This window comes from Bacillus cereus group sp. MYBK108-1 (assembly GCF_051917185.1).
In the GTDB taxonomy this organism is placed as follows: Bacteria; Bacillota; Bacilli; order Bacillales; family Bacillaceae_G; genus Bacillus_A; species Bacillus_A cereus.
In genome coordinates, this window is record NZ_JBQAHZ010000006.1 from 57,672 (window position 1) to 173,014 (window position 115,343).

Sequence of the window (115,343 nt, forward strand, 5' to 3'; positions counted from 1 at the left end):
TGACGTGCATCTTTTACAATACGAGGATCCGCAGTCATAACACCTTCTACATCAGTGAATATATCGATGTATTCAGCATGAAGTGCAACACCTAATGCTGAAGCTGAAGTATCACTACCTCCGCGTCCAAGTGTTGTCGTATCACCTTTTTTCGTTTGTCCTTGAAATCCTGTAACGACGATTACATCTACATTTTCTAACTCTTCATGTATACGATCGCAATTCATTTCAATAATCTTTGCATTCGTAAAGTCATCATTCGTTACAAAACCAGCTTGTGCACCATTTAATGCTGCTGCTTTTATACCGTTCTCATTCAACATATTAGAGAAAACAATTGCAGAGATTAACTCTCCACACGATAATAATAAATCTTGCTCACGCTTAGAAATAGTAGATTCCTCTTGATTTACAAGACTTAATAACGTATCCGTTGCATATGGTTCACCTTTACGGCCCATAGCAGATACGACAGTAACTACTTTATAACCAGCAGCTAATGATTTTTTTATATGATGAAGCGCATGCTTACGTCCATTGTCATCACGTACTGATGTGCCACCAAATTTTTGAACAATTATTTTCATATTTTGCACCTTCTCTTAGCCGTTTACACTAATTGTAATTTTACTAAGCGCTCTGCAATTTGAACAGAATTCCATGCAGCGCCTTTTAATAAGTTATCAGATACGACCCAAAGATGGAATCCTTTATCGTTATTTAAATCTTTACGGATTCTTCCAACGAATACTTCGTTTTTACCTACTGCAGTAGCTGGCATTGGATATAACTGCTCTTCTGGATTATCTTGTAGAACAATACCTTCCGCATTTGCAAGTAAGCTCTTTAATTCTGCTACTGTTACGCCTTCTTTTTCTACTTCGATGTAAACAGACTCAGAGTGTCCTGATACAACTGGTAAACGTACACATGTTGCCGCTACTTCTAATTCAGGCATATGCATAATTTTTTTCGTTTCGTTAATCATTTTCATTTCTTCAAACGTAAATCCATTATCTTGGAATTTATCAATCTGTGGAATCGCATTAAAAGCAATTGGGAAATGCTTCTTATCACCTGATACAGGAAGAACATTTGCCTTAACTTCTTCGCCATTTAAGATTGCTTGTGATTGTTCATGCAGTTCTTCAATAGCTGCCGCACCAGCACCTGATACAGCTTGATATGTGGAAACGATTACTCGTTTTAAACCATATTGCTGACGAACTGGCTCAAGAGCTACTACCATTTGAATTGTAGAACAGTTTGGATTTGCAATAATACCATTATGTTCTTTTAAGTCGTTTTCATTTACTTCAGGTACAACAAGTGGCACGTTTTCTGTCATACGGAATGCACTTGTATTATCAACAACAATCGCACCGCGTTTTGCTGCTTCTGGCGCTAATTGTTTCGATACAGATCCACCAGCACTAAATAGTGCAATATCTACTCCTTCAAAGCTTTCAGGAGTTGCCTCTTGAACTGTAAATTCTTCGCCTTTAAATACAAGTTTCTTACCTGCAGATCGTTTAGATGAAAGTAACGTTAATTTCCCGATTGGAAATTCTCGTTTCTCTAAAGTATTTAACATTTGTTCACCAACTGCGCCGGTTGCTCCAACTACAGCGACATGAAAAGTTTTTTGCTTTTCCATCACTATGCCCCTTTCTAGATACCAATCCTTCTATAACTTAGAATCAGAAGGAGTATACAATACCCCTTCTAATCTTAATAACGTTAATTTTATCATATTCTACAGTAAGAATGATGGTTTCATCAAAAATTGTCCGTTTTTTTTCGTTTTTTAATTCATATATCTGAATTTTTCTACGACAACCGGTTGCAATTGCTTCCCTTGCAGCGCTTCTAACACTGTATCTTCAAGCAACTCCATGCGAGCTACCATTGAGTTCGGTTTTTTCTCTGGTGCATCTTGCCCGAATGGGACGAAGTAGATGTTTTTTGTTGCCATTAGGCGCATGAGGTTGACGCCAACATGGTAGCGACAATATAAACATTTCTTTTTTCTTCTATTATATATTCATTTCAAATCCTGTAAATTTATTTTGTATACCATATTCTTCACAGGTACCCATAAACGAATTAGACGGTACTTTAGTAATTAAATGGAAAAGTTCTACTTTGATATTGAGTTTACTACAGCAGCATATTTACATATATATCCTTTAATTGGTATGATTTACTTGTTCGCATAAAAGGGGGGAGATTTTTGAGTTTAAATATGTATTTAGGGGAAGTACATGCCCAAACACAAAGTATGAATGCTGTATGTACGGCTACCATTCAAGGTATGGAACAAGCGATTCAGTCGATTGATGCTTTTGCAATTGATACTGTGTTACAAGGACAAACATATAGCAGTGCAAAATCATTTTTTGTACAAACCTTTCGCCCTTTAGCACAAGGAATCATTTATCTGTGTGAAGAGTTAATTCGTCAGAATGATGCTTTTCCAAGTCAATTCCAATCACAGGTTGCTTCCACGGATGTCGTTGAACAAGAGTTACTAGAACAAATTCGAGAAATTGACCGAATGAAAACAAGTATAGAAGCCATCAATCAAGCTATGCCACTCCCGGGTATGGACGCTATGGCGAATCTCTTTACTGTCATGAGGAAAAAACTGCAAGAAAAATTAGAACATCTATATGAATTTAATTATACTTCTAGTAATAATTATGATACTGCACTCCAACTAGCCGCTAGCATTGCGATGGGTTTGGCGGAAGTTCAAAGTGGAAAAGGCTTTAGTCCTGCAAGTGGTACATTTAGTACGCAAGGGTTGAATATGGAGTGGATAACTCCTATCCAAGCGATTACAGAAGAAAAAAAACGTCATTCTGAAGGAAGTAGTATTATAGAAGAATCGTTGTTCGATAAATTTAAAGATACTGTTGAAAATAACGTAGAAGCGATAGATCAGTTGTACGAAAAGTTTATTCGCCAGATAGAAAACACTCCCCTTATTGGGCAATATTACAACTACAAAAAAGGGCAAAATGAAGCGGTGTTAGATGAACTTAAAGGAATATTAAACACAATTTTACATCCAATAGATAGTGTTGAGGGTGCTGTGTATGCTCTTTCTCACATCGACGAAACATTTGCTGCTGTAGAACAAGCTATTTCTGATTCGTGGAATCAAGATGTTGTAAATGGAGATTGGAATAGCAGAGCTAAATGGTTTGGAAATGTAGAGATGCAAGTTAAATTAGCAATTGCTGAATTTTTTGTAGGAACAAAAGGTGTAGATAAAATTTCAAAATCAGGTAAAGTTTCAAAGTTAGACAAAACCTCAAAACTTAGTGAAAGTGTAAACTTTATACAAGGTACTAAAAACGTAATAACTTTAGATAAGTATAAGCAAAGCGTTGACATGTTGAATAATATTCTAATGCCAAAAAATCAATTTGCTTATGCAGGCAGAAATATTGTAGACTCTTTCTCAGATAGCAATGCTCTTAAACAAGCTAAAGAAAAACTATTTACTCATCAGTTTGCTGAAAGTACAGCTGAAGTTAATAAGGCAACAAGCGGAGCTGACTTGGATTTTAGAAAAGTAAATATTCAAACCAATGAAATTGGAGAAACTTTAGCTACTAGAAAGGAAATTCGAGCGTATAAAAAGGAATGGGGAGAATTAGGTATAAAAGTTAATATAGATAAAAAAGGAACAATTCTTCCAAACAATGTAGAAGCAGCGTTTGATTTTGTTAATGGGGATATATATTTAAAGAAAAAACCATCCGTCATAAATATGCATCATGAGGGTTTTCATGCAGAGCAGTGGTTAGATATAGGAAAAGAGCAATATATGAATCTTAGTAGGTTAGAAAGAGAAGAATATGTATTTGAACAAGTAATGAAAAATAAACATTTATTTGATAAAGCTTCTATTGACCATTCAATAGAATATATCGAAAGATTAAGATTGAAATATAAATAAAAGGAGAATTTTATATGTCTTTAGATAAGTATAAAAATATGTCTGATGAAGAGTTTAAACAATTGTCTACTGAAGAATTTCAAAATTATATAAGATTAAAACAAGAAGATTTTTCAAGACATTATAGGAAAATAAATGAAATTACTGTAGATGTGATGTTAAAGCCTCAGGAAGCAATAGAAATTGCTAAACATTATCATAAGAAAAATAAATTAGATGGGGTAGTTAATGAAGATATCAACCAGCTTTTCTTTGATGAGGCTTATACATTTAAAATTGAGAAAGAAAATAGAAACAACGATGATATAAGACCAGCTTGGAGAATATTAGTGGATTTACCAAAAAACCCTTTTCTTATGGAGGACTATACACTAATTGTGTCTGATAGGGATAAAAAAGTAATGGGTATGCTCGATCCAAATGGGCATCCAGTATTTAAAGGCAATGAATTTACAGATGAAGATATCAAATATATTATGAGTGATGAGGATTCTAAAGATTAATTAAGATAATAATTTAGTGGATAGTTTTATAAATAGAATAATTGTCTTTTTTAATTAGTTTTCATGCTATTTTTCTAGATTCTAAGGGCAGAGAAAGAAGAATTTAAAAGAACAAGATAAATGGAAGAAAAATTTTTATATCTCTATTTTTTATATAATAATACATTTATTAACATCAACTAGGAGGAACATTCCTTGAAAGTTGTACGCTCTATATTTAAAGGCTTTCGTTTAATAGGTTTAATTGTAAAGCCAGTACTTAAAGCATTATCTAAAAGTAAATTTTAAGTCTCATAAAAATTAAGATCCCCTTCTGCATATAGGTGCAAAAGAGGATCTTTTTCAAATTATTCTATTCGTTCTACAGACAGTACTCATAGATAAATAAGAAACGGTGTATATTTACCCTAACATTTATAAAGATGAAAATCAATATATAATTATCTACATATAGAACCAGATAATAATTTCTTCATAAAACTATTCTTTTGTTTTATTTTTTAATGTACTCGTACCACCAGTTTCTTTCATCCATCCAAGCTGTAATCTTATCAAGCTCACCATTAGGTAATACTTCAGTTTGTAAGTAAGCTAAACCAGTTAATGGATCAGAGACAACCTTCCCTTTTGTTCCGCGCTCATTCATAGCATTTACGACTTCCTGAACCAATGAAATACCAAAACCACCAGATTTAACATATTGATAGCCACCATTGGCAATAGCTTGTTCTGGTTGTTTTTCTCCTGTAAACCAAGATAATGATTTACTGCCAATCAATTGGTTCAAATCACACTTACCGATACCAGGTACATTACCTGTCTCTGTGTATTGCCAAATATCGCATGGATAAGCTGGCTTGTTACCGCCATAACGAGGAATCCAAACAAAGTCAGATTTTACATTTGCCATACCAAACGGAGCATACATATGATGACCAACGTATAAACCAACTTTCGGAGCACCTAATCGACGTAGTTCATCAATAAATGCTTGTGTGCCCGCTCTCATATCATTCATTGTTTTCACTTCAACATCTGCAACCCAAACTGTAGCGCTCTTGTCTCCACGGTTCCAGAAGTCACGAGCTTCTATTCTTGCATCATTTTCAGAAACGAAACGACAGAATGCATAGTTACCAAAAGGAATACCATGTCGCTTCATGGCTTGTACATATCCTTTATACAATGGATCTACATAATTTGAACCATCTTGTACACGAGCGATGATGAAATCAATGTATTGCTTTGCTATAGGCCAGTTAATGTCACCATTCCATTTTGAAATATCAATAATTTGTCCCATTACTTAACATCTCCTTTTCTATCTTCTTGTTTTTGTTTACCGCCTAAAATCTCAACTGCATTTGTTAAAGCTTGCGGAAGCGGAATACCCATTCGTCCGGCATTTTCTAAAAGTGAAAGTAATTCATTACCCATGAAGAAGAAAATTGTCGCTTCACGAATAGCACTATTACTTCCTAACGCTGCATCTAATTGAGCTGCCGCTCCGACCAAAAGAAAAAGCACCACCTTTTTGGCGATGCCTTTGAAACCAACTTTACTTTTTAATTCTCCGTTATATCCCGCTGCAATCATGCCAGTTAGATAATCAATAACTGCCATCGTTACTAAGATTTTCAATGTTGCATCCCATCCTCCCAAGAAATACCCACAAAAGCCACCAAATGTAGCAATAAATGTTTTCATTAATACATCAATACGATCCATCTTTCCATCTCCTTATTTATAATAAAAAAGAGAGACGATTGTCCCTCTTTTCTCAAAAACCATTCAATTGTATTACTCCAATTGTGTTTATTTATCTGTTTTATCAAGATCATCCGATAATTTCTTCAAAATATCACGGGCTTCTTTCTTCTCTTCATCTGTTAATTTAGCATTTTTACTCTTTGCTTCCAACGATTTAAGCACTTCCATGTATGTACTATCTTTAGTACATACATTATCTGTATAAGAGTCGCCAATTGCTATTAAAGAAGTATAATTTTCATTTCCATTTGATGAAAGATATTTTCCAAGAATATATAGGCTTCCATCTTGCCCCATTGTTATTGAATTAGTAGCCGTACCAGGAACAAACCATGTTTTTGATTGAGCCATTCTCCATTTAAGTGTTGCATCTGGTTTCAATACATACACCTCTTTAGTTGTTCTAAAATAAATTTCCCCATTTTTATCAATTAAAGGCGCTTCAAAAACATCCCCTTTAGTTTGATATTTCCACTTCAAGGAATAATCTGGATTATAGGCGTAAATATAACCTTTTCCACCCACATAAATCGTTCCATCTTTAGATGAAACTGTAGGCGCGGAGAGTAATGCTTCTCTTCCTTCTTCTTTCAATTGATGCACTATGTTTCCTGTTTTATCAAATACATATAAAATATCTTGTGTATTTACAAGTATTTCATTATGTATCCCTAAAGTAAATCCAGTGCCATTGTATTCCCCACGAACATATTTTTCCCATAATTGTCTTCCATTTTTATCATGGGCATAGATATATTTATTGCCAAGATCTGAAACTAAAGTGTAAATGATGCCATCTTTTGAAATAAGCATAGAATTAGTTTCCCCAGAACCCTCCTTTATTTCATTTGATGACCATTTAATTGAACCATCTGGATTATAGGCATATAATCGGTTACTACCTTTTAGATAAATTGTCCCATCATGATCCAAAACAGGAGTATCTATACTTGAAGCATTCACTTGCCATTTAATTGAACCATCCGGATTGAAAGCAATTAAATTCCCTGCAGCAACATAAATTGTTCCATCTTCAGCAATAACGGGCGTACTGGCTCCCCCTCCTATAATCTCCTTCTTCCACTTTAATGAACCATTTGGATTTAAAGCGTGTATCTTTTTATTTACGGTGTTATTTAATACAGTTTTGTTTGTTATATAGATTGTTCCATCACGTCCAATTGCAGGTTGTACTGTAAAACTTGGAGTATGAAGACTGGTAGGAATTTCTTTAATATCTTTCTCGTAAAGTTTATACTCCCATTTTATTTTATTAGTCTCTGTTCCCGCATAAGGAGAGTTCCTGTTCCAGTTCTGCCCAAATGGAAATCCAGCTTGTAAATCATACTTCCCTTGTTCGAATTGATCACCTTGTGTGTTAATGGTTTCTGCTTTTGTCATTGAGTTAGGATGTAATCCTATCATCAATGCAAACAGCAGCATCGTTAACATAAACTTTTTTTTCATAATATACCTCCTAAAATGAAACATTAAATTATAAGAAAACAAAATCATATTTATTATATATTATAATTAATAATTTAAATACTTAAAAACTAATATAAACAGAAATAAAAAAAGACCAGCTAATACTGCTCCTGCTCTGTTTGCGTATTATTTTCATTAGTTGGTTTTAGTGGTTCTTGTGATGGATAAGAACTGGTAAGCGATGTATAACACTCCATACAAATGTGCTTTTTCGCAAACCCCATATCCAGTGCGTACAGACGAGCTCCGCGTTTACAGATTTCGCATCTTGTTGCAATACGGAAATATATCGTTCCATCCGTTTCCCCCCACACCTCTACTTTATTAGCACCATATAAGCCGGCATTATTTAGCATATCAAAAGGAATTCGCACAAATACTCCGTTTTCGTTTCTTTCTGAATCTACTAACCTACCAGCAAACGGAGCACCTTGCCCCGCTTGTAAGGGATAACCTTGTAAATCCTTGTAATCATCCATATATTTTCCTCCTAAACGTTAGGTAGCTTGTACCATTGTCCTCCCATTCCCATAAAATAAAACCCATATCCTTGACCGCCATCAAAGAAACGAATGGACCCAGCTTGGCCCATTTTATTACGCCCTAAATTTATTCCCTGCGTTAGAATAGGTTGATTTATGAATACATCCCTTTCTGTACTTATATCAAAGGTCTGTCCATGAGCAGCTGGACCTATGTTGTTATTTACGCTGCCTATAGCAATTTTATTAAACGGTTGAAGACCATCGGCCCTTTCTGCTGCCGCACGATCCCAGTTATACATGCAAGCATAGTTACCACTAACCAATGTTATACCTGAAACACAAACAGCTCTACCCGCAGAAACTTGCGCATTTGCAGCTGTAACTTTAACTACAATCATATGTTCTTGTGGATTGTAATTGTTAGGAACGGTAAATGTGAAATTATACCTTCTAATTTCACCATAAAATGTAGATGGCTCTGGAAAATCTTTATATATTTCGTGCCAAATTTTATAACTCACTTCATCCAATGGCGTAACAAAACATACCTGCAAACGTGGTTTTGCAGTTGTACGCACACCGTTAATCTGTGCGGTTCGATAATGTGCTGACAATGTATAAAAGTTTCCTGGATGAATCCCGTTTTGAACCTTTGTTTCTGGATAATTATACGTGTCGACACGGACTGCATTTACCATTTGTTCATAGTTAAATATAAAAGTGTTATTTTCTATCACTACACCGTTTCCTTGTACTTTCCAAGGTAGACCATATCCAGCACCAAACCCCTGATAATTTGGGTTACCTATGTTCAATTTTGGAACACTAGAAAAATCATGATCGGCTATTAAATTTCGTTTTGGCATAACAGTTGTTTTCGTTCCCCATTCATCTTCAAAAAGGAAGTCTAACATTTTAATAGTAACGCCGTTTTTATCGATGGTAATCTTATCGCCATTAATTTTGATAAGATTCGTATCAATACCCTTTGCGGTTAACCATCGCACCATTGTATCGGCATTAATATCCAGTTTTGCAGCATTGATTGTAATTTTCCCAGGGGACATATTGATCGCAGTGACAATGCCGTCCTTTAAAATTTGCGCTAAAATCCCTTCATCTAACACTTCTAACTTAGATTCCGTTTTCTTTACATAGGCATTATAAGTCTCATTTATAAACGTTTCTTGTTTTCCAGAGATAATTGAAACGCCTTTTTCAGTAGCACTAATACTTCTTTCTAATTCAGTAACTTTCTGATTGTATTTTTCGGTAGCTACTTTATTAGCGATATCTTCCATCATTTTATCAACATCAGTTTGATCTTTCGGATGTAACCAAAATTCTGTAGCTATAATGCCACGTTGTAACATAGGTGCAGCACACCATAAACGCCCATTTCTCGTAACGTAATAACGCCATCTCACAAACGCTGCATTAGCTGGCGCTTTATCTGTACATACAGCACGAACCCATGTATGATTTACAACCTTGATATTAGTTCTAGCTGTTTTAACACGAGTTTTTTTGTCAGCCGTCCACCATTCAATTTCTATAAATGCACCGCCACTATCAATAAGTGTTTTCCCATCCGTATTGAAATAACCTGATGCAACAAAGTCCTCGTTAATCTGACACTCAATGAATTGACTTGTAAGTCCCCACCAACGATCTTGAGTCTGGCCAGTACCGGTAATTGCAAATGTATTCATACCTTTGTATTTTAAATTCGTATCAACAGATCCAGTTGCTCCATTACCACTATTCCAAAACCAATATTTCTGCCCTAATTTAAAATCCGCATCACGCAATTCGTTGACAGTACCTAAACCGCCTACATAATCCTCAACGTCTTTCTTTTTCATTGTTAATTTCAATGCTTCAGAATGTTGACCTATTGTTGTAGTAGCCTCACTAAGCGTTTTTCCTTGCTCAGTTTGTGTTTCCTGTAATCTCTTAACACTTGCAGTTGTTCCTTCTGCATTCTTTTCTACAGTGTTAACACGTTCATTAAAAGAGATTTGTGTTTTTTCTACAGTTTTAATACTTTCTTTGATTCTATTCACACTTTGCTCAATCTCAGTTGTTTTTTTCGTGAACGTTTCTTTAGAAGTAACTTCATCATTAGCAGGCTGCCATGTAGTTCTTATGTTCCCCTCTTCCAATTTCGCATGATGTGAGTTTAAATTACCATCAATATTGCGTCCAGAGTAATAAAACCTAATTTGAGTTACATCCTTATCTTTTGTTTTGAATGTAACAGTTAGAGGCTCGTCCTTATAAGCTACATTAATCTTTAATTGTGAGTCTGCACGTACAGATTTCCATTCTTGCTCTCCGTCTGTATAAGTTATTGCCGTTTCTACACCGAACCAAGGATTTGTATTAAGTTTAGTCATTTTCCCAGTGAATAAAAAAGAAATAGTAAACGTCTTATTTCTGTAATTAATCTTATTAGAAAGAGTCATTTGTTTACTGTCTGACCATGTTCCGGTCATATTCTGTTTGTTTAACCCTGTTTCCGAATCGCTTGCTAGATTAATTGAACCTACAGAAATGTTACTCATGTCGGTTTGTAATTGTTCAATGGTCTGCTTATTTGAAGTCGCCGTGTTCTTTATTTCATTTGTTGTTTTTGTTAAAACGTTTGTTGTTTGCTTCACATCGGCAATAGTATGTTTTGTACCTTCAACTGTATCTTCCACTGTATTTAATTTTTCAGTGATTTCACCATCTTTTTTTGTTAATGATTCAATAGATTTAGTAAAACCCTCGTTAGTTTGTTTCATTTCAGAAACAGCTTTATTAATTTCACCTTGAGAGTTTTGTACATTTTTAATCGTTTGCGAAACTTCTTGGAGACTATTTTTAACTTCCTTGAATTGTCCATTGGTTTCACTTTGCGCTTCTTCCACTTTTTTGTTTAATGCTTCTTTTGTGAGCTGAATATCTTTATTAACTTGTTTCAGTGTTTCTTCCTTTACTGACTCTACATCAGGAATAAGGAGTTCCCAACCTTTACCGTTCCACACTTTTAAAATACCCGTTTTACCGTTGGTAATATCTCGCCACACTGTTTTACCTACTATAAGATTATCGGACGGTGGATTTTTAGCTTCAATAATATTCACCGTATTATTTTTTAGATTTTCCTGGACCTTTTCAGCAAGTTTCTTGGCTGCTTGAGACTCTCTTTGAGCTTGTTCGGCTGTACCCTTCGCTTCTTCTGCTAACTTTTCTAGTTGTTCTAATAGTTCTTTATTAGCTTTATTACCTAAAGAAGCAAGTACTCTATTGTATAATTTTCGCATTTCTTCATTCGGATCGGTAATTTCACGATAATCACCAAATACATATTTATCTTGTGAAGGATCTATAAATGATTCGTCACCAGCGATTGCACGTGCTTCTAAATAAAGTTTCGGTGTAAATCCTGTATCTTTTATTCGGATTGTATCCCCCTCATTAATCAGCTCATGAGCTAGTCCAAATACACGGCCAATACTTTGTGCATTTACTTCATAAGAAACAGATGTATTAACGCGTTTCTTTATCTCTGTTTTCATAAGAGTCATTAAACGTTGTGGTGTTATATCTTGCTCTGTCTCCGGTGTATAGAATCCGAATTTATGTTGTCCTCGTTCATTCCATCGCTGGAATGCATCGTTGTCTACAAGATAAGGAATTCCATTATTAATACTAGAGATGGTTATAAAGTCTCCACCTTCTTTTTTTACGAATCCTAATAGGGCTGTACAGATGTTTTGGGAATTCTCAATTCGTTTGATACCCATCAAATCTTTACCCAGAGTTACTTCTTTGCCTGTATCACGCCCTCGTTTTTTCACCATATCTACATAACGACCAACAATTTGAGACCCTACAACTTCCGCGCGATATTGAATTTCTAAATCGAATAAGGAAGCAATGTCTTTTAAAAATTTCAGTGGATCTATAAATTCATCAATCGTCATAGTGTGGAAGCCAGCGTATTCTGTTTTTCCTCTTTTCCACTTCGTACCCACAAGAGCTATATCGATAAACTCATTGACCGTTTTACCTACAATCTTCTGTGGATTGATAATGCCAACTTTCGCGAGTTGAATCCATTCACCAGATGCATAAGCAATGACTGATCTATCATCTGAATCTTTTTCAGCTTCAGTAATTACATATGGAACAATGCGACCATCACGAACTTCTTTTAAAACTAAATTTTGCTGCATGAGTGTAACTGCATGATCTGTATTATCAAACACTTTAAACTCTAATGTATCAATGTTATTTTTTATTTCCCAATGTCGTTTATCGTCCCAATAATCTTTTGGGTGTATATTGGAAACAATTTGACTCGTTTTAAAATCAACAACATGTAAGATTCCACTTGGTGTCCTCATCTAAATCGCTCCCTATACGTTACTTTGGCTGTTCCGACAGTTGAAGGCATGATTTCTAGTTTATTCGAACCCTTATGAATAACAGGATAGTCACTAAATATATCTTTTAGATTAATAGCACTTTTACCATTTATCGTTACAAGACTTCGCTCAGTATCAATAACTACTTTGTCACCAACATCAAAGATATAAGGAGGATTATTTTGTGTATTCATGTTAACCTTCCAAATTTTCAAATCGTCAATAGACATTTGCGAACAAAACATGTTGTTAGAGAACTGAGAAATGCTAATTTGTACTTGAGTGACTTTATTCATATTCACGTTATTTTCATCAAACCAGACAACGAACCTTTCAGCATCGTCAATCTCCGTACCTAATATGAATTTAGAAATATACGCTTCCCATCTATTACCGGTCCTAGCGAGCCATAATCGCCCTCTAAAATTAGTCCAAGTATCTGGATGATCTCCATGTTCATTAATTAAAACTTGCCCACCTGGTTTCTTACTGTTCCCCACACTAGCAAATCCACTGTTTTGCTCGGCTTCCCATTGAACATCACTCATTGATATACGGGCTACATAATCGCTATTTTCATCAAGAAGACCGATTTCCACACGCCCCATTTGATCCCAATGATAACTATTAATGTGTACATAAGCTTGCATGATAAAATCCTGTAATGGTCCTTGTGGAATATTCTTTTTGGCTATGCAACCATGCCATCCTTTTACTGTAGGTTCACCTAGATACTCGGCCATAAAACGGTATCCATCTGATTTAAACTTTCCTCCACCAGTCATGTCCTCAGTTTTAGGTACATCCGTCCATCCTATGGTTGTTCCCATCTCGTCCCATAACACACGTTGATTTCTTTCAACTGGAACTTGGTCTGCTTTTAATGGATATCCAATGCGAAAATAATTCGTTCCATTCCATACATCAAGAAATGTAGAAGGCTTTGTCACTTCAACCTCTATAATTGGATTGGATTCTACACTTCCTTTGTTTTGAAAATTTGCTATTAATCCACGCCCATCCATTTCAAATTCTACTGTTTTAGTAGGTCCTAACTTATATGGCATCGGACAAACAAAATTCAAAGTACCTTTACCTAAAGCAACAAAATCCTCGGGATCAAAATTTTCATCAATAACCGCTAGGTATGTCCTATTAGGTGTTACATCAAAGACTAATTCAACAGGTTTTTCTGTAATTAACCACTCTGCTATTTCTTCTTTTAATGTTTCTAGGTCAGATCCATCAGGAACAATAATTCCGACCGGAACAGGTAACACTCGCATTTCAGTTTCTGTCGTTAATAATCTTGCACCTGGATAACCTGGAACACTTAGAAATTTCCGTTTTAATGGAGCCCACGCTGGTCTTTTCCATCCCTTTTCTATTTGAATGTACTCCTTTCGTTGGTTGTTAAAAGTAAAAGAACTCATGCTAACACCTCATTTCTTTATAAAATAAAAGAAACCCAAACCTAAAAGGCTGAGTTTCTTTTTGCTTCTCTTTCTTGATACTCGGTTGTATAGCGATACGTACCGCGTGCCACGTCTCTTCCTTCTAAATTAACAGGCACTTCAATAACTAAATCTCCACCAAGCATTGGAATAACTCCACCACTAGAAGACGAACCAGATCCGTAATTAATCACTTGATTTGATACGCTGCTTGCCATAGCTTGTCTACTATTTGACATGCTTCCATACACACCACTCATGACACTCTTTAATCCTGATAATTGACTCACAGAACTAGCCATCATACGGCTCATATCACCCATTAATTGATTTATTTCTCCCGGCATAACAAATTGTTGTCGTGGCATGGTTGCTACAATTCCTGCACCAATATCTCCAAGTGTCTTTTTATTCAGGGGAAGCACCGCTTCTCTTCCCGCTTCTCCTGCACCTTGCAAATTTCCACCATTCATTCCGAAGATAGTTGGTTTAGTGAAGATACCACCTTTTGCGCGCCAATCAATATTAATTCCTGACGGAAATGTAACATCTTTACCTAAAACATTTTTCGTGCTTGTTTGTAAGCTGAAGTGTGGAAGAGGTGGCATTTCTGGTTTTGGAATTTTTAACTTCAAGTCACTAAAGAATCCTTTAATCTTCCCAATGAATTTTTCTATACTGTCAACTGCATCTTTAATTGGATCTATAATAAAATGTTTTGCCGCTTCAAATTTTTCTTGAGCTGCATTCTTAACTGAATCAAATTTTTCCCGTGCTGTGTTGTACATATCATTGAATTTCTCTTTTGCAGAATTATAAGCTGAAATAACTGGTTCAACGATGTATGTGTAAACCATCTTCCAGGCTTCAAGTGTATACCCTTTTATTTTCGCCCAAATTCCTAACATCCAATTGGATAAATCACTAAACTTTTCTTTTACTAAATTCCAAGTATCTTGTACAGGTTTTATAATATATTGTTTAAATAAACCCCATGCTGCTGATGTATATGATTTAACTGTCTCCCATTGTGAATTTAGCCAAGAAACTAAATCACTGAACTTTTCTTTTACTAAGTTCCAAGTGTCTAGAACAGGTTGAATAATATATTGCTTAAATAGTCCCCAAGCAATTTGTGCCATAGCTTTTGCAATTTCCCATTGCGTACCAAGCCAAGTGACCATTTCACCGATTTGTGTACTTACCCAGTCGTAAGCTTCCTGAATTGGTTGAATAATATATTGACAGATTGCTGCCCATGCGATTTGTACACCTGCCTGTATTAACAACCAACCAGCTTCTAAAACGGTAGAAACTGCCGAAATAATTGGATCTAAAACAGTAAGAATTGTATCCCATGTTTCTTGCCATGCTTGCGTTAATGTTCCCCATAATTCAGACGCCGTTTCAACTAAAGAGGACCACCAAGAGGAAGCAGTTTCAACAATGCCAGACCATAAACTACTAAAGAATTCACCTATCGGATCAAAGAAACTATGCATCATTTCTATGAAAGAAGACCATGCTTCAGAAAAGAATTCAACAGTAGAATTCCATGCATCGCTACACGCCTGCTTTACACCCTCCCATAAATCATTAAAAAATTGACCTATCGGATCAAAAAATTCATGCATTGCTTCTAAAAATGAAGACCATGCTTCACTACAGGATTGGGATATCCCGTCCCAAAGCTCTACTAAGTACTCTTTAATAGAATCCCATGCTTCTATTGTCCAATTTTTAATATCATCCCAGTTCTTATAAATAGCCACTCCAAGAGCAACTATAGCGGCTATGATAATAGGAACAATAGCAACTATACCTAGTGCCGCGGCGGCCCCAATTTCAAATACCCCCATGACCGATAAAACAATTGGTGCAATAGCCATAAGTGCCCCTGAAATTACTCCAATAGCCGTTGCAACTGCCGCTAATGTCGCTGCTAATTCTGGATTATTAGAAATCCAATCAGCAATACTAGCAACAACATCAGCAATTACTCCTAGTATAGGTTCAAGAGCCATTTGTAAATCGCCCATCGCTTTTTGGAACTTTACAGCTGGATTTGCATCTAATTTTTTAACAGATTCATTTAAGTTGTCTTGGTTTTGTTGAAGATCTTTTGTTTTCTTAGAAGCTTCAATTAAAGTGTTTGTTAAATTTTGACCTTGATCTTCAAACATAGTGGCTAGAACTTTAACCCCAACCTGATTTTTCTTAACTGGGTCTTCTATTCCGTCAATAGCTTTAGCTACTTCTACCATCGCTGCTGCGCCATCTCTTCCGCCTTTAGCAACAGATGCTCCCCATTTTTCTATTTGTTCAGTTGCAATACCAGAACCGTCAAGCGCCTCTTTTAAGGCCTTATCAGCTCCTTGTGCGAATTCAGTTAATTGAATTCGTCCCTCTTTTAAACCCGATATGTTCAGTAAAGTTCGCAATACTTCACCCGTCCCCTAAGGACCGCTTACTGTCACCAGTAAGACCAGACTATATCATCATCTAAGCAAAGAGTAGTGCCTAGATGCTCCCCATTTCCACTATCATTCGCTTATAGTGTACGTCTTTCGACTAGTCGTTACACCTTCATCTAACAAATCAAATTTATATCCCTCTAAATGACGATATTTACTTTTTTGCCTATTAAAATCATCTTCTACAGAAATTTTCTTACCTAATAACTTAGTTAATAAATATAAACTTATTTTAAATTGTTTACTTGTTATTTCTTTCGTTTCATAGATTGTAACATTTCCCAGATTGTCAGTAACTTTAACTTTTACAGCAGCAGGATTTTTACCTCCTGCAATAGCTTGACCGTTTCCATAGTTCGGGTTATTACTTCCACTTATATCCATTTTCTCTCTAGCTATTTTTAAGTTTCGTTTATGTTCTTCTGATTTCTTTTTTCCTTTTAATGCCTGGCTTATATTTACACGCTCTTGTTCATTTCTCTTACGTCCGTATATAGGGCTTAAATCCCCACGTTTTCCGTACATCCCATTTCTTTTCCCCGAACGAGCTAGACTTTGTTTTCTGCGGGTTTCCTCTGACACAACCACGCCGTAATTCGGATGTAATGACCCTTTCCGACCATACATGTGGTTAAACTTTCCTTCTACTGCACCAAGTCCTCCATCATCTAAATTAACAAGTTTGTAGTTTAAAATATGCTTATATTCATAAATGAACCAAACTTCAGCATCATAAGCTTCTTTTTCGGTTAAATTATTAGATATGATAGCAACAGCTACCTCAGTTTTGTTTAAAATATTTTTAAAATACCTATTTCTACTTTTGTCAATTTGATATGCTCGATTACCACTACCCTTTCCTACATAAAAAGGTTCGTTAGTATCAAGTCTTATCCATTCATAAATGTAAAATCTTCTATCCATAACCTCACTCCTAATACAATATCTTACAGTAACAGAGAGGATTATTGAATAATTTTAAAATTATTAACAATAAAACGGCTTATCAATGGAAAAGTTAAATCATCCATAAGGAAAATACATCTGAATTTATAAAGTAAATAACATCTTTGATTTATTAAATGCTTGGCACGGTATTGTCTCTACAAAAGAGAGTTCCACCGTTTTAAAGGAGTTTTCTATGAATGTCACCATTCATAGGGACAATACTTTATCCAATAAATTATCGATATTCCAACTACCAGTTTCAACACCAGCTTCCATAATTGCTTGGACTTCCTCAGCTTTAAAGCCTGCACGGGTTAACTGACTACCATATTCAGCAATGATGTCTAACTGTTCTGGCGGAAATCCCATTTTTAACAAAGCATCAACCATACCAAGAGCACTATCTTGCGTTATTCCTAATTCACTTCCTATTTCATAGGTTTCTTGAATCAACTCTGTAAAATCTATACCGTCATAGGATTGCGCGATTGTTGCTGCACCTTTAACGATAGATGCATTCGCTTCATCACTAATATCTTTATTTAAAGCCCATTGCCTACGTACACCAGCAAGTGATTCTTCAGCATCCACTCCATAAGCTGTTACGCCTCTTATTGCTTCTTCTACTGATTTTTTCGAGGATTCAGGGACATCAAAAGATATATCAATTTTGGTTTTCAATTTTGACATATCAAGTGCTTTTTCAACAGCTGTTGCAATTCCACCACCAGCTGCTAATCCACCGATAACATTCTCTAATCCTACTTTTAGACCTTCAAACTTCTTCTCGGTTCTGCCAGCTTCTTGTTGTAAGTCTCTTAACTCATTTTGTACTTGTTGTATAGAGTTTCCGGCATCCACAGATCGGAGGGCACGTTGTAATTTTTCAATATCAGCTTCAGCCCCTAAAGCTTCACGACCAATAAGACCAATTGCTTGTTCTAACTGTCGACTTGTAGCCGATCCACTTTTAATTGCATTTACAAGACGATTACCTAATGCGCTCGCAAAATCATCAACACTTTTTCCTGTAGCACTAAATAAAGTTTCTAATTGTCGTGTTGAACTTGCTACATTTTCTTGTTCGGCTTTCATATTACCGAGCTTGTTTTTCAGACCATCAAGTGACCCTTGTGTAAATTCAATTTCACGCCTAAATGCGCGGTACTGCTCTTCTGAAATTTTCCCATTTTGAAATTGCTCTTGAACCTGTTGCTCCGCTTCTTTTAATTTATCGAGCTTTTGTGTAGTTTTTTCAATTTGTTGTGTAAGCAACTGTTGCTTTTGAGCAAGTGCTTCAACGTTACCGGGATTAAACTTTAATAAACGTTCAACATCTTTTAACTCTTTAGTCAAAGAATCACTTTGCTTATTCACGTCTTTTAAGGCATTTTGTAACGGCTGCGTATTTCCTCCAATTTCAATCGTAATTCCTTTAATTTTTCCTCCTGCCATTATCTCACCCCTTTTTTCTTAGAAAGCATTAAAGTCTTCTTGAGTTGCTTTTCGAACTTTTTCTTTTCCTGGATTTTTCATTTCAGCATACTCAGCGATATAATCAAAACAATCACCAATCGTCATTACTTCTAAGTCCCAATATGTGAGCTTTGCTTCATAACAAAGAGCAAGGAACAATTCAGTGCTTAATTCTTCATCACCGAAGGTCCCTTGCTCTCCATTAATTTTCTTTACTTTTTTTTTGCTCCCATTGTTTTTTGAACCATCTCATTAATTTCCGGCATTATATCGTAAATAGGAAACTCATCAAATCCTTCTAACCAAGTCATCGGGTCTGGAATTTCAGGATCAGCTGTTTTAGCGTATAACCAAACTAAATCGTAACAAACTTCAAAATCTACCTTGTCGAAATCTAAGTTAGAAAAATCAATAGTACCTTCTGTTGCATCTTGCGAAGCGAATGTACCTATAGCTCCTAATTTAAACATATCGGCAAATAAATCCCGTCTAAATTGCGCCTTATATCGCTTGGCTGATGCTGCGTTAGCTTTTAATTTGACCTGTTTTCCGTCTATTGTAATTGTCTTTTCCATCTACTTACGCTCCTTTTGGTAATGCAGGTACTTTTGTATACACTTTTTTGTACCAATTATTATAAATATCTGTTTTTGATTTAGTAGTAGTTTTCGTTTTAACCATACGTTTTCCATTAATATCAATAGGGCTGGATACAAATTTAAGTTCATTTGTATTTGGCTCCGCTGAATTTGTTTTCGTTTTAGATGCAAGTGTTGGACGACTTGCAGAACAGTTAAACATAACGTGGCGAGTTGCTCGTACATCGCCATCAAATTCAAATAATAATGCAAATGATTTTCCTTTCGCATCCGCTAACTCATTTAACACACCATCTTCTTCGTCTAATTCCTCTCCTAGTGCATCAATTGCAAATTGTTCCGGAATAGTCGCAATAGAAAGCGTTCCATCATATCCTTGGTTATTACTTGCAGCGTAATAAAGCATGTCATCAGCGTAGAATTCAATTAAATCCCCTCGTGGATCAAACGTTAATTCAACCGCACCAGGTAATGGAATTGGTGTATTAAATGTAACTACACCATCTTTAATATCGAAAAGCGCATAATGGACATTCTTTAAACCAAATGCTACTTTATTTTCATTCATTTATATCAACCTCGTTTCATAAAATTTTTGATACATATTTTCAGATTCAATAAAAGTCCCATACGAGTCATAAGGAATCTCGTGATCATCTAGTACTTGTTCTAACTTGGCTTCCGCAACTACATCTTTCTTAGTTGTATAAAGCTCTATATTTACATCATTTATCTTGTGATACACCTTGTTATCAGCCATTAAATTTGCTGACCCATCCACAAGAAAACAGATATACGGTGGCGCTGGAACTGGATTACCTGGTGTTGCTATGAAATGCGAATAAGCCACAGGATAGCCTGTAGCTTCAAGAATTTTTATAAATTCTCCTAATGTTAATGTCATGATTCAATTGCCCTTTCAATACATTTTGGCAATTCATCAATTACATACTCTTCAACGGGACGAATATGCACTTTCTCCGGTACTCGGCCACCACTAGCTTTCGCATGGCCATTTTCTAAAAGATGCGTTAATTGCCCTTTTGTATTATGGATAACAACGGCTTTACCCACTTTTTTCTTACGCCAACCTTTACGATAACCACCTGTTTTTTTAGGGCTATTTTGTCTTAACTTACTTACAGCAATATTAGCTACATCTTCTTGTGCATTTGTTAATTCTTCTTCCACAACATTTGCATATCTTTGCAATTCTCTAGCAAGATCACTCGCAAAATTACTCATATTAAACATGCTCCTTTGCGATAATAGTCAATGTTTGATACATTTCATCATCATTCATTGGCGGTTCGATAATGTCAAAGATACGATTCTTCATATTAATTCGCATTAATTCTGTAATACCTGTTGTATAAGGAATTACAAACCGATAAATTCGTGTAGACTGTGAAGCTGAAGCTTCAATATACTCAGACCCTTTCACCGTTTTTATCATTGCCCATGCACTTTTAACTTCTTCCCAATTACCTGTTTCAATTGCTTGATTCAATTCATCTTTTATTATTTCAGGTTGTTCAATGCTAATTCGATTTCTAAAGTCACCTGTATTCAGTGGTTTTTTATACTGAAAAGGACGCATATTACTCACCGTCCAATTTGATTTCTTCTAATGCTTTTGCAATACCAAAACTATTAATTTCGGTTAAAAAGTTTTTAGTAAAATACTCAAGTGCATCATTATAAGCATAACGAGAACGTTCAAAAACTAATTCTTTGAACGTCTCATCTTTGTTTATGTCATACAATCCACATACTTTTAATAAAGCTTCATTGGATGCAAAAAGGATGCGCTTTAGGTTATCGTCTTCATCATCACCCAAGTGCATCCTATCTTTGAACTGCTGTATTATTTCGTCTGAAATTACTGTTTCCATTTACATCACCCTTCAGTCGGTGGTGTTACTTCTTCAAGCTTTAATGTGTAAACTTGTGAAGTGTATTTATCCTTCGGTTTACCTGTAGCATATTGTTTAGCAATATAAACAGTTGCATCTTCTAAAGCTAATGTTTCTTCATACTTCTTGATTGGCTCTGTTCCACCCATTGCTGCAACATATTGACCTTTAACAAAGAATAATACTTTTCCTTGAGGTACAAACACTGACTCTGTAAGAATTGGATTAAATGGCAAACTAGTTACATATACTCCAGCCGCATTTTGAATTGTCGCGTTTGCTTGAATATCAAAAGTATCAAACGGATTAGTTACCATAACTACTTTACCAGCAATATTTTTTGGTCGATCTGCGTCTGAACCATCAGCATTTAATTTTTTAGCTAGTAGTTTAACAACACCTTTTAATTCATTGATTGTTTTGCGGCCTGGCTCGAACGTTAAAGTGCCTACTGGCTTTTTATCTGGATATACTCCATTCACAACACTTCCACTTGGATCTTTTAATAACCCAATAGGTTCATTTTTACCTGTACCAGCTACAAATCCACGTTCTAAACCTACTTTCATCGCTTCTGTAATCATTGTACGAACATAACGTTCTACCCATACAGGCCCAAGTTTCAACATGTCATTTGCTAATGGAATAAATGCCGTCAATTTAAGTTGGGAAATGCTATCTTTACGGAATGTAGCATTTAATTGACCTTTAATACCATCAAATAATGGTCCCCATACCGCTGCGCCTTCTGGATCTCCGTAAATAAATTCTGTTACTGCACCCAGATTTTCAAGACCGATATGTTGTAGGAAAGGATGATCTTCAACTAAATCATCAAAAATACGTTCTTGGGTTGTCTTAGGTAAATTTTCAGTAGACTTAAAGCCGCCTTCTTCCACAACTGCATTAAAGAACTTCATTTCCTCACTTGTTAATACATTAGCACCGCGAGATTGCATGATAGAACGATCTACCATTGATTCATTCACTTGATTTAAAATATCTGTTCTTACATCTGTAGCAAGTGCTTCAATCATGGAGTTCAATGCTACTGATTGCTCTTCTGCTGTACCTTCCTGTGTAGCTTTTGCAAATGCTAGTTTCTTTTCTTCAAAATTATTAAACTTGATAACCATATTTTATTTTCCTCCTAATGTTAAAAAGAGCGTACTCAAATTCTGTTTTGTATGAACAGGCTCTTGAATAAGCTCTTTTGGATTTTGATTATTTTGTTGTTTCGTATACTTAGCTACTAAACTTTCTTTTAAATTTTCTACAACTTCCTCCTCTTCATCCTCTTGCGTATCATCAATTTCAATTTCATCTGCAATTTCATCAGCTAAACCAAGAGCTACTGCTTCCTCTGCTGTTAGCCAAGTTTCATCTTTTAAAAGTTGTTTTAATTCTTCATCTGTTCCAACAAAACGTTTCTTATAAGATCCTGCTAAAGCTGAATCAATCTTTCGTAAATCTCTTGCTGTTTTTTCAAAAAGATCTGCGTTTCCATATTCAAAGGTACTTGCTTGGTGAATCATCATCATAGTATTACTAGGCATAATAATTCTGTCTCCTGCCATTGCAATTACAGATGCGGCACTAGCTGCCCAACCATCAATATGAACTATAATTTCTGCACTATGCTGCTTTAACTGATTACAAATTGCTACACCATCGAATGCGGAACCTCCACCCGAATTAATATGAACGTGAATTTTTTCTGCTTTAACATCTTGAATTTTTCTTCTTACTGCTTCAGCATTATTTTCACTAAACCATCCACCAATTGATCCATAAACAGTTAATTTGTATTCATTTTCACCTTTAGCTTCAAAACGAATGTCTCGTTTTAAATTCAAAAGCTTACTCATATTCACATGTTCCATCATTTCTCATCCCCTTCAGATTCATTTAATTTTGTATAGTTCTTCGTAATATGATGGACATTTAGGTTTGGATCATCTGACTCTTCATAATCTACTTCTGAACGAATTTCATTTCCTGTAAATGCACTTGAAGAAATGAGCTTATCAATACTTGTCGCAAGATCAAATATACTTTGATAGGAAACAGCTTTAACCTCAATTTTTTGTCCCAAAAGATATTCACTCATTTCAAAGAATTTAACGTTCGCTTCATCAGATAGTTTTTTTAATAATGGTCGTACTGTGAAAAGCATATAATTTTTCGTTTGCTTTTCTACATCAGCCATTTCTCCATATATCAAAGCTATAGGAATACCGATTGCCATAGCTACTTGATTTAAGAAACCATTTGTTACTTTATTGATTTCTTCCACACTTGGGCCATTTGCAACGCCATTGTATATCTCGTTATAATTAATACCTTTTTGCTGTGGAACAATAGCTATATCTTTTGAACCAATTGACTTATACATGTTGTCTATAAACTCTTGTAACTTTGCTATTTGTTCCTCAGTTTTAGCACCAATCATATCCATATCAACTGTTCCACGAACTTGATTTTTACGTTTTTGAGAGTTTAATATTCTGCCGAACAAATCCCCATAATCTGCAAATAATCCATCAATAAGTGGGGTTAATTTATCATTCCGATACTTCAAATGAATAACTTCGCTTTGTTTAAAACTTCTCTTAAACGTATAATCTTTTACCCTTACATCCGTAAAAGTATCTTCAAACACAGCGTACTCATTATGTTGAAATCCATCTGCAATAAGTAAATCACCATCATCTGCTTGTATAACTAAACACTCATTATCATAAATAAGTTTTCGAACAAACCGTTCCCAAAAGGTACTTGCGGTCATATTCTTGTTTGGTCTTACATTTAATCGATAATAAAGCTCATCCTTCTTAAATGCTTTACCATTTCTTATTCTAAATTCAGATTGACTAATCGTCCTTCCTAAAAATGAAACGCATGTATCAATTGCCAAGCGTTTCATATGAAGCCTGTTTGCTGTATCAGTTATTATGTCCAGATCCAACATGAATTCTAGTTCTTTATTTCTTTTAAATACTGAACCTAACCATCCAATGGTTATCACCCCCTTTATTAGAATTTAATATTGCCTATAACAAAATCAGTAGCTTCTTGTATCTCATCCGCCCGATAAAGAGCATGAACAAAACACTGAAACCCATCTGTTTTTCGACGAACGGGCTCTTTCTTTTCGTATATTTTATTTCCATCAGCTTTGATAACAACCAACACATTTTGTGTATACCAACGCATTAGTGGATTATCCTCAAAAACAATTTGTTTATTTGCAAACGCCATTTCGATACGTGGAGCTAACAAACTATGAATTGCTTTTGGGTTTCGGATAACTTCTATTTCAAATCCTTCTGCTACTAATAGTGGTCTTATTGCTTCCATACGGAAGTTATCAGCTATAATCTTTTTGATTCCATATTGCTCGCGCATTGCTACAAACCAATCAACAATATGTTGAGGATTAATAGTAGGCTCGTCCACAACTGTTAACAAACCTTGCTCTTCCCACTCTTTAATTGGAGCGAATTTTTGTTTCTTGAACTCGCCTGCTTTTTTAGAATATCCGTAATAGATATCAACAAATTCTTTTCGGACGAAGGAATGAGTTTTAAAGATATATTCACCATTTTGTCTAAATAAAAGACCACATGCTGCAAAGTCCCGAATACTCGCAAAGTCTAACGCTCCTATGCATTCTTGGGCATATAAATCAGGGAAAGGACGATTTGTAGCAAGGATTTCTGACCATTTCGCAACAGATCGTTCTAAATTTGTAACAGGTAAGTTCATTCGCTTTGTCATGAACTCTTCTCGATTACTAGGATCGTCCTCTAAATCCTCATACTCTTCTTTTATTGTTTCAAGTAAGCCTTCAGCATACTCACTTAACGGCTGAGATAACATTGGATTCGCCATTTCCCAATTATCGATTTCATCAACTTCTTTTTCATCATTTAATTTACAGATGAAAGGGAACAGCGCATTCGGACGGGCTTCACCCTTTAAAACTTTCATTGCCTTTTCTTTTAATTTATCTAAGAATCCATCTCTTACATATCCATCTGTACCAATGTAAAACTCACGCGGATTTTTCTTTTTTCCCAAACCACTGATGTGAACACGGACATCTTTATTGCTTTCATATTGATGGACTTCATCAAACATTACAGCGCCATCGCGAAGACCATCTTTTGTGTCTCCGTTTGATGTTCTAAACTTCACTACACTTCCAGTCGATTTCGAAATGGTTTGTGTTAATGTTGTTTTAAAAGCTCTTTGTAAAACTTCATTTCTTTTAATACATTTATGAATTTCATCTGGGCTTGTTTTTGCTTGCTCTTCACTGTTTGCAACAACGGAAATGTTATATTCAGGAATTCCATGTAATTCGCTTATTAAAAAGTGAAGAATAACTGTCATTAAACCATTTTTACCGCCGCCACGGCCAAGCATCCACAAGAATTTACGATAAAATACACGGCCATTTTTCTTATAAAATAAAAAGACGAATGCTATTAAGAATTTTTGAAATGATTGTAATGGAAAGTACCACTTTTCACCAAAGCGGATACACTTCTCGATCATTTCATCATCAAAATACAAGTCGTCTCTGTTTAAAACGTATTTTTCCAGGTATTCAATTAACAAATCTCTTTCATTATTGAACTTTACTTTACCACTTCTATAAAGTTCATTGTATTCATCTACATATTTTTGCCTAATCATACTAAATCACTTGGACTGTAACCCGAATTAGAAGCACCAACTTTAGGAGAAAGTTTTATATCTCTTCCCAAAGCAATTAATGAACTGTTAATTTTATTCCTCTCACTTATAAGAGGGTGGGCTTTAACAAAAACTTGAGAACCGTTTTTTATCGTTACAGACTCGCCTTCTTTATTAATAGTTTTATTTATTTTTCTAAATGCTTTTACAAGATCAATATATCTTTCTACCTTTTCAACTTCGACTAAATCTGTAATATCAATACTATTCATAAGCTGTTCTTTTAATCTCACAATACTAACAGCCATCTACCCACCCCCCTTACGTGCGTAAAATCGAAAAAAACCTGACAGTTAACCCCCTCCTCCGGTGCCCCTTAGAGCAATTTTTAATGAAATATTTTAAGGGGGGGTGTTATTATCGAATCATTTTTACCACTTTTCATCGTTTTCCCATTTGTTCGGTTTCTTTTTGAATGTTCTACCGTGTTCTTTATTATGGCAATCCACACAGACTGTTTCGAGATTATCTATTTCTAATGCAAGTTCTGGATGATGTTCTAGTTCTTTTATATGATGGACAACGAGCTGAATCTTCTTACGCTTTGCACTTTCACTATATTCATTGGTGTCCACACGAACACTACCATTACGTTTACATTCCTGGCACTCATAGTTGTCACGCTTCTTTACTTGCTCACGTATACTCTTCCACTCACTACTGTCATAGAACTTACGCTTCTGTTGTTTGGTTTTGTATTGCTTCATGATCCTCATCCTTATTTGCTTATTTATATTTGTAGGATTTCAATCTTTTTTGTCGAATATATTTATATCACAAGAAAGGAGGTGCTATAATTATGGATGCAATTGAAATCCCAAAACTATTAAAAAATGGTATTGACCTAAAGGCAACTACTATTACTAGTTTTGGCCATACAATAGATGCTATTAAATCTGGTGAAATAGAAGGTGTATCTATTCATCCAGATACTAAAATCACACTATTTACAGCTTTCGGAATGATAACAGGTAATTTGCTCAATTCCCATTTACCAAAAAGTGAAGAAGAAAAAATGATTGAGCGTTTTCATGAAGGTGCTTTTGATTTCCGTAATTTACAAATCAATAGGCTTTCTGATGAAGAAGACATCACGGAAATATTGAACAAAACTGGTAATATTGCATTAACTAACGTTGAAGTTTCTTACTATGCAAATCCATCTAATATCCAAAATTTTTCTTATTTACTTGTATTTGCCGATCAAGTTGTTGGGCTAACTTTTGGGAACAAAGCTTAATATCTATTTTAATCAAAATATTTTCTTTCTTTTCAGCCTCTGTTACCGCAGAGGCTTTAACCTTTTGCTCGTCCATCTTTTATCCTCCTCCAAAATAAAAGCACCCGAATGGATGCTTTGAAATTGGTTATTAATTTGTGCTTTAATTCCGGTACGTGAAGTTTCATCCTTATTCCAATCACCTAATAATGAACCGCTGATATGTATCAACAATATTAAGTAACTGGAAGAAGAGCAAAAGCTCTCCTTAATAACGGTATCATTCAACCATTACCATCTGCTGGTTTCGGATTTTATGTGCCGTCATTATGAAACCGTTTAGACAACATATAGTTTATAAAGGAATTTTTATGAGTTGTGTTTTCCGCCACTTCCCATAATACAAATATATCACGTTGATTCCAAAACAACCGACACATTTCCTGCCAAAAATCGGTCACGACTCTGCCACTATTTCTCATCAATTACCCCTAATAACTTTCTAAACTCATTTTCAAGATTTTTCTTCAACAACGGAATTTCTTTTTTTACACTATTTAAATTTTCTTGTATAAATAATTTCTTCGTTTCAGAATCAGGTTTCGCATGTCCATATACATCATAATTTGCTATGACCTCAACATACTTAATAATAATAGTATCAATCAATTCACACGTTGGTTCTGCAAAGTAAATTTTATTTTCCATATAATAACTTCTAAACTTGTGATATTTCTCACCCATTTCAGACGTGTTTGGGATTATATCAGTTCTTATTTTCAATTCGAATAACACTGTCAAACTCTCAACACTTTTCTCTAATTCAACTAACATAGCATACAACTCTTTTATAGTATCAGCTCTTCCTTCGTGTAATTTACTAAAAGTAATATGATACTTGTCGTTAATTTTCTTTAACTCCGACTTATGATCTTCTATTTGTCTATCAGTCAGCGCTTTAAATTCTGCTTCTAGCCTTTTAAGTTCTTTATTAAGTTCATTCTTGTGATTTTCCTCTAAATTCTTCATCTTATGTAGGAACACTTGCTTAGAAAGATATACAATGACTGTTGATATGCCGGCTGTTCCTAATCCATAAGCACCTAAAAACTCTAATACATCCATTAGCTACACTTCTCCTTTAAATTCTTTATTAACAATAATATAATATCCCAATTAATAATTACATATTGACTTACCCATATCTTATATTGTGTGTAACTAACCCCTTCGCTGAATCCCTTGGTATCATTGATTTCATTTAATTTTCTCTTTTGAGTTACACAGTACAAAAATTATGAGTAACTGTATAGGGATACCACCAGCATTTTGCAAAATAACCTACGCTATGCGGAAAAATAAAATAAGCTGCCCATATGGACAGCTTATTTACATAATTATCGTTACCAGAAGTAAAATTTGACTCGAAAATAGCTAATTTTATCAGTTGTGGAATGTCTGAAAAAAATCAAACCAATGATATTGTTGAGATTCTTTGGCAATTTCTTGCTGTGATGACTATCATAGTGACTTTTTCTCCAGCAACAACTATTAGTAGCTAATTACCATAAGGACTTATTTTTGAAATTTGCTATTTTTTAGAAAGTGTGTTAATTTAAGAAAGACCTATTTTTGTTTGGCTTGAGATTAAGAATAAATTTTGTTTTTCGTCTAAGGTATTTGAGCAAGGGTAGTAACATATGTGTGGGTATCCACACTAGGAGGCAACAATTATGGAACAAGGTAAAGTAAAATGGTTTAATGCAGAAAAAGGTTTTGGATTCATCGAGCGTGAAGGTGGAGAAGACGTATTCGTACATTTCTCAGCTATCCAAATCGACGGTTACAAATCTTTAGACGAAGGACAAAGTGTAACGTTTGAAGTAGAACAAGGACAACGTGGCCTACAAGCTACTAATGTTCAAAAAGCTTAATATTAGCTGATGAAAGACTCTCTTGTAGGGTCTTTTTTTATTTTGTTACAATATTCCGAATACAACTTTTTTAAGGGGATTTGGGGTGCTTAACTTTTAATGAAAAAGAAATAAGCAATAATTAGATTTTAAACCTAGTCATTGCTTTATCCATTGCATCTTGGTTAACACCTATATAACGTAACGTGACCTTCTCTGACGAGTGATTGAATATCTCCATGAGTAATGCTATGTTTTTTGTTTGCATGTACATATGGTACCCGTACGTCTTTCTTAGGGTATGCGTTCCGATTTCATCTAATCCAAACTCTGCCGCTGCTCCACTTAATATCTTATATGCCATGCTACGACCGATTGGACGATTTCTACCTTGTCTACTTTTCAATAGGTACTCATTATCTTCCCTTTCTTCGATAAACCATTTAAGCTCTCTTTTCAGTGCTGCAGTAATTTGTATTCGCTTCTGTTTCCCTGTTTTCTTTTCCCGCATAGATATATGACTACCTTTGACATCTCCTACTTTCAATTTCAAAATGTCCGAGATTCTCAATCCTGTATTAATACCCATAATGAAGAGAATGTAATTACGTAAGCTCTTTTCCTTAAAATACTCTTTTAACTGCTGTATTTGCTCTGGGTCACGTATTGGTTGAACAAAATTCATTATTCATTACCTCCACTTTCTTCTGCCTCATATACTTCTAATCTGAGAGCAAAAGCTAATTTATAAAAAGCATTAGATTTATTTCGTCTATACGTACGCTCACTCATACCAATTTCGTTATAAACCATATAATCAAAGACTTCTTCATCTTCTAAATATCTTTTTACAATAATATCCCTTTGATTTTTACTAAAACGACTTAACGCCTTATCAACTTGAAAAGACAAACGTTGTAATTTCACTTCTCTTTCACTCATAGCAACATTTGCTAAAGCAATATCTTCAGCTGGCTTCCCTACTATATTTGTTGGACCGTAATATCTTACCTCGCTAGATGCTGTAACCTTCATCTCATGTCTAATCATCCCAAATTGTCTATAAATACGAACATTTTCAAGAATCTCTTCTAAACGAGCCTGAGTTGCTTTGCGATCAATTTTAGGTAAGAAAGTTAATTGCTCCATATATAAAAACACCCCTTATATATTTTGTTAATTAAAACAAAAAAAGCGGACACCAAACTACAGAGCAATATCAATAATGCTCTCCATAGTTCAGTGTCCGCTGGTTATTCCAGTAGGACAAAATATGTAATTTGAATTATTATATCATTTTCTCATATTTTAGTAACCTTTTATTAGAAAAGGATTATTTTATTAAGTTTTGATTTTCGTAGATATTACCCATTACTTCACCAACACTTATATCAATCATTCTTAAATGATCATCTTCATGGTTATTTTTATCATGCATATAAAATCCCGTTTCTTCCTTGTCCCATTTAATGATGTAGAACCAACCGTCATACTCTACGATATCGCCTTCATAAATTTCTTTACCGTTTTTGTCTTTTAAACCTGTGTATTGCATCCATTCGTAATCAGTGTAGTAATTAATATCCGCAATTTTATAATTAAGTGCCATATCACTGAACAGTTTAAATTCTTTATCCCATGCACGAAACTTAATTTCTCTCATTTTTTCTTCCTCCCCTGAATAAAACTCAATATTCCGTCAATACTGTAGACAACCCATTAAGTTACTTTCTCCTTGTTCCCCCTTGGAGATGAGCAGTTAGCATTTGCTAGCTGCTCTTTGTTTTTCTTCCTGTCTCTTTAGGAAATTTTTCGCTTTCTTAATAGCCTCTGCTCTTGTTTGACCTTCAGCTATGCCTTTTAATCCAGCGTCATCCTTAATGCACAACATCTTCTTTTTGCCATTATCCATAACAACCTCAACATGCGAATAATAAGCACTGTGTAATGTATCGTCTTCAAGAAGAAAACTCATAAATTCCGCACCGACTTTTCCTGTAAACTCTTTAACCTTACGCATATCCATTCCCCTTTTCTACAAAATGAAATTTTTATACAAAAACACACCCAATTAAACAAACGTAACTTCATATGATATATCGCATCCTTTCTTTTTAGAGTGGATAGTCGTTACAGAAGGGCGCTTTCCAAAACGCTCTTTTTTAATATCCCCTGCACCAAATAATTGTTGAATCATATATTAATTTCGAGAACACTCACAAGTCATAGGTTTACAATAAGTCTTGGTCAGAAGAGCACTTATATATGGTGCTCTTTTTGATATGGAATGTGAAATAGAGGCTTGCTCTTAAAACCTTTCATGTGATTGTTATAGTTTTTTCCTTACACCCATATGTCTGCTTGCTCATAGGTTATTAAAGTATAAATATAAATTGGCTAGTTAGTTTATAATGGAGGTGTAAAAATGAGTAAATTTAAAAAGAAATGTCACATCCCATTTCCATGCGCCTTTCCGTTGCCTCAAATCGGGTCTACTGGATTAACCGGTGCTACTGGGCCTTCGGGACCTACTGGAGCTACCGGACCTTCAGGTGGACCTCCGGGACCTACCGGGCCTACCGGACCTACTGGAATTCAAGGTAACCTGGGACCTACTGGTCCTCAAGGTATTTCTGGACCTCAAGGAATTCCTGGGATTTCTGGATCTATTGGTCCAACTGGACCTACTGGAATTCAAGGTATCCAAGGCATCCAAGGCATTCCTGGCATTCAAGGTCCTATTGGACCGACTGGGATAACGGGGGTCACTGGAATTCAAGGGATTCAAGGCATTCAAGGCATTCAAGGGATTCAAGGCATTCCTGGCCCGACCGGACCTCAAGGAATTCCTGGCATTCCTGGTTCTGTAGGTCCAACTGGACCTTCTGGAGCTGTTGGACCGACCGGTCCTTCAGGTGGACCACCAGGACCAACGGGCCCGACTGGACCTTCCGGGGGACCACCAGGACCTATTGGACCTATCGGCCCGACTGGGCCAACTGGGTCACCAGGACCAACCGGACTTCAAGGTATCCAAGGTATCCAAGGGATTCCTGGCCCCACTGGACCTCAAGGAAGTCAAGGGATTCAGGGGATTCAAGGTAATCCGGGGCCTATTGGTCCTATTGGACCCACTGGAATAACTGGGGCGACTGGAATTCAGGGTATCCAAGGTATTCAAGGTAATCCAGGACCTATTGGACCTATCGGCCCGACTGGACCAACTGGGCTTCAAGGTATCCAAGGCATCCAAGGCATTCCTGGGCCTACTGGATTACCAGGAACCGCTGGAGCTACCGGAGCTACTGGGCCTACCGGCCTTACAGTATCTGGATTATCTCAATACGCTTATATTTTCAATACAGCAGCTCAAGTTGTTGCCTTAGAAGCACCTATTCTTTTTAATTCGAATGGTTTAATGACACCTGGTATTACTCATACTCCTGGAACTTCTCAGATTATGGTTATTAATGCAGGAGATTATAAGATTTCTTTTTCTGTATCAGGAGTTGAACCTAATCAATTTACGCTCTTTTTAAATGGTGCTCCAGTTACCAACGCAGTTTATGGATCAGGTGCAGGAACTCAGCAAAACAACGGGCAAACAATCCTCTCTTTAGCCGCAGGTGATGTTCTTACCCTCCACAATCATACTTCAGCCGCTGCGGTCACTTTACAAACTTTGGCAGGTGGAACACAAACAAATGTAAATGCTTCAATTGTAATTGAAAAGTTAGATTAATTTAATCATTTGTTTCTTGAAACTCTGGCAGTAAATAACCTGGTGTAGATTCCTTTTTTTTCAACAAGCAGTTAGCTTTTGCTAGCTGCTCTTATATTGAATAAATTTCTAAAACATGTTAACAATATAGGTACACCAAGGTTGAATACGAATGACCATTGGGTTCTTCTTATTCACAGGGCAGTTAGTTTTTGCTAGCTGCTCTTTATTTGTACAAGGTACTCAATTAGCTTGGCGCACATATACTATCCTGAGTTCCTTTCTTTATGGATTGAAATAGTCATTACAAAATGAATCTCGTCACGAGAGCACTTTACTAAGTGCTCTTTTTTTAGTTTCCTTTCATTTCCGAATAATATTTCCAACCCCGTTCATACTATTTTTGTAACTTAAAGTTACAAATTATTTCTGTAAGCGCAGCATTTCTTTTGTACAACGAGCAGTTAGTTTTATTAACTAGCTGCTTTGTTGTGCAAAATGAAGTTTTCATTTAGCTTTTTGCATAACATTTTTGCTTCTGCTCATACTATAGTTGTAACCATAAGTTACAAAGTATTGTGGGTATCGTCATTGTTGGACGACAAAGCAGTTAGTTCATTGAACTAGCTGCTTTGTCATTTATTAAGCACAAAATAGCGTTTTGGTTATAAACTCATCTTTTTAATTGCCTTACATTGAAACTCTTGTATATGGTAAAATATAGCAGATTCATATTTTAAGGAGGTTTTAATATGCCACACGAAGTTTGGCTGCCTATTCTCCTAGCAATATTCGTTGTATTTTTCCTTGATAAAGAGGAAAAACACAAACAATAACTTTATTTCTTTGTTCCAGCTTAAATATATGTACGCAGTATTTAAGCTGGTATTTTTTCAAATAACTATTTTGTTATAAAGCTGCTGACAATAATTCTTCCTTCAATTTCTCTTGTAATCTCACAAACGTTTCATTTGAAAATCGAACAGCTGCACTTGGATATTTGTATTGATAAAATCCATCGTCAAATTGTATATGCGTTTTGTCGTACCAATATTGAAACGCTACATCGTTTGGATACTCATCCAAATCTTCCTGTAGTTCTTCAATGAGTTTCCATTCTTTCCTCGCATCAGCTTCTGTAAAACGTCCTTCCCTACGATCGTAAAGTAAGTTCTCCTTGATATATTTAATCGTTCCTTCAATATCAACCACATCTTCATTTGCGATTTTACAAAGTATCTGGTCTGGTCTTCTGCTAAGTAAGAATTCTCCTATGCTTTCGTTTTCTCTTAATGAAAACCAATAAGCGAAATTACCGAAGTCTGTAACAGCTGTAAATATCCCGGATCGATCTAATAAAAATATCCCCCAACCTTCTCCATCTACTGACGGAACTGAGTAACGAAATGCTGAAGCTTTTGCCATTTTTATTTCCCCCTTTTGTATTCAAATAACGCTTTTGTTAAAAATCCCTTTTTTCTAATAATCCTCTTACAACAAGATACTCACGGAATAACTCTATGCACTCGTCTAGTTCATCTGCACCGTGATAGTCTTCATCGTTATTTTTAGTTGCTTCTTCTTTTTCTTTAAACCAACCCGCGAAATTCGTTTCAGCTTCCAATAATATTTCTCGTTCTTTTTTCTTTAAATACATACTCCCCACTCCTTTTCTTAACAAAATTCAAATTTGATTAAAGTAACTGTGTTTTTCGTTCTTCCATACGAATTACTTTTCCACTTTGATATACAAATGATTGTTCACCAAATCCACCTTGAGGTGGTTCTATTAGTTTGACTTGACCATTTTTAACAATATATATTCCGTTTATTTTCAAATCTATTTCAGCTGTCATTTCAACAAGATTTTCTTTTCTAATTCCCACCAAGATCACTCCCATATGTTATAATTACTTTAGCGAAGTAAGTTGAGAGTGATCTCAGCTTTTTTATTTATCTATAGATATTGCACAACAATTTCTGGAATAAATGCTTGTTCCAGAGATAAATGAAGCCGTATTGGAATCGGTTCTTTACTATCCCTTGCTCGCTTACATATCTCTTCAGCTTCTTCCCATACAAATTCTTTATCCTCCGATCGCTTATAACGCCAAATGCCAATCGCATACTCTTCAAACAACTCATAACGCTCATCAGACGCTGTGGTTGGTTTTAATTCATCAATCGCTTTGGCCTGACGTGGTATTTGTACAACCACATCTGCATATCTTAATTTTGAATTCAAACGGTGAATATGAGCTTTCTTAGGATCAAATGATACAACTGGTTCCACATCAAAAATTGTTAATTGCTTTGGCATTGCTTTTCCCCTCCAATACCTGCAAGCTTGCAACTAAGATTCCTTCAAGTTGCGTTAACGTTAGTTGATCTAATGTTTGTCCGTTAATTTCCGATAATCCCAGACCTAATAGTTTACGAATAATTACTAGTTTTCTACGTTCTACTTCCTGACGCAACAGCATTACTAAGCCCCCTGTTGGTTATCAAACTTTCGCTCTAATCCCACAAACTTACTAAATTCTTTAATGAATGCTAGTTCAACAACCCCCACTGGGCCATTCCTCTGTTTCGCTAAAATAATTTCCGTTATGTTTTTATTTTCTGTCTCGCGGTCATAATAATCTTCACGGTATAAGAATACTATTAAATCCGCATCTTGCTCAATTTGACCATTCTCACGTAAATCTGATAGCAATGGTCTCTTATCTTGCCTGCTTTCTACAGCACGACTTAACTGTGATAATGCAACTACACATACATTTAATTCTCTTGCCATCAGTTTTAACTTACGACTAATTTCACCGATTTCTTGCATGCGGTTTCCTCTATGTTTTGGATCCCCTACAATAAGCTGTAAATAATCAATTGCGATTAACACCTTTTTATCAGGGTACTTACGTTTTAGTTTTCTAGCCTTTGCATAAATCTCTTGCATTGTTACATTTGCTTTATCGTAAATTTCTAATGGCAAATCATTAATTAATCCCATCGCTTGGCTAATTTTTTCCCAATCCTTTAAATTACATAGCTTCTTAGGGTTCTTTAATTTCGTAGCGTCAATATTTCCAGTACTTGAAATCATCCTCTTAAGTAGCTGTTCCTCCCCCATCTCGAGCGAGAAGATTCCTGTTGCTGTATGAGCACTTGCTGCATGAAAAGCAACGTTTAATACAAATGCCGTTTTCCCCATTGAAGGTCGGGCTCCAACAATAATTAAATCACCTTCTTGTAACCCTGCTGTCATTCTATTCAAGTCGTCATAACCAGTTGGAATACCAGTTAAATCTCCTACATCAATTTGCATGTTCTTATACAAATCAACAAGCGTATCTTTCAAGTTAAATTCATCTGAGTAACCCGTTTCTTCAATGGCGCTTAATTCATCAATTGATGTACTAATAGCACTCATATCCCTATCTTGCTGAAGGCGGTTATATAAGTTACCAGCAACCTCTTGAGCATGTCGCATTTTCCAAGCTTCGATAACTAAGCCTTCGTGATACGAGAAATTTTTAGTAGTCGTAACAACTTCTGTTAAGTTTACAAAGAATTCGATTCCGCCAATTTGATGCATAAAACTTTCATCAAATTTTCCAATGAGAGCAACAAGATCTATCGGAACCTCAGCATCCTCTAATTCTCTCATTGCCTTGAAAATTACTTGGTGTGTTGGTAAAGAAAACTGTTTTACCTTTAGCTGACAATCTTTAATTAAATCGCCTTCTTGGATTATGCTACCTAAAACACTTTGTTCAGCTTCAACATTGCGAATCATATCGTTACTCATTTGGCCAACCACGCATTCTGTTGGTTAAGTACTGCAAGTTCTTCTTCTGTTGGAATGTTCTGCTCCCATGCTTGTTGCTGCTGTATTACGTTTTTAGTAGATTCCGATAATCCCTTTTGTTGATAAGGAGCTTGTGTCTGTTGTTGCGCTTTTGTTAATCGCTGAGCACGAAATGCTTTATCAGCTGTCTCAACATCAGTTACTGTTTTAAAGCCTTTAAGATGCCAATCTCTTAAAATCGTATTTACGTAAGACATGTTTCTCGTATTCTTCTCTAAAGCAATCTCCATAGCCTTAATAACTAGCTCTGCATTTAAATCATCTATCCAAGCATAAATACCATCTGCGATAAAAGGTGTAATGAATCCAAAGTTTTGCTCGTAAAAAGAAATTGGATTAATCTCAACAACTTCTTCCGCGCCTGCGCGTTCTTCTTGTTCTTGTTGTTGTTCTTTTTCTTCTTCTTTTTCTTTTTCTTCTTCCTTGCTAGGGTCTTGGAAGCCCCTTATAAGCCCCTCCAAACGGACTGATAAATACTCCTTAATACGAGGGATTTTAAAATCTTGTTCTCGTTCTAATTGCAAGCAAGTTTCATAGAAATCAACTAAAAAATCCTGGTCCTTTACAGATTGAATTTCTTTTAAAACACACTTTTCAATGTTTACATTTTTAATTGGATTGAATTTCAACCAGTTGATTAAGAACAATTCTTTTGTTTTTTGGTTGTAATTAATTTTTCCGTATTCAGCAAACCGTTCTAATAGCTTCATAACAGTTTCACGGTTATATCCTGTATCAGTTTCAATGATACGGAGTGGAAGCTCATAGATTCCTGATTGAGACGTCTTACTGTTTGTCATCAAATATAAGTAGAAATACTTCTCCTCCGGTGTAAGATCTAAAACAAATGAATCCTGCCAAAATGAAACATGTACTGGTCTATAAACTGCCATATTATTCATCCTCCCGTTTACATATCGCGAATCCGTCCTCTACACGTAATAAGCGATAATTCTTATATCCTATTTTGAGATATTGTTTTATTAAGTAAATTAGGTGTTGCTCTGATGTTGCTTCTTGAAACACTTTAGGGTTCAGCAACACTCTATATAATGATTTTTCTAAAAGCATGTAGCACACTCTGTTGTTATACGAATGCTAATTTGATATAATTAATCCTAAGATCTTTTGCAAGACCGTTTGTCTATCACTCTGCCAAGTGATAGATCTTTTTATTTTCTACGTGTTACCAACGAAGCGTTAACTCCTCTTGCTCTTAAATCTTTAATCACTACACGATAACTCATCGATGCCTCATGTTCCTCTTTTGTATCACGAAGCATTTTAAATTCCCTTATACATCGCTCCAGCTCTTCTTCCCAGTGATTTGATTCTTCAATTGATTCTGCATTAAACATGTTATGAATACATTCACTCATACAGTTACGAAGTTTATTCGCAAATGAAAAATCTCCAGGAAGAACTAGATCATGAAGACGATTGTTTTTATCGTTCATGAATTACCTCTCCTTTCTAATTTAGTCGATGCTGTTCTTATTGAGTTTCATAAAATATCCAAAAATCTATTATTTCGGTATAATCTTCCTTAAAAGGAGGTTTAACCTATGAAACTAAATCACGATTGTGTAAGAGATCTTCTTCTTGAATTAGAAGAACAACTTACTATCAATGAACATTTTCTATTACCACATTTCAATAATCTAAATACCGTTTCAAAACACGGATTTGATGACACCTACTATAGTTTTTTAAAATTGCTGGAAGCTAACTATTTAAACGGAAACTATAAGTATGCTAGTGATGAATTAATTCATTTATCAATTTCTTCTATATCTTGGGACGGTCATCAATTTTTAGATACTATTCGTGACAATGAAATATGGTCAAAAACGAAAAAAGCTGTAGGATCATTATCAAGCGCATCAATTTCCATAATGTCCTCATTAGCAACTAGTTATTTAAAACAGAAATTTGGATTAAAGTAACGAGGTAGTAATTAGTTTTTTGTATTAAATTCATCTATGAATTTATTAAATGCACTCAAAAACTGCGTGAATTTATCTGGAGAGTAGTCATTGCTTTCAAACACTAAGCCCAATGTTAAATGACTCTCTCCTTTTCCTTTTGAATTCCTAATATCAAAAGATGTTGGGTTTTTAATCTCATAATTTGCAATCGAGATATGTACAAATCTTTGTTTGCTTACTTCCGGAACATGATACTCCAATTAATTCACCCCTTTTCTTTTTTCATTGATGCTGTACGCATCGTTACAACCAGAAAGGAATATTGTAGAGGTATGGGAGGAACACTCCCTTTCTGGTCATAACGACAAGCACAGTGGCTTGTCCAAATGATTTATATAATGTTATAATTGCTTTACGATGTTTTTGAGAGCTACTGTTGTCTAGGCGGTAGCTTTTTTATTTGCCCATTTATGTTTCAAAATGAATGACGCTTCGATAATCTTGATTCGAATCCCCAACAATTTCTTCTCTTGCTTTAACTCAACTGTTTTTGAATCCTCATTAAGTAATTCTGCTATTTTAATTTCACCAGTTAGTTTTGCATCATAGCGAATTAATTCCTTATATTCTCTTAGACTCGGTTTCTTATAATCTACTGTCATTTCCCTTCCCCCTTTACAGCACCTTTGTTAAAGTCAGTAAGCTATCCACCGATTGAATAATAACGTTTTCCGCCATAGCCTTTTGCAACCAACTTCTTTGTATTTGTTCCATAATGCCAAAATGAACTTGCTCAAGAGCTTGTACTACACATTGAGTAGCTTGGATTGTATCGAAGATTTCTTTTGCATGAACTGCGTACTCATGTTTCTTCTTTTCATCATGCTTCCATGACCTTGTTGTAACTTGTAAGTTCATAATTTCTTTCGCTGCCGCAATTCCCTCTTCAGCTTGCTTAATGTAGTTCATCAATTGTAGATTTACATCTTGAGTTAAGCGTGGATCTGTAGGCGGTAACCCAACACCATAAATATGTTTAATCGCTTGTTGATTCAACTTTGCTCCTGTTGCATGGCACCAATCCATCGCAAGTTCAAATTCTGGTTTAGAAAGTCCAGATTCAATACGGGTTAATCGTTCATGTGTAATACCAAGGTACTTAGATAACCCTTTCTTTGTTTTCAGTTGAACATTGTCACAACATTCTCTGGCATTCTGTAATAATTCTCCTATTGCTGAATTGCAGTATATGCTTGTTCCCATATCTGTTCGCCTCCATATTTAGTTTTCAAATAGTTACAATGAACTTAGTACATATGTAACTTGTCTACTTTTCGTATAAAAAGAGAGGAACTATTCCTCAACGTTTTCTTTTACTTGTATTTCTTTGATGATGGCCCAACCAGCCTTGTAATATGCTTGACGGATTTTATCAATATCCTTTTGTGATTTTGGCTCAGGAGCCACAACATGGACTTTCGTTTTTCCAAATTCATAAGTCGCCGCATATTCTTCTTGTTGGCTCATGGTATCACCTCTTGAAGTACTTTTTATATGTTTATGCGACGGCTCTGTTGGTACTGCCATGTTAGTTGATGGCATTTTCTCACCTACTTTCAACAATACATAAACTCGTTCGTTTTTCGCACATTTTATTTAAAAATTTTTTCTACGGTACTCTCTAATATTTCTGCAATCCTTAAAGCTACTTCTAAAGATGGTTTATGCTTTCCATTCTCTAAATTTGATAAATACGCTCTAGTTATTCCAACCTCTAGCGATAATTTCTTTTGAGTTATCCCTTTTTCTTTTCTTAGCATTGTTATCTTATTCATTTTTCTCACCACTCAATGTTCGTTTTTCGCACCTCATAAACATATAATATGTCCAAAAAACACACTTGTCAATAATTATGTTCGTTTTTCGCACTGTTTTTTTTACGAACATAACATGATAAAATTTTATTTATAATTAAGGGGGGATAGACTTGTCATTTTCAACCAAATTAAAAGAGTTAAGAGAATCTAAAGGACTTTCACAGGAAGAATTAGCAGCCAAACTAAATATCCCTCGTTCTTCTATTACACATTATGAAAATAGCGATGACCGCTTACCAAGAAAATCACGTTTACTTGAAATCGCAAACTTTTTTGATGTTTCTATAGATTTCCTACTCAATGAAAAATCTGTATCAATAAAAAAAGAAGAAAAAGATATAGATATTGATTTAGAAAAAACACTCAATGATCCAGAACTCGGTCTTTGGTTCAAAGACATAAAAGATGCTTCTCCAGAAAAACAAGAGGAATTAAAACGATTTTGGGATTTTATTAAATCGAAAGAGAACAAACGAGAACCTGGAGATAAACAATATTAATTTTTGTATAAGTTAGAGTAATTACACGCTTTATTGCGTGTTTTTCTTTACAACACCATTGGTTAATTCTACCTTAGATTCATATATTTCGGCGAAATTTAAATAAACTCAGCATATATAAATGAGTATGTAAGGAAGGGAATCATCATGGGCAAATCTTATTTTATTTGCAAGGCAATTAAATTTTATACTGAAGAATTTAATACTGCTAATCAATTACAATTAGTAGAACCTGATGGAACATCTTTACTGGAAGGAGAACCACGGACACAGCTTACCCCCAACCCCAATGAATATTTACAAAATTTCCGTACATTTGACTGTTATCACGAAACAAAAGAAAAAGTTTTAGGTAGGGTTTTTGGACGAGAATTTGCTTATTATTTAAAGCCTCATAAATTCTATACATTCTGTAATTTAGAGCAGGAATTAGCACTTTTACGCCTTAACACCGATTCATCTGAAGAAGTCATGAAAACATTAAATGAACAAAAAATATATAAGTTATCTAAAATTGATGTAGACTTTTCTAAAATCATTACTAAAGTACCTGAAATATCTGGAATGTGGTTAAAAATACTTAATAGTTTAAATCTAGATTCCGCTGCATATTTCGGGAAAGATGTTGATAGAGACCCTAGGGTAAGAGAAATGATTGAAAAAGGAGAAGTCTCTTATGTACAAATGAAATATGTGAAAGACTTTCAAGAACATTCAATAGGAATCTCTAAAAGAGGGTCTATTACCCTACATAATTCCTACCAAGATATAGAAACAGAATTAGATATAGCTATAGACATATATAAAAAGCTACTTGCTTAACCACCTAATTAATTAGGCGATAAAGCTAAGTAGCTTTTCGCTGTACTTTTTAAGTTCTCATAATTCCCACTACTAATCTCAATTTGTTTTTTATATACATTAATTTGACTATCCTTCATATGAAAACTAACATTAAAACCATCAATATTTTTTGAATCTAATTTCTTTAAAAATAAACCAAAGTATGGGTTCAATTCTTTAAACTCAATACCGACATGATACCTTTCATTATATGGCTGAAATACTCTTCTTAAATCATTAATAAGGATGTCTAATTTATCATCAAAAATTCGCTTACTTCCACGATAACTTACTTCCATATCTTGAATATCAAAAATAAATTCTTTTTTATCTTCATTATAGTTTACTTCAAAACGAATCGCACCTAATTTATAATCCCTTCTGACCATACTGATTTGCCTAATTTTCAATTGATCTGCAGTATAAATCTGCGCTAATTTTAAATCTAATTCATCTAATAAATTTCCTGATGCATTCGTCATCATATACATTCTCATATTCCACACACAATCTGGATTCTGTATCTGAAACTTCATTCTTTTTACAAACATAAAAAATATATCTAAATTATTATAAGTAGTTTGAATGGCTAATAATATCCATCCTAATATTATAGTTCCATTTGTCCAAAAATTAACCCATGATTTTGAAGGTGGGGTTATAAAATTGAGGATAATTAATCCAATAGTCATTAACCAGACCGATATAATAATTATATACCTTTTCATAATACCTCCCCCTCTTTTTATAATTCTATTAGCTTAATTATATAACAGAACGTACGTTTTTTCATCCATGATTCATAATTTAGCTTTTACTTACTATAACTCAATTCTACAAAGAACTGTTCTAAATGGGTTTACGTAATTAACTATTTCGGTTTAAAATTAGAACAAATGTTCTAATTCGAGATGGAGTGAATAATATGCATAAAACACAGCCCTACTATACAACACAAACAGAAGACTATATAAAAAAATTGTACTATTCTCTATCTATCTTTATTCCTGAACAACTTGATATGATAACTATTTCTCAAAAACTGAATATCTGGTTACATTTTGCTCCGTTTGGTAGTCGCGCTATTTGCAGAAATAATTTGCCCAGTATCATTATTGACAATAGAATCGCTTCTTACCATCAATGGGAGGATTTCGGTCATGAACTTTGTCATGTGCTGTTTCATGCAGGAAATCAACTATGTATACCGAAACTATTTTTAGACTATCAAGAAAACAAGGCTAAGAATTTCATGCTACATTTTTGCATTCCCACTTTTATGTTAAGAAAACTAGACTTCCCTGAAACAAGAATGGAATCAATACATTTCATTGCACAAACTTTTAATGTTTCATTTCAGATTGCAAGACAACGTTTGTTACATTATGAGAGTCAGTTGTTAGCTAGTCACTTACAAACCGTTTTTTCACAAACATACCTAACTACATAAAAAAATTCTGGTACTCTTTAATACAAAATATCTTAACAACTATTTATAATTTATTCCACTTTCTATTCGTATAATAACTAATAACAAGGAGGTTCCTACTATGAAAACCGCAATCTACCTAAGAAAATCCCGTGCTGATCTCGAAGCCGAAGCACGCGGCGAAGGTGAAACGCTAGCAAAACACCGCTCTACCCTGCTGAAAATTGCCAAGGAAATGAACTTAAATGTTTTAGCTGTCCGTGAGGAAATCGTTTCTGGTGAGAGTTTAGTGAAACGACCTGAGATGTTAGCATTGCTTGAAGAAATTGAAGATAACAAATATGATGTTGTTCTTTGTATGGATATGGACCGTTTAGGTCGTGGTGGTATGAAAGAACAAGGAATCATTTTAGAGACGTTTAAACGCTCGAATACGAAGATTATGACACCTAGGAAGACTTATGACCTTAATGATGAGTGGGATGAAGAATACAGCGAATTTGAAGCGTTTATGGCTCGTAAGGAGTTAAAGATTATTACACGACGTATGCAACGAGGTCGTGTAGCCAGTGTAGAGGCTGGGAATTATCTTGGTACACATGCACCATTCGGATATGATATCCATCGCTTAAATAAGCGAGAACGTACTTTAACAATTAATCCAGAAGAAGCTTCAGTTGTAAGAATGATATTTGATTGGTATGCAAATGAGGATATGGGAGCAAATGCAATTAGGAGCAAGTTAAATGATCTTGGCTACAAAAGTAAGCTAGGTAATGAATGGAACCCCTACAGCATCTTAGATATATTAAAAAACAATGTGTACATCGGAAAGGTGACTTGGCAAAAGAGAAAAGAAGTAAAACATCCTGACGCTGTGAAACGTAGTTGTGCAAGACAAGAAAAATCAGATTGGATTATTGCTGATGGCAAACATGAGCCAATCATACCTGAAAGTTTATTTGAACAAGTACAAGAGAAATTAAACTCAAGATATCACGTTCCTTACAATACGAATGGAATTAAAAATCCTTTAGCTGGCATTATTAAATGTAGTAAATGTGGTTATAGCATGGTCCAACGTTATCCGAAGAACCGAAAAGAAACGATGGATTGTAAACACCGTGGCTGTGAAAACAAATCAAGTTATACTGAATTAATTGAGAAGCATTTACTCGAGGCATTAAAAGAATGGTACATCAATTATAAAGCTGATTTTGAAAAACATAAGCAAGATGACAAATTAAAAGAAACACAAGTCATTCAAATGAATGAAGCTGCATTACGCAAGCTTGAAAAAGAATTAATGGATGTCCAAAAACAAAAAAATAATTTACATGATTTATTAGAACGTGGCGTTTACACAGTCGATATGTTTTTAGAACGCTCGAATGTAGTTTCTGACCGTATAACTGAAATTACTTCCACTATGGAAAACTTAAAGAAAGAAATTAAAACCGAAATTAAGAAGGAAAAAGTCAAGAAAGATACAATACCTCAAGTGGAGCATGTTCTTGATCTGTACTTTAAAACAGATGATCCCAAAAAGAAAAACAGCCTCCTAAAGTCGGTTTTAGAAAAGGCTGTTTATAAAAAGGAAAAGTGGCAAAGGCTCGATGATTTCGAACTTGTGCTTTACCCTAAGCTCCCTCAAGATGGCGACATATAAGCGTTTATGCTTTGTCGTCACCTTGTTGGTGTAATTAGATTTACCCCATTTAACCCTAAAGCATCATTCGTCGAAACCGCCAATACGACAGGCTTGCCATTTCTTAGCGTCGCTTTTGCTGCCATTAGTACTGGAGAATCTGTCATTGCATTTGCAAATTTACTCATAGAATTTCCTGTTAAAGGAGCGATTACCATGCAGTCTAATGGAATTTTAGGTCCAAGTGGCTCTGCTCCAACAATTGAATTAATTGCTTTAAAACCTGTTATTTCTTCAATCTTCTTAATCCACTCTGCTCCTTCTCCAAATCTAGTATTTGTTGATTGAACAGTGTATGAAACAACAGGACGTACTTCTGCTCCTTCAGCAATTAATTTTTCTAAGTGCGGCATAACTTCCTCATACGTACAATGTGAACCTGTAAATCCGAAACCAATTCGTTTCCCCTTCAAACTCATTTCTTTTCCTCCTCCTTTGCGATTGCATCTGCTGCTAATAACTGAGAAAGAACATTTGCTAAGATTTGCCCAGCCGTTTTTGGGGCAACAATACCTGGTAATCCAGGTGCTAGCAATGCTTTGACTCCTCTTTTTTCTGCATATCTAAAGTCGGTACCGCCTGGTTTAGAAGCTAAATCAATCACTAACGTATGAGCTGGCATTTTTGCAATAACATTCGCTGTTACAACGAGGTGCGGAATCGTATTAATTACAATATCGATATTTCCTACTTCTTTCTCTATGTCTTGCATATGAAAAGGAGAAAACATCATTTCTGTAATACGTGCAATATGTTCAGATCGTCTTGCTCCAACTTTGACATGGGCTCCTAATGATTGAAATGCTCTCGCAACACTCATTCCTGTTCTACCAAATCCTAGAACCATTACATTGGACCCATGAATTGTATAGTCGGTATGTTGAATTACCATCATTAATGTACCTTCTACCGTTGGAATAGAATTGTATATTGCTACATCATCACGATCAAATAATTTAACAAGTTTTCGGTTCGTAGTAGATACGAGATTTTCCAAGTAAGGTGTACCAATACCTGAATATATAGTAAAGTGTTCTGGTGTATTTTCAATTTGTTCTTTCGTTATTGAAACTTTTTCATTTGAAAAAATAGTATCTACTTCTCCTTTGGCATTTGTACCGGCAACCGGCAAAATAATTGCGTCTACAGAAGTGAAATCTAAATTTTGTATACTTTCTTTTGCTGCCCCTGTGAAACCATGATCTAACTGATCAAAACCTATCAAAGAAAGTTTCGCATCCAATTCAACTAGCTTACGAATTACTTCTAGCTGCCTTGCATCTCCTCCTATGACAGCAATATGCATCTCAGTCAACATTCCCTAATTCACCTTCTTTTTCTGTCATTTATAAGAAAAGTGCCTACTTTTTCTTTTTCCTCCACATCATATGTAATGTACGAGTTTATGGTGATTGAAAATCCAAATGCACATATGATTTATCAGGTTTCTATGTAGATACAAAAAAAGATGACCAAAATGGCCATCCTTCACTCCGAATTTGAACGATCTATACTATCACAAAGAAGCATATCGTGTCCGACTTTCTTTATTTGACTCCATGCCACCCTTACTTCTTGTGGTTCCTTTTTAAAACCTCCCCACTTCCCTACAGGTATTATAAGTGTTTGTATTTGCCCGTCTTTCTCATTAATCTCTAAATCCATATAACCTAAGACTCCCATTTTTTCCGCTTTTTCTATATCTACAACCTCTTTACCACTTAATTCACTTAATCGCATACACACTCCACTCCCCTAATGAATTTTTCATTTGCATTGTCTATAATTAGTACCTATTCTATATGTATAAAAAAAATAACCTTCTCTCATTTAAAAAGAGAGAAGGTTATTTTTTATACATCGTAAAAATTGATTATAGTTTTATTCCTTTTGGAAGTTTTCCGTCTGGACTAATAAGTGCCGCAGAGAACTCGTCAGTAAACATATTGCGAATTAATCCGTCCACATTTTCTTTTGTTACAGTGTTTACACTTTCAATAATCTCATCAAGTGAACGATGTTTACGAAGAAGCAATTCATTTTTACCGTTACGGCTCATACGGCTATTTGTACTTTCTAAACTTAACATTAAGTTTCCTTTTAATTGCTCTTTACTATTCATAAGCTCTTTTTCTGTAATACCTGTATTTTTCAATGTCTCTAATGTTTCTTGCATTGTTTCATACAATGTATCTAATTGTTGGCTACCTGTTCCACCGTAAAGTGTTAACATGCCTGTATCTTCATAAGAAGAGTGGTAAGAAAATACTGAGTAAGCTAATCCACGTTGCTCACGTACTTCTTGGAATAAACGGCTACTCATGCTACCGCCTAAAACATTATTTAATACAATTAAGTTATAAATATCTTCGTGTCCCATTTGTAAGCCTTTATATCCTAGACATAAATGAGCTTGTTCCGTTTCTTTTTTACGGGCTACCTTATTGAAATGGAAAATTGGGCTATGTACTTGTTCACGGTTTGTTGTTCCTTCATAACTACCGAAATATTGCTCCACTGTTTGTAAAAATGCTTCATCAATATTTCCTGCGATTGATACAACTACATTTTCAGGTGTGTAATGATCTTTTATATATTGACGTAACGTATCACCTGTAAACGTATTAAGCGTTTCTTCTGTTCCTAAAATAGGATATCCAAGTGGATGCGTTTCATATGTTGCTTTCGTTAACATATCATGCACAATATCATCTGGAGCATCTTCGTACATTTTAATTTCTTCACATACGACATTCTTCTCTTTTTTCAGTTCTTCCTCATCAAATGTTGAATTAAAGAACATATCTGCTAAAACATCTAAAGCATATTTAGCATGCTCATCTAATACTTTTGCATAGTAACATGTATATTCTTTTGAAGTAAATGCATTCACTTGACCACCAATGCTATCAAATGATTCTGCAATCTCTCGTGCACTACGTGTTTCTGTCCCTTTAAAGAACATATGCTCTAAAAAGTGAGAAATCCCGTTATTTTTTTCATTTTCATTTCTTGATCCCGCATGGATCCAAATACCAATCGCAACCGATCTTACAGTTGGTATATTCTCCATAACTATTCTTACACCATTTTTACAAGTATATTTTTTAATCAAAAACTTTCCTCCTACTGCCAGTTTCTCTAAATAAGTGCTATTATTTAATGATAACAAGTTTAAGGATGAATGTCATGCAAATGTATTTAATCCACACGTTTTTCATCCAGTAATTCTGTTATATTCCCCACTTTATATCCTTGTTCCTTCAATTTTTTAATCATTGTATCTAATGCTTCTGCCGTTGACGAAGTAGGATGCATTAATACGATAGCACCTGGGTGTATTTTTCTCATTACTCTCTGCAATAGTACATCTGGCTCAGGTCGCTTCCAATCGATTGTATCGACAGTCCACATAATCGTTCCCATTTGGAAATCATCAGCGATTTTCACGACTTCATCCCGAAAACTTCCACTCGGCGGGGCAAACCATCTTACTTTTTGATTCGTTACTACTTCTATCATTCGATTTGTTTTTTGTAACTGCTCTCGTATTTCATCAGACGATAGCGTTTTCATATTAGGGTGCGTATAAGAATGATTTCCGACTTCTTGATTTGCATCGACAATCATTTTTGCAAATCGTAAATTTTCTTTCACCCAACGTCCTTCTAAAAAGAAAGTGGCCTTCACATCATGCTTTTTCAATATCTCTAATATGCGAGGCAAATACTCATTTCCCCATGCCACATTTATTGTTAATCCTACCATCTTTTTATTTGGATGCCCTCTATAAATTGGAGCGGGTGATAAATCTTCTAAATGAACACTCGGTGAGACTTCTTTGAATTCAAGATATTTTTGATCAAATTCCTTTAGCTTCTTCATATTATTATACGATGCTTCAATATCCACTTGTCTTCCATTATATCCAGGTGTTGCCTTCCATATTTTATCAATCATCGCATTTTGAGGTGCAATCTCATACTTTTTTGCATGCTTTTGAATTTCTTCATGCAAGTTATCTTGTGCAAAAACAGAATAAGAGCCTAAACTGACATATAAAGAAAATATACATATGTATGCCAATATACGAACTTTCATATAAACCCTCCCAAATTAACTATATAAAAACATTTTCTTCTTATCTTTGTTAATTTGAGCGTTATAATGAAAACTATACCTATGCTGACATAAAAATATATATAAATCATATTTTTACATAACAAAAAAAGCCAGTTAAACTGGCTTTTACTTATTGCTGCTCTTGTTTGTTTTCTTCTTTAGCAGCTTCTTTTTCTTGCTCTTCTTTTAGCAATACTTTTCTAGATAGATTTACGCGACCTTGCTTGTCAATCTCGATAACTTTAACTGTAATTACATCACCGATTTTTACAACGTCTTCTACTTTACCTACACGCTCAAGTGCAAGTTCAGAAATATGAACTAATCCATCTTTACCGCTGAATAATTCAACGAAAGCACCGAATTTCTCAACACGTTTCACTTTTCCTTCGTAGATTTCACCTACTTGTACTTCGCGAACGATATCTTCAATAATTTTCTTAGCTTTGTCGTTCATTTCTTGGTTTATTGAAGAAATGAATACTGTGCCATCTTGCTCGATGTCAATTTTAACGCCAGTTTCTTCAATAATTTTATTGATTTGTTTACCGCTCGGTCCGATAACGTCACGGATTTTATCTGGATTAATTGTCATTGTAATAATCTTTGGAGCGTACGCTGATAATTCAGTGCGTGGCTCTGGAATAACAGATAACATATGATTTAGAATGTGCACACGACCAACTTTCGCTTGTTGTAATGCCTCTTCTAAAATTTCACGAGATAGACCATCAATTTTAATGTCCATTTGTAGTGCAGTTACACCTTGTGCTGTACCTGCTACTTTAAAGTCCATATCACCTAAATGATCTTCCATACCTTGAATATCAGATAAAATTGTGTAATGCTCACCAGTTTTAACTAGACCCATTGCAATACCTGCAACTGGAGCTTTAAGTGGAACACCAGCATCCATCATTGCTAAAGTACTACCACAAATACTTGCTTGTGAAGTAGAACCATTTGATTCTAAAACTTCAGATACAAGACGTACTGTGTATGGGAAATCTTTTTCAGATGGAATTACAGGCTCAAGTGCGCGTTCTCCTAGTGCACCGTGACCGATTTCACGACGACCTGGTCCACGCATTGGTCTTGTTTCACCAACACTAAATGATGGGAAATTGTAATGGTGCATAAAGCGTTTTGATTCTTCTACACCAAGACCATCTAAAATTTGCACATCGCCTAATGCACCTAATGTACAAATACTTAATGCTTGTGTTTGTCCACGAGTGAACAAACCAGAACCGTGTGTACGAGATAAAATACCAACCTCTGATGCTAATGGACGGATTTCGTCACCTTTACGGCCATCTGGACGGATTTTTTCAACTGTAATAAGACGACGTACTTCTTCTTTTACAATTTTATATAAAATCTCATTTACTTGTCCTAATGTATCAGCGTCAGCTTCCTGCGCTTCGTAATGCTCAATAACACGCTTTTTCACTTCGTTAATTGCATCTTCACGTGCATGTTTCTCATGTACTTGAATTGCTGAATGCATATCTTCTTCAGCCATTTCACGTACAGCTTGGTTAAGATCAGCGTCAACTTCATAAAGTTTCACTTCTGATTTCTCTTTACCTACAGCTTGTACAATCTCTTCTTGGAATGCAATTAGACGTTTAATTTCGTCATGACCAAACATAATTGCTTCTAACATTGTTTCTTCAGGTACTTGATCTGCTCCTGCTTCAACCATGTTAATCGCATCTTTCGTACCAGCTACAACTAAGTGGATATCACTTTGTTCTTGCTGTTCTACTGTTGGGTTAATAACGAATTCGCCATTAATACGGCCAACTGTCGCACCAGCGATTGGACCTTCAAATGGAATATCTGAAATCGATAACGCTAATGAAGAACCAAGCATAGCTGCCATTTCAGAAGAACAATCTTGATCAACACTCATTACAATGCTGACAACTTGTACTTCGTTACGGAATCCATCTGCGAATAGCGGACGAATTGGACGGTCGATTAAACGACTTGCCAAAATTGCTTTTTCACTTGGACGACCTTCACGCTTAATAAAACCGCCAGGAATTTTTCCGACTGCATATAAACGCTCTTCATAGTTTACTGTAAGTGGGAAGAAATCTACATTTTTTGCTTCTTTTGATGCAGTTGCTGTAGATAGAACCGCTGTATCGCCATATCTTACTAATACTGCTCCGTTCGCTTGTTTTGCAAGCTGACCAGTTTCAACTGTTAGCTGGCGACCAGCTAAATCTATCGAGAAGACTTGCTTTTCTTGACTCATTTAAGTACCCCTCTCAATTTAAAGTATTCAATTCTTCTATGTAAATGGATAGTATATCACAATATTCTACCTCTAGTATTGCCTAAAATTAAGTAAGCTATAAAGCGTAGAAGATATATTTTTACCTAACAAAAAAGCGGGAATATTCCCGCTTCTTTGACTATCGACGTAAGCCAAGCTTTGTGATTAATTCACGGTAACGTGTGATATCGCTATTACGAAGGTAAGTTAGTAAGTTACGACGTTTACCAACCATCTTTAATAGACCACGACGTGAATGATGATCTTTCTTGTGAGTACGTAAGTGCTCGTTTAGAGTGTTAATTTGCTCCGTTAGGACAGCAATTTGAACCTCTGGAGAACCAGTATCAGTCTCATGAGTTCTAAATTGTGCAATGATTTCATTTTTACGTTCTTGTGTTAAAGCCATCCTATTTCACCTCCTATTAATTAAACCCCCAATTACCTAGCAAGCGTCGGTGAGTCGCAATGCCAAGCAATGGTTGTCATAAAGTACATAACATAGAATACTACTTTTCATTTGAAAAAGCAAGTATATTCTTTTCGCTCATAAAATATTCTTGTGCTGTTTTCTTATCTTTTGCGATTTGTTCAACTAACTCATCAATACCGTTGAATTTCTTTTCTGCTCTTATACGCATATGCCACTCTACTGTAACATTTTGATCGTATATATCTTTGTTAAATTCAAATAAGTGCACTTCAATTGATAATTGACGCTCATCTTCTTTAAAAGTCGGTTTATATCCAATATTACATACACCATCGTACCATTCATCGTGAACTTTTAATCTCACTGCATAAACACCTACAGGTGGCAATAAATACTCATCACTTAAACCTACATTAGCTGTCGGGAAACCAATTTGACGCCCACGTTTGTCGCCGTGTATAACTGTTCCCGCTACAGTATAGGCTCTACCTAAAATAGATGGAATTTGCTCCATTTCGCCATTTCGAATTAACTTTCGTAATGCTGTAGAACTTACTTTCTCTTCTTGAAATTCAACTTTTTCAATCACAGTCTGTGTAAACTCCCCTCTTGCATGAAATGGTAAAGTCTCCATCTTTCCTTTTCCTAAACGTCCATATGAATAATCAAACCCTGCTACTACATGCTTTACATTTAAACCAATAATATAATCATCTACAAATTGTTGCGGTAATAACCCTGCAAATGATTCATCAAATTTAATCACATATAATATATCGATTCCTAAGCTTTCGACTATTTTTTCTTTATCACGCATTGGTGTAATATACTCCACATGCGCATCCTTTTTCCCTAAAACAACAGATGGATGAGGATGAAATGTCATAACTGCACTTTTATATCCTCGTTCGTCCGCTATTTTTTTCGCAGTTCGAATTACACATTGATGTCCTAAATGAATGCCATCAAAAAATCCTAATGCCATTACAGTAGGTGGTAATTCTAATTTATTTTGTTCATGTGGATGAGTTAAATGAATAAGTTTCACGCTTGAATTCACCTTTTTCTGTAATAATCCTTCCAATAATTCATTATAGCTTTAGTTCTTGATTATTCACAAGTACTTTCATCGGCTTTAACATGCCAGGATGTTTCGGATGATGTTCATAAATTGCTAAGCAACGATCATTTTTATCAAACACTGTAATAAATGGTGCTGTTATTTCTAATTCATTCTTTAAGAACATACCATTCTTTATTTTCTCTGCTTGCTTTTCATCTACAACGATTTTTGAAAACTTACTTAATGCTTCATCAATTGAAATGAAGATAGACTCTACTGTTCCATTTTGCACGTTTTCTTCAATTTCTTCAAATGATATGCAATCTTCTAATAAAAATTCACCAGATGCCGTTCTTACAAGGTGAGACATATGTGATGGGAAACCAAGTTTCTCCCCGATCATTACAGCTAACGTTCTTACATATGTTCCTTTACTACACGTTACACGGAAACGGAATGAAATATTTTCTCCTTCAAAAACTTCACGATCATCAAGTAATACGAATTCATGAATTGTAATTGTACGAACTGGACGTTCCACCTCTTGTCCTGCTCTTGCATATTCATATAATTTTTTCCCGTTTACTTTTACAGCCGAGAACATTGGTGGCATTTGTTCAATCGTGCCTGTTAATTCCGCAAGGACTTTCTCTACTTCCATACGAGTAATAGTACGATCTACATTTTTCGTTTCAACAACCTCACCAGAAGCGTCTTCAGTTGTCGTTGAAAACCCTAATGTTACTTCACCTTCATATGTTTTCGTTTCACTTGTTAAAAATTGTGCAATTTTCGTTGCTCTTCCAACGCAAATTGGTAATACTCCTGTTACATCTGGATCTAATGTTCCCGTATGACCAATTCTCTTTTCTCGCAATATCTTTCTTAATTTAAATACACAATCATGTGATGTCATGCCTTTTGGCTTATGTAATAATACTACACCTTCCATATATGTTCACCTCATCATAATTCTTTCGTATTAAATATCCAAAACTTATTTTGCATTGAAAAAATGGATAGACAAATGTCTATCCATTATTCTTCACGTTTACCGTCTTTATTAATTTCATGTAAAAGTGTATCAATTCGATGACCATATCCGATAGACTCATCAAACTCAAAGGTAATTTCCGGTGTTTTACGAAGACGAATACGTTGGCCAATTTCTGAACGAATAAAGCCTTTTGCCTTCGCTAAACCTTTTAAAGTATTTTCTTTCTGTTCTTCGTCACCTAAAACAGAAATATATACTTTAGCAATTTGTAAATCACCACTCACTTGTACATCTGTTACTGTAACAAATCCAATACGTGGGTCTTTAATTTTACGACTGATAATATCGCCTAATTCTTTTTTCATTTGCTCGCCCACACGGTTCGCACGTAATTTCATAACTCTTCACCTCATTCAATACCATTCCAAATGTGTTATTGTACGTTCAATTTCAGGAAATGAATCGATGTACTCAAGTACACGATTCATTTCTTTTTCACAGATAACACGATTTGAGGATACGGAAACAATTGCAATTTCTGTACGTTGCCATACATCTTGGTGCCCAACTTCAGAAACAGCTACATTATAGCGCTGTTTCACACGAGTTAACACACGTTGTAAAATTGCACGTTTCTCTTTTAAAGAATGCACATCGTAAATCATACACTCGAATGAGAGTGAAGCGATAATCATCGCTTCACTTCTTCCATAATGTACGCTTCAATGATGTCCCCTTCTTTAAGATCATTATATCTCTCAATTGTAATACCACACTCATAGTTTTGTGCAACTTCTTTTACGTCGTCTTTGAAACGTTTTAACGTATCAAGTTGTCCTTCGAAAATTACTACGCCGTCACGGATAATACGTACGCCACTATCACGCGTAATTTTACCGTCTGTTACATAACAACCTGCGATTGTTCCAACTTTTGTTACTTTAAACGTTTGACGAACTTCTGCTTGACCGATTACTTTTTCTTCGAATTCTGGATCAAGCATACCTTGCATCGCTGCTTCAATCTCTTCGATTACTTTATAAATAATACGGTGTAAACGAATATCAACGTTCTCTAATTCAGCTGTACGCTTCGCGTTCACATCTGGACGTACGTTAAATCCAATTACAATTGCATTAGATGCAGAAGCTAAAATGATATCAGATTCTGTAATCGCACCTACACCAGTGTGAATGATTTTAACTTTTACGCCTTCAACATCAATTTTACGAAGTGATGCTGCCATCGCTTCAACAGAACCTTGTACGTCTGCTTTTACGATTAAGTTAATTTCTTTTACATCGCCCTCTTGGATTTGTTGGAATAAATCTTCAAGGCTTAATTTAGATTTCTCACCACGTTGTGCAACTAACGCTTCTTGTGCACGTGATTCACCAATTTGACGAGCTTTCTTCTCATCAGCGAATGCCATGAAACGATCTCCAGCCTGTGGTACTTCGTTTAAACCAGTAATTTCAACAGGAGTTGATGGACCAGCAACTTTTACACGACGACCAATATCACTTACCATTGCACGAACACGTCCGAATGAAGTTCCAACAACGATTGGATCTCCAACTCGAAGCGTACCGTTTTGAACAAGTAATGTCGCGATAGTTCCTTTACCTTTATCAAGCTGTGCTTCGATTACTGTACCAGTTGCATAGCGGTTTGGATTTGCTTTATATTCTTCTACTTCACTTACAAGAAGGATCATTTCTAGTAAGTTGTCAATGCCTTCGCCTTGAATTGCAGAAATTGGTACGAAAATAGTATCTCCGCCCCAAGCTTCTGGAACTAATTCATATTCTGTTAGTTCTTGCATTACGCGATCAGGGTTTGCAGCTGGTTTATCCATTTTATTCACAGCAACAATAATTGGTACTCCTGCTGCCTTCGCATGGTTAATTGCTTCAACCGTTTGTGGCATAACACCGTCATCCGCTGCAACAACAAGGATTGTAATATCCGTTACTTGTGCACCACGAGCACGCATCGTTGTAAATGCTGCGTGACCAGGTGTATCTAAGAATGTAATCTTCTTATCGTTTACTTCAACTTGATATGCACCGATATGCTGAGTAATTCCACCCGCTTCGCCTGCAGTTACTTTTGAGTTACGAATAGAATCCAGTAATGTTGTTTTACCGTGGTCAACGTGTCCCATGATTGTAACTACAGCTGGACGTTCTTTTAAGTTCTCTTCATCATCTTGCTCATCAATGAATGTTTCAAACTCAGTCTCGCTCACAATTACTTCTTCTTCTACTTCAATACCGTAGTCGTTAGCAATTAACTCAATTGTATCTTTATCCAAGTCTTGGTTAATTGTTGCCATAATTCCAAGCATGAAGAGCTTCTTAATAATTTCAGATGGCTCTTTGCTTAATTTTTTAGCAAGATCTCCTACTGTAAGGCTTCCAGAGAAAGTAATTTTATCTGGTGTTTCTACAATTTGAGTTTGTTGTCTACCAGCAAAGTTCTCTTGACGTTTGTCTTCGTTTCCTTTGCCTTTTTTCTTTTTCTTATTGCTGTTCTTTTTACTGCGAACAACTTTTTCTTCTACTTCAAACTCATCTGCAACAGAAGGTTTTTCAGTTTGATATTCATTATCTAATTTATTTACTACTTCATCGTCTAACATTGTCATATGATTCGAAACCTCGATATTCATTTCTTTTAGTTTTGTCATAAGATCTTTACTTGAGATATTATGTTTTTTTGCATATTCATGCACTCGAATTTTACTCATACCTTCACCCCCGGTAATTTGTATCGAGCATGCTACGCAGCTTTTTCGCAAAGCCTTCATCTAACACAGCTACAACGACTCGCTCATCTCTCCCAATCGCATGCCCTAATTGTTGTCGATTTTCGACCTTTCTCATTGGTACGTTGTAGTACGTAGTTTTATCTGTGATGCGTTTTGTAGTATTTACTGACGCATCTTCAGATAGCAATACAAGTTTTGCTTTGCCACTTCGTACTTCTTTTAAAACGAGTTCTTCACCCGAAATAATTTTCCGAGCCCGGTTTGCTAGTCCTAAAAACGATTTCCAATCGGACACTTATTTCGACTCCTTCTCAACAAGCTCAAGAAGCTCTTCATATAAAGAACCGTCGATTTTCGCTTTTAGATGATGTTCCAAAACATTTTTCTTTTGAGCTTGAAGAATGCTCTCCTTGTCCTTCGACAAGTAAGCACCTCGTCCTGATTTTTTCCCAGTTAAATCAATGGACACTTCTCCCTCTTTGGAACGAACAATGCGAACGAGCTCTCGTTTTGATTTCATTTCTTGCGTTGCAACACATTTTCGTAACGGAACTTTTCGATTGCTCATACTCATCACCTCTATTCGATTTCGTCTTCCACTGAATCGAATCCAAATGCGATTACGCTATCTTCTTCTGTTACAATACCAAGTTGTTTCGCATCAGACTCACTCTTAATGTCAATTTTCCAGCCTGTTAATTTAGCTGCAAGACGTGCATTTTGTCCACGCTTACCGATAGCTAATGATAGCTGGTGGTCTGGAACAACTACTGTTGTCGCTTTTTCTTCTTCATCTACAAGTACTTTAACAACTTGTGATGGGCTTAATGCATTTGCAACATATTCAACTGGATCATTTGACCAGCGAACGATGTCAATTTTTTCACCTTTTAATTCGTCTACAATGCGTTGTACACGTTGCCCTTTTGGTCCTACACAAGAACCAACTGGATCAACATCAGTGTTCTCTGCATATACAGAGATCTTAGAGCGATCGCCAGCTTCACGTGCTACAGAACGAATTTCTACAGTTCCATCATAGATTTCAGGAACTTCCATTTCGAATAAACGTTTTAAAAGACCAGGATGTGTACGTGATACGTAAATTTGTGGTCCTTTTGTCGTTTTTTCTACTTTCGTAATGAATACGCGAATACGATCATGTGGTTTGTATTGCTCATTAGGCATTTGCTCACTTACAGGTAATAAAGCTTCTACTTTTCCTAAGCTTACATAGATGAAACGAGCATCTTGACGTTGTACAATACCTACCATAATATCTTCTTCACGATCACTAAACTCAGAGTAAATAACACCGCGCTCTGCTTCACGCACTCGTTGTGTTACAACTTGTTTTGCAGTTTGTGCTGCAATACGACCAAAGTCTTTTGGTGTTACTTCAATTTCTAGTACGTCACCATCTTGGTAGTTTGGATTAATTTGTCTTGCTTCCTCTACAGAAATTTCAAGACGTGGATCAAACACATTGTCTACTACGTCTTTACGTGCTAAAACTTGAATTGTTCCCACTTCTGGGTTAAAGCTCACACGAACGTTTTGTGCTTGATTAAAATTGCGCTTATAAGCAGAGATTAAAGCTGCTTCAATCGCATCAATAATAATGTCTTTGCTAATGCCTTTTTCAGATTCTAATACGAGCAAAGCATCTAATAACTCAGTGCTCATGAAGATCCCCCTTCTAACTAAAACGTAACAGCAAGTCGCGCATTTGCGACTTTATCCATCGAAATTTGGATTTCTTTTTTACGTGTTTTAATTGTTAATAATAATGTTATTGTTGTACCATCGTAAGAAAGCAGTTTTCCTTCAAACATCTTTTCACCATCAATCGGCTCATATGTTTTAATTGCCACTTGTTTTCCTACCGCTTGCTGGAAGTCTTTTTCTTTCTTTAATGGGCGTTCCGCTCCAGGAGATGATACATCCAAAAAGTAAAGATGAGGAATTGGGTCCTCTTTATCTAAAGCTTCGCTTAAACGTTCACTTACCGCACCGCATTCTTCAATGTCGACTCCCTTTTCAGAATCGATGAATACGCGTAAGAACCAGTCTTGTCCTTCTTTCACATACTCTACATCTACAAGTTCAAGATTTAACTCTTCAACGATCGGCTGCGCAAATGCTTCTACAACTTCTGTGACTTTCTTATCCATAAACAGCCTCCTTCCTGCCGTCATGTACCATTTAAAAGAAGAAGACCCCGCCAATTTAAAAACGGTCTATCTTATTCTTTCTCGTTAGCTAACAAAAGCCCCTGCTGTTCAGCAGGGATTATCTGTCTTAGTATTACCAAATTTAAGAAGTAAAACTTGTAACAAAATATGTATATACGACAGAAATCTTTTACCTATCTACGTAGATAAAACATAGATAGTAACACGAAAGAGTGGGTTTCCCCACTCTTTTCTTTACACAATATACATGACATGGTTATCTCGGTTAATAGTATATCATAGGAAATGTTGATTTGCAAAGACTTTTCCTACCTACTAGAACAGTGATAACTGGTTTTGATCCGGTAAGTCTCCTAAACAACCTTGACTATCTAAATACTCAATAATTGTTTTCGAAACCTTACTTCGCTGTTGCAAGTCTTCTTTTGATAAGAAGTCTCCATTTTTACGTGCTTCTACAATACTTAAAGCTGCGTTTGTGCCAAGACCAGGTACTGCATTAAATGGAGGGATTAATGTATCTCCATCAATAATAAATTCTGTTGCATGTGAGCGGTATAAATCCACCTTTTGGAATGAGTATCCACGCTCACACATTTCAAGTGTCATTTCTAGTACCGTTAATAAACTCTTCTCTTTCGGCGCAGCATCGAGTCCCTTTTGAGCAATTTCATCAATTCTTGCACGTATAGATGCTGAACCTTTCGCCATTGCCTCTACATCAAAATCATCTGCACGAACTGTAAAATATGCGGCATAGAATAACAGTGCAAAATGTACTTTAAAGTATGCGATACGTACAGCCATAAGTACGTAAGCAGCCGCATGGGCTTTAGGGAACATGTATTTAATCTTCTTACATGAATCAATATACCAACCTGGTACATTATTATTTTTCATGTCTTCTTCCCATTCTTCCGGTACACCTTTACCTTTACGAACCGACTCCATGATTTTGAAGGCTAATGATGGATCTAGACCTTGATAGATTAAATATACCATGATGTCATCACGACAACCGATAACTTCGCTCAGCGTACATGTACCGTTATAAATTAACTCGTTTGCATTACCAAGCCATACGTCGGTACCATGTGATAGTCCAGAAATTTGGACTAACTCTGAGAATGTCGTCGGTTTTGTCTCTTCTAACATCTGTCTTACGAATTTTGTACCAAACTCTGGTATACCAAGTGTACCTGTTTTACAGTTAATTTGTTCTTCCGTTACCCCTAACGATTCTGGACCAGAGAAAATTTTCATTACTTCTGGATCATCCGTTGGGATTGTTTTCGGATCAATACCACTTAAATCTTGTAACATACGAATAACGGTCGGATCATCGTGTCCTAGTATATCAAGTTTCAATAAATTATCATGAATCGAGTGGAAATCAAAATGCGTTGTTCTCCATTCAGCACCAATTGAATCAGCTGGATACTGTATTGGTGAGAAATCAAAGATATCCATGTAATCTGGCACAACGATAATACCGCCTGGATGCTGTCCTGTTGTACGTTTTACACCGGTACACCCTGCTACTAAGCGATCAATCTCTGCATTTCGAATCGTTAAGTTATGATCATTTGCATAACCTTTTACATATCCGTAAGCAGTTTTTTCCGCAACTGTACCAATCGTTCCTGCACGATATACATAGTCTTCACCGAACAGTACTTTCGTATAGTTATGGGCACGTGGTTGGTATTCCCCGGAGAAGTTCAAATCGATATCGGGTACCTTATCTCCTTTAAATCCAAGGAATGTTTCGAACGGAATGTCATGTCCATCTTTTACATATGGAATATTACAAGCAGGACATTCTTTATCTGGTAAGTCAAAACCAGAGCCTACAGAACCATCATTAAAGAATTCTGATTGCTTACACTTCGGACATACATAGTGTGGTGGTAATGGGTTTACTTCTGTAATTTCCATCATCGTTGCAACAAATGATGATCCTACCGATCCACGCGAACCTACTAGATATCCGTCTACTAACGATTTTTTCACAAGCTTATGTGAAATTAAATAAATTACGGCGAATCCATGCCCAATAATACTTTTTAATTCTTTTTCTAAACGTGCTTCTACAATTTCCGGTAGCTCTTCACCATAAATGCTACGCGCCATTTTATAACTCATATCACGCGTTTCATCATCAGCACCTTCAATTTTCGGTGTGTATAGATCGTCTTTTACTGGATGCACATCACCAATTAATGACGCAATCTTTTGTGTATTTGTTACAACAACTTCTTTCGCTTTATCTTCACCTAAGAATGAAAAACATTCTAACATTTCATCAGTTGTACGGAAATGTACTGGCGGTAATGAATGTCGATTTAACGGATTGGCTCCGCCCTGCGAACTGACTAAAATTTTACGATACATTGCATCCTCAGGGTCTAAATAATGCACGTTTCCTGTAGCAACAACTGGTTTATCTAACGTCTCACCTAGTTTTACTAAGTTAGAAATAATTGTTTTTAATTGACCTTCGTCTCGAACAAGTTCACGTTCTACTAAATGACGCAACACCTCTGGAGGCATTACTTCAATGTAATCATAGAACTGGGCAATTTCTTCTACCTCTTCAGGTGCCTTTTGCATCATTGCCTCGAAAACTTCACCTTTATCACAAGCCGTTCCTACTAAAATTCCTTCACGGTATTTTTTTAATAGTGACCTCGGCACACGTGGTACACGGTAAAAGTAATTAAGGTGAGAATATGAAACAAGTTTATATAAATTTTTCAATCCAACATCTGATGTGGCAAGTAACGTCATATGACTTGGACGGCCACGCTTATACGCATCCCCTTGTCCCATGCTATCATTTAATTGATCGTGATATTCAAATCCCTTTTCAATTACGTCTTTCAACATTTTCACAAGTAAATATCCCGTCGCTTCTGTATCATAAATCGCACGGTGATGTTGTGTTAATTCAATATCAAGTTTTTTACACATCGTATTTAATCGATGATTTTTCATTTCTGGGAATAAGAATCGTGCAAGTTCTAACGTATCAATAACGGGGTTATTCGTTTTTTCTAGTCCAGCCTTTTTAAAACCTACGTTAATAAAGCCCATATCAAAGCTCGCGTTATGGGCAACAAGTGTATGGTCGCCCATCCATTCCTCAAACTTTTTAAACACTTCGTCCACTTCAGGTGCATCAGTTAACATATCATCTGTAATACCTGTCAATTCAATAATCGTCGCTGATAATGGTTGATGTGGATTTGCGAAAGATTCAAAGCGATCAATAATTTCGCCACCCTTTACTTTTACGGCAGCCAACTCAATGACTGTATCGTATACAGCTGATAAACCTGTCGTCTCAACGTCGAAAACAACATACGTTTCCTCTGCAAGTAAACGATGCGCTTCGTTATACGCTATCGGTACACCATCATTAACTAGATTTGCTTCTACACCATATATAACTTTAACTCCAGCCTTCTTCCCCGCAGAATACGCCTCTGGGAAAGACTGAGCCACGGCATGGTCTGTAACCGCAATAGCCTCATGTCCCCATTTACCAGCTTGAGCAACAAGCTTAGAAACTGGAGTGACAGCGTCCATTTGACTCATCGGAGTATGGAGATGCAGCTCTACTCGTTTTTCGCCTTCTGGTGCTTTATCTTTACGAGACGGTCCTGTTATTTCATTAATATCATTTGCAATCATTACTAAATCTCGAACGAATGTATCGTTTTGAACAGAACCACGCGCTTTCACCCACATTCCTTTTTTCAAGGATTGCAGCATTGGAATATCTTCTTTGTCACGCGAGAACATTTTGATCATAATAGAATCCGTATAATCCGTTATTTTTAAAGTTAATAACGTACGTCCACTACGAAGCTCTTTTGTTTCTACATGGAAGACATATCCTTGAACCGTTTTTCTTCTTTCTTCATCTTGAATTTCTCGCATCGGTGTAATCTCTTCATCTGGCTTAATAAGATACCCGAGTGTAATCGGTCCTTCATACACAACGCTGCTTTCTTCAGCTTGCTTCTTCGCCATTTCTTCCATAGCTTGTATAACACGCTCGCGGTCTTCTTGCTGCGTTTGTTCACGAAACTTTTGCATTTCTTCTGTATTTTGCTGTATATGTGTGTCTAACTGAAAACGCGGGAATCCAAAAACTTCGTATTGATCCCCTACTGGTTTCGCAACGTTTTTCTTTAAAGCAGTAGACTCCAACTCGTTATTCACATTTATTAGCAACTTCACTCCATTCACCTGTGGAAGCTGCTTCTTTAAGTATGCGAACATAGGTGAAAATGTAATTCGTTCCGTACAAAGCGGCCAATACGCCCTCACTTCTTCTTCTGTAAATTGTTTATTCTCTGTTTCTAATGCAAATGTTGTTCTTGCAATATGAGAAAATGATTGCTTAAGCTTTGTTTCTAGCAATTCATATAATTCTGTAGGCAAAATACGTGGCACTTGTAAATCAAAATGCCAACTTTTATTCGCTTTATCAATAACGAGCCTTTCAATACCACCGCCTTGTAAATATTGATTTATAAGGTCGTCTGGTATTTGCAACTGCTGGAGCAAAATTTGAAATCGCTCTTGTTGTTCATTTGTTAAAGACATAAGCACTCTCCTTCCATTTGCTATTATAAATTGAAACGTACCACAAAGAAAGATTTCTCACCTCTTCTTTTACAAAATACGTTTACAAAGAAAGAGAAGGTACCCCATTACGAGGTACCTCTTCTTATTTTAAAATATTTGCAATATATGTTTGAAGTTCTTCTACTTTTACTTCTTCAGACTCACCTGTAGCACGTACTTTCACTTCTACAATACCTTCGTCTGCTTTTTTACCAACTGTAACACGAACTGGAAGACCGAATAAATCTGCATCTGCAAATTTAACACCTGCACGTTCTGCACGATCGTCTAATAACACTTCATAGCCTTGTTCTTGTAATGAGTTGTAGATATTTTCACCCATTTCACGTTGTGCATCCGATTTCATATTTACTGGAATTACATGCACATGGAACGGTGCTACAGCTTTTGGCCAAACTAAGCCGTTCTCATCGTTAAACTGCTCTGCAATTGCTGCCACTGTACGAGATACCCCGATACCGTAACAACCCATAATAAGTGGTTGTGTTTTTCCGTTTTCATCCAGGAATGTTGCGTTCATTGCTTCACTATAACGAGTTCCTAATTTGAATACATGACCAACTTCAATTCCGCGTGCAAAAAGAATTGTTCCATTTCCGTCTGGAGATTGGTCTCCTTCTTGAATGAAGCGTAAATCTGTATATTGACTTACTTTAAAGTCACGTTCTGGATTTACATTTACATAATGGAATCCTTCTTCATTCGCTCCTGAACATCCGTTAACAATTGATGCTACAGCATGATCAGCAATAATTTCGATATCACCTGTTACATTAATCGGTCCTAATGAACCAACTTCACAATTTAATAATGCTTTTACTTCTTCATGAGAAGCAAGCTCAACAACTGAAGCGCCGTATACATTTTTCACTTTCACATCGTTTACTTCGTGATCACCACGAACAAGTACCACTACTAATTTCTCATCTACTTTAAACACCATAGACTTAATGCACTTGTCAGCTTCGATGTTTAAGAATGCAGATACTTCTTCAATTGCTTTTTGGTCTGGTGTTGCTACTTTTTCAAGTGCTTTTTCTGCTTCGTCACTCTTCGTATACGTAGCTACAACAGGAGCCATTTCGATGTTTGCTGCATAATCAGATGTGTCAGAGTATGCAATTGTATCTTCACCAACATCAGATAATACCATAAATTCATGTGTATCTTTTCCGCCCATTGCTCCAGAATCAGCAATAACTGCACGGAAATTCAAGCCACAGCGAGCAAAAATGTTAGAGTATGCTTTATATAAACGATCGTATACTTCATCTAAGCTCTCTTGTGTAGCATGGAAAGAGTATGCATCTTTCATTAGAAACTCTCTTCCACGTAATAAGCCGAAACGAGGTCTTTGCTCATCACGGAATTTTGTTTGAATTTGGTATAATGTTAACGGTAATTTTTTATATGATTTCACTTCATCACGCACAAGATCCGTAATTACTTCCTCATGTGTCGCTCCTAATGCGAATTCACGAGCATTACGATCTTTCATACGCATTAATTCAGATCCGTAAGAATACCAACGACCTGATTCTTGCCATAATTCCGCAGCTTGCATAGCTGGCATTAATAATTCTACAGCTCCTGCGCGCTCCATTTCTTCTCGAACGATACGTTCTACTTTGTGTAATACTTTTAATCCAAATGGTAGAAAGCTATAAATACCAGAAGCATTTTGACGCATAAAACCTGCACGAAGTAATAGCTGATGACTCTTAATTTCAGCATCAGCTGGAACTTCACGTAATGTAGGACTGAATACCATACTTTGTTTCATTTATTTGCACCTCTTCATTTTACTCTTACACGCAGTAAAACCCCTCACCTCGAGTTAGGTGAGGGATTTTATTCTACGAGCTCTATTTCATTATAAGTTTCACTTTATTTTACAAGAAAAACTTACGAATGTCATTCCAAGTTACAACTAACATAAGTAACATTAATAATGCAAAACCAATAAAGTGAACCATTCCTTCTTTTTGGCGATCAATTGGTTTCCCTCGTAACGCTTCAATTAAGAAGAAGAATAAACGGCCACCATCTAAAGCAGGAACTGGTAATAAATTAAATAAACCAAGATTAATGCTTAGAACTGCAGCTAAACTTAGTACACGCGTAAACCCATAATCTACAACTTGATCTGTTAGATTATAAATTCCTACTGGACCTGATAACTCATTAATAGAAAATTGACCAGTTACTAATTTAACAAGAGATTCAAAAATTAGTTTCGTCCATTGGTACGTTTGTTCAAATCCTGATTTAATAGAACCCATTACTGTTTTCTCTACAGGAGAATACACACCGATTCTACCAACTTCGTCTTTTCCTTCTTTATCGAGTGTTGGCGTTACTTTCACATTAAACTGTTCATTATCACGCTTTACTTGTAACGTAATTTCTTTATTTGGGTTTTCACGTACAATAGTAACAACATCTTTCCATGTACTTGTGTTTTTCCCATCAATAGCTTGAATTGTATCATTCTCTTTCAATCCAGCTTGCTGTGCTGCACTGTTATCCATCACTTTTCCGACCATTGGTTTGTCAATAGGAACCCCTTGTACAAATCCAAGAATCACAAAAATAACAAATGCTAAAATGAAGTTCATTGCAGGACCCGCAAAGATTGTTAAAGCGCGTTGCCCTAGTTTTTTCGAGCCAAATTGTCTATTATACGGAGCAATTTGAATTTCTTCCCCCGCAGTAATAATACGAGCCTTTTCATTCACTCGGAATGTTTGAAGCTCTTCCTCGTACTCTTCATAGCCCGAAATTGTTAAATTATGCTCCAAATCAGCTTGTTCGACTTCAATAACACGAACATTTGGATACTTTTCATATCCATCAAAAACTAATTTCACAACTTCGTCTTTTTCATTTAATACAAGGCCAACCTTTTTCCCAGGCTTTAACTCAACTGTGTCCGCATCCTCGCCGGCCATTCTTACATAGCCACCAAGGGGCAGTAATCGAATCGTATACACCGTTTCATTCTTTTCAAATGAGAATATTTTCGGACCAAAACCAATCGCAAACTCGCGGCATAAAATACCTGCTCTTTTTGCGAAATATAGATGCCCTAGCTCATGGAAAAATACGAGTGCACCGAAAATTAATATAAAGGCAATCGCTGTATTCAATTCCATAACCACCTTTGCTAAATTTGTTCCATCACAAACCGTCTTGTGGCCGCATCAATTTCCAAAATTTCCTCTAAGCTCGGTCGTGCAATGACATTGTGATGGTTCATTGCTTTTTCAATGAGGTCTTCCACTGTTAAGAAACCAATTCTCTTTTGTAAAAAGGCTTCAACAGCTACTTCATTCGCTGCGTTCATTACAGCTGGCATACTTCCACCTGCTTTTCCAGCTTCATACGCAAAACGTAAACAACGGAATCGTTCTTGGTCCATTTTCTCAAAATGCAACGTCCCTATTTCCCATAAGTTTAACTGTTTTGTGTCTGAAAGAGGCAATCTATCAGGATATGTAAGTGCGTATTGAATTGGTACTCGCATATCAGGTGAACCAAGCTGCGCCATTACACTACGATCTTCAAATTCAACCATAGAATGGATAATACTTTCTTTATGTAAAACAACATCGATTTGCTCATAAGGGATACCAAAAAGCCAATGTGCTTCAATTACTTCTAGTCCCTTATTCATCATTGTAGCAGAATCAATTGTAATTTTCGAACCCATTGACCAGTTTGGATGTCGAAGCGCATCTTCTACGGTCACATGATGCAATTCATCCCTCGTTTTATCACGGAAACTTCCACCAGAAGCCGTTATAATAAGACGAGAAATTCTTTTTTCATTTTCACCATTCAAGCACTGAAAAATAGCCGAATGTTCACTATCTACTGGAAGTAACGAAACATTATGTTTTCGTGCTGCTTCCATTACAAGATGTCCTGCAGTTACTAACGTTTCTTTATTTGCAATTCCAATTGTTTTTTTCGCCTCAATTGCACGAAGTGTTGGTAACAACCCTACGCTACCTACAACAGCATTTACTACAATCTCCCCATCTGGATGTAATGCTACTTCTAAAAGTCCTTCACTACCATATACAATTTTTGTATTACCAGAAACAGATTGTAATTTTAAAACATCTTCCTCTCTTTGCACAGAGACGATTTGCGGAGAAAATTCTTGAATTACCTTTACTGCGTAGTCAATATTTTTCCCTACAGAAAAAGCAACGAGACGGAATTGGTCTGGGTGCGAGCGTAATACATCTAAAGTTTGTGTACCAATTGATCCGCTTGCACCTAATAAACTAATGTTTTTCATGACTCCAACCCCTCGTTCATTTATTAATTGTATTGTAATAAGAAGTAGAGAATTGGTAAAACGAATAACCAACTATCTGTTCGGTCTAATATACCACCATGCCCAGGTAAAATTGTACCTGAATCCTTTACGCCATAATGACGTTTAAAAGCAGATTGTACTAAATCACCAATTTGTCCAAAAATAGAAATGATAATTGTCAGCACAATTAAAATTACTACATTCGATTCGACTGGGAAGAACACGTTGTAAACAAGTGCCACAATAATTCCACAAACGATACCGCCTAATGAACCTTCAATCGTTTTATTCGGACTAATTTCTGGCCACAATTTTCTCTTACCCAATGCTTTTCCTACGAAATATGCGCCTGAATCAGTAGCCCATATAACAAATAATGCGCAAAATACATATTTAATTCCTAATATTCTCGTTTCATTTAAATATAAGAATCCCATTGCCACATATGTCGTTGCCATCAGTAAAAATGAAGCATTATCAAAAGTAAATGTATTCTTAGAAAGGACTGTATATGATAAAAGTAATAAAACAATCACAAATGTGATTTCCAATTTACCTAATCCAATCCATGTAAACAGTTCTGATGCACTACTTGGAATTAAAAGAATCCACAATAATACTGCAGCTAAAACTGTCGGTACTGAAATAAGCGTAAGCTTATTCATACGAATTAATTCATATAAACCTATAGAAGCAAGTGCATACACTAAAACCGTAAAAGGCACGCCACCGTATATTACGATGGGAATGAATAGCGCGGCAGCAACCACTCCAGTAATAATTCTCTGTTTCACTACCAAACCCTCTCTTTCTACACGCCTCCGAATCTGCGCCCTCTATGTTGAAAGTCAGTAATCGCATTTAGCAAATGTTCTTCTTTGAAGTCTGGCCAATACACGTCTGTAAACCAAAACTCCGAATATGCAATTTGCCATAACATGAAATTACTAATACGTAGCTCTCCGCTTGTTCGGATTAACAACTCTGGATCAGGTAAAGAACTCGTCATTAAGTAGGAGGAAAGCATTTCTTCACTTACCTCTTCAGAACGAATTTTTCCTTCCTCATTATCTTTCATCATATGTTGCACAGCAGAAACGATTTCATCTCGACTTCCATAGTTTAACGCGAAATTAAGAATTAATCCCGTATTCTCTTTCGTATCTTCCATGGCTTTCTCCATCGCTCTGCGTGTATGCGTAGGAAGACGATCTTTTTGCCCTATTACTCGGACTTGTACGTTTTCTTCAATCAATTCTGGTAAAAATGTACCTAGAAATTCTTCTGGAAGCTTCATTAAATAATCAACTTCCTTTTTCGGTCTTTTCCAGTTCTCAGTTGAAAAAGCATAGAGAGTTAACACTTTCACATTAAGTTTACTTGCAAATTTTGTAATTTTCTTTACAACTTGCATACCTTCATGATGTCCCGCAATACGAGGCATTGCTCTCCTCTTTGCCCATCTTCCATTCCCATCCATAATGATGGCAATATGTTCTGGGATATATCCTTTTTTCACTTCTTCAACGAGATGATCAAACGATGTGTCCTTTTTACCTTTAAAAAAAGGAAAGTTTTTAAACATCATTCATACCCTCCAGCAAGCAGACGTATGCCTAAAAGTGTAAAAAGACCCCCTTAAGAAGAGGGTCATATTTGCGAAGTTATCGCTATTACACTTCCATGATTTCTTTTTCTTTGTTTTTTGCGATTTCGTCAACTTTTGCAATATATTTATCTGTTTCTTTTTGGATATCTTCAGTATATCCTCTTAAATCATCTTCTGTAATCTCGCCAGCTTTTTCAAGCTTCTTAAGATCATCATTTCCGTCACGACGTACGTTACGAACAGCAACTTTTGCTTCTTCAGCATATTTTTTCACAACTTTTACAAGATCACGACGACGCTCTTCTGTTAGTGCAGGGAATGCAATACGAATTACAGTTCCATCATTAGAAGGGTTTAAGCCTAAATCTGCTTTTAAAATTGCTTTTTCAATATCACCGATAGAAGTTTTATCATAAGGTTGAATTACTAGTAAACGCGCTTCTGGAACTGTAATGTTCGCTAATTGCACAACTGGTGTTGGTGCACCATAGTAATCAACTTGTACCTTATCTAATACAGACGCGTTTGCACGGCCAGCACGAACTGTTGCTAATTCACGAGAATAAGCAGCAACTGCTTTTTCCATTTTTTCATTTGAAGACTTCAATACTTGTTGTCCCATATTTATTTCCCCCTTACCACTGTTCCGATATTTTCGCCTAAAACGGCACGTTTAATATTACCTTTTTCCATAACTGAGAATACAATTAGTGGAATATCATTATCCATACATAGAGAAGAAGCTGTAGAATCCATTACACCTAAACCTTCTTTTAATACATCTAAGTAAGTAAGCGTTTCGTATTTTGTAGCTGTTGGATCAATAGATGGATCCGCATTATATACACCATCTACATTGTTTTTCGCCATTAAAATTACATCTGCTTCAATTTCTGCCGCACGTAATGCTGCTGTTGTATCTGTAGAGAAGTATGGGTTACCTGTACCTGCTGCAAAGATAACAACACGTTTTTTCTCTAAGTGACGAACTGCTTTACGACGAATGTAAGGTTCTGCAACTTGACGCATCTCAATTGAAGTTTGTACACGAGTTTGAATTCCGATATTCTCCAAGCTATCTTGAAGAGCTAATGAATTCATAACTGTCGCTAACATGCCCATGTAATCTGCCCCTGCACGATCCATGCCCATTTCACTTCCAATTTTTCCACGCCAAATGTTACCGCCACCAACAACAACAGCAACCTCTACATCAAGTTCTGCAATTTCTTTTACTTGTTCCGCAACTGACTTAATAACAGTTGGGTTAATTCCAAATCCTTGCTCTCCAGCTAAAGCTTCTCCACTTAGCTTTAAAACGACACGATTATATTTCGGTTTACTCATAATGAACCTCCAATTGCTTACATCTTTATTTTAAAAAAGGGAACACAATGTGTTCCCTAATCTGTATTAGTTACTACCTTTTACTTGGTTCATTACTTCTTCAGCAAAGTTGTCTTCGCGTTTTTCGATACCTTCACCAACAGCGTAGCGAACGAATCCTTTTAATGTTCCGCCTTTAGACTCAACGAACTGACGAACTTTCATATCAGGGTTTTTAACGAATGCTTGGTCAAGTAAGCAAATCTCTTCGAAGAATTTGCCTAGACGGCCTTCAACCATTTTCGCAACGATTTTCTCAGGCTTGCCTTCGTTTAATGCTTGTTGTGTTAATACTTGACGCTCATGCTCAACTTCTTCAGCTGTTACAGCATCGCGGTCGATGTATTTAGGGTTAACTGCAGCGATGTGCATTGCAACATCTTTAGCAGCAGCTTCATCAGTAGAACCTTCAAGAACTGTTAATACACCAATGCGTCCACCCATGTGTAGGTAAGCGCCGAATGCATCTGCATCAGTTTTTGATACGATTTCGAAACGACGAAGTGTAAGTTTTTCACCAATTTTAGCGATTGCTTCGTTGATGTGCTCTTCAACTTTTTTACCGTTTTCCATTGTTTGAGCCATAGCTTCTTCAACGTTAGCTGGTTTGTTAGTTAATAAGTGAGCAGCTAATTCTTTAATTAGTGTTTGGAAACCTTCGTTTTTCGCAACGAAATCAGTTTCAGAGTTTAATTCTAAGATTAAAGCGTCGTTACCGTTTGTTTCGATGAAAGTTAAACCTTCAGCAGCAATGCGGTCTGCTTTTTTAGCAGCTTTCGCAATACCTTTTTCACGTAAGAAGTCAATTGCCTTCTCCATGTCGCCGTTAGTTTCTGTTAAAGCTTTTTTGCAGTCCATCATACCTGCGCCAGTTTTTTCACGTAATTCTTTTACCATTTGAGCAGTGATTGCCATACTTTTCATCCTCCTAAAATATGTATTTATACCTTTTATAAAGGTGTTTATACCTTAAAAAAGGTGATAAAAGGCCGAACCCCTTATCACCTTTCCAACTTTGTTACGCAGTAACAGTTTCTTCACCTTGTTTTGCTTCAAGGATCGCGTCTGCCATTTTAGATGTAAGAAGTTTTACAGCACGAATTGCATCATCGTTTGCTGGGATAACGTGATCGATTTCGTCTGGATCACAGTTTGTATCAACGATACCGATGATTGGAATGTGTAATTTGCGTGCTTCAGCAACTGCAATACGCTCTTTACGAGGGTCTACTACGAATAATGCACTTGGAAGACCTTTCATATCTTTAATACCGCCTAAGAATTTCTCAAGACGCTCTAACTCTTTTTTAAGTTGAACAACTTCTTTCTTAGGAAGTACTTCGAAAGTACCATCTTCTTGCATTCTTTCGATGTCTTTAAGACGCTTGATACGCTTTTGGATTGTTTGGAAGTTTGTTAAAGTTCCACCTAACCAACGTTGGTTAACGAAGTACATACCAGCACGAGTTGCTTCTTCTTTAATAGCTTCTTGTGCTTGTTTTTTAGTACCTACGAATAAGATGTCTCCGCCTTCAGCAGCGATGTCGCGCATCGTTCTGTAAGCTTCCTCAACTTTTTTCACAGTTTTTTGTAAGTCGATGATGTAGATACCGTTACGCTCTGTGAAAATGTAACGCTTCATTTTTGGGTTCCAACGACGAGTTTGATGTCCGAAATGAACACCAGCTTCAAGCAATTGCTTCATAGAAATTACTGACATAATATAGTTCCTCCTAAATGGTTTTTGATATCCTCCGTTTACTTCATCTCTAAGCGAAACTACAAACGTAGCACCAACACTTAAATCAGTAAACGTGTGTACTTTGTACTGACACCACTGCTTACTATATCATACTGAAATATTACAATCAAGTCGAAAATGCGAACAATGTAAAACTTTCTTTGTTCATACTCGAATTCTAGTATTACCAACCTTCTTTTCTTTTAAGCAAAAAAGTAAATACAATTAATAGTTTTCCCAGAAAACACGCTTATGACACTTTTCACAAGCATCTTCTATCCATTGCACAAAAAAACTCTCCTCAATTGAGGAGAGTTTTTTATAAATTAGTTTGTTTTTAATTTAGCAAGTTCTTGTAGAAACTTGTCGTTTAGCACTTTAATGTATGTTCCTTTCATACCTAAAGAGCGAGACTCAATAACACCAGCACTTTCTAATTTACGTAGTGCATTTACGATTACAGAGCGAGTAATTCCTACGCGATCAGCAATTTTACTTGCAACAAGTAAACCTTCTGTTCCATTTAATTCTTCGAAGATATGCTCAATTGCTTCTAACTCACTGTAAGATAATGAGCTGATTGCCATTTGAACAACAGCTTTACTACGCGCTTCCTCTTCGATTTCTTCTGCTTTTTCACGTAAGATTTCCATACCTACAACAGTTGAGCTGTACTCAGCAAGGATTAAATCATCATCTAAGAACTCTTGACCAAGACGAGCTAATACTAATGTACCTAGACGCTCACCGCCACCAACGATTGGTACGATTGTAGTTAAACCTTGACCGAATAATTCTCTGTTTTCTACTGGGAATGCTGTGTAAGCACTGTTCACATCTAAGTTTGAAGATGTTTCTGTAATGTTGAATAAGCTTTGTGTATATTCTTCTGGGAATTGACGTTCTGCAAGCATTTGCTTCATGCGTTCGTTTTCGATTTGTTGGTGAATTGCATAACCTAGTAATTTACCACGACGGCTAACTACGAATACGTTTGCTTCGATTACTTCACACATTGTGTCAGACATTTCTCTAAAGTTTACAGGCTTCCCTGCTGCGCTCTGTAATAACGCATTTAATTTTCTCGTTTTTGCTAATAATTCCATTTCAAAAGTTCCTCCTACATGTTACTCACATATTTTTTCATCACTTGGAAACTAGGGCGAGTCACCTGATGACACTATTACAAAATAAACTGGCTCACATCTTTATTTTTAGCAATTGTTGCTAATTTCTCCTCAACGTATTGAGGTGTTATCGTTATTTTCTCTAACGTAATTTCAGATGCTTCAAACGATAAATCTTCAAGGAGCTTCTCCATAATCGTATGAAGTCTTCTTGCTCCAATATTATCTGTATCCTGATTAACTTGATAAGCAATCTCAGCAATCTTACGAATAGCTTCGTCTGAAAATTCAATTTCTATACCTTCAGTCGCTAATAATGCCATATATTGTTTAATTAACGCATTGTCAGGCTCGATTAATATTTTAACAAAATCGTCTGTCGATAATTTTGTTAATTCTACTCGAATCGGAAATCTCCCTTGCAATTCCGGAATTAAATCCGACGGTTTAGACATATGGAACGCTCCAGCTGCAACGAATAAAATATAATCCGTTTTTACTGATCCGTATTTTGTCGCAACATTCGACCCTTCTACAATTGGCAGAATGTCACGTTGCACACCTTCACGTGATACATCTACGCTATTCGACTGCTTACCAGCAATTTTGTCAATTTCATCGATAAAAATAATCCCGAGCTGTTCAGCACGATAAACAGCCTCTTGTGTAACTTCATCCATATCAATTAAGCGCTGTGCCTCTTCATTTGTCAAGAGTTTTCTTGCTTCTTTTACAGAAAGTTTACGTTTTTTCGTTTTTTTCGGCATAAAACTTCCTAGCGCATCTTGGAAATTCATTCCCATTTGTTCCATGCCAGTTCCTTGTAACATATCAAACATGGAAGACTGTTGTTCAGTCACTTCAATCGATACAATTTCTTCTTCAAGAAGCCCTGCAGCAAGCTTTCTCTCCACATCTTGACGTTTCTTTTCGATTTCAACATCTTCTTGTGTATCAGACGTTTGATTCGAATTTTGAGCGCCTCCAAAAAGCATCTCTAATGGATTTTTGAATCCAGATTGCTTCTCCGGACTCGGCACTAAAATTTCAACAAGACGTTGATTCGCTTGCTCTTCTGCTTTATCTTGAACTTTCACTACCATTTCTTCTTTTACTATACGAACCGATGTTTCCACCAAGTCACGTACCATCGACTCTACATCTCTACCCACATATCCAACTTCTGTGAATTTTGTAGCCTCAACCTTAATAAAAGGTGCTCCAACGAGTTTCGCCATTCGTCGTGCTACCTCTGTTTTCCCAACACCTGTCGGTCCAATCATTAAAATATTTTTAGGCGCAATTTCGTCACGTAAATTTTCAGCTAATTTACTGCGGCGATATCGATTTCTCAACGCTACAGCAACCGCTTTCTTTGCGTCTTTTTGACCGATGATGTATTGATCTAATTTTTCCACAATTTGGCGCGGAGTAAAATGTAAATGCATATAAAATGCCTCCCTTACGATTCTACAATTCTTCAACAATTATGTTGTGATTCGTATAAACACAAATATCGCCAGCAATCTCTAAACTCGCTTTCGCAATTTGCTTCGCTGTTAAGTGTTCACTTGCATATTGCTTTAAAGCACGACCTGCAGAAAGTGCATAATTCCCACCAGATCCAATTGCTAAAATACCATCATCCGGTTCAATCACTTCTCCTGTACCTGAAACAAGGAGCATAGTTGTTTTATCCATGACAATGAGCATCGCTTCTAGCTGACGTAACATTTTATCGCCACGCCATTGTTTTGCCATTTCAACAGCAGCACGCTGCAAGTTGCCATTATACTCTTCTAATTTCCCTTCAAACATTTCAAAAAGAGTAAATGCGTCAGCAACTGATCCTGCGAAACCAGCTAAAACTTTACCTTGGAAAAGTTTACGAACTTTACGAGCTGTATGTTTCATTACAACAGCATTTCCCATTGTCACTTGGCCATCTCCAGCCATTGCACATTCTCCATTATGATGAACTGCAAATATCGTTGTAGCGTGGAAATTTCCCATAGAAAAAACTCCTTTATTTGTTTTTATAGCTTTTAAAGCAATTTATGCCCGCGGGTGATGCTTCATGTAAACAGAACGCAATCTTTCTTTAGAGACATGCGTATAAATTTGTGTCGTCGACAAATTTTCATGGCCTAATAGCTCCTGTACAGTACGTAAATCCGCCCCTTCATCTAGCATATGTGTAGCAAATGTATGCCTTAACATATGGGGACTTATCCGCATTGTCAGCGAAGCCTTTTTAATGAGTTCATTTAAAACATAACGAACCCCACGACTTGTTAGCGGTGTACCTTTCGCATTTAAAAATACCATATGAGAATCTTCGTCAGTCTTATTAACTAACTGTTTTCTCCCATTCTCTATATAAGTAATTAAAGAATCTTGCGCATAGCTTCCGAACGGAATATACCTTTGTTTTTTTCCTTTTCCCATTACTAAAATTGTTCCCACCGCAAAGTCAATATCGGTAAGTTGTAAATTGACACATTCACTCACACGGATCCCAGTCGCATACATCAACTCTAATAAAGCTTGATTCCTTTGACCTAATGGCGTTTCCGTGTCAGAAACTTCAAATAATTCCTCTAACTCTTCAGCATATAAAAACTTTGGGATTGACAATTCTTTTTTGGGGAGTGACGCAAGTGCAAACGGATTATCCTTTCGATAACCTTCACGCATCAAAAAACGATATAAACTTCGTAAGCTTGATACTTTTCTTGCGACAGATTTACGGGCTAACTTTTCATCGTGCAACGTCGTTAAGTACAAACGAACATCCGCGTATGTAACGTCTAAAAAAGAGGATATGCCTTCTCGTTCCATAAATTGCACAAAATGTTCTAAATCATTTTGATAACTTGCAATTGTATATTTTGAATAATTTCTTTCAATTTGTAAATATCCAACGAATAATTGTAACAATTTCTTCACATTCACACAACTCACCTCAATAAAGGCTACTAAATCGTATCACAACTTAGTAGCCTTTGCAAGAAATTTAACTAAATATTTACAAAATTTCGAATCGTTTCTAAAGCGCGTGCTGCGTACGCTTCATTTCGTTCTGCTTTCTTTTTAATCTTCTTCTCTAACGGTGCAAATAGACCGAAGTTCGCATTCATCGGCTGGAAGTTTTTAGCGTTCGTTGCCGTAATGTAATTTGCCATGCTACCCATCGCAGTTACTGGCGGTAATACAACTGGCTCTTCACCTTGCACAAGACGCGCAGCATTAATTCCTGCTAATAATCCTGATGCTGCTGATTCAACATATCCCTCTACTCCAGTCATTTGACCAGCGAAGAATAAATCATCACGTTGTTTATATTGATATGTTGGACGAAGCAAATTAGGTGAATTAATAAACGTATTACGATGCATTACACCATAACGTACAATCTCTGCATTTTCCAATCCCGGAATTAACTGTAGCACTTCTTTTTGCGGTCCCCACTTTAAATGAGTTTGGAAACCTACGATATTGTATAAAGTTCCCGCTGCATCATCTTGACGTAACTGAACAACAGCATATGGCGTTTTCCCTGTTTTGGGATCTTCCAATCCAACAGGTTTCATAGGTCCAAATACTAACGTCTGTCTCCCTCTACTTGCCATAACTTCTACTGGCATACAACCTTCAAAGAAAATTTCTTTTTCAAACTCTTTTAAAGGCACTGTCTCAGCAGCAATTAGAGCCTCATAAAAACGATCAAACTCTTCTTCTGTCATTGGGCAATTTAAATATGCAGCTTCACCTTTGTCATAACGCGATTTCAAATACACTTTATTCATGTCAATGCTGTCTTTTTCTACGATTGGGGCTGCAGCATCATAGAAGTAGAAATAATCTTCTCCTGTTAATTCTTTCAATTTTGCAGAAAGATCAGGAGATGTTAATGGACCTGTAGCAATAATTGTCGGTCCCTCTGGAATATCTGTAATTTCTTCATTCATTACAGTTACATTTGGATGGTTCTTTACGTATTCTGTTACTTTAGCTGCGAACTCATGACGATCTACAGCTAAAGCACCTCCAGCTGGTACAGAGCACTCATCCGCCGCACGAATAATTACAGAATCCATTAAGCGCATTTCCTCTTTAATAACTCCAACTGCATTTGTTAAAGTGTTTGCACGAAGTGAGTTACTACATACTAATTCAGCGAATTTATCTGTGTGATGAGCTGGCGTTTGCCTTACCGGTCTCATTTCATATAATCTAACTTGGACACCACGTTTTGCAATTTGGTAAGCTGCTTCACTTCCTGCAAGACCTGCGCCAATGACGTTTACTACTTGTGTTGTCATTTATATCACCTTTCCTTTTCTTCCCGAAAAAAATGTGAGCAGTTACGCTCACATTTGTTGTTCTTCTTCATAATCGCACGAAATACATTGTACTTGCACGCCTTTTTTCAACTTTTTCTCTACAAGCATGCCTTCGCACTTCGGACACTTACGACCAATTGGCTTATCCCAAGATACAAAGTCGCATTCTGGATACGTACCGCACCCATAGAAAAGACGTTTCTTTTTATTACTACGGCGTTCAATAATTTGACCCTTATCACACTTTGGACAAGTAACACCGATTTCTTTCACAATCGGCTTTGTATTACGACAATCTGGGAAATTCGAGCAAGCCATAAATTTCCCGTATTTACCCATTTTAAAGACCATTGGGTGATTACATAATTCACAATCTTCCCCAGCTGGTTCATCTTTAATTTCCACTTCACGCATTTCTTTTTCCGCTTTTTCTAAACGCGGTTCAAAACCTACGTAGAAATCATCAACAATTTTTACCCAATTCGCATTTCCTTCTTCTACTTCATCAAGGCTTTGCTCCATATTGGCAGTAAATTCAATGTTAATAATTTCTGGGAAAAACTCTAAAATAAGTTCAATTACTATTTCACCAAGTTCAGTCGGAACGAAGCGTTTATTATCCAAACCTACATACCCACGCTTTTGAATTGTTTCAAGTGTAGGTACATATGTTGACGGTCTTCCAATTCCAAGTTCTTCAAGTGTTCTTACTAGGCGAGCCTCTGTATAGCGCGGAGGAGGTTGTGTAAAATGTTGCTTTGGTTCTAAATCCTTTGAAAATACAGTTTCCCCTACTTCTAAAGGTGGCAACATCTTATCCTTTTCTTCAGCACCATCATCTTTTGACTCTACATACACTTTCATAAATCCTGGGAACTTTACAACCGATCCACTTGCACGGAACTGAACATTGTTATTAATGAGTCTCGCTGTCACAGTATCCATTATAGCAGACGCCATTTGACTTGCAACAAATCGCTCCCAAATCAATTTATATAATCGAAGTTGATCACGACCTAAGAAACTTTTTAGTTCCTCTGGCTTTCTCATTACTGAAGTAGGACGAATTGCCTCATGCGCATCTTGTGCATTTGACTTTTTCGTTTCTTTCTTCTTTTCTGTTCCTATGTATTCCGTACCATACGCTTCAGTGATGTAAGTACGAGCCTCTGTTTGAGCTGTTTCTGAGATACGTGTTGAATCAGTTCTCATATACGTAATAAGACCTACAGTTCCTTGTTTTCCAAGATCTATCCCTTCATACAATTGCTGTGCAAGCATCATTGTTTTCTTTGCTCGCATGTTTAACTTACGTGCTGCTTCTTGTTGCAAGGAAGATGTTGTAAACGGTAATGCAGGATTACGTTTTCGCTCTTTGCGCGTTACATTTTCAACTGAAAACGCATTGTCTTTCATCTGTTCAATTATTTCATTCACTTGCGTTTCATTTGTTAATTGAACTTTTTCACCATCTACACCGTAAAAGCTTGCTTCAAATGTGTCTTTTCCTTTTACAAATTCTGTTTTAATTGTCCAGAATTCTTCAGGTTCAAAGTTTTGAATTTCCCTTTCACGCTCGATGATTAAACGAACTGCTACAGATTGTACACGTCCTGCACTTAATCCTTTTTTTACTTTCTTCCATAATAAAGGACTAATATTGTAACCAACAAGACGATCAAGTATACGTCTTGCTTGTTGTGCATCCACTAAATCCATATTAATTGCACGAGGATGTTTAAATGATTCTTTGATTGCATCTTTCGTAATCTCATTAAACACAACCCGACAATCTGATTCAACGTCCACATTTAACGTATTCGCTAAATGCCAAGCAATCGCTTCCCCTTCACGGTCTGGATCGGCCGCGAGATAGACTTTCTTTGCTTTTTTCGCCGCTGATTTTAAATCTTTTAAGACGGGACCTTTACCACGAATGGTAATATACTTCGGGGTGAAGTTGTTCTTTACTTCTATCCCCATTTGACTTTTTGGCAAATCGCGAACATGTCCCATAGACGCGACAACTTTGTATTTTTTCCCTAAATATTTCTCAATGGTCTTCGCCTTAGAAGGCGACTCCACGATTACGAGGTAATCTGACATGCTAGTGCCTCCTTAAGAGGTGGATTCAAGTCTTCATTAATCTTATTGATTTCTCTTGTTTTTGTCAATCAAGAATGAATATACCATACAGTGCCAATCTACCATTTGTCAATAATTGTTTAATAAAAACATAAAAATATAAGGTTAATTTAAAATCTCTTCCAAGATATCTTCTGCATTTCTTACTAGTTTTGCTCCTTGCTGAATAAGATGATTCGTTCCCGATGCCCCCTCTACAAATATAGGTCCAGGAAGCGCAAACACCTCTCTATTTTGCTCTAACGCAAGGTCTGCAGTAATAAGTGTTCCACTTCTCGATTTCGCTTCTACAACTAAAACACCTTTACTTATACCACTAATAATCCGGTTCCTTTTTGGAAAATACCATTTTTTCGGTGCATAGTGCGGCGGATACTCTGTCAATAACAATATATATTCCTTCCACATTTCATATAAATGTCTATTTTCTTTCGGATACATAAAAGACAATCCATGCCCTAATATCGCAATAGTCGGGCAACGATGCCTTACTGTAATCTCATGAGACATTGTATCTATCCCTTTTGCAAACCCACTGACAATAAGCCACTCTCTTTCTAATAAAGGGTGTAAAATAAACTTCAAACTCTCATGACCATATAATGATGGTTCTCTCGTTCCAACAACTGCTAATTTATTTACTTTATTCAGGAAATCTTTCTCTCCTTTTCCATATAAAACGAAGGGAGGGTCTTGTATTTCACGTAATAATTGCGGATAATCTTCATCCCATATCGTTATATAAAAAATACGATTTCTCTCTAAATAAGATATATATTGCGGAAGATTTGAACTTTGAAGAAATTTTACTAGTTCTGAAGATTTTTTCGAGGATATTCCAGTGTAGTGTTCCATTTGTTTTTCGTTAAAATTATATATGTTCTTTAATTCTGGATCGACATATAGTAGCCTCTCCATCGCTTTCCAATAATCTGCTAGCAAGTAATGAACATGTAATAATCTCTCTCTTTTCATCTTGATTCTCCTTACCCATAATTTTTATTATGTAAACAGAAAAAAGTGTAAAAAGACACCCTCAAGTAAGAAGGTGTCTTTCAACAGATTAATAGTTTTTACAAGTCTCAAATAAACCTTTTTCTTTTAAAACAGAGATTAGCGTTTCTCCCATAACTGCTGGAGTTTCAGCTACTTTAATGCCACAAGCTTCCATTGTTTTAATCTTTTCAGCAGCAGTTCCTTTACCGCCAGAAATGATTGCACCAGCATGGCCCATACGTTTGCCAGCAGGCGCTGTTTGACCACCAATGAAGCCTACAACAGGTTTTGTCATATTAGCTTTTACCCATTCAGCTGCCTCTTCTTCTGCTGTACCGCCGATTTCACCAATCATAATTACAGCATGTGTTTCTTCATCTTCATTAAATGCTTTTAACGCATCAATAAAGTCTGTACCGTTAACAGGGTCTCCGCCGATACCTACAGCAGTAGATTGGCCAATACCTTCTTGTGTTAACTGATGTACAGCTTCATAAGTTAATGTACCAGAGCGAGATACGATACCAACATGACCTTTTTTATGAATATATCCTGGCATAATACCAATCTTACATTCATCTGGTGTGATTACACCTGGGCAGTTTGGTCCAAGTAAACGTGTATGTTTACCCGCCATATATCTCTTTACGTTTACCATATCTAATACAGGAATCCCTTCAGTAATACATACTACTAAATCAATTTCTGCATCAACAGCTTCCATAATTGCATCTGCCGCAAAAGCGGGTGGAACGTATACAACTGAAGCGTTTGCGCCTGTTGCTTTCACTGCATCTTCTACTGTATCAAATACTGGTACACCTTCAATATCAGTGCCGCCCTTACCCGGTGTTACACCACCGACAATTTTCGTACCGTATTCAATCATTTGTTTTGTATGGAATAAACCTTGAGAACCTGTAATACCTTGAACAATAACTTTTGTATCTTTATTAACTAATACGCTCATTTTTCTCCCCCGCTTTCTATTAGCCCACTAGTGAAACAATTTTTTGTGCACCGTCTGCCATAGATTCTGCTGCAACAATATTTAAGCCAGACTCATTTAAAATTTTCTTACCTAGTTCTACGTTTGTGCCTTCAAGACGTACAACTAAAGGTAACTCAAGACCTACTTGTTTCGTTGCTTCAATAACACCTTCTGCAATAACATCACACTTCATAATGCCACCAAAAATGTTAACGAAGATACCTTTTACATTTTTGTCAGAAAGGATAATTTTGAATGCTTCTGTAACTTTTTCTGCAGTTGCACCGCCACCAACATCTAAGAAGTTAGCTGGGTCACCGTGGTAATGTTTAATGATATCCATTGTAGCCATCGCTAAACCTGCACCATTAACCATACAACCGATATTTCCATCTAAAGGAATGTAGTTTAAGTCGTATTTTGAAGCTTCAATTTCTTTTGAATCCTCTTCATCAAGATCACGAAGCTCTAAAATGTCTTTATGGCGATATAACGCATTAGAATCAAAGTTTAATTTTGCATCTAATGCCATAACCTTACCTTCGCCTGTTGTAACAAGTGGGTTAATCTCAGCGATAGAGCAATCTTTTTCGATAAACGCACGATATAAGCCCATCATAAACTTCACAGCTTGTCCTACAAGCTCTTTTGGAATATTGATGTTAAATGCAATTCGGCGCGCTTGGAAACCTTGCAAGCCTACTGCTGGATCAATATATTCTTTAAAGATTTTTTCAGGTGTTTTTTCTGCTACTTCTTCAATTTCTGTTCCGCCTTCTTCAGACGCCATTAAAACAACTTGAGAAGTTGCACGATCTAAAACTAGACCTACATAATATTCTTTTTTAATATCGCAACCTTCTTCGATAAGTAAGCGTTTTACTTCCTTACCTTCAGGACCTGTTTGATGTGTCACAAGTGTAGTTCCTAAAATGCTTTCTGCATATGTACGAACTTCATCTAAATTTTTCGCAACTTTTACTCCGCCAGCTTTGCCGCGTCCACCAGCGTGAATTTGTGCTTTCACTACACATACATCTGTTCCTAATTCTTTCGCTGCTTCTACAGCTTCTTCTACTGTAAATGCAACCTTCCCGTTCGGAACGCTAACCCCATAGCTTCTAAGGACTGCCTTACCTTGGTACTCATGGATATTCATGGTCCCATCCTCCCCTGTTTTCCTGTTTTACTCGAAAAGTTTTTTAATGTTTAAAAAACATTACATTGCCATTGTATAAGATGATTGGCACGCTGTCTACAATAAAGTGTCAGAAAACTGAAATCGCTTTATTCTTTTTCGAAAATAGTAATGTTTATATGCCAAAATAAAAAAATAAGCTGTATATTTACAGCTTATTTTTGAATCATATCTTTAATTGGTGCGAATGACTTGCGGTGTTCATCTAGTACTCCATGCACTTCAATTGCCTCTAAATGTTGCTTTGTGCCATATCCCATATGTTGCTCAAATCCATATTCAGGATACTTCTCTCCCAGTTCTTTCATCATACGATCTCTCGTTACTTTTGCTATAATGGATGCTGCTGAAATCGAAACACTTTTCGCATCACCTTTAATAATTGATGTTTGCGGAATTGGTGTAGGAAGCTTCATCGCATCAATTAATAAATGTTGAGGTGTACAAGATAAATTTGCAACTGCATCTAACATCGCTTGTTTCGTTGCTTGGTAAATATTAATGTCATCAATAACTTGCGGTGATACAATTCCTACTCCAATTGCAATTGCTTGTACTTTTATTTCATCATAAAAACGCTCACGTTTCGCTTCACTCAACTTTTTCGAGTCATTTAACCCTGGAATATAAAAATCCTCAGGAAGAACGACAGCTGCCGTCACAACAGGCCCAGCCAATGGCCCGCGCCCTACTTCATCAATACCCGCGATATATGTGACCCCTTTTTCACGCAAAGCATTTTCATACTTGGACATTTCAAAAAACTTCTCTTTTTCTTTCTGTTCTAACTCTTTTTGTTTATACCACTTCAAAACGAGCTTTTGAACACCTTTTCGATCATCTTTCATTAACAGTTGAAAGCGATCATCTTCTTCATTCATAATTTCTTTCAATACATTTTCCGCTTCTTTTATCGTCATAGTTTGCATTTATACAAGCTCCTTTTTAAACATATCCAAAAAGAAAAGACGCACAAACGCACGTCTTATACTTCTTCTATTTTTTCCACATCTTCCACTTGCTCTCCAAACTCTTCCGGTGTTTCAAACGTCATTTTTCCAAGTTTGCCACCACGAAGCTCACGAAGCACAAGCTCAGATGTCTTATCATAATCAATCATTCCGCCGCCCATTAAGCAGCCTCTATTTTTTCCAATTGCATCGAATAATTCCACAATATCTTCTGGAATCTCATTTAAATTATAGCGTTCTTTCAAGCGTTCTGGATAATGTTTCTCCATAAAACGTAATGCGTAAACAGCTACATCTTGTAAATTTAAAATTGAATCTTTAATTGCACCCGTTGTCGCTAAACGAAGACCCACTAATTGATCTTCAAATTTAGGCCACAGAATACCTGGTGTATCTAACAATTCCATTTCCTTCCCAACTTTAATCCATTGTTGAGCTGTTGTCACACCTGGACGATCTCCTGTTTTAGCAATATTTTTCTTTGCCAATTTATTAATCAATGTAGATTTACCAACATTTGGTATACCTACAATTAATGCACGAATCGCTCTCGGTCTAATACCTTTTGCAACCATTTTATCAAATTTTTCTTTAACAAGCACTTTACAAGCTGCTGCAATTTCCTTCATACCTTGTCCAGCTTGCGCGTTAATCGAAATTGCCATATGGCCTTTTTCTTTAAAATATGTGATCCATTGTTTTGTTAAACGATCATCCGCCATATCCGCTTTATTTAAAACAACAAGCCTTGGCTTATGTGTAATGATTTCATCAATCATTGGGTTTCGAGATGATAATGGTAATCGAGCATCTACAAGTTCAATTACAACATCAATTAATTTTAATTTCTCCGTTACTTGGCGTCTAGCCTTCGCCATATGCCCTGGAAACCATTGAATTACCATGTTGCCACCTTCTTTTTCATTTATTTCACAATACGTGCGTCTTCTAACGGCCAATATAACATATTAGCTTTACCAATTACTTGATCCATTGAAATCGTACCGATTGAACGGCTATCTTTACTAAAACGACGATTATCACCTAAAACAAATAATTGATCTTTTGGAACGGTTTTCTTGCCTGTCATTTCTTCAAGATTAAAATCATATGTAAGCGGTCCGTCAGCAATTTGCTTTTTCTGCTTGTCTAAATACGGCTCCTCATAAGCCTTTCCGTTAACATACAGTTTATCATTACGATACTCTATTTCATCGCCTGGCAGGCCTATAATGCGCTTAATGTAATCTTTATCTTCTGTTGCTCGAAATACGATAATATCAAAGCGTTTTGGATCTCCAATGTGATAACCAATTTTATTCACAATCATTCGATCACGATCATGTAAAGTAGGTGCCATCGATACCCCGTCTACGAGAATTGGCGCAAAGAAAAACTGTCTAATAACACCAGCTAATACAACAGCAATCAAAATTGCTTTAATCCATTCCCAAAGTGAACTCTTCTCTTTTTTCATGCATTTCCCCTCCACGGTTATGTAAACTGCTCGTATTATACCAAAATTTCATATAGATTGGAAAAAGGGAGCTTGTGCATTTACAAGCTCCCATACATGTCTTATCGAATTTCTTTAATACGTGCTTTTTTACCGCGAAGGTTACGTAAGTAGTATAACTTAGCACGACGTACTTTACCACGGCGAAGTACTTCGATTTTCGCGATTCTTGGCGTGTGAACTGGGAATGTACGCTCAACACCTACACCGTAAGAAATCTTACGAACTGTGAATGTTTCACTGATTCCGCCACCACGACGTTTAATTACAACACCTTCGAAAAGCTGAATTCTTTCACGAGTTCCCTCAACAACTTTTACGTGTACACGTAAAGTGTCACCAGGACGGAATGAAGGAAGGTCAGTTTTTAATTGGCCTTTTGTAATTTCTGCGATTAATTGTTGCATATTAAATTCTCTCCTTTAAACAGATGCTCTTATAAAGTCTTAATAAATTACAGCGGAACATCGTTAATACGGCTACTGATTTCAGTAGCACAAATGTTATAATAGCATATTACTAGGCCTGTTGCAATAGCAAATATATGAAGTTATTACTGCTCTCGCTTTATTTCCTCAAGCCATTTTTTCTCTTGTTTAGATAACTCTCTCTCATCTAACAAATCAGGTCTACGCGTATACGTTCGACGCAAAGATTCCTTATGTCGCCATTCATCAATGTTTTTATGATTCCCTGACATTAATACATCCGGTACCTTCATACCACGAAAATCAGCCGGACGTGTATAATGAGGATGCTCTAATAAACCTGTACTAAACGAATCCTCTACTTGTGAAGCATGATTTCCTAGCACACCTGGCAAGAGACGTACAACACTATCAGTAATAACCATAGAGGCTAATTCTCCGCCCGTTAATACATAGTCACCAATAGAAATCTCATCCGTTACGAGATGCTCACGAATTCGTTCGTCATACCCTTCATAATGCCCACATACGAAGATCAAATGTTCTTCCCCTGCAAGCTCTTCCGCTTTCTTCTGCGTAAATCTTTCGCCCTGCGGACACATTAAGACAACTCTAGGCTTACGCTCTGTCTCTTTCGTCAAATCTTCTACAGCATCAAAAATAGGCTGAGGAGTAAGCACCATACCAGCTCCTCCGCCGTAAGGATAATCGTCTACACTATTATGCTTACTTGTTGTATAATCACGAAAGTTAACAACACGAAGGTTTACCGCTTCTTTTTCTTGTGCCTTCTTTAATATAGAAGATCCAAATACACCGGTAAACATGTCTGGGAACAACGTTAAAATATCAATTTTCATTATAGCAGCCCTTCCATTACATGAATGGTTACTAATTTATTTTCAATATTAACTTGAAGTACAACGTCATCGATATAAGGAATTAAGAGATCTTGACCCTTCGGGCGTTTAATTACCCAAACATCATTTGCACCAGGAGATAGAATCTCTTTGATTGTCCCTAGCGCTTCTCCTTCTTCCGTTACAACACTGCAACCAATAATTTCATGATAGTAGTATTCACCTTCAGCAAGTTCACCTAACTGCTCTTCTGGTACTTTTATTAAAGAACCTTTAAACTTCTCTACTTCATCTACATTGTTATATCCTTCAAATGTTAATAAATCGAATGTCTTATGTTGGCGATGAGAAGTTACCTTTACCGGAAGGTAGTCTGTGCCTTTCTCATTCGATATGTATAACGTGTTTCCTACTTTATATCGCTCTTCTGGAAAATCAGTACGAGAAATAACACGGATTTCTCCTCTTACGCCATGAGTATTTACAATTTTCCCTACGTTAAACCATTTTGTCATAAATAGTATGTCACCCCTGGTTTCTATATAAATTAAGCATCTCCATTTCACAGATGGAACATGCACTCTCTATTTAAATGTTAAAAAAGGGAGAGGAATAACTCCTCGCCCTTTTTTACGTTTATTGAATTTCCAGTGTTACTTTTTCATCATTATGATGTCCCACTGAATACAAGAGCATTCGAATCGCTTTCGCAACTCTCCCTTGCTTTCCAATGACTTTTCCAACATCCTCAGGATGTACAGTTAATCGATACTTTATCTCTCCGTTGCAAAGTTCCTGTGTAACTTTTACATCTTCAGGATAATCGACAAGAGGCTTGACAATCGTCTCGACTAACTTCTTCATAGTCATTGCCTCAATTACTTACCTTGTTTAGATAAGTGGAATTTCTCCATGATACCTTGGTTAGAGAATAAGTTACGAACTGTATCAGATGGTTTAGCACCATTTCCTAACCATTTTAATGCTGCTTCTTCGTTGATCTTAACTTCAGCTGGTTGAGCAACTGGATTGTAAGTTCCGATTTCCTCAATGAAACGTCCGTCACGAGGAGAACGAGAATCTGCAACAACTACACGATAGAAAGGAGTTTTTTTAGCTCCCATACGTTTTAAACGAATTTTAACTGCCATTTATAAAGCACCTCCGAATTTATTTCACACAGATAATTATATTAGCAAAAAGACTATTGCTTTGTAAAGTATTTTTTCTTAACAGAGCCATCTTTTTTTCCTTACATGAATGGAAACTTCAATCCACCTAGTCCTTTTTTCTTACCTTTTTGCATTCCCGTCATCGTCTTCATCATTTTTTTCATGTCATCGAATTGTTTAATTAGACGATTGATTTCTTGTACAGTTGTACCGCTACCTTTGGCAATGCGCTTTTTGCGACTAGCATTGATTATTTCCGGTTGTTCTCGTTCTAATTTAGTCATAGAACGAATAATTGCCTCAATATGCCCAATTTGTTTTTCATCAACTTGTGCATTTTTCAGCCCTTTAATTTTATTTGCACCAGGAAGCATTCCTAACAATTCATCAAGCGGCCCAAGTTGACGCACTTGTCCAAGTTGTTCTAGGAAATCGTCAAGCGTAAACGAAAGCGTACGCATTTTTTGCTCAAGTTCTTTCGCTTTCTCTTCATCAACTGTAGCTTGCGCTTTTTCAATCAATGTTAAGACATCGCCCATCCCTAAAATACGGGATGCCATACGCTCTGGATGGAACGCTTCAATTGCATCTAGTTTTTCACCCATACCAGCAAATTTAATCGGCGTGTTTGTTACAGCCTTAATAGATAATGCAGCACCACCGCGCGTATCACCATCTAATTTCGTTAATACAACACCTGTTAAACCTAACTGTTCATGGAAACTTTGCGCAACATTTACCGCGTCTTGTCCCGTCATCGCATCGACAACAAGGAAAATTTCATCCGGTTTCGCAACTTCTTTAACTTTCGCTAATTCATCCATTAGTTCTTCATCAATATGCAGGCGACCCGCTGTATCGATTAAAACATAATCGTGATGATCTTCTTTTGCTTTTGCAATCGCTTGTTTCGCAATTTCAACAGGACTTACTTGATCTCCTAAAGAGAATACAGGCATGTCCAATTGCTTCCCTAATGTTTCAAGCTGTTTAATCGCTGCTGGACGGTAAATATCCGCTGCAACAAGCATCGGTTTACGGTTATGCTTTTTACGAAGCAAATTCGCAAGCTTACCTGTCGTCGTTGTTTTACCCGCACCTTGCAGACCAACCATCATAATAACAGTCGGTGGCTTATTAGCAACAGCAATTTTGCTTTGCTCTCCGCCCATAAGTTCTGTAAGTTCTTCCTGTACAACTTTAATTACTTGTTGTCCAGGTGTCAAACTTTTCATTACATCTTGTCCGACAGCACGTTCAGACACACGCTTCACAAAATCTTTTACTACTTTAAAGTTAACATCTGCTTCTAAAAGAGCTAGACGAACTTCTCTCATCATTTCTTTCACATCGGCTTCAGAAACTTTTCCTTTGCCGCGGATTTTTTGCATTGTCTGTTGAAGTCGGTCGGCTAATCCTTCAAATGCCATATTGCCGCCCTCCTAATCTAATTTTTCGATAGCTTCAACAACTTGTTTCATTTCTTCATTCACATGCTCTTCTTCGCTGATTAGCTGTTTTAGCTTTGCAACAAGTCGCTGTCGCTCTTGAAACTTTTGAAGTAATACTAATTTTTCTTCATATTCTTCAAGCATCGCTTCAGTCCGTTTAATGTTATCATACACGGCTTGGCGACTTACATCAAATTCTTCCGCAATTTCACCAAGAGATAAATCATCTAGATAATAAAGCGACATATAACTTCTTTGTTTTTGCGTTAACAACGATTGATAAAAATCAAATAAATAGTTCATTCTCGTTGTTTTTTCGAGCATGTTGGATCATCCTTTGTTAAGTGATTTCCCTTTACATGAATTAGTTTACATGTAGTCCAAAAGAGTGTCAAGTTTTTTTCTTAACATCATATGTTTTTTATAGAAAAAGAAGCGGAAATACCGCTCCTTTCACTTATACTTCTTCTGTTTCTACTAAGTTCGCAAATAAACCATACACATATTGTTCTGGATCAAACTGTTGCAAGTCATCCATTTGCTCTCCTAATCCAACAAACTTTACTGGTACATCCATTTCGTTACGAATCGCTAATACAATACCACCTTTAGCAGTTCCATCTAACTTCGTTAAAACAATACCAGTTACATTCGTTGCTTCACGGAATGTTTTCGCTTGGCTTAAACCGTTTTGTCCTGTTGTTGCATCAATAACAAGTAATACTTCATGAGGAGCACCTGGTACTTCACGCTCAATTACACGCTTCACCTTCTCTAATTCTTTCATTAAATTTACTTTATTTTGCAAGCGTCCTGCTGTGTCACATAGTAATACATCTACCTTACGTGCTTTCGCAGCTTGTACAGCGTCATACATAACCGCCGCTGGATCAGATCCAGATCCTTGTTTAATCACTTCTACACCAACGCGATCGCCCCATACTTCTAATTGTTCAATCGCTCCAGCACGGAATGTGTCTCCTGCCGCTAATAGGACTGACTTACCTTCTGATTTAAACTTATGCGCCAGTTTACCAATTGTCGTCGTTTTTCCTACACCATTAACACCAACAAATAAAACAACCGTTAATTGGTCCTCTTGCATATTAATTTCGTTACTAAAATCGCTGTCGCCTTTGTAAATTCCTACTAGTTTTTCTGAAATAACAGCTTGTACTTCTTTTGGATCTTGAATGTTACGACGTTGTACTTCTTCTTTCAATTGGTCAATTAATTCCATTACCGTCGCAACGCCAACGTCTGCACCGATTAAGATCTCTTCTAACTCTTCGAAAAAATCTTCGTCCACTTTACGGTAACGATACACTAAATCATTCACTTTATCCGCAAATGAATTTCTCGTTTTTTCTAATCCTTGTTTAAATTTCTCTGTAACTGTATCCGTTTGTTTTGAAATTTTTTCTTTTAGTTTTTTAAAAAAACTCATACTTTCCCATCCTTCCTATTCACTTGCAATAAGTTCTTCTCCGGCGTCTAAACGAACCGAAACAAGTTTAGATACCCCTGATTCTTGCATTGTTACACCGTACAACACATCAGACTCTTCCATTGTACCTTTTCTATGTGTAATTACAATAAACTGCGTCTCATTACTGAATTTCTTTAAATACTGTGCAAAACGAGCTACATTCGCCTCATCAAGGGCTGCCTCTACCTCATCTAGTACACAGAATGGTACTGGGCGTACTTTTAAAATACCAAATAAAAGCGCAATTGCTGTTAAAGCACGCTCTCCACCTGAAAGTAAACCTAAGTTCTGCAGTTTCTTCCCTGGCGGTTGTGCTACAATATCAATACCCGTATTCAGTAAATCCTCTGGATTAGTCATTACTAAATCCGCTCTACCGCCTCCAAATAATTCAGAGAATACCGATTGAAACTCCATTCTAATACCTTCAAACGTAGTAGAAAAGCGTTTTTTCATTTCTTCATCCATTTCGGTAATAAGCTGGTGCAATGTCGCTTTCGCTTCTTCTAGGTCGTCTCTCTGCTCTAGTAAGAATGTATGACGCTCCGCTACACGTTCATATTCATCAATTGCCCCTAGGTTCACTGTACCTAACTCTTCTATAGATAATTTGATTAATTTTACTTTCTTACGCGCATCTTCTGCAGGCATTGTCATTGTATATTTTAGTTTTGCCGCTTCAAATGAAATCGTATATGTTTCACGTAAATGTTGTAATCTATTTTCCAACTCTACATCAAGTCGATTTATTCTCACTTCTTGATCTTTCAACATTTCAAGAATATATTTATGTTTACCTGTCGTTTCTTTCAAATTGCGCTCTAAATGTTCTACCCTCTCTTGCAACGATACACGTTGTTCACGACGAGAGCGAATTAATTCTGAAGTTTGATTACGATCATATGCTTTCTTCTCAATCATATTCGTAATTTGCTCTTCACCACTTGAATTAGATGTCATTTCTTGTTTTAAGAACGCTAAATCCTCTTTCGTTTTTACAAGTGTCGCATCCGTTTCTTCTTTTTCCTTCGTCAATCGTTCAACTTTTTCTTTTTGATTAAATAAGCGTTGTTGCTTTTCAGCTACCAGCACTTTTAACTCCGTCATTTCTTTTTGAACTTTTTCTTTCGAAGAATGTTGCTCACTTTTTTGTTTTGTTAAAGCTACAATTTTACTATCTAACTTAGTGATATCAGCTTGAAGATTCGTTAAAATCCCTTCTAACTCCTCTTTACGCCCTTGCATTTTTACTCGATCTTGTAAAAACCCTTCAATCTCTAAATCATAAATAGACAATCGATCATTAATACGATGTTCTTCTAATTCTAGACGATTAATCTCTTCTCTTAATTTCTGCTCATCTACACGATCTACTTCTACAGTTTGCCTTAGTTCGCGTATTTTCACTTCTTTTTCTTGAATCTCTTGTTTTACTGCTTTAACAAAGTTTTCTAACTTCATTGTTTTTTCTTCCATATCAGTTAACTTGCGAGTCCACTCTTCCAGTTCACGTTGGCGTCCTAATAAAGAAGATTTCGCTTGCTTTACCGCCCCACCAGTCATAGAACCGCCAGGATTCACTACATCACCTTCGATTGTTACAATGCGATAACGGTATTGCAGTTGTTTCGCCAACTCATTTGCTCCGCGTAAATCTTTCGCAACAATAACCGTACCTAATAAATTTGAAACTACATTTTCATATTTATTGTTGTACTGCACAAGTTCTGCCGCCACACCTACAAACGATGGGTGTTGATTTGCAATGCGTAATTGCTCAAATGATAAAGACCTGCTTTTAATAACAGCTTGCGGTAAAAACGTTGCACGTCCATGTTTATTTTGCTTTAAAAATGCTATCGCATTACGAGCATGCTCCTCTGTTTGTACAACAATATGCTGCATCGCTGCACCTAGAGCAATTTCCATTGCAACTTCGTATTCTTTCGGTACCGTTAACAGTTCCGCAACAGCACCCTCGATACCTTGCAACCTATTTTCTCTAGCTTTCAATACTTCACGTACACCTTGATAGAATCCAGAATAATCTTCTTGCATCTCTTCAAGCATTTCTTTTCGAGAACGTGCCTGTTGCACAAATTGATATGCTTGATACAGTTTTGTTTCATTTTCACTATACTGCGTCTTACATTTCCCAAGCGCCGCCTCTGTCTTCTGTATGTTTGAGAGAATGCCAGCTACTTTTTCTTTCGCTTGTTCGTAACTTTCTACAAGTTTCGTCTTTTTCGCTGTAATTTCCATACGCATTTCTACATATTTCGCATTCTCTTCATCTAGACGCTCGTTTTTAGACGTTTGCTGTTTAGATTGTTCTTCAATCATAGATAATTCATTACGATGACTAGCTTGTTGATTTAAAAGCTCAATATAGTCACCTTTTAAATTCTCAATCTGTTCCTCTAAATTGTCAGCAAAAGTAGCAAGCAGTTGCTCATTATCATGCAATTTTTGCTCCAACTCTTTTACTTCATTCACAAATTGCATTAAAGCTTCTGTACTTGACTCAATCTCACCATCGTAACTTTTAGCTTTCTCTGTTAATTCAACAATTAACTGCTCAAGTTGCGCACAATGCGTCGTAGCATTTTGCTTTCTCTCTTTTAACAACTCGCGCTGCCCTTCAAGTTTTTCTAGCTCTTTACTAGAAAGAAGAAGTACTTCTTGCAACGAGTCTACAGACTCATCTACCGCTTGTAATTGTCCTCGTAATTCCTCAAGCTCTTCTTCACTTTTTTGTAAATTCGTTGACATTTTAGCTTCTTCGTTTTTATTATGCCCAAACTGATTTCGAAGCGCTTCCCATTTCTCGTGCAATTCTTCAATTTCATGGACAATAAGCGCAGCTTCTACTTTCTCTAATTCTTCTTTATTCTCAAGATAATCTTTCGCAATAGAAGCTTGTCTTTCTAAAGGTTCTACTTGACTACTTAATTCATGAATTATATCTTGTACACGATTTAAGTTTTCTTGTGTTTCTGCTAATTTCCCTTCAGCTTTCTTTTTGCGAAGTTTGTATTTTAGTACGCCTGCCGCTTCTTCAAATACACCTCGACGCTCTTCTGACTTACTACTTAAAATCTCTTCCACTTTCCCCTGGCTAATAATTGAAAAAGCTTCTCTTCCCATACCAGAGTCCATAAATAAATCGATAATATCTTTCAATCTACATGATTGTTTATTAATATAAAAATCACTATCACCTGAACGAGATACACGACGTGTTACACACACCTCATTGTATTCAATTGGTAAACGTTGATCTTCATTATTTAAAGTTATTGTTACTTCAGCAACATTAACCGCTCTCCTCGTATCACTGCCTGCAAAAATAATATCCTCCATCTTTGCACCACGTAATGATTTTGCAGATTGTTCACCAAGTACCCAGCGAATTGCATCAGTAATATTACTTTTCCCGCTTCCATTAGGTCCTACTACAGAAGTTACACCTGGGACAAAATCAACAGATACACGCTCAGCAAAAGACTTAAACCCTGCTATTTCTAATCTTTTTAAAAACACGAAAGGCCTTCCTCCTATTCTCCGTCGTTATAAATGTTCTCTATACAAAAACAAGTATTATACGGATTTACCTTCTTTTTCATTATAAACAAAAAGAAAGTTTCATTCTATGCACAAGGAATCCCCCTCATTCAAAGGGGGATTCCTTATAGTTGTTCTTTTAATTTTTTCAATGCTTCTGCAGCAGCTTGTTGCTCTGCTTCTTTTTTCGACTTACCACTACCAAGACCTAAAGCTACGTTATTTAACGTAACACGTGACACAAATTCTCGATTGTGAGCTGGTCCTTTTTCTTGCAAAATTTGATACTCAACATTGCCACTGCCATCACGCTGAATCAATTCTTGCAACTGACTCTTATAATCCATCACATGAGAAAAAGCACCCTCATTAATTTTCGGATATACAATTTCTTTTAAGAATTCCCAAACTGTTTCTAGCCCTTGATCAAGATAAAGGGCACCAATAAACGCTTCAAAGACATCCGCTAATAAAGCTGGTCGTTCACGTCCACCTGTCATTTCTTCACCTTTTCCTAATAAAACAAGGCTACCAAATGACAATTCGTTCGCAAAACGAACAAGAGATGGCTCACATACAATAGCTGCACGTAGTTTTGTTAACTCTCCTTCGCTCATTGTCGGATATTTTTGAAACAGATACTGCGATACAGTCAGTTCCAATACTGCATCTCCAAGAAATTCAAGACGCTCATTATCTTCATGCGGTTTTTTTCGATGCTCATTCACATACGATGAATGCGTAAATGCTTGAATCAATAATTTTTCATCTGTAAACGTAATACCTATCTTTTCTTGAAACACTTTAAATGCTTCACGATATTTTGTTTCGTATTTTTTTTCTCTATATTTTCGGTACGGCATAGGTCCCTCCAGATATAAGCCAGAAAGCCCCGCTAAAAAACGGGACTTCACTTAAGCATTATAGATGACTCTCTATGTAAGTCACAGCATCGCCAACAGTAGCAATCTTTTCAGCATCTTCATCAGAAATTTCCATTTCGAATTCATCTTCTAATTGCATTACAAGTTCTACTACATCTAGGGAGTCTGCTCCTAAATCTTCCTTGAAGCTTGCAGCTGGTACTACCTCAGTCTCTTCTACTCCTAAACGATCAACGATGATTTTTGTTACGCGCTCTAAAACATCTGCCATTCCATTCACCTCCCCTCAAATATTATATTAAATATTGACCAAAAAAACTAGGTGAAATCGATTCTTTTATTACATTACCATACCGCCATCAACATTTAACGTTTGACCTGTAACATATTTGCTTTGATCAGAAGCAAAAAACGTTACAGCATTCGCGATATCTTTCGCTTCACCAAATTGAGCAGCTGGAATAACTTTTAACATTTCGGCTTTAATATTCTCATCTAGTACATCCGTCATATCAGTCGCAATAAAGCCCGGCGCAATTGCATTCACTGTAATATTTCGACTTGCTAACTCTTTTGCAGATGTTTTTGTTAATCCAATAACACCCGCTTTAGCAGCAACATAGTTAGCTTGTCCTGGGTTTCCTATAACACCAACAACCGAAGCGATGTTTATAATTCTACCGTGACGTTGACGCATCATATAACGAGATACTGCTTTTGTACATAAGAATACACCTTTTAAGTTTGTATTAATAACTGTATCCCATTCTTCTTCTTTCATACGCATTAATAAATTATCTTTCGTTACACCAGCATTATTTACAAGAATATCAACTTGTCCAAATGTATCTACTGTTTGTTTCACCATATTTGTAACATCATCAGCATTTGCAACATCTGCTCTTACCGCAATTGCATCAGAACCTAATTTTTTAATTTCATCTACTACTTCATTTGCTTTTTGTTCATTACCAGCATAATTTACTACTACATTTGCCCCTTGTTTCGCTAAATCGATCGCAATCGCGCGACCAATTCCACGTGAAGCGCCAGTTACTAATGCTACCTTCCCTTTTAACATCAGTTTTCTCCTCTCAAATTTGAAATGGTATCTTTTAATGTCTCTTCATCGTATATCGCATATGCTTTTACTGATGAATCAATTGACTTCATAAGTCCAGCAAGTACTTTTCCAGGTCCAACTTCAATAAATGTATCTACTCCCTGGTTCACCATATATTCAATAGACGGGTACCATAATACAGGCGAATAAAGCTGTTCGATTAACTTTTCTTGAATGTCTGCACCACGTGTAATAACTTCCGCCGTAACATTTGCAATAACAGGAATATTCGTGTCATGAATTGTAATTTCATTTAAAACACTTTGGAACTTCTCAGCTGCCGGCTTCATAAGTGAAGAATGGAATGGCCCACTTACTTTTAGTGGAATCGCTCTCTTTGCACCATTTTCTTTCGCTCTTTGAGAAGCAACCTCTACGCCTTGCTTCGTTCCAGAAATCACAATTTGCTTCGTACTATTCATATTAGCGATTTGCACTGCATATCCTTCACTTGTTACTTCTTCTGTAACTTGTTTCAGCATATGTGGGTCAGCACCTAATATAGCTGCCATTGCGCCTTCCCCGCCCGGAACAGCTTCTTCCATATATTCGCCACGTTTCCTTACAGCATATACAGCATCTTCAAAAGTTAATGCACCAGCTGCTACAAGAGCACTATATTCACCTAAACTATGACCAGCGACAAAGTCAGGTGTAATGTCATACTCTTTCAAAGCTGTCAAAATAGCAAAGCTCGTTGTTAATAATGCAGGCTGCGCATTTGTTGTTAATGTAAGCTTTTCCTGCGGTCCTTCAAAAATCACTTCTGAAAGTGAATCTTCCAACACCTCATCTGCTTTTACAAACACTTTTGCAACCTCTTTATTATTCTCTGCTAATTGTTTACCCATTCCAACTGCCTGTGAACCTTGGCCCGGAAAAAGAAATGCTATTTTTCCCATTTCAAATCCTCCTCTTATTGGAGTGACTCTTTCTCCATTACGCTTGAAATCGTAGGAATTACTTCTTTCGCTACCATTTCTCTCGTTTGACGAATCGCACTAAATATCGACTGGTCATTAGAAGAACCGTGAGCCTTAATGACAGGTGCTTTCAATCCAAATAATGCAGCTCCCCCATACTCCGAATAATCCATTTTATCTTTTAATACCATAAGTTTTGGCTTTAATACCGCCGCTGCTAATTTGCTCGTAAACGAACTCATTAGTTGTTCTTTCAACATAGAGAATAGCGCAAGTGCTGTTCCTTCTAATGATTTCAACGCTACATTCCCTGTAAAACCATCACATACAACAACATCTGCTACACCTTGCAATAAATCTCTCGATTCAACGTTCCCAACGAAATTAATTGGCGCATCCTTAAGCATTGCAAATACTTGCTTTGAAAGCTCGTTTCCTTTTCCATCCTCTGTTCCAACGTTTAATAGTCCAACACGAGGATTTTCAATTCCTCTTACCTTCTCAGCATAAACAGATCCCATTACTGCATATTGATATAAATGAATTGGTTTTGCATCAACATTTGCTCCAACATCTAACATAACAAAACCTTTTCCATCTACAGTTGGCATTGTAGGCGATAAAGCTGGTCGCTCAATTCCTTCCATACGACCGACTACAAATAATCCAGCTGCCATTAAAGCTCCTGTACTACCTGCGGATATACAAGCGTCTGCTTCTCCATCCTTTACTTGTTGTGCCGCAAGCACCATTGAAGCTTGTTTTTTTCGACGAACCGCTCTTACTGGTTCCTCCGTTGATTCTATTTTTTCGTCTGTATGAAGAATAGTAATTCGTTCATCACTCGTTAAGTATTGACGAATTTCCTCTTCTTTCCCTACTAACGTAATATGTAAATCAGAATATTCCTTAATAGCTTTCATTGCCCCTAATACTACAGCCTTTGGAGCGTGATCTCCGCCCATTGCATCTATTGCGATTTTCATAAGTTGTTACCTTCCTCACTATAATTACTAGATCGATACATTTCAAAAGTGCCTGTAAAAACAAGTTCTTCTCCAACGAAGCTACGCACTTTGACAACCGTCCGTCCCTTATCATTCTCTACGTCTTCAACACGCGCTTTTGCAACAACACGCTCTCCTAATTTTACAGGGCGAATGTATCGAATGGTAGACTTTGCAGTTAAAGCTAATTCTTCATCAATAACCGCAACAGCTAGTGAGTTTGCTTGCGCAAACAGATGATGCCCACGGGCAATTTGATTTCTTTTAAATACATGTTCTACCTTTACTTCAAAGATAGAGATTGCATGTCTATCTAATTCAATATCAATAATTTCTCCGACAACCTCTTCTAACGGTAAAGATTTCACATCTTCTTCATGTTGCTTTGTAGCTACATGTTTAATTCTCTCTCTTAATTCAGGAATAGACAATTCCATACGATCAAGTCGTACCGTTTGTATACTCACTTGAAATTTTTCCGCTAAATCTTCATCCGTAATAAAAGGATTTGATTCGATTGTTTGTTGTAATAATTCTTGTCTTTCTTTTTTACTTCTTCTTTTCTTCATACCGCACCATCCATTTTTTATGACTAGGTACTAACAGTAGTATATAATCATTAAAAGTAGAATGCAACAAAAACTTTTGTTGACTCCCTTTAATCGAGCTTCTCTCCTTGGAACACACCTGTGCCATCAAGATACGTACGCAAGGCAGCGTACTGATCATTGTGCCAAAACGCTTCTGAATCTACTAGTATCGCCGCATCTTGCCTTGCTGTTTCTAACGCTCGATAATCATGTACCATGTCAGCAACCTTAAATTCTGGTAAGCCACTTTGCTTACTCCCAAAGAAATCTCCAGGACCTCGTAATTCTAAATCTTTTTCTGACAATACAAATCCATCATTTGTTTCAGTCATTATGCGCATTCTTTCTTTCCCTGTTTCTGATTTAGGGTCTGCTATTAATAAACAATATGATTGTTCACTCCCACGGCCGACACGCCCTCTAAGCTGATGAAGCTGCGATAAACCGAAACGTTCTGCATCATAAATAACCATTACAGTCGCATTCGGTACGTTCACACCTACTTCAACAACTGTTGTCGATACAAGAATTTGTACTTTATTTTCACTAAACTGTCCCATTATCTCTTCTTTTTCCTGAGACGATAATCTCCCATGCATCAATCCAACTTGGCATTTCCCTTGGTAATGATGCGTCAGCATACTATGTAAGTCGATAGCATTTTGCACATCAAGTTTCTCAGATTCTTCAATTAGAGGACAAATAACGTATGCCTGTCTTCCTTTTTTTATCTCCTTTTCAACGAAACCGAGAACGCGATCTAACATATCATGTTTTGCCCAGTATGTTTCAATCACCTTTCTACCTGCTGGCATCTCATCGATTATCGAAACATCCATCTCTCCAAATGCAGTAATTGCAAGCGTACGCGGAATTGGTGTCGCTGTCATAAATAATACATCTGGACTTTCACCTTTCTCCCGTAAAACTCGGCGCTGCGCTACACCAAATCGATGCTGTTCATCTGTAATAACGAGACCCAACCTATGAAATATAACTTCATCTTGAATTAAGGCATGCGTTCCAACAAGAATATCTATTTCTCCTTGTTCTAACTTCGCTAAAATTTCTCGACGTCTCGCCCCTTTAACAGAACTTGTTAACAGTTCCACCTTCATACCAAAATGCGAAAACGTTTCAGCAAGCGACTGATAATGTTGCTCAGCTAAAATTTCTGTAGGAACCATTAAAGCACCTTGATAATGAGCTAATTTCGATGCATAAAGGCCAATCGCAGCAACAACTGTTTTCCCAGAACCAACGTCACCTTGCAATAGTCGGTTCATCCGATAAGGAGATGTCATATCTTTCAAAATTTCATCTACAACTCGGCGCTGCGCACCCGTTAATGGAAACGGCAGTGCATCGATAAATTCTTGTAATTCTACTGACGGAATCTCTTTCTTCGTCCCTTTTGAATTTTCCCTCTCCATTTTCCGGAGCGTTTGCATTTTCAGCTGAAATAAGAAAAATTCTTCATATACAAAACGGCGACGCGCTTGCTTCAAATCTTCCTGTCCTACCGGAAAATGCAATGCCCTGAGCGCTTCATATCTTGGTAATAATTTATATCGCCCTAACAAACCATCCGGTAACACTTCGACTATAGAATCTCCATATTCCTTTAACGCTTGAGCAATAAAACGACGCATCTGTTTTACTGTAAGTTTCCCCTTTACTGAATAAACAGGTTCCACTTCTTGTTGACGTACAACCGGTCCAAAATGAAGTTCTGATACAGCAATTGTTTGACGATGTTGATCCCATTTACCAGTAATCGTTATCGTTTCATCTAACTTTAATTTTTGCTTATAGTAAGGCCTATTAAAACATACCGCCGTAATTAAATAACGACCGACGAGAACACGAACTGTTAAACGCGATTTCTTCTTACCATAATATTGCAGCAAAGGAGCACTATGAACCTTCCCTTCAACCGTTACACGTTCATCATGCTTTACTTCAGCAAGATCTTTCATCGCATAATCTTCATAACGGTACGGAAAATGTTCTAATAGATGAGAAACTGTATAAATACCCATCTCATGTAGTAACTCAGATGTTTCTCCTCCGATCCCCTTTACATCCGTAACAGGAACTTGTACAACATCATTCAAGATTCTCACACCCCGTCACATTATTTTCTTTATTGCATTTTATTTGAGTACCAATTAGCATCTGTAATCGCTCTCTTTCACCTTATATATTCTATCATAGGCATTCTAAGAGAAACTACTCAAATCCCTTATATAAAACAAGTAAAAAAAGAGCCTCACTATTAGCAGCAAGGCTCTTTTCTCTCTTCAATATGCTAGCCTTTTGAATAAAAACTAGTAATAAACTTCATATTACTACTTCTTATCCATTAGCAAGTAAGTAATCCATTTATTTCCAAAACGAATCTTATCTTATTCTACAGAGAAGATGAAAGAATACACTGGTTGGTTTCCAGCATGTACTTCTACTTCTGCATCTTCAAATTTCTCTTCTACAAATTCAACTAACTCCGCTACTTCTTCGTCAGTTGCATCTTCCCCTTGTAGAATCGTTACGATTTCAGAATCTTCATCAATAAGCGCTTCTAGTAATTGCTTCGCAGCTCCTACTTTTTCAGCATTTGTAGATACAATTTTCCCATCTGCAATACACATGAAATCATCTTTTTGAATTGCTACACCATCAATTTCCGTATCACGTACAGCATACGTAATTTGACCTGTTTTCACATGAGATAAAGCTTCCTGCATGTTTTCTTCATTCTCTTCTAACGTTCCAACTGGGTTAAATGCTAACATCGCTGCCATACCTTGAGGAACTGTTTTCGAACGAACAACAATAACTTCTTGATCTACAACTGATGCCGCTTGTTCTGCTGCCATTACAATATTTCCGTTATTCGGTAAAATAATGATTTTTTCAGCATTTGCTTCTTCAATTGCCTTCACGATATCCTCCGTACTTGGATTCATCGTTTGACCACCTTCGATAACTTTCGTTGCGCCGATGCTCTCAAATAAAGTTTTAATACCAGAACCCATAGCTACAGTTACGATACCATATGGTTGTTTTTCCTTCGATTGAGCTGGTTGCTCAGGAACCATAGTAGGTTCATCTAACAAAGCAGTATGCTGTTCACGCATATTTTCTACTTTAATCTTAATTAAACTACCGTATTTTTGCCCGTAGTTCATAGCGTCTCCAGGATGTTCTGCATGGATATGAACTTTTACAATTTCATCATCAGACACAACTAGTAGAGAATCACCATATACACTAATATCTTCACGGAATTTTTGTTCAGAGAAATTATGCTCTTTCACCTTTTCAGCCTCTAATTTCACCATGAACTCCGTACAATATCCATACTTAATATCTTCTGTACTCAATTGGCTTTGTACACTACGGTGATGTTCTGCGCGTACCATTTCATTCATAGATGGTTGCGTCGGTGCATCAGAAGAAATCGTTTCTCCTTTTAAGTCAGCTAAAAATCCTTCGTATACCACTACAAGACCTTTACCACCGCTATCTACAACGCCAACTTGTTTTAATACAGGTAATAAATCTGGCGTACGATTTAACGATGCGTTTGCTTCTTTCACAACGTCTTCCATAAACAAAACAAAGTCGCGCTGTTTTTTCGCAACTGTTACTGCATATTTACCCGTTTCTCTTGCAACCGTTAAAATCGTTCCTTCAATCGGTTTCATAACCGCTTTATAAGCCGCCTCTACTCCAGCTTCTAGTGCTGCAGCAAAATCAACTGTTGTTAATTCTTCTTTTTGTTCAATGGATTTAGAGAAACCACGGAACAACTGAGATAAAATAACTCCAGAGTTACCACGAGCTCCCATTAATAATCCTTTGGCTAAACTTACGCCGACTTTACCAGCATGCTGTGAAGGATTTGCTTTCACTTCACGCGCACCTGAAGTCATAGATAAGTTCATGTTTGTACCGGTATCGCCATCTGGAACTGGAAATACGTTTAATGCATCAACAAGCTGAACATTATTTGTTAAATTATTCGCTCCTTGCATGATCATTTGTGATAAACGTTTTCCATCAATTTTTTGAATTGACACAGATTTTCCTCCTTAATGCACATTACAAGTTTATTACTTTAACTCCTTGTACGTAGATGTTTACAGAATCTACTGCTAGTCCTACAGTTTGATCTAATGTATATTTCACTTTCGTCTGCACATTATGTGCCACTTCTGAAATTTTCGTACCATAGCTCACAATAATATACATATCAATATGTACTTCATCTTCATCTTTACGAACAATAACACCTCTAGTGAAGTTTTCTTTTCGTAAAATGTCTGTTAATCCATCTTTTAACTGATTTTTTGATGCCATACCTACGATACCGTAGCAATCTACCGCGGCACCTCCAGCAATTGTTGCAATTACATCTGTACTAATATCAATTTGACCGTACTTCGTTTTAATTTCAATTGACATCTCGTTTCCCCCTTCATAAATGGTGAAAGTGAGCTAGACTACTTTAGTTACTATCATATAATCTTTTCAAAGAAAATTCCATCGTTCTTTCTTTTCACTCTCATATTTTATGTTTTAAATTACACTTTTTTATGATGAGCAAAATAGTCCATTGTTATTATACAACATGTACCACTATAATATGTCAAGCAATTTTTATGGATTTCAACTTTTCTTCATTGACATATAGTGTCAAGTAAATTTTCTTGATTTCTTTTTTCTACGGTGTTGCATTCTCTTTTTAGTTGTGTTAAATTATAGTAGTGTTTTTAGCATCGCATAAAAGACTAACATTGAAAAATTACGTATGGTAAGGTATCAAGGGAGGGAAATATAAATGGCTCGTGTTTGTGCTATTACTGGAAGAAAAGCTCGTTCTGGTAACTCTCGTTCTCACGCAATGAACGCTACAAAACGTAAGTGGGGCGCTAACCTTCAAAAAGTTCGCGTACGCATCGACGGAAAAGTTCAACGTGTTTACGTTTCTGCTAGAGCATTAAAATCTGGCAAAATCGAACGTGTTTAATAATAAAAAAAAGAGCCGATAGGCTCTTTTTTTACTATAACAATGGAAAAAGCACCGGTGATAGGTGCTTTTTTTAATCTTTTTTGAAGGTATTTAACATTGCACGAACAATTCCACCAAGAAATTTAGGTAACTTAATTGTATAAAATCTCATGGTTTCCCTCCTAATCCCCATTACTCCACTTGGTCACTATATGATGTAAGGAGCAAAATTGTTTCTTCAATCAGTGCTTCTTATCAACATTAATATGCCAGAAGTAAATGAAAAAGTACCTTTTTCCTCAACGAGTTCGTTACTAATACAAAGTGTTGATCCCCACTCTATTGTTTTATTAGTAAGCGGGTACTTAAAACCAAACAATGTAATCCCTTCCACTATTTCAGTAACTGGTACAAAAGATACATAAGGAAAGTTTTTATTTTCTTCAATTATATGTGTACCCACTTTTTTAACTGTTATTTCATTTTTATTGTCCACAATACACATTTCTATCTCTACTTCTAACCCTTTTAAAAGCATCTGTATATTTGCCAAACCGTGATCAAGCCTTCCACCGGTAGCACCAAAAATACGAATTAGTGCCGGCTTCTGTCCTAATGCCCAGTTAATTGCAATTTCTAAATCCGTTTGATCTTTTTCTCGCGGAACAATATGTAATTCGTTCGTTTGCTGTCCCATCCATGCTAATTCTTCTTCAGTAACTGAATCGTAATCTCCAAACGCAACAGCCGGTGTAATCCCTTTCTTTAATAGACGGTATACTCCCCTATCAACCGCTGCCCACACTACTTCCTCATTCTCATATCGAGCAAAATCTGCGCAATATTCCGAAGGTCCTCCTGCCAAAATATGAATAATCATTTTTTCTTCCCCTTCCATTGTAAAAAGGCAATCTGCCATTCGGTAGATTGCCTTTTTACATATTTTTACCCTATCCTATAAATACCTTACTAGGATAAAAGTTCATCACTACCCACGAATTACGCGAATTGCTTCACCGCGGTCTTTTTGATTGTATACTGCTGACCCAGCTACAAGTACATTTGCTCCTGCTTCCACACAAAGTCTTGCTGTTTCAGCATTTACACCACCATCAACTTCAATTTCTACTTCTAGATTGCGCTCTTTCACCATGTCTGCAACTTGTTTAATTTTCGGTAATACAGAATGGATAAACTTCTGTCCACCAAATCCAGGGTTTACTGTCATAAGTAATACCATATCTATATCTTCTAATACATGCTCAATTACTGAAACTGGCGTATGTGGATTTAATACAACGCCCGCTTTAATACCATGAGATTTAATTAACTGAATTGTACGATGTAGATGTGGACACGCCTCTACGTGAACAGTAATAATATCCGCTCCCGCTTGTGCGAAAGTCGGGATATAGTTATCAGGATTTTCAATCATTAAATGTACATCTAATGGTAATGATGTAATCGGACGGATTGCTTCTACAATTAACGGTCCAATCGTAATATTTGGTACGAAATGTCCATCCATTACGTCAACGTGAATGTAATCCGCTCCGCCCTTTTCTACATCTTTAATCTCTTCCCCTAATTTTGAAAAATCTGCTGATAAAATCGATGGTGCAATTTTAATCATAACTAATACCTCGGCTTTCTCTCTCTAATTTCTTCTACGAATTGTTTATAGTTCTTATAGCGATATTCTGTAATCTTCCCTTCTTCAACCGCAGCTTTCACCGCACATTTCGGTTCAGAAAGATGTGTACACCCTCTAAATTTACAGTATTGGCTCGCTTCTTTCAACTCTGGAAAACAATATGTAAGATCTTCTACTTCTATATCAATGAAATCTAGTGAACTAAACCCCGGTGTATCTGCTACTAGTCCACTCCCAATTGCAATTAATTCTACGTGTCTTGTCGTATGCTTCCCGCGTCCTAAATGGGAGGAAATATCATTTGTTTTCAGCTCTAATTCTGGACGTAGCACATTAAGCATTGAAGATTTCCCCACACCAGATTGACCCGCAACGACAGAAACACAATTTTCTAAGTATGGTTTTAATATATCAATACTTTCTGACGTATTAATAGAAGTAAATAAAACATCATAACCCATCTCACGATAATCATTCGCATAAGCTTCAACAGTTGCTTTCATCTTTTCATCTACTAAATCCATCTTGCTAATACAAATAATTGGCTTAATGTTATGATATTCAATCAGCACTAAAAATCGATCTAACAGTCCAGGATTAAAATCTGGTTCTACTGCAGAGAACACAAGGATCGCTTGATCGACATTAGCAATAGGAGGTCTAACAAGTTCATTTTTTCGATCAAACACTTCAAGCACATAACCTTCAGTTGGATTATCTGCCTGAAAAACAACTTGGTCTCCTACAAGTGGTGTAATTTTATTTTTTCTAAATACACCTCGTCCACGACATTGCGTAACCCCTTCTTCATGCTGCACGTAATAAAACCCACTTAAAGCTTTTATAATTTTTCCTTCTGGCATAGAATTCTCCTTTTTTGTATAAGGTGATGCTGAATTTAAAAATGAATGGATTTAAATTTTCTAAATAACGATTTCAAAACCTACCATATATACTTTCGCTAATATACATTAAATTTCCCATTAAATGCAAAAAAATATTTACAACTGCATCACTTTACTAGCTTTTTGAATCATATATTTTTGCCTGCTATACCGTCCACTTTGTAGACAGCATAACAGGCAATAATAATAAATAGACTTTCACTATTATTGAGTTGGATAGGGTACTTCTTTATCAATAATCGTTACTCCATCTCGTACAATTTTATAGTGTCCCTTTGAACCTTCTTGAATTACAAATTCTAAAGAAATAGTCGCTGATTCAGTAATTGTTCTCGTTTCAACCGGTCTATCCATTTTTTGCTGCATGTCTTCTTTATAAATTTCTATTGTTTGCGGCTTTTTTTCACCTGTTACAGCAGGCTCATATGGGATAGAGATATTGTCCAATTTTACCGTTTTAGTCACTTTAGGCTTTTGACCATCAGAGATAATAATAGTTACTTTATCTCCCTCTTTTAATGGTGTACCTGGTTTTGGAAATTGCGAAATTACAAGTCCTTTTTCGACTGTATCTGAATACTCTCGTTTTATATCTGACGTTAGTTTTCTCTCATTCAAATAACCAGTTACACTATTTTCAGTCCACCCCGAAAAGTCACCTGGTCTAATTTGATAAGGACCTTTACTTACCCAGATTTTCAGTTCTTGCTCCGCTTCTATAACCATTTGATCAGGCGTCGGAATTTGCTCTACAATTTCACCTTTCGGCTTATCATTTTCAATATAATTTACTGTAACTTGTTTATATTTTTCTTCTAACTCAGCTTTTACACTCTCAAAGTTTTGCCCTGTGAAATTCGCCATCTTACTTTTCTTTTTCCCACCTGATTGATAGATAGTAATTTTAGCGTTTTCTTTTACGACTCTTCCTGCTACAGGGTCCGTTTTTATTACATCCCCAACTTCAACATCATCTGTATATACAATATTAGGCTCCGTCACCTCAAAGCCCTTTTCTACTAATGTATTTACAGCTGTCGTGTATTTCATACCAGCCACATCAGGAACTTTCACATCTTTCGGAATAAATAATCCTGGAATAACCGTAAGCGCTAATGTTATTCCTATTGCTAAAAATAAAAATGTTGAAATTAAAACTTTAAGCCACTTGTTACTCCGTTTTTTCTTCTTATCTAACTCAGCTGCTTCTGCTCTTATCGGTTCTTCCACCTTACTCCCTTTTAAAACAATCGTTTCATCACTTACATTTTCAAATAATTGTTCTTGTTGAATAATCGGAATCGCTTTCGTCGCTTCCATATCTTCTGGTATGTAAAACGGTTGCTCATTTATCCTCTCTGGATATAGCGCAGTTTCAATATCTCGCTTCATCGCATTGGCAGATTGATATCGATGGAACGGATCTTTTGCAGTTGCTTTTAATATAATATTTTCAACACTTTGCGGAATATTTTCATTCCATCTTTTTGGTGATGGGATTTCATTTTGTAAATGTTTTAAAGCTATAGCAACAGCAGATTCGCCAGAAAACGGTTGTCTTCCTGTTAACAATTCAAACATAACTATCCCAAGAGAATAGATATCTGATTGTTTATTTGCTATTCCGCCACGTGCCTGTTCTGGTGATAAATAATGGACTGAACCGAGCACTGAATTTGTATGTGTAATTGTTGTTGCACTTGTAGCTGTCGCAATTCCAAAATCTGTTACTTTTATTATTCCATCAGCTCGAATTAAAATATTGTGCGGCTTTATATCACGATGCACAATTTCAAAATGATGGGCGTGTGCCATAGCGGATGTTAACTGCTCCATAATATCAAGAGCTTCTCCTATAGGTAACATCCCTCGCTCAATTATGTATTGCTTCAATGTTTGTCCTGGTACATATTCCATGACAAGATAGTATATACCATCTTCTTCTCCGACATCATACATATTCACAATATTTGGATGCGACAACGTTGTAACAGACTGCGCTTCTCGATGGAAACGTTTAATAAACTCTTCGTTATTTGAGTAGTCGAGTCTTAATATTTTTACCGCTACATCTCGGCCAAGTATATCATCATGAGCTAAATATACATTGGCCATTCCGCCACCACCAATCATTTTCAGCAGCTTATAACGGTCATTTAAGCGTTTTCCAATCAGCACGTTGCACTTCACCTACTTTCGTTTGTCGAACCCGCATAATCAATAAGAACAAGTGTGATATTATCTTCTCCACCGCGATCATTTGCCAATTGAATGAGACACTGCCCTTTACCTTCAAGCTGTTCATTTAACTGTAAAATTTGTCGCATATCATCAATAGAAACTTTGTTTGATAACCCATCAGAGCAAAGAAGTAATTGATCATCTTCCTCAATCACCAACGTTTTAACATCTAACCCAACTTTTTCTTCTGTTCCTAATGCTCTTAATAACACATTCTTTTTCGGATGATACTCTGCGTCTTCCTTTGAAATTTCACCATGTTTCACAAGCTCATTTACAAGCGAATGATCTTCCGTTACTAGCGTCATTTCTCCTTCTGATACCATATAGCAACGACTATCTCCTATATGCCCTATTGTCACAAAGCTTGGTGTACAAACAGCTATTATAAGCGTTGTTCCCATACCATTACATTCTGCATTTTGCTGAGCATATTCATATATACGCTCATTAATAATCCCAACACTAGTATGTAACCATTGTTCTACTTTTTTCGGCTCATTCATATTATGTGTTTGCTTCCAATAATCATGGAATAATTGAATGGCCATCGAGCTAGCTACATCACCAGCTCGATGACCTCCCATTCCATCTGCTACTACCGCTAATACATTTCCATCTAAATTGTGAAAAACTCCTGCACTATCTTCATTATGTTGACGAACTTTTCCTTTATCCGATAGAAATACGGCTTTCATCTCGTCACCTCGTCTCTTCTTTGCGCTCCTTCGCACGCAACTGACCGCAGGCTGCATCAATATCATGACCTTGTTCACGGCGAATCGTTACATTCACTCCACGATCTTTTAACGTTTTTTCGAACAAGAAAATTTGTTCACGTGGCGTACGTACATAATCACGTTCAGGTACGTAGTTTACCGGAATCAAGTTCACATGACATTTTACACCTTTTAAGAGCGCAGCAAGCTCTTCAGCATGCTCTACTTGGTCATTTTCTCCTCCAAATAATCCATATTCAAAAGTAATACGACGCCCTGTTCTATTTACATAGTATTTAATAGCTTCCATTAAATCTGGTAATTTATAAGCACGGTTAATCGGCATTAATTTTGAACGTAATTCTGAGTTTGGAGCATGCAATGAAATCGCAAAATTAATTTGTAGATCTTCTTCAGCAAACTTATAAATTTTCGGGATAATTCCACTCGTCGAAACAGTCATATGTCTCGCACCAATATGAAGTCCTTTTTCATGGTTAATGATGCGTAAGAATCCCATTAAATTATCATAGTTATCAAATGGTTCTCCAATCCCCATAACAACAAGAGAACTTACACGTTCTTCTGTTTCATCAAGCGCACGCTGAACTTCTACTACTTGCGCTACGATTTCTCCAGCTTCTAGGTTTCGCTTTAATCCCCCAAGTGTAGAAGCACAGAACGTACACCCAATACGACAACCAACTTGCGTTGTTACACAAATGGAATTTCCATATTCGTGTCGCATTAATACCGTTTCAATAGAATATCCGTCATATAATTGGAATAAGAATTTAATTGTTCCATCCGAAGACGTTTGTTTTACTAACGTTTTTAAAGTAGTAATATCAAAGGAATTCGACAATTTATCACGCAATCCTTTAGAAAGGTTTGACATATCCTCATAATTTTTTACACGTTTTTTATATAACCAATCAAAAATTTGTCCAGCACGGAACTTCGGTTCTCCTTGTTCCTTTAACCAATCTTGCATTTCATGAAGTTGTAAAGAGTAAATTGATGGTTTCTTCGTTTCTAAATTTTTCTTTTGTTTTCTTACAGTCGTTTCCATGATGCTACACCTTCTTCCTTAAACAAGCAATATAAAAGCCATCCGTCGCAAAATAATGCGGTAAAATTTGCACTTGACCTTCATCAATATACGGAGTTAATTTTTCTGGCATACGCTCTTTAAGCGTAGTATCCCATTCAAATTCAGGATGTTCTTGTAAAAATTTCTCTATTACTTGTTCATTTTCTATTTTCTCAATTGTGCACGTACTATAAACAAGACGACCGCCTTGTTTTAATAATGGTGCTATTTTTTCTAGTATTGCAATTTGAATCGTCGATAATCTTTCACTATCGCCTTTATCTTTTCCTAACTTAATATCAGGTTTACGTCTAATTACACCAAATCCAGAACACGGTGCATCTACCAATATTTTATCAAACGTTTCATTTGCAAAGTGCTCTTGCACTTTTCTAGCATCTAGCGCTTTAGTTTCGACATTTTCTAGACCAAGTCGCTCTGCTTGCTGTTTAATTAAACGTACTTTGTGTGCATGTAAATCAAGGGACATGACCTTACCAGTTCCCTTTAATCGTTCCGCGATATGCGTTGTTTTTCCGCCTGGAGCAGCACAACTATCAAGGACTGCATCTCCCGTATTCGGTTCTAAAGCGCGTGCTACAAGCATAGAACTTTCATCTTGAATAGAAAGAAATCCTTTTTTAAACGCTTCTGTATGCGCTACATTTCCTCTTTCAATCTGAATAGCATCATCTGATAAGTCACCACGTTTTGCTTCTATACCTTCACTTGCCAACAACTCAATCGCTTCTTCTACAGTTACCTTATCAACATTCACACGCGCTGTTGGTACAGGGGGTAACATGTTTACTTCGCACATTTTTTCTGCAGTTTCTAAACCGTATTCTGAAGTCCACTCTTGGACAAGCCAAACTGGATGACTTGTTGTAATTGCAAGACGTTCTACTGGATCCTTGATTTCATCTACAGAAGGTACACCTTCTCTCTGAATCGAACGTAATACACCGTTCACCATACCAGCAATTCCTTTATGCCCGCGACGCTTTGCAATCTCAACCGCTTCATGAATAGCCGCTCTTTCTGGCACTCGGTCTAAATAAATCATTTGATATAAAGATAAGCGAAGCAATACTCTTACCCACGCCTCAACCTTCTTTTTTAAAAAAGGCTGTAAATAATAATCTAATGTGTCACGACGTTGAATCGTTCCATATACAATTTCAGTTAATAAACCAATATCTTTTCTATCAATTGCACTTTTTTCAATTAGATTATTTAAAAGTAAGTTGCTATATGCACCACTTTTTTCCACTTGAAGTAAACCATCAAGAGCTAATTCACGAACATTTTGTCTCATGCATTTTCTCCTAACTTCGTTCCAATTTCAGGTTTTGTTCCACGTAAAAATTGTGAACAACTCATACGCTTTTTACCAGAAGGTTGCAATTCAGTAATTTTAACACCTGTTTCATTACTCGTTGCTACAACAAAACCATCTTCTTCGATTGCAACAATCGTACCTGCTTCAGCCGGTTCAGTTATAGGCACTTTTTCCCCCCACCATACTTTAACAACTTGTCCTGCTAATGTTGTATAAGCAACTGGCCATGGATTCAATCCGCGAATGTGATTGTATACTTCTTCACCTGTTTTTGTCCAATCAATTTTCTCTTGCTCACGTTTTATATTGTACGCAAACGTTACTTCTTCTTCGTTTTGTTTAATCGGTTCTAACTTACCTTGAATTAATAAAGGCACTGTTTTAGATAGAAGGTGTGCTCCTGCTTCACTTAATTTATCAAATAATGAGCCTGTCGTTTCACGCTCTTCAATTTCAACTTCCACTTGCGTTAAGATATCACCAGCATCCAATTTTTCTACCATATACATAATTGTAATACCTGTTTTTTCTTTACCTTCCATAATTGCATAATGAATTGGTGCACCACCACGAAGTTCAGGAAGTAAAGAAGCGTGAACATTAATACACCCATACTTTGGTGCTTCTAAAATTTCATTTGGTACAATCTGCCCAAATGCAGCTGTTACAATTAAATCTGGCTCTAATGCCAATACTTTTTCATATTCATCTTTTTCACGAATTTTTAACGGCTGTAACACAGGGATACCATGTTTTTCCGCTTCAACTTTAACAGGTGTAGGTGTTAATACTTTTTTTCTACCTACTGGACGATCAGGTTGCGTCACAACACCTACTACCTCATAGCCATCTTCAATAAGACGACGAAGCACCGGCACTGAAAAGTCCGGTGTTCCCATAAACACTACTTTTATCATTTAAAAACCGCTCCTTTTAACACCTATTCTAGTTCGTTTTCTTCATAATATCTTGTCACTTTCGATGTAAATAAAACACCGTGTAAATGATCAATTTCATGTTGAATTGCACGCGCTAAAAATCCTTCCGCTTCTAATAAGAATACTTTCCCACGGCGATTTTGCGCTCTTACTTTAATATAATCGGCACGTTCTACTTCACCATAAAGTCCCGGGAAGCTTAAACAGCCTTCGGGACCTACTTGTTCACCACGTTTTTCTAATATTGATGGATTGATTAACTCGATTTTCCCAGTATCATCATCGACATCAACAACCGCTACTTGCAAGCTTACACCTACTTGAGGCGCAGCTAAACCGACTCCGTCCGCAATTAACATTGTTTCATGCATATCTTTCAACAATTTCACTAACTTTTTATCAAAGTTAATTACTCTTTCGCATGGTGTTTCTAACACTTCATTTGGATGCTTTATTATTTCTAAAACTGCCATATTTCCCTCCGCTACATTAACATTGTTGGATTAAAATCAATTGAGATTTGTAGCTCTTTTTGCATTTCTGCTTGATAATGTTCATTTACCATTTTGAGCACGTTCTTTAAGTTTGGTTCCCGTTTGTATTTTATCATGCATTGATAACGATATCTATCTTTTATCCTTGGAATCGCTGAAGCAACTGGTCCTAGCACCATTGTTTGCTGTGAGCAATGCGTTCGTAAATACGAGGCAATTTTTTCCGTCACTTGTACCGCTTTTAATAATTCTGGATGAGATACAGTTACGAGTACAACATAGTAATATGGGGGATATTGTCTTGTTCGTCTCATTTGCATTTCTTGGTCAAAAAACACATCATATTGTTGGTTCTTCGCTAACTCTATACTGTAATGTTCTGGCGTATACGTTTGAATCACAACTTCCCCTGGCAATTCATGTCTACCCGCTCGTCCACTTACTTGCGTCAATAACTGATATGTCTTTTCACTCGCCCGAAAATCAGGTAAGTGAAGCATCGTATCTGCAGTTAAAACCCCAACGAGCGTTACTTTCGGAAAATCTAATCCTTTAGCAATCATTTGTGTTCCAAGTAATATATCTGCTTTTTCTTCCCCAAACGCCTTTAATAATTTTTCATGCATTCCTTTTCGACTTGTCGTATCTACATCCATTCGAATGACTCGCGCCTCTGGAAATAGTTTTGTAATTTCTTCTTCTACCTTTTGTGTACCTGTACCAAAGAAACGAATGTATGTACTTTGACAAGCTGGACACTCAGTTGGCATATTCTCTTCGTAACTACAATAATGACATTTTAAACGATGATTCATTTTATGATATGTCAATGAAATATCACAATGCGGACATTGGACAACATACCCACAATCACGGCACATAACAAATGTAGAATGACCTCTTCTATTTAAAAAGAGTACCATTTGTTCTTTCTTTTCTAATCGATCTGCTATTTTTTCATGCAGCGCCTTAGAAAACATTGATCGATTCCCGTCACGAAGTTCTTCTCGCATGTCAACAATCTCTACCGTTGGTAAAGCTTGTTCATTCATACGTTTTTCCATTGTTAATAGTTCATAAACACCTTTTTTCGCCCTTGCAAACGATTCAAGTGTTGGTGTCGCACTACCAAGAACGATAGGACATTTATGATATTGTCCTCTCCAGACAGCTACATCTCTTGCATGATACCTCGGATTATCTTCTTGTTTGTAACTTGATTCATGCTCTTCATCAATAATAATAATCCCTAAATTCTCAAAAGGCGCAAAAACAGCTGAACGCGCACCA

General features: G+C 36.4%; 119 protein-coding genes and 3 pseudogenes (2 of these 122 cut by a window edge). 11 read left to right on the forward strand and 111 right to left on the reverse strand.

What is annotated here, in order from left to right; all coding sequences use genetic code 11:
- From dapG to spoVFB, 3 genes and pseudogenes are all read right to left on the reverse strand, one after another.
- Positions 1–587, reverse strand: partial view of an aspartate kinase gene (gene dapG / locus ACTFSL_RS11290; protein WP_000692451.1) — the beginning only. Its footprint begins 646 nt before the window's first position; 587 of the gene's 1,233 nt are visible here — the first part of the coding sequence; the start codon lies at positions 585–587; its stop codon lies beyond the left edge, outside the window.
- 23 nt (positions 588–610) lie between these two features.
- Positions 611–1,657 (reverse strand): aspartate-semialdehyde dehydrogenase, encoded by a 1,047-nt coding sequence (gene asd / locus ACTFSL_RS11295; protein WP_000414846.1) that lies wholly within the window; start codon positions 1,655–1,657, stop codon positions 611–613.
- A 150-nt stretch (positions 1,658–1,807) separates the two neighbouring features.
- A pseudogene (gene spoVFB, locus ACTFSL_RS11300) lies at positions 1,808–1,996 on the reverse strand (dipicolinate synthase subunit B); the annotation flags it as partial.
- Between the two features lie 237 nt (positions 1,997–2,233).
- Between spoVFB and ACTFSL_RS11305 the strand changes: the two are divergent.
- A complete protein-coding gene (locus tag ACTFSL_RS11305; RefSeq protein ID WP_427338892.1) occupies positions 2,234–3,970 on the forward strand; it encodes a zincin-like metallopeptidase toxin domain-containing protein in 1,737 nt (578 codons plus the stop codon).
- A gap of 14 nt (positions 3,971–3,984) precedes the next feature.
- Positions 3,985–4,473, forward strand: coding sequence for a hypothetical protein (locus ACTFSL_RS11310; RefSeq protein ID WP_097888358.1), 489 nt, complete (start codon positions 3,985–3,987; stop codon positions 4,471–4,473).
- Positions 4,474–4,966: 493 nt separating this feature from the next.
- On the opposite strand, the gene ACTFSL_RS11315 is transcribed toward ACTFSL_RS11310, so the two are convergent.
- From ACTFSL_RS11315 to ACTFSL_RS11415, 21 genes and pseudogenes are all read right to left on the reverse strand, one after another.
- Complete coding sequence (locus ACTFSL_RS11315; protein WP_440041744.1) at positions 4,967–5,776, reverse strand: GH25 family lysozyme; 810 nt, start codon at positions 5,774–5,776, stop codon at positions 4,967–4,969.
- On the reverse strand, positions 5,776–6,201 hold the full coding sequence (locus ACTFSL_RS11320; protein ID WP_440041745.1) for a phage holin family protein: 426 nt from the start codon (positions 6,199–6,201) through the stop codon (positions 5,776–5,778). The genes ACTFSL_RS11315 and ACTFSL_RS11320 overlap by 1 nt, the downstream gene beginning before the upstream one ends.
- A gap of 87 nt (positions 6,202–6,288) precedes the next feature.
- Entirely contained in the window at positions 6,289–7,710 is a 1,422-nt protein-coding gene (locus tag ACTFSL_RS11325) for an outer membrane protein assembly factor BamB family protein (protein WP_440041747.1), read from the reverse strand.
- A gap of 119 nt (positions 7,711–7,829) precedes the next feature.
- Complete coding sequence (locus tag ACTFSL_RS11330) at positions 7,830–8,210, reverse strand: hypothetical protein (protein WP_440041749.1); 381 nt, start codon at positions 8,208–8,210, stop codon at positions 7,830–7,832.
- Positions 8,211–8,221: 11 nt separating this feature from the next.
- Positions 8,222–12,613, reverse strand: a complete 4,392-nt coding sequence (locus ACTFSL_RS11335) for a phage tail spike protein (RefSeq protein ID WP_440041750.1) — start codon at positions 12,611–12,613, stop codon at positions 8,222–8,224.
- Positions 12,610–14,067, reverse strand: a complete 1,458-nt coding sequence (locus ACTFSL_RS11340; protein ID WP_098212697.1) for a distal tail protein Dit — start codon at positions 14,065–14,067, stop codon at positions 12,610–12,612. Before ACTFSL_RS11340 ends, ACTFSL_RS11335 begins: the two co-directional genes overlap by 4 nt.
- A gap of 41 nt (positions 14,068–14,108) precedes the next feature.
- Positions 14,109–16,511 (reverse strand): annotated as a pseudogene (locus ACTFSL_RS11345) (phage tail tape measure protein); the annotation flags it as partial.
- 120 nt (positions 16,512–16,631) lie between these two features.
- Entirely contained in the window at positions 16,632–17,486 is an 855-nt protein-coding gene (locus tag ACTFSL_RS11350) for an NUMOD3 domain-containing DNA-binding protein (protein ID WP_440041752.1), read from the reverse strand.
- A gap of 231 nt (positions 17,487–17,717) precedes the next feature.
- A complete protein-coding gene (locus tag ACTFSL_RS11355) occupies positions 17,718–18,965 on the reverse strand; it encodes a hypothetical protein (RefSeq protein ID WP_440041754.1) in 1,248 nt (415 codons plus the stop codon).
- A gap of 233 nt (positions 18,966–19,198) precedes the next feature.
- Entirely contained in the window at positions 19,199–19,561 is a 363-nt protein-coding gene (locus ACTFSL_RS11360) for a hypothetical protein (RefSeq protein ID WP_000415912.1), read from the reverse strand.
- Positions 19,562–19,565: 4 nt separating this feature from the next.
- On the reverse strand, positions 19,566–20,153 hold the full coding sequence (locus ACTFSL_RS11365; protein WP_001004907.1) for a major tail protein: 588 nt from the start codon (positions 20,151–20,153) through the stop codon (positions 19,566–19,568).
- Positions 20,154–20,489 (reverse strand): hypothetical protein, encoded by a 336-nt coding sequence (locus ACTFSL_RS11370; protein WP_000176452.1) that lies wholly within the window; start codon positions 20,487–20,489, stop codon positions 20,154–20,156.
- A complete protein-coding gene (locus ACTFSL_RS11375) occupies positions 20,486–20,830 on the reverse strand; it encodes an HK97 gp10 family phage protein (RefSeq protein WP_440041755.1) in 345 nt (114 codons plus the stop codon). The genes ACTFSL_RS11370 and ACTFSL_RS11375 overlap by 4 nt, the downstream gene beginning before the upstream one ends.
- A gap of 1 nt (position 20,831) precedes the next feature.
- Entirely contained in the window at positions 20,832–21,185 is a 354-nt protein-coding gene (locus ACTFSL_RS11380; protein WP_048558707.1) for a phage head closure protein, read from the reverse strand.
- A 1-nt stretch (position 21,186) separates the two neighbouring features.
- Complete coding sequence (locus tag ACTFSL_RS11385) at positions 21,187–21,480, reverse strand: hypothetical protein (protein WP_000450783.1); 294 nt, start codon at positions 21,478–21,480, stop codon at positions 21,187–21,189.
- Positions 21,481–21,485: 5 nt separating this feature from the next.
- Complete coding sequence (locus tag ACTFSL_RS11390) at positions 21,486–22,637, reverse strand: phage major capsid protein (protein WP_440041757.1); 1,152 nt, start codon at positions 22,635–22,637, stop codon at positions 21,486–21,488.
- A gap of 3 nt (positions 22,638–22,640) precedes the next feature.
- Positions 22,641–23,384 carry a head maturation protease, ClpP-related gene (locus ACTFSL_RS11395; protein WP_044798228.1) on the reverse strand — a complete coding sequence of 248 codons (744 nt, stop codon included), beginning with the start codon at positions 23,382–23,384 and terminating at the stop codon, positions 22,641–22,643.
- Positions 23,384–24,529, reverse strand: a complete 1,146-nt coding sequence (locus tag ACTFSL_RS11400; protein ID WP_440041758.1) for a phage portal protein — start codon at positions 24,527–24,529, stop codon at positions 23,384–23,386. Before ACTFSL_RS11400 ends, ACTFSL_RS11395 begins: the two co-directional genes overlap by 1 nt.
- A gap of 8 nt (positions 24,530–24,537) precedes the next feature.
- The gene (locus ACTFSL_RS11405; RefSeq protein WP_440041759.1) at positions 24,538–26,205 is read right to left on the reverse strand and encodes a terminase TerL endonuclease subunit; all 1,668 of its coding nucleotides are present in this window, start codon (positions 26,203–26,205) and stop codon (positions 24,538–24,540) included.
- Positions 26,202–26,513 carry a P27 family phage terminase small subunit gene (locus ACTFSL_RS11410; RefSeq protein ID WP_000301142.1) on the reverse strand — a complete coding sequence of 104 codons (312 nt, stop codon included), beginning with the start codon at positions 26,511–26,513 and terminating at the stop codon, positions 26,202–26,204. Before ACTFSL_RS11410 ends, ACTFSL_RS11405 begins: the two co-directional genes overlap by 4 nt.
- A 123-nt stretch (positions 26,514–26,636) precedes the next feature.
- Positions 26,637–26,972, reverse strand: a complete 336-nt coding sequence (locus tag ACTFSL_RS11415; RefSeq protein WP_098832828.1) for an HNH endonuclease — start codon at positions 26,970–26,972, stop codon at positions 26,637–26,639.
- Positions 26,973–27,064: 92 nt separating this feature from the next.
- Between ACTFSL_RS11415 and ACTFSL_RS11420 the strand changes: the two genes are divergently transcribed.
- Complete coding sequence (locus tag ACTFSL_RS11420; protein WP_440041760.1) at positions 27,065–27,505, forward strand: hypothetical protein; 441 nt, start codon at positions 27,065–27,067, stop codon at positions 27,503–27,505.
- A 450-nt stretch (positions 27,506–27,955) separates the two neighbouring features.
- On the opposite strand, the gene ACTFSL_RS11425 is transcribed toward ACTFSL_RS11420, so the two are convergent.
- Entirely contained in the window at positions 27,956–28,609 is a 654-nt protein-coding gene (locus tag ACTFSL_RS11425) for a hypothetical protein (RefSeq protein ID WP_440041761.1), read from the reverse strand.
- 608 nt (positions 28,610–29,217) lie between these two features.
- On the opposite strand from ACTFSL_RS11425, the gene ACTFSL_RS11430 reads away from it, so the two are divergent.
- Positions 29,218–29,418: a cold-shock protein gene (locus tag ACTFSL_RS11430; protein WP_000434821.1), complete on the forward strand. Its 201-nt coding sequence runs from the start codon at positions 29,218–29,220 to the stop codon at positions 29,416–29,418.
- A 121-nt stretch (positions 29,419–29,539) separates the two neighbouring features.
- Here the strand turns inward: ACTFSL_RS11430 and ACTFSL_RS11435 are convergent, their stop codons facing one another.
- The 5 genes from ACTFSL_RS11435 to ACTFSL_RS11455 form a co-directional block, all read right to left on the reverse strand.
- Positions 29,540–30,082 (reverse strand): site-specific integrase, encoded by a 543-nt coding sequence (locus ACTFSL_RS11435; protein ID WP_044795331.1) that lies wholly within the window; start codon positions 30,080–30,082, stop codon positions 29,540–29,542.
- Positions 30,082–30,546 (reverse strand): ArpU family phage packaging/lysis transcriptional regulator, encoded by a 465-nt coding sequence (locus ACTFSL_RS11440; protein ID WP_440041762.1) that lies wholly within the window; start codon positions 30,544–30,546, stop codon positions 30,082–30,084. Before ACTFSL_RS11440 ends, ACTFSL_RS11435 begins: the two co-directional genes overlap by 1 nt.
- 184 nt (positions 30,547–30,730) lie before the next feature.
- On the reverse strand, positions 30,731–31,060 hold the full coding sequence (locus ACTFSL_RS11445; RefSeq protein ID WP_089148385.1) for a YopX family protein: 330 nt from the start codon (positions 31,058–31,060) through the stop codon (positions 30,731–30,733).
- 96 nt (positions 31,061–31,156) lie between these two features.
- Positions 31,157–31,423, reverse strand: a complete 267-nt coding sequence (locus ACTFSL_RS11450; protein WP_089148384.1) for a hypothetical protein — start codon at positions 31,421–31,423, stop codon at positions 31,157–31,159.
- 45 nt (positions 31,424–31,468) lie between these two features.
- Positions 31,469–31,594: a hypothetical protein gene (locus tag ACTFSL_RS11455; protein WP_254922571.1), complete on the reverse strand. Its 126-nt coding sequence runs from the start codon at positions 31,592–31,594 to the stop codon at positions 31,469–31,471.
- A gap of 228 nt (positions 31,595–31,822) precedes the next feature.
- Between ACTFSL_RS11455 and ACTFSL_RS11460 the strand changes: the two genes are divergently transcribed.
- Positions 31,823–33,139 carry a BclA C-terminal domain-containing protein gene (locus tag ACTFSL_RS11460; protein ID WP_440041764.1) on the forward strand — a complete coding sequence of 439 codons (1,317 nt, stop codon included), beginning with the start codon at positions 31,823–31,825 and terminating at the stop codon, positions 33,137–33,139.
- An 888-nt stretch (positions 33,140–34,027) separates the two neighbouring features.
- Here ACTFSL_RS11460 and ACTFSL_RS11465 read toward each other — a convergent pair.
- From ACTFSL_RS11465 to ACTFSL_RS11500, 8 genes are all read right to left on the reverse strand, one after another.
- Entirely contained in the window at positions 34,028–34,543 is a 516-nt protein-coding gene (locus ACTFSL_RS11465; protein ID WP_440041765.1) for a hypothetical protein, read from the reverse strand.
- 37 nt (positions 34,544–34,580) lie between these two features.
- A complete protein-coding gene (locus tag ACTFSL_RS11470) occupies positions 34,581–34,775 on the reverse strand; it encodes a hypothetical protein (RefSeq protein WP_088338601.1) in 195 nt (64 codons plus the stop codon).
- A 37-nt stretch (positions 34,776–34,812) separates the two neighbouring features.
- On the reverse strand, positions 34,813–35,004 hold the full coding sequence (locus ACTFSL_RS11475; protein ID WP_089148381.1) for a DUF3954 domain-containing protein: 192 nt from the start codon (positions 35,002–35,004) through the stop codon (positions 34,813–34,815).
- A gap of 71 nt (positions 35,005–35,075) precedes the next feature.
- A complete protein-coding gene (locus ACTFSL_RS11480) occupies positions 35,076–35,438 on the reverse strand; it encodes a cell division protein SepF (RefSeq protein ID WP_440041767.1) in 363 nt (120 codons plus the stop codon).
- Positions 35,413–35,601 (reverse strand): hypothetical protein, encoded by a 189-nt coding sequence (locus ACTFSL_RS11485; RefSeq protein WP_088020385.1) that lies wholly within the window; start codon positions 35,599–35,601, stop codon positions 35,413–35,415. The genes ACTFSL_RS11480 and ACTFSL_RS11485 overlap by 26 nt, the downstream gene beginning before the upstream one ends.
- Positions 35,602–35,603: 2 nt before the next feature.
- Positions 35,604–36,926: a replicative DNA helicase gene (dnaB, locus tag ACTFSL_RS11490; protein WP_440041768.1), complete on the reverse strand. Its 1,323-nt coding sequence runs from the start codon at positions 36,924–36,926 to the stop codon at positions 35,604–35,606.
- A complete protein-coding gene (locus ACTFSL_RS11495; RefSeq protein ID WP_440041770.1) occupies positions 36,923–37,879 on the reverse strand; it encodes a DnaD domain-containing protein in 957 nt (318 codons plus the stop codon). The genes dnaB and ACTFSL_RS11495 overlap by 4 nt, the downstream gene beginning before the upstream one ends.
- Positions 37,880–38,158: 279 nt before the next feature.
- Complete coding sequence (locus tag ACTFSL_RS11500) at positions 38,159–38,443, reverse strand: hypothetical protein (protein WP_016512398.1); 285 nt, start codon at positions 38,441–38,443, stop codon at positions 38,159–38,161.
- A gap of 108 nt (positions 38,444–38,551) precedes the next feature.
- On the opposite strand from ACTFSL_RS11500, the gene ACTFSL_RS11505 reads away from it, so the two are divergent.
- Positions 38,552–38,932, forward strand: coding sequence for a DUF2513 domain-containing protein (locus ACTFSL_RS11505; RefSeq protein WP_390211255.1), 381 nt, complete (start codon positions 38,552–38,554; stop codon positions 38,930–38,932).
- A gap of 11 nt (positions 38,933–38,943) precedes the next feature.
- Here ACTFSL_RS11505 and ACTFSL_RS11510 read toward each other — a convergent pair whose 3' ends face one another.
- The 5 genes from ACTFSL_RS11510 to ACTFSL_RS11530 all read right to left on the reverse strand — a co-directional run bounded on the left by ACTFSL_RS11510 (position 38,944) and on the right by ACTFSL_RS11530 (position 40,749).
- Complete coding sequence (locus ACTFSL_RS11510; protein WP_440039229.1) at positions 38,944–39,174, reverse strand: hypothetical protein; 231 nt, start codon at positions 39,172–39,174, stop codon at positions 38,944–38,946.
- Positions 39,175–39,354: 180 nt separating this feature from the next.
- Complete coding sequence (locus ACTFSL_RS11515) at positions 39,355–39,576, reverse strand: hypothetical protein (RefSeq protein WP_000215316.1); 222 nt, start codon at positions 39,574–39,576, stop codon at positions 39,355–39,357.
- Positions 39,577–39,589: 13 nt separating this feature from the next.
- Positions 39,590–40,177 carry a sporulation sigma factor-processing peptidase gene (locus tag ACTFSL_RS11520; RefSeq protein WP_098667752.1) on the reverse strand — a complete coding sequence of 196 codons (588 nt, stop codon included), beginning with the start codon at positions 40,175–40,177 and terminating at the stop codon, positions 39,590–39,592.
- Positions 40,178–40,267: 90 nt separating this feature from the next.
- Positions 40,268–40,516: a hypothetical protein gene (locus tag ACTFSL_RS11525; protein ID WP_002082295.1), complete on the reverse strand. Its 249-nt coding sequence runs from the start codon at positions 40,514–40,516 to the stop codon at positions 40,268–40,270.
- Positions 40,517–40,566: 50 nt separating this feature from the next.
- Positions 40,567–40,749 (reverse strand): helix-turn-helix transcriptional regulator, encoded by a 183-nt coding sequence (locus ACTFSL_RS11530; protein WP_088608053.1) that lies wholly within the window; start codon positions 40,747–40,749, stop codon positions 40,567–40,569.
- A 152-nt stretch (positions 40,750–40,901) separates the two neighbouring features.
- On the opposite strand from ACTFSL_RS11530, the gene ACTFSL_RS11535 reads away from it, so the two are divergent.
- Positions 40,902–41,291 (forward strand): helix-turn-helix domain-containing protein, encoded by a 390-nt coding sequence (locus ACTFSL_RS11535; protein ID WP_098219439.1) that lies wholly within the window; start codon positions 40,902–40,904, stop codon positions 41,289–41,291.
- Between the two features lie 147 nt (positions 41,292–41,438).
- Positions 41,439–42,113, forward strand: coding sequence for a hypothetical protein (locus tag ACTFSL_RS11540; protein ID WP_390211260.1), 675 nt, complete (start codon positions 41,439–41,441; stop codon positions 42,111–42,113).
- 8 nt (positions 42,114–42,121) lie between these two features.
- On the opposite strand, the gene ACTFSL_RS11545 is transcribed toward ACTFSL_RS11540, so the two are convergent.
- Positions 42,122–42,862 (reverse strand): hypothetical protein, encoded by a 741-nt coding sequence (locus tag ACTFSL_RS11545; protein ID WP_440041772.1) that lies wholly within the window; start codon positions 42,860–42,862, stop codon positions 42,122–42,124.
- Between the two features lie 197 nt (positions 42,863–43,059).
- Between ACTFSL_RS11545 and ACTFSL_RS11550 the strand changes: the two genes are divergently transcribed.
- Positions 43,060–43,584 carry an ImmA/IrrE family metallo-endopeptidase gene (locus tag ACTFSL_RS11550; protein WP_224200835.1) on the forward strand — a complete coding sequence of 175 codons (525 nt, stop codon included), beginning with the start codon at positions 43,060–43,062 and terminating at the stop codon, positions 43,582–43,584.
- Between the two features lie 100 nt (positions 43,585–43,684).
- A complete protein-coding gene (locus ACTFSL_RS11555; protein WP_440041774.1) occupies positions 43,685–45,232 on the forward strand; it encodes a recombinase family protein in 1,548 nt (515 codons plus the stop codon).
- 32 nt (positions 45,233–45,264) lie between these two features.
- Here the strand turns inward: ACTFSL_RS11555 and dpaB are convergent.
- From dpaB to ACTFSL_RS11835, 56 genes and pseudogenes are all read right to left on the reverse strand, one after another.
- A pseudogene (gene dpaB, locus ACTFSL_RS11560) lies at positions 45,265–45,690 on the reverse strand (dipicolinate synthase subunit B); the annotation flags it as partial.
- Positions 45,687–46,589: a dipicolinic acid synthetase subunit A gene (dpaA, locus tag ACTFSL_RS11565; RefSeq protein ID WP_000954735.1), complete on the reverse strand. Its 903-nt coding sequence runs from the start codon at positions 46,587–46,589 to the stop codon at positions 45,687–45,689. The pseudogene dpaB and the gene dpaA, both read right to left, overlap by 4 nt.
- A gap of 170 nt (positions 46,590–46,759) precedes the next feature.
- On the reverse strand, positions 46,760–47,011 hold the full coding sequence (locus ACTFSL_RS11570; protein ID WP_001239759.1) for a YlmC/YmxH family sporulation protein: 252 nt from the start codon (positions 47,009–47,011) through the stop codon (positions 46,760–46,762).
- Positions 47,012–47,144: 133 nt separating this feature from the next.
- Positions 47,145–48,386 carry a M16 family metallopeptidase gene (locus ACTFSL_RS11575; protein WP_000592996.1) on the reverse strand — a complete coding sequence of 414 codons (1,242 nt, stop codon included), beginning with the start codon at positions 48,384–48,386 and terminating at the stop codon, positions 47,145–47,147.
- 86 nt (positions 48,387–48,472) lie between these two features.
- Entirely contained in the window at positions 48,473–49,372 is a 900-nt protein-coding gene (locus ACTFSL_RS11580; RefSeq protein WP_000868217.1) for a polysaccharide deacetylase family protein, read from the reverse strand.
- A gap of 151 nt (positions 49,373–49,523) precedes the next feature.
- Positions 49,524–51,662 carry a polyribonucleotide nucleotidyltransferase gene (gene pnp, locus ACTFSL_RS11585; RefSeq protein ID WP_000076737.1) on the reverse strand — a complete coding sequence of 713 codons (2,139 nt, stop codon included), beginning with the start codon at positions 51,660–51,662 and terminating at the stop codon, positions 49,524–49,526.
- A gap of 160 nt (positions 51,663–51,822) precedes the next feature.
- Entirely contained in the window at positions 51,823–52,092 is a 270-nt protein-coding gene (gene rpsO, locus ACTFSL_RS11590) for a 30S ribosomal protein S15 (protein ID WP_001229392.1), read from the reverse strand.
- A 100-nt stretch (positions 52,093–52,192) separates the two neighbouring features.
- Positions 52,193–53,164 (reverse strand): bifunctional riboflavin kinase/FAD synthetase, encoded by a 972-nt coding sequence (gene ribF, locus ACTFSL_RS11595; protein WP_000766706.1) that lies wholly within the window; start codon positions 53,162–53,164, stop codon positions 52,193–52,195.
- A gap of 43 nt (positions 53,165–53,207) precedes the next feature.
- Positions 53,208–54,131, reverse strand: coding sequence for a tRNA pseudouridine(55) synthase TruB (truB, locus tag ACTFSL_RS11600; RefSeq protein WP_440041776.1), 924 nt, complete (start codon positions 54,129–54,131; stop codon positions 53,208–53,210).
- An 86-nt stretch (positions 54,132–54,217) separates the two neighbouring features.
- A complete protein-coding gene (rbfA, locus tag ACTFSL_RS11605; RefSeq protein ID WP_000776437.1) occupies positions 54,218–54,574 on the reverse strand; it encodes a 30S ribosome-binding factor RbfA in 357 nt (118 codons plus the stop codon).
- Positions 54,575–54,589: 15 nt separating this feature from the next.
- Positions 54,590–54,871, reverse strand: coding sequence for a DUF503 domain-containing protein (locus ACTFSL_RS11610; protein WP_000582363.1), 282 nt, complete (start codon positions 54,869–54,871; stop codon positions 54,590–54,592).
- Complete coding sequence (gene infB / locus ACTFSL_RS11615) at positions 54,868–56,928, reverse strand: translation initiation factor IF-2 (protein WP_000036343.1); 2,061 nt, start codon at positions 56,926–56,928, stop codon at positions 54,868–54,870. The genes ACTFSL_RS11610 and infB overlap by 4 nt, the downstream gene beginning before the upstream one ends.
- Before the next feature lie 4 nt (positions 56,929–56,932).
- Entirely contained in the window at positions 56,933–57,244 is a 312-nt protein-coding gene (locus ACTFSL_RS11620; RefSeq protein WP_001286523.1) for a YlxQ family RNA-binding protein, read from the reverse strand.
- Positions 57,245–57,517, reverse strand: coding sequence for an RNase P modulator RnpM (gene rnpM, locus ACTFSL_RS11625; protein ID WP_000071127.1), 273 nt, complete (start codon positions 57,515–57,517; stop codon positions 57,245–57,247).
- A gap of 11 nt (positions 57,518–57,528) precedes the next feature.
- A complete protein-coding gene (nusA, locus tag ACTFSL_RS11630) occupies positions 57,529–58,635 on the reverse strand; it encodes a transcription termination factor NusA (RefSeq protein ID WP_000102604.1) in 1,107 nt (368 codons plus the stop codon).
- Positions 58,636–58,652: 17 nt separating this feature from the next.
- Positions 58,653–59,123 carry a ribosome maturation factor RimP gene (rimP, locus tag ACTFSL_RS11635; protein ID WP_000359096.1) on the reverse strand — a complete coding sequence of 157 codons (471 nt, stop codon included), beginning with the start codon at positions 59,121–59,123 and terminating at the stop codon, positions 58,653–58,655.
- Positions 59,124–59,459: 336 nt separating this feature from the next.
- Positions 59,460–63,761: a PolC-type DNA polymerase III gene (locus ACTFSL_RS11640; protein WP_000060005.1), complete on the reverse strand. Its 4,302-nt coding sequence runs from the start codon at positions 63,759–63,761 to the stop codon at positions 59,460–59,462.
- A gap of 124 nt (positions 63,762–63,885) precedes the next feature.
- Positions 63,886–65,586 (reverse strand): proline--tRNA ligase, encoded by a 1,701-nt coding sequence (locus ACTFSL_RS11645; protein WP_000814302.1) that lies wholly within the window; start codon positions 65,584–65,586, stop codon positions 63,886–63,888.
- 109 nt (positions 65,587–65,695) lie between these two features.
- Entirely contained in the window at positions 65,696–66,952 is a 1,257-nt protein-coding gene (rseP, locus tag ACTFSL_RS11650) for an RIP metalloprotease RseP (RefSeq protein WP_001090243.1), read from the reverse strand.
- Positions 66,953–66,969: 17 nt separating this feature from the next.
- Positions 66,970–68,112 carry a 1-deoxy-D-xylulose-5-phosphate reductoisomerase gene (gene dxr / locus ACTFSL_RS11655; protein ID WP_440041778.1) on the reverse strand — a complete coding sequence of 381 codons (1,143 nt, stop codon included), beginning with the start codon at positions 68,110–68,112 and terminating at the stop codon, positions 66,970–66,972.
- A 23-nt stretch (positions 68,113–68,135) separates the two neighbouring features.
- Positions 68,136–68,927: a phosphatidate cytidylyltransferase gene (gene cdsA / locus ACTFSL_RS11660; RefSeq protein WP_000813592.1), complete on the reverse strand. Its 792-nt coding sequence runs from the start codon at positions 68,925–68,927 to the stop codon at positions 68,136–68,138.
- 17 nt (positions 68,928–68,944) lie between these two features.
- Positions 68,945–69,721 (reverse strand): isoprenyl transferase, encoded by a 777-nt coding sequence (uppS, locus tag ACTFSL_RS11665; RefSeq protein ID WP_000971296.1) that lies wholly within the window; start codon positions 69,719–69,721, stop codon positions 68,945–68,947.
- A gap of 85 nt (positions 69,722–69,806) precedes the next feature.
- Complete coding sequence (gene frr / locus ACTFSL_RS11670) at positions 69,807–70,364, reverse strand: ribosome recycling factor (protein ID WP_000531501.1); 558 nt, start codon at positions 70,362–70,364, stop codon at positions 69,807–69,809.
- Between the two features lie 2 nt (positions 70,365–70,366).
- Positions 70,367–71,089 (reverse strand): UMP kinase, encoded by a 723-nt coding sequence (gene pyrH, locus ACTFSL_RS11675; protein ID WP_000042668.1) that lies wholly within the window; start codon positions 71,087–71,089, stop codon positions 70,367–70,369.
- A 66-nt stretch (positions 71,090–71,155) separates the two neighbouring features.
- Positions 71,156–72,043: a translation elongation factor Ts gene (gene tsf, locus ACTFSL_RS11680; protein ID WP_001018578.1), complete on the reverse strand. Its 888-nt coding sequence runs from the start codon at positions 72,041–72,043 to the stop codon at positions 71,156–71,158.
- 103 nt (positions 72,044–72,146) lie between these two features.
- Positions 72,147–72,848, reverse strand: a complete 702-nt coding sequence (gene rpsB / locus ACTFSL_RS11685) for a 30S ribosomal protein S2 (protein WP_000111485.1) — start codon at positions 72,846–72,848, stop codon at positions 72,147–72,149.
- Between the two features lie 347 nt (positions 72,849–73,195).
- Positions 73,196–73,975: a GTP-sensing pleiotropic transcriptional regulator CodY gene (gene codY / locus ACTFSL_RS11690; RefSeq protein WP_000421290.1), complete on the reverse strand. Its 780-nt coding sequence runs from the start codon at positions 73,973–73,975 to the stop codon at positions 73,196–73,198.
- Between the two features lie 77 nt (positions 73,976–74,052).
- Positions 74,053–75,444 (reverse strand): ATP-dependent protease ATPase subunit HslU, encoded by a 1,392-nt coding sequence (gene hslU / locus ACTFSL_RS11695; protein ID WP_000550078.1) that lies wholly within the window; start codon positions 75,442–75,444, stop codon positions 74,053–74,055.
- 22 nt (positions 75,445–75,466) lie between these two features.
- On the reverse strand, positions 75,467–76,009 hold the full coding sequence (gene hslV / locus ACTFSL_RS11700; protein WP_000526272.1) for an ATP-dependent protease proteolytic subunit HslV: 543 nt from the start codon (positions 76,007–76,009) through the stop codon (positions 75,467–75,469).
- A 42-nt stretch (positions 76,010–76,051) separates the two neighbouring features.
- Complete coding sequence (gene xerC / locus ACTFSL_RS11705) at positions 76,052–76,951, reverse strand: tyrosine recombinase XerC (RefSeq protein ID WP_001101243.1); 900 nt, start codon at positions 76,949–76,951, stop codon at positions 76,052–76,054.
- Positions 76,952–77,016: 65 nt separating this feature from the next.
- Positions 77,017–78,321, reverse strand: a complete 1,305-nt coding sequence (gene trmFO, locus ACTFSL_RS11710; RefSeq protein ID WP_000213002.1) for an FADH(2)-oxidizing methylenetetrahydrofolate--tRNA-(uracil(54)-C(5))-methyltransferase TrmFO — start codon at positions 78,319–78,321, stop codon at positions 77,017–77,019.
- Positions 78,322–78,369: 48 nt separating this feature from the next.
- On the reverse strand, positions 78,370–80,448 hold the full coding sequence (topA, locus tag ACTFSL_RS11715) for a type I DNA topoisomerase (protein WP_001286963.1): 2,079 nt from the start codon (positions 80,446–80,448) through the stop codon (positions 78,370–78,372).
- A gap of 144 nt (positions 80,449–80,592) precedes the next feature.
- Positions 80,593–81,462: a DNA-processing protein DprA gene (dprA, locus tag ACTFSL_RS11720; protein WP_440041780.1), complete on the reverse strand. Its 870-nt coding sequence runs from the start codon at positions 81,460–81,462 to the stop codon at positions 80,593–80,595.
- A gap of 88 nt (positions 81,463–81,550) precedes the next feature.
- Positions 81,551–82,453: a succinate--CoA ligase subunit alpha gene (gene sucD, locus ACTFSL_RS11725; protein ID WP_000115178.1), complete on the reverse strand. Its 903-nt coding sequence runs from the start codon at positions 82,451–82,453 to the stop codon at positions 81,551–81,553.
- A 19-nt stretch (positions 82,454–82,472) separates the two neighbouring features.
- On the reverse strand, positions 82,473–83,633 hold the full coding sequence (sucC, locus tag ACTFSL_RS11730) for an ADP-forming succinate--CoA ligase subunit beta (protein WP_001020791.1): 1,161 nt from the start codon (positions 83,631–83,633) through the stop codon (positions 82,473–82,475).
- A 194-nt stretch (positions 83,634–83,827) separates the two neighbouring features.
- Positions 83,828–84,601 carry a ribonuclease HII gene (locus ACTFSL_RS11735; protein ID WP_001194265.1) on the reverse strand — a complete coding sequence of 258 codons (774 nt, stop codon included), beginning with the start codon at positions 84,599–84,601 and terminating at the stop codon, positions 83,828–83,830.
- Positions 84,602–84,657: 56 nt separating this feature from the next.
- Positions 84,658–85,548: a ribosome biogenesis GTPase YlqF gene (gene ylqF / locus ACTFSL_RS11740; RefSeq protein WP_440041782.1), complete on the reverse strand. Its 891-nt coding sequence runs from the start codon at positions 85,546–85,548 to the stop codon at positions 84,658–84,660.
- Between the two features lie 20 nt (positions 85,549–85,568).
- The gene (gene lepB, locus ACTFSL_RS11745; protein ID WP_000711853.1) at positions 85,569–86,120 is read right to left on the reverse strand and encodes a signal peptidase I; all 552 of its coding nucleotides are present in this window, start codon (positions 86,118–86,120) and stop codon (positions 85,569–85,571) included.
- Positions 86,121–86,221: 101 nt separating this feature from the next.
- Positions 86,222–86,566, reverse strand: a complete 345-nt coding sequence (gene rplS, locus ACTFSL_RS11750; RefSeq protein ID WP_001186516.1) for a 50S ribosomal protein L19 — start codon at positions 86,564–86,566, stop codon at positions 86,222–86,224.
- Positions 86,567–86,712: 146 nt separating this feature from the next.
- The gene (gene trmD / locus ACTFSL_RS11755; RefSeq protein WP_000686903.1) at positions 86,713–87,447 is read right to left on the reverse strand and encodes a tRNA (guanosine(37)-N1)-methyltransferase TrmD; all 735 of its coding nucleotides are present in this window, start codon (positions 87,445–87,447) and stop codon (positions 86,713–86,715) included.
- Positions 87,447–87,962, reverse strand: coding sequence for a ribosome maturation factor RimM (gene rimM, locus ACTFSL_RS11760; RefSeq protein ID WP_000170278.1), 516 nt, complete (start codon positions 87,960–87,962; stop codon positions 87,447–87,449). Before rimM ends, trmD begins: the two co-directional genes overlap by 1 nt.
- 121 nt (positions 87,963–88,083) lie before the next feature.
- Positions 88,084–88,311, reverse strand: coding sequence for a KH domain-containing protein (locus ACTFSL_RS11765; RefSeq protein WP_000737401.1), 228 nt, complete (start codon positions 88,309–88,311; stop codon positions 88,084–88,086).
- A 14-nt stretch (positions 88,312–88,325) separates the two neighbouring features.
- A complete protein-coding gene (rpsP, locus tag ACTFSL_RS11770; protein WP_000268750.1) occupies positions 88,326–88,598 on the reverse strand; it encodes a 30S ribosomal protein S16 in 273 nt (90 codons plus the stop codon).
- A 101-nt stretch (positions 88,599–88,699) separates the two neighbouring features.
- On the reverse strand, positions 88,700–90,049 hold the full coding sequence (gene ffh / locus ACTFSL_RS11775) for a signal recognition particle protein (RefSeq protein WP_000863460.1): 1,350 nt from the start codon (positions 90,047–90,049) through the stop codon (positions 88,700–88,702).
- A gap of 12 nt (positions 90,050–90,061) precedes the next feature.
- A complete protein-coding gene (locus ACTFSL_RS11780) occupies positions 90,062–90,394 on the reverse strand; it encodes a putative DNA-binding protein (RefSeq protein ID WP_000891062.1) in 333 nt (110 codons plus the stop codon).
- A gap of 133 nt (positions 90,395–90,527) precedes the next feature.
- Positions 90,528–91,517 carry a signal recognition particle-docking protein FtsY gene (gene ftsY, locus ACTFSL_RS11785; RefSeq protein ID WP_000007655.1) on the reverse strand — a complete coding sequence of 330 codons (990 nt, stop codon included), beginning with the start codon at positions 91,515–91,517 and terminating at the stop codon, positions 90,528–90,530.
- A gap of 15 nt (positions 91,518–91,532) precedes the next feature.
- The gene (gene smc / locus ACTFSL_RS11790) at positions 91,533–95,102 is read right to left on the reverse strand and encodes a chromosome segregation protein SMC (RefSeq protein ID WP_000478973.1); all 3,570 of its coding nucleotides are present in this window, start codon (positions 95,100–95,102) and stop codon (positions 91,533–91,535) included.
- Positions 95,103–95,248: 146 nt separating this feature from the next.
- A complete protein-coding gene (gene rncS / locus ACTFSL_RS11795; RefSeq protein WP_001146875.1) occupies positions 95,249–95,986 on the reverse strand; it encodes a ribonuclease III in 738 nt (245 codons plus the stop codon).
- A 58-nt stretch (positions 95,987–96,044) separates the two neighbouring features.
- Positions 96,045–96,278 (reverse strand): acyl carrier protein, encoded by a 234-nt coding sequence (gene acpP, locus ACTFSL_RS11800; protein ID WP_000786062.1) that lies wholly within the window; start codon positions 96,276–96,278, stop codon positions 96,045–96,047.
- A 69-nt stretch (positions 96,279–96,347) separates the two neighbouring features.
- On the reverse strand, positions 96,348–97,088 hold the full coding sequence (gene fabG, locus ACTFSL_RS11805) for a 3-oxoacyl-[acyl-carrier-protein] reductase (protein WP_000911773.1): 741 nt from the start codon (positions 97,086–97,088) through the stop codon (positions 96,348–96,350).
- Complete coding sequence (gene fabD / locus ACTFSL_RS11810; RefSeq protein WP_440041784.1) at positions 97,088–98,032, reverse strand: ACP S-malonyltransferase; 945 nt, start codon at positions 98,030–98,032, stop codon at positions 97,088–97,090. Before fabD ends, fabG begins: the two co-directional genes overlap by 1 nt.
- 14 nt (positions 98,033–98,046) lie before the next feature.
- Positions 98,047–99,039 (reverse strand): phosphate acyltransferase PlsX, encoded by a 993-nt coding sequence (gene plsX, locus ACTFSL_RS11815; RefSeq protein ID WP_000684100.1) that lies wholly within the window; start codon positions 99,037–99,039, stop codon positions 98,047–98,049.
- The gene (fapR, locus tag ACTFSL_RS11820; RefSeq protein ID WP_000747349.1) at positions 99,036–99,629 is read right to left on the reverse strand and encodes a transcription factor FapR; all 594 of its coding nucleotides are present in this window, start codon (positions 99,627–99,629) and stop codon (positions 99,036–99,038) included. The genes plsX and fapR overlap by 4 nt, the downstream gene beginning before the upstream one ends.
- An 89-nt stretch (positions 99,630–99,718) precedes the next feature.
- Entirely contained in the window at positions 99,719–101,767 is a 2,049-nt protein-coding gene (recG, locus tag ACTFSL_RS11825; RefSeq protein ID WP_006928337.1) for an ATP-dependent DNA helicase RecG, read from the reverse strand.
- Between the two features lie 291 nt (positions 101,768–102,058).
- Positions 102,059–103,735 (reverse strand): DAK2 domain-containing protein, encoded by a 1,677-nt coding sequence (locus ACTFSL_RS11830; protein ID WP_000027129.1) that lies wholly within the window; start codon positions 103,733–103,735, stop codon positions 102,059–102,061.
- Between the two features lie 22 nt (positions 103,736–103,757).
- Positions 103,758–104,120, reverse strand: coding sequence for an Asp23/Gls24 family envelope stress response protein (locus ACTFSL_RS11835; RefSeq protein ID WP_000021109.1), 363 nt, complete (start codon positions 104,118–104,120; stop codon positions 103,758–103,760).
- A gap of 376 nt (positions 104,121–104,496) precedes the next feature.
- On the opposite strand from ACTFSL_RS11835, the gene rpmB reads away from it, so the two are divergent.
- Positions 104,497–104,685 carry a 50S ribosomal protein L28 gene (gene rpmB / locus ACTFSL_RS11840; protein WP_000124776.1) on the forward strand — a complete coding sequence of 63 codons (189 nt, stop codon included), beginning with the start codon at positions 104,497–104,499 and terminating at the stop codon, positions 104,683–104,685.
- A gap of 73 nt (positions 104,686–104,758) precedes the next feature.
- Here rpmB and spoVM read toward each other — a convergent pair whose 3' ends face one another.
- The 11 genes from spoVM to priA all read right to left on the reverse strand — a co-directional run.
- Positions 104,759–104,839, reverse strand: a complete 81-nt coding sequence (gene spoVM / locus ACTFSL_RS11845) for a stage V sporulation protein SpoVM (RefSeq protein ID WP_001213599.1) — start codon at positions 104,837–104,839, stop codon at positions 104,759–104,761.
- 66 nt (positions 104,840–104,905) lie between these two features.
- Positions 104,906–105,586 carry a thiamine diphosphokinase gene (locus ACTFSL_RS11850; RefSeq protein WP_002183880.1) on the reverse strand — a complete coding sequence of 227 codons (681 nt, stop codon included), beginning with the start codon at positions 105,584–105,586 and terminating at the stop codon, positions 104,906–104,908.
- Between the two features lie 69 nt (positions 105,587–105,655).
- On the reverse strand, positions 105,656–106,300 hold the full coding sequence (gene rpe, locus ACTFSL_RS11855; protein ID WP_000589974.1) for a ribulose-phosphate 3-epimerase: 645 nt from the start codon (positions 106,298–106,300) through the stop codon (positions 105,656–105,658).
- A gap of 2 nt (positions 106,301–106,302) precedes the next feature.
- Positions 106,303–107,184, reverse strand: coding sequence for a ribosome small subunit-dependent GTPase A (gene rsgA, locus ACTFSL_RS11860; protein WP_001113932.1), 882 nt, complete (start codon positions 107,182–107,184; stop codon positions 106,303–106,305).
- A gap of 246 nt (positions 107,185–107,430) precedes the next feature.
- On the reverse strand, positions 107,431–109,404 hold the full coding sequence (gene pknB, locus ACTFSL_RS11865; RefSeq protein WP_440041785.1) for a Stk1 family PASTA domain-containing Ser/Thr kinase: 1,974 nt from the start codon (positions 109,402–109,404) through the stop codon (positions 107,431–107,433).
- A gap of 8 nt (positions 109,405–109,412) precedes the next feature.
- Positions 109,413–110,165, reverse strand: a complete 753-nt coding sequence (locus tag ACTFSL_RS11870; protein ID WP_000648703.1) for a Stp1/IreP family PP2C-type Ser/Thr phosphatase — start codon at positions 110,163–110,165, stop codon at positions 109,413–109,415.
- A 4-nt stretch (positions 110,166–110,169) separates the two neighbouring features.
- Positions 110,170–111,258, reverse strand: a complete 1,089-nt coding sequence (gene rlmN, locus ACTFSL_RS11875; protein ID WP_000450540.1) for a 23S rRNA (adenine(2503)-C(2))-methyltransferase RlmN — start codon at positions 111,256–111,258, stop codon at positions 110,170–110,172.
- Positions 111,259–111,262: 4 nt separating this feature from the next.
- Positions 111,263–112,597, reverse strand: a complete 1,335-nt coding sequence (gene rsmB, locus ACTFSL_RS11880) for a 16S rRNA (cytosine(967)-C(5))-methyltransferase RsmB (RefSeq protein WP_440041787.1) — start codon at positions 112,595–112,597, stop codon at positions 111,263–111,265.
- Complete coding sequence (gene fmt, locus ACTFSL_RS11885; protein ID WP_000598804.1) at positions 112,594–113,538, reverse strand: methionyl-tRNA formyltransferase; 945 nt, start codon at positions 113,536–113,538, stop codon at positions 112,594–112,596. Before fmt ends, rsmB begins: the two co-directional genes overlap by 4 nt.
- A gap of 23 nt (positions 113,539–113,561) precedes the next feature.
- Positions 113,562–114,032: a peptide deformylase gene (def, locus tag ACTFSL_RS11890; RefSeq protein WP_000279455.1), complete on the reverse strand. Its 471-nt coding sequence runs from the start codon at positions 114,030–114,032 to the stop codon at positions 113,562–113,564.
- 11 nt (positions 114,033–114,043) lie between these two features.
- Positions 114,044–115,343, reverse strand: the 3' portion of a protein-coding gene (gene priA, locus ACTFSL_RS11895; RefSeq protein ID WP_440041789.1) for a primosomal protein N'. The gene runs 1,106 nt beyond the window's last position; the window shows 1,300 of its 2,406 coding nt (coding positions 1,107–2,406); its start codon lies beyond the right edge, outside the window; the stop codon is at positions 114,044–114,046.

Bases quoted from the DNA above. Each gene is read 5' to 3' on its own strand.
- asd (WP_000414846.1), bottom strand. From the start codon at position 1,657: ATGGAAAAGCAAAAAACTTTTCATGTCGCTGTAGTTGGAGCAACCGGC.
- ACTFSL_RS11310 (WP_097888358.1), top strand. From the start codon at position 3,985: ATGTCTTTAGATAAGTATAAAAATATGTCTGATGAAGAGTTTAAACAA.
- ACTFSL_RS11315 (WP_440041744.1), bottom strand. From the start codon at position 5,776: ATGGGACAAATTATTGATATTTCAAAATGGAATGGTGACATTAACTGG.
- ACTFSL_RS11320 (WP_440041745.1), bottom strand. From the start codon at position 6,201: ATGGATCGTATTGATGTATTAATGAAAACATTTATTGCTACATTTGGT.
- ACTFSL_RS11325 (WP_440041747.1), bottom strand. From the start codon at position 7,710: ATGAAAAAAAAGTTTATGTTAACGATGCTGCTGTTTGCATTGATGATA.
- ACTFSL_RS11330 (WP_440041749.1), bottom strand. From the start codon at position 8,210: ATGGATGATTACAAGGATTTACAAGGTTATCCCTTACAAGCGGGGCAA.
- ACTFSL_RS11335 (WP_440041750.1), bottom strand. From the start codon at position 12,613: ATGAGGACACCAAGTGGAATCTTACATGTTGTTGATTTTAAAACGAGT.
- ACTFSL_RS11340 (WP_098212697.1), bottom strand. From the start codon at position 14,067: ATGAGTTCTTTTACTTTTAACAACCAACGAAAGGAGTACATTCAAATA.
- ACTFSL_RS11350 (WP_440041752.1), bottom strand. From the start codon at position 17,486: ATGGATAGAAGATTTTACATTTATGAATGGATAAGACTTGATACTAAC.
- ACTFSL_RS11355 (WP_440041754.1), bottom strand. From the start codon at position 18,965: ATGGCAGGAGGAAAAATTAAAGGAATTACGATTGAAATTGGAGGAAAT.
- ACTFSL_RS11360 (WP_000415912.1), bottom strand. From the start codon at position 19,561: ATGGAAAAGACAATTACAATAGACGGAAAACAGGTCAAATTAAAAGCT.
- ACTFSL_RS11365 (WP_001004907.1), bottom strand. From the start codon at position 20,153: ATGAATGAAAATAAAGTAGCATTTGGTTTAAAGAATGTCCATTATGCG.
- ACTFSL_RS11370 (WP_000176452.1), bottom strand. From the start codon at position 20,489: ATGACATTAACATTAGGAGAATTTATAAAAATTCTTGAAGCTACAGGC.
- ACTFSL_RS11375 (WP_440041755.1), bottom strand. From the start codon at position 20,830: ATGAGTAATTTTGCGAGTGATCTTGCTAGAGAATTGCAAAGATATGCA.
- ACTFSL_RS11380 (WP_048558707.1), bottom strand. From the start codon at position 21,185: ATGCGTCCTTTTCAGTATAAAAAACCACTGAATACAGGTGACTTTAGA.
- ACTFSL_RS11385 (WP_000450783.1), bottom strand. From the start codon at position 21,480: ATGGAAACAGTAATTTCAGACGAAATAATACAGCAGTTCAAAGATAGG.
- ACTFSL_RS11390 (WP_440041757.1), bottom strand. From the start codon at position 22,637: ATGGTTATCAAGTTTAATAATTTTGAAGAAAAGAAACTAGCATTTGCA.
- ACTFSL_RS11395 (WP_044798228.1), bottom strand. From the start codon at position 23,384: ATGGAACATGTGAATATGAGTAAGCTTTTGAATTTAAAACGAGACATT.
- ACTFSL_RS11405 (WP_440041759.1), bottom strand. From the start codon at position 26,205: ATGATTAGGCAAAAATATGTAGATGAATACAATGAACTTTATAGAAGT.
- ACTFSL_RS11410 (WP_000301142.1), bottom strand. From the start codon at position 26,513: ATGGCTGTTAGTATTGTGAGATTAAAAGAACAGCTTATGAATAGTATT.
- ACTFSL_RS11415 (WP_098832828.1), bottom strand. From the start codon at position 26,972: ATGAAGCAATACAAAACCAAACAACAGAAGCGTAAGTTCTATGACAGT.
- ACTFSL_RS11420 (WP_440041760.1), top strand. From the start codon at position 27,065: ATGGATGCAATTGAAATCCCAAAACTATTAAAAAATGGTATTGACCTA.
- ACTFSL_RS11425 (WP_440041761.1), bottom strand. From the start codon at position 28,609: ATGGATGTATTAGAGTTTTTAGGTGCTTATGGATTAGGAACAGCCGGC.
- ACTFSL_RS11430 (WP_000434821.1), top strand. From the start codon at position 29,218: ATGGAACAAGGTAAAGTAAAATGGTTTAATGCAGAAAAAGGTTTTGGA.
- ACTFSL_RS11435 (WP_044795331.1), bottom strand. From the start codon at position 30,082: ATGAATTTTGTTCAACCAATACGTGACCCAGAGCAAATACAGCAGTTA.
- ACTFSL_RS11440 (WP_440041762.1), bottom strand. From the start codon at position 30,546: ATGGAGCAATTAACTTTCTTACCTAAAATTGATCGCAAAGCAACTCAG.
- ACTFSL_RS11445 (WP_089148385.1), bottom strand. From the start codon at position 31,060: ATGAGAGAAATTAAGTTTCGTGCATGGGATAAAGAATTTAAACTGTTC.
- ACTFSL_RS11450 (WP_089148384.1), bottom strand. From the start codon at position 31,423: ATGGATATGCGTAAGGTTAAAGAGTTTACAGGAAAAGTCGGTGCGGAA.
- ACTFSL_RS11455 (WP_254922571.1), bottom strand. From the start codon at position 31,594: ATGATTCAACAATTATTTGGTGCAGGGGATATTAAAAAAGAGCGTTTT.
- ACTFSL_RS11460 (WP_440041764.1), top strand. From the start codon at position 31,823: ATGAGTAAATTTAAAAAGAAATGTCACATCCCATTTCCATGCGCCTTT.
- ACTFSL_RS11465 (WP_440041765.1), bottom strand. From the start codon at position 34,543: ATGGCAAAAGCTTCAGCATTTCGTTACTCAGTTCCGTCAGTAGATGGA.
- ACTFSL_RS11470 (WP_088338601.1), bottom strand. From the start codon at position 34,775: ATGTATTTAAAGAAAAAAGAACGAGAAATATTATTGGAAGCTGAAACG.
- ACTFSL_RS11480 (WP_440041767.1), bottom strand. From the start codon at position 35,438: ATGCCAAAGCAATTAACAATTTTTGATGTGGAACCAGTTGTATCATTT.
- ACTFSL_RS11485 (WP_088020385.1), bottom strand. From the start codon at position 35,601: ATGCTGTTGCGTCAGGAAGTAGAACGTAGAAAACTAGTAATTATTCGT.
- dnaB (WP_440041768.1), bottom strand. From the start codon at position 36,926: ATGAGTAACGATATGATTCGCAATGTTGAAGCTGAACAAAGTGTTTTA.
- ACTFSL_RS11495 (WP_440041770.1), bottom strand. From the start codon at position 37,879: ATGGCAGTTTATAGACCAGTACATGTTTCATTTTGGCAGGATTCATTT.
- ACTFSL_RS11500 (WP_016512398.1), bottom strand. From the start codon at position 38,443: ATGAACGATAAAAACAATCGTCTTCATGATCTAGTTCTTCCTGGAGAT.
- ACTFSL_RS11505 (WP_390211255.1), top strand. From the start codon at position 38,552: ATGAAACTAAATCACGATTGTGTAAGAGATCTTCTTCTTGAATTAGAA.
- ACTFSL_RS11515 (WP_000215316.1), bottom strand. From the start codon at position 39,576: ATGACAGTAGATTATAAGAAACCGAGTCTAAGAGAATATAAGGAATTA.
- ACTFSL_RS11520 (WP_098667752.1), bottom strand. From the start codon at position 40,177: ATGGGAACAAGCATATACTGCAATTCAGCAATAGGAGAATTATTACAG.
- ACTFSL_RS11525 (WP_002082295.1), bottom strand. From the start codon at position 40,516: ATGCCATCAACTAACATGGCAGTACCAACAGAGCCGTCGCATAAACAT.
- ACTFSL_RS11530 (WP_088608053.1), bottom strand. From the start codon at position 40,749: ATGAATAAGATAACAATGCTAAGAAAAGAAAAAGGGATAACTCAAAAG.
- ACTFSL_RS11540 (WP_390211260.1), top strand. From the start codon at position 41,439: ATGGGCAAATCTTATTTTATTTGCAAGGCAATTAAATTTTATACTGAA.
- ACTFSL_RS11545 (WP_440041772.1), bottom strand. From the start codon at position 42,862: ATGAAAAGGTATATAATTATTATATCGGTCTGGTTAATGACTATTGGA.
- ACTFSL_RS11550 (WP_224200835.1), top strand. From the start codon at position 43,060: ATGCATAAAACACAGCCCTACTATACAACACAAACAGAAGACTATATA.
- ACTFSL_RS11555 (WP_440041774.1), top strand. From the start codon at position 43,685: ATGAAAACCGCAATCTACCTAAGAAAATCCCGTGCTGATCTCGAAGCC.
- dpaA (WP_000954735.1), bottom strand. From the start codon at position 46,589: ATGTTGACTGAGATGCATATTGCTGTCATAGGAGGAGATGCAAGGCAG.
- ACTFSL_RS11570 (WP_001239759.1), bottom strand. From the start codon at position 47,011: ATGCGATTAAGTGAATTAAGTGGTAAAGAGGTTGTAGATATAGAAAAA.
- ACTFSL_RS11580 (WP_000868217.1), bottom strand. From the start codon at position 49,372: ATGAAAGTTCGTATATTGGCATACATATGTATATTTTCTTTATATGTC.
- pnp (WP_000076737.1), bottom strand. From the start codon at position 51,662: ATGAGTCAAGAAAAGCAAGTCTTCTCGATAGATTTAGCTGGTCGCCAG.
- rpsO (WP_001229392.1), bottom strand. From the start codon at position 52,092: ATGGCTTTAACACAAGAACGTAAAAATGAAATCATTGCACAATTTAGA.
- truB (WP_440041776.1), bottom strand. From the start codon at position 54,131: ATGGAAGGTGTAGTATTATTACATAAGCCAAAAGGCATGACATCACAT.
- rbfA (WP_000776437.1), bottom strand. From the start codon at position 54,574: ATGAAATTACGTGCGAACCGTGTGGGCGAGCAAATGAAAAAAGAATTA.
- ACTFSL_RS11610 (WP_000582363.1), bottom strand. From the start codon at position 54,871: ATGATTATCGCTTCACTCTCATTCGAGTGTATGATTTACGATGTGCAT.
- infB (WP_000036343.1), bottom strand. From the start codon at position 56,928: ATGAGTAAAATTCGAGTGCATGAATATGCAAAAAAACATAATATCTCA.
- rnpM (WP_000071127.1), bottom strand. From the start codon at position 57,517: ATGAGCAATCGAAAAGTTCCGTTACGAAAATGTGTTGCAACGCAAGAA.
- nusA (WP_000102604.1), bottom strand. From the start codon at position 58,635: ATGAGCACTGAGTTATTAGATGCTTTGCTCGTATTAGAATCTGAAAAA.
- rimP (WP_000359096.1), bottom strand. From the start codon at position 59,123: ATGGATAAGAAAGTCACAGAAGTTGTAGAAGCATTTGCGCAGCCGATC.
- ACTFSL_RS11640 (WP_000060005.1), bottom strand. From the start codon at position 63,761: ATGTCTTTAACAAATGAACAACAAGAGCGATTTCAAATTTTGCTCCAG.
- ACTFSL_RS11645 (WP_000814302.1), bottom strand. From the start codon at position 65,586: ATGAAACAAAGTATGGTATTCAGTCCTACATTACGTGAAGTTCCAGCT.
- dxr (WP_440041778.1), bottom strand. From the start codon at position 68,112: ATGAAAAACATTAGTTTATTAGGTGCAAGCGGATCAATTGGTACACAA.
- uppS (WP_000971296.1), bottom strand. From the start codon at position 69,721: ATGATGTTTAAAAACTTTCCTTTTTTTAAAGGTAAAAAGGACACATCG.
- frr (WP_000531501.1), bottom strand. From the start codon at position 70,364: ATGGGACAACAAGTATTGAAGTCTTCAAATGAAAAAATGGAAAAAGCA.
- pyrH (WP_000042668.1), bottom strand. From the start codon at position 71,089: ATGAGTAAACCGAAATATAATCGTGTCGTTTTAAAGCTAAGTGGAGAA.
- tsf (WP_001018578.1), bottom strand. From the start codon at position 72,043: ATGGCAATCACTGCTCAAATGGTAAAAGAATTACGTGAAAAAACTGGC.
- rpsB (WP_000111485.1), bottom strand. From the start codon at position 72,848: ATGTCAGTAATTTCTATGAAGCAATTGCTTGAAGCTGGTGTTCATTTC.
- codY (WP_000421290.1), bottom strand. From the start codon at position 73,975: ATGGAATTATTAGCAAAAACGAGAAAATTAAATGCGTTATTACAGAGC.
- hslU (WP_000550078.1), bottom strand. From the start codon at position 75,444: ATGCATTTACATTTTACTCCGCGCCAAATTGTGGAAAAATTAGATCAA.
- hslV (WP_000526272.1), bottom strand. From the start codon at position 76,009: ATGGGAAATTTCCACGCTACAACGATATTTGCAGTTCATCATAATGGA.
- trmFO (WP_000213002.1), bottom strand. From the start codon at position 78,321: ATGACAACACAAGTAGTAAACGTCATTGGCGCAGGTCTTGCAGGAAGT.
- topA (WP_001286963.1), bottom strand. From the start codon at position 80,448: ATGTCAGATTACCTCGTAATCGTGGAGTCGCCTTCTAAGGCGAAGACC.
- dprA (WP_440041780.1), bottom strand. From the start codon at position 81,462: ATGAAAAGAGAGAGATTATTACATGTTCATTACTTGCTAGCAGATTAT.
- sucD (WP_000115178.1), bottom strand. From the start codon at position 82,453: ATGAGCGTATTAGTTAATAAAGATACAAAAGTTATTGTTCAAGGTATT.
- sucC (WP_001020791.1), bottom strand. From the start codon at position 83,633: ATGAATATCCATGAGTACCAAGGTAAGGCAGTCCTTAGAAGCTATGGG.
- ACTFSL_RS11735 (WP_001194265.1), bottom strand. From the start codon at position 84,601: ATGCAAACTATGACGATAAAAGAAGCGGAAAATGTATTGAAAGAAATT.
- ylqF (WP_440041782.1), bottom strand. From the start codon at position 85,548: ATGGTAATTCAATGGTTTCCAGGGCATATGGCGAAGGCTAGACGCCAA.
- lepB (WP_000711853.1), bottom strand. From the start codon at position 86,120: ATGAAAAAAGAGAAGAGTTCACTTTGGGAATGGATTAAAGCAATTTTG.
- rplS (WP_001186516.1), bottom strand. From the start codon at position 86,566: ATGCAACAATTAATCGCAGAAATTACAAAAGGCCAATTAAAAACTGAC.
- trmD (WP_000686903.1), bottom strand. From the start codon at position 87,447: ATGAAAATTGATATTTTAACGTTGTTCCCAGACATGTTTACCGGTGTA.
- rimM (WP_000170278.1), bottom strand. From the start codon at position 87,962: ATGACAAAATGGTTTAACGTAGGGAAAATTGTAAATACTCATGGCGTA.
- ACTFSL_RS11765 (WP_000737401.1), bottom strand. From the start codon at position 88,311: ATGAAGAAGTTAGTCGAGACGATTGTCAAGCCTCTTGTCGATTATCCT.
- rpsP (WP_000268750.1), bottom strand. From the start codon at position 88,598: ATGGCAGTTAAAATTCGTTTAAAACGTATGGGAGCTAAAAAAACTCCT.
- ffh (WP_000863460.1), bottom strand. From the start codon at position 90,049: ATGGCATTTGAAGGATTAGCCGACCGACTTCAACAGACAATGCAAAAA.
- ACTFSL_RS11780 (WP_000891062.1), bottom strand. From the start codon at position 90,394: ATGCTCGAAAAAACAACGAGAATGAACTATTTATTTGATTTTTATCAA.
- ftsY (WP_000007655.1), bottom strand. From the start codon at position 91,517: ATGAGTTTTTTTAAAAAACTAAAAGAAAAAATTTCAAAACAAACGGAT.
- rncS (WP_001146875.1), bottom strand. From the start codon at position 95,986: ATGCCGTACCGAAAATATAGAGAAAAAAAATACGAAACAAAATATCGT.
- acpP (WP_000786062.1), bottom strand. From the start codon at position 96,278: ATGGCAGATGTTTTAGAGCGCGTAACAAAAATCATCGTTGATCGTTTA.
- fabG (WP_000911773.1), bottom strand. From the start codon at position 97,088: ATGTTAAAAGGGAAGGTAGCATTAGTAACTGGCGCTTCACGTGGAATT.
- fabD (WP_440041784.1), bottom strand. From the start codon at position 98,032: ATGGGAAAAATAGCATTTCTTTTTCCGGGCCAAGGTTCACAGGCAGTT.
- plsX (WP_000684100.1), bottom strand. From the start codon at position 99,039: ATGAAAATCGCAATAGATGCAATGGGCGGAGATCACGCTCCAAAGGCT.
- fapR (WP_000747349.1), bottom strand. From the start codon at position 99,629: ATGAAGAAAAGAAGAAGTAAAAAAGAAAGACAAGAATTATTACAACAA.
- ACTFSL_RS11835 (WP_000021109.1), bottom strand. From the start codon at position 104,120: ATGTCAATTGAAATTAAAACGAAGTACGGTCAAATTGATATTAGTACA.
- rpmB (WP_000124776.1), top strand. From the start codon at position 104,497: ATGGCTCGTGTTTGTGCTATTACTGGAAGAAAAGCTCGTTCTGGTAAC.
- spoVM (WP_001213599.1), bottom strand. From the start codon at position 104,839: ATGAGATTTTATACAATTAAGTTACCTAAATTTCTTGGTGGAATTGTT.
- ACTFSL_RS11850 (WP_002183880.1), bottom strand. From the start codon at position 105,586: ATGGCAGATTGCCTTTTTACAATGGAAGGGGAAGAAAAAATGATTATT.
- rpe (WP_000589974.1), bottom strand. From the start codon at position 106,300: ATGATTAAAATTGCACCATCGATTTTATCAGCAGATTTTTCAAAATTA.
- rsgA (WP_001113932.1), bottom strand. From the start codon at position 107,184: ATGCCAGAAGGAAAAATTATAAAAGCTTTAAGTGGGTTTTATTACGTG.
- ACTFSL_RS11870 (WP_000648703.1), bottom strand. From the start codon at position 110,165: ATGAAAGCCGTATTTCTATCGGATAAAGGAAAAGTTCGTCAACATAAT.
- rlmN (WP_000450540.1), bottom strand. From the start codon at position 111,258: ATGGAAACGACTGTAAGAAAACAAAAGAAAAATTTAGAAACGAAGAAA.
- rsmB (WP_440041787.1), bottom strand. From the start codon at position 112,597: ATGAGACAAAATGTTCGTGAATTAGCTCTTGATGGTTTACTTCAAGTG.
- fmt (WP_000598804.1), bottom strand. From the start codon at position 113,538: ATGATAAAAGTAGTGTTTATGGGAACACCGGACTTTTCAGTGCCGGTG.
- def (WP_000279455.1), bottom strand. From the start codon at position 114,032: ATGGCAGTTTTAGAAATAATAAAGCATCCAAATGAAGTGTTAGAAACA.